The sequence below is a fragment of the Halorubrum distributum JCM 10118 genome, from assembly GCF_000337335.1.
GTDB classification, from domain to species: Archaea; Halobacteriota; Halobacteria; order Halobacteriales; family Haloferacaceae; genus Halorubrum; species Halorubrum distributum.
Window position 1 is genome coordinate 330,730 of record NZ_AOJN01000049.1, and the last position, 114,109, is coordinate 444,838.

104 protein-coding genes, 2 tRNA genes and 2 pseudogenes (2 of these 108 running past the window's edge) are annotated in these 114,109 nt (G+C 67.5%); 42 read left to right on the plus strand and 66 right to left on the minus strand.

Annotated elements, in window-relative coordinates; genetic code table 11:
* Positions 1–387 carry the start of an oligosaccharyl transferase, archaeosortase A system-associated gene (locus C466_RS10575; protein ID WP_004596125.1) on the minus strand. Its footprint begins 2,763 nt before the window's first position, so the window shows 387 of its 3,150 coding nt (coding positions 1–387); its start codon is at positions 385–387; its stop codon lies off the left edge, out of view.
* A 145-nt stretch (positions 388–532) separates the two neighbouring features.
* Here C466_RS10575 and aglG point away from each other — a divergent pair, with 145 nt between their 5' ends.
* From aglG to C466_RS10595, 4 genes are read left to right on the plus strand one after another with little or no spacing between them, the layout of a single operon-like run.
* The gene (gene aglG, locus C466_RS10580) at positions 533–1,471 is read left to right on the plus strand and encodes a glucosyl-dolichyl phosphate glucuronosyltransferase (RefSeq protein ID WP_004596124.1); all 939 of its coding nucleotides are present in this window, start codon (positions 533–535) and stop codon (positions 1,469–1,471) included.
* Between the two features lie 18 nt (positions 1,472–1,489).
* Complete coding sequence (locus tag C466_RS10585) at positions 1,490–2,638, plus strand: glycosyltransferase (RefSeq protein ID WP_004596123.1); 1,149 nt, start codon at positions 1,490–1,492, stop codon at positions 2,636–2,638.
* A gap of 37 nt (positions 2,639–2,675) precedes the next feature.
* Positions 2,676–4,178 carry an alkaline phosphatase family protein gene (locus tag C466_RS10590; protein WP_004596122.1) on the plus strand — a complete coding sequence of 501 codons (1,503 nt, stop codon included), beginning with the start codon at positions 2,676–2,678 and terminating at the stop codon, positions 4,176–4,178.
* A complete protein-coding gene (locus C466_RS10595) occupies positions 4,175–4,963 on the plus strand; it encodes a polysaccharide deacetylase family protein (protein ID WP_004596121.1) in 789 nt (262 codons plus the stop codon). Before C466_RS10590 ends, C466_RS10595 begins: the two co-directional genes overlap by 4 nt.
* Positions 4,964–5,098: 135 nt before the next feature.
* Here the strand turns inward: C466_RS10595 and C466_RS10600 are convergent, their stop codons facing one another.
* The 9 genes and pseudogenes from C466_RS10600 to C466_RS10625 form a co-directional block, all read right to left on the minus strand.
* Positions 5,099–5,716, minus strand: a complete 618-nt coding sequence (locus tag C466_RS10600; protein WP_004599788.1) for a hypothetical protein — start codon at positions 5,714–5,716, stop codon at positions 5,099–5,101.
* The gene (locus C466_RS16120) at positions 5,697–6,425 is read right to left on the minus strand and encodes an AAA family ATPase (protein WP_080505966.1); all 729 of its coding nucleotides are present in this window, start codon (positions 6,423–6,425) and stop codon (positions 5,697–5,699) included. Before C466_RS16120 ends, C466_RS10600 begins: the two co-directional genes overlap by 20 nt.
* The gene (locus tag C466_RS10605; protein WP_004596119.1) at positions 6,337–6,693 is read right to left on the minus strand and encodes a cupin domain-containing protein; all 357 of its coding nucleotides are present in this window, start codon (positions 6,691–6,693) and stop codon (positions 6,337–6,339) included. Before C466_RS10605 ends, C466_RS16120 begins: the two co-directional genes overlap by 89 nt.
* Positions 6,694–6,848: 155 nt before the next feature.
* Positions 6,849–6,987 (minus strand): annotated as a pseudogene (locus tag C466_RS16610) (IS701 family transposase); the annotation flags it as partial.
* A gap of 96 nt (positions 6,988–7,083) precedes the next feature.
* Complete coding sequence (locus C466_RS10610) at positions 7,084–8,565, minus strand: sugar nucleotide-binding protein (RefSeq protein WP_004596118.1); 1,482 nt, start codon at positions 8,563–8,565, stop codon at positions 7,084–7,086.
* Positions 8,562–9,278, minus strand: coding sequence for an NTP transferase domain-containing protein (locus tag C466_RS10615; protein WP_080505964.1), 717 nt, complete (start codon positions 9,276–9,278; stop codon positions 8,562–8,564). The genes C466_RS10610 and C466_RS10615 overlap by 4 nt, the downstream gene beginning before the upstream one ends.
* A gap of 53 nt (positions 9,279–9,331) precedes the next feature.
* Positions 9,332–10,159, minus strand: coding sequence for a hypothetical protein (locus tag C466_RS16615; protein ID WP_152418560.1), 828 nt, complete (start codon positions 10,157–10,159; stop codon positions 9,332–9,334).
* A gap of 97 nt (positions 10,160–10,256) precedes the next feature.
* Positions 10,257–11,849, minus strand: coding sequence for a hypothetical protein (locus tag C466_RS10620; RefSeq protein WP_239641214.1), 1,593 nt, complete (start codon positions 11,847–11,849; stop codon positions 10,257–10,259).
* 174 nt (positions 11,850–12,023) lie between these two features.
* The gene (locus tag C466_RS10625) at positions 12,024–13,262 is read right to left on the minus strand and encodes a CDP-glycerol glycerophosphotransferase family protein (protein ID WP_275039464.1); all 1,239 of its coding nucleotides are present in this window, start codon (positions 13,260–13,262) and stop codon (positions 12,024–12,026) included.
* Positions 13,263–13,771: 509 nt separating this feature from the next.
* Here C466_RS10625 and C466_RS16130 point away from each other — a divergent pair.
* Entirely contained in the window at positions 13,772–15,199 is a 1,428-nt protein-coding gene (locus C466_RS16130; RefSeq protein WP_004596113.1) for a flippase, read from the plus strand.
* An 8-nt stretch (positions 15,200–15,207) separates the two neighbouring features.
* Here the strand turns inward: C466_RS16130 and C466_RS16135 are convergent, their stop codons facing one another.
* From C466_RS16135 to C466_RS10660, 8 genes are all read right to left on the minus strand, one after another.
* Positions 15,208–16,389, minus strand: a complete 1,182-nt coding sequence (locus tag C466_RS16135) for a glycosyltransferase (protein WP_080505963.1) — start codon at positions 16,387–16,389, stop codon at positions 15,208–15,210.
* 113 nt (positions 16,390–16,502) lie between these two features.
* On the minus strand, positions 16,503–17,627 hold the full coding sequence (locus C466_RS10630) for a glycosyltransferase family 4 protein (protein WP_152418559.1): 1,125 nt from the start codon (positions 17,625–17,627) through the stop codon (positions 16,503–16,505).
* A gap of 92 nt (positions 17,628–17,719) precedes the next feature.
* Positions 17,720–18,733 carry an NAD-dependent epimerase/dehydratase family protein gene (locus C466_RS10635; RefSeq protein WP_004596111.1) on the minus strand — a complete coding sequence of 338 codons (1,014 nt, stop codon included), beginning with the start codon at positions 18,731–18,733 and terminating at the stop codon, positions 17,720–17,722.
* Complete coding sequence (locus C466_RS10640; protein WP_004596110.1) at positions 18,730–19,713, minus strand: NAD-dependent epimerase/dehydratase family protein; 984 nt, start codon at positions 19,711–19,713, stop codon at positions 18,730–18,732. The genes C466_RS10635 and C466_RS10640 overlap by 4 nt, the downstream gene beginning before the upstream one ends.
* Entirely contained in the window at positions 19,706–20,854 is a 1,149-nt protein-coding gene (locus C466_RS10645) for an NAD-dependent epimerase/dehydratase family protein (protein ID WP_004596109.1), read from the minus strand. Before C466_RS10645 ends, C466_RS10640 begins: the two co-directional genes overlap by 8 nt.
* 90 nt (positions 20,855–20,944) lie before the next feature.
* Positions 20,945–21,820 (minus strand): TrmB family transcriptional regulator, encoded by an 876-nt coding sequence (locus C466_RS10650; protein ID WP_004596108.1) that lies wholly within the window; start codon positions 21,818–21,820, stop codon positions 20,945–20,947.
* 1,235 nt (positions 21,821–23,055) lie between these two features.
* Complete coding sequence (glmS, locus tag C466_RS10655; RefSeq protein ID WP_004599791.1) at positions 23,056–24,927, minus strand: glutamine--fructose-6-phosphate transaminase (isomerizing); 1,872 nt, start codon at positions 24,925–24,927, stop codon at positions 23,056–23,058.
* A gap of 2 nt (positions 24,928–24,929) precedes the next feature.
* Complete coding sequence (locus tag C466_RS10660; protein ID WP_080505962.1) at positions 24,930–26,105, minus strand: sugar phosphate nucleotidyltransferase; 1,176 nt, start codon at positions 26,103–26,105, stop codon at positions 24,930–24,932.
* 91 nt (positions 26,106–26,196) lie between these two features.
* On the opposite strand from C466_RS10660, the gene C466_RS10665 reads away from it, so the two are divergent.
* The 3 genes from C466_RS10665 to C466_RS10675 all read left to right on the plus strand — a co-directional run bounded on the left by C466_RS10665 (position 26,197) and on the right by C466_RS10675 (position 29,845).
* On the plus strand, positions 26,197–26,577 hold the full coding sequence (locus C466_RS10665) for a response regulator transcription factor (protein WP_004596105.1): 381 nt from the start codon (positions 26,197–26,199) through the stop codon (positions 26,575–26,577).
* Between the two features lie 176 nt (positions 26,578–26,753).
* Complete coding sequence (locus C466_RS10670) at positions 26,754–27,848, plus strand: hypothetical protein (RefSeq protein ID WP_049908350.1); 1,095 nt, start codon at positions 26,754–26,756, stop codon at positions 27,846–27,848.
* Positions 27,845–29,845, plus strand: a complete 2,001-nt coding sequence (locus tag C466_RS10675; RefSeq protein ID WP_004596103.1) for a glycosyltransferase family 2 protein — start codon at positions 27,845–27,847, stop codon at positions 29,843–29,845. The genes C466_RS10670 and C466_RS10675 overlap by 4 nt, the downstream gene beginning before the upstream one ends.
* Before the next feature lie 11 nt (positions 29,846–29,856).
* Here the strand turns inward: C466_RS10675 and C466_RS10680 are convergent, their stop codons facing one another.
* Entirely contained in the window at positions 29,857–30,972 is a 1,116-nt protein-coding gene (locus tag C466_RS10680) for a sensor histidine kinase (RefSeq protein ID WP_004596102.1), read from the minus strand.
* A 200-nt stretch (positions 30,973–31,172) separates the two neighbouring features.
* On the opposite strand from C466_RS10680, the gene C466_RS10685 reads away from it, so the two are divergent.
* A complete protein-coding gene (locus C466_RS10685) occupies positions 31,173–33,371 on the plus strand; it encodes a hypothetical protein (RefSeq protein WP_004596101.1) in 2,199 nt (732 codons plus the stop codon).
* A gap of 24 nt (positions 33,372–33,395) precedes the next feature.
* On the opposite strand, the gene glmU is transcribed toward C466_RS10685, so the two are convergent.
* Both glmU and glmM read right to left on the minus strand, forming a co-directional pair.
* Positions 33,396–34,604, minus strand: a complete 1,209-nt coding sequence (gene glmU / locus C466_RS10690; protein WP_004596100.1) for a bifunctional sugar-1-phosphate nucleotidylyltransferase/acetyltransferase — start codon at positions 34,602–34,604, stop codon at positions 33,396–33,398.
* 84 nt (positions 34,605–34,688) lie between these two features.
* The gene (glmM, locus tag C466_RS10695; protein ID WP_004596099.1) at positions 34,689–36,029 is read right to left on the minus strand and encodes a phosphoglucosamine mutase; all 1,341 of its coding nucleotides are present in this window, start codon (positions 36,027–36,029) and stop codon (positions 34,689–34,691) included.
* Positions 36,030–36,127: 98 nt separating this feature from the next.
* On the opposite strand from glmM, the gene C466_RS10700 reads away from it, so the two are divergent.
* Together C466_RS10700 and C466_RS10705 are read left to right on the plus strand one after the other, a co-directional pair.
* Positions 36,128–37,492 carry a hypothetical protein gene (locus C466_RS10700; protein WP_004596098.1) on the plus strand — a complete coding sequence of 455 codons (1,365 nt, stop codon included), beginning with the start codon at positions 36,128–36,130 and terminating at the stop codon, positions 37,490–37,492.
* Positions 37,493–37,570: 78 nt separating this feature from the next.
* Positions 37,571–38,482 carry an NAD-dependent epimerase/dehydratase family protein gene (locus C466_RS10705; protein ID WP_004596094.1) on the plus strand — a complete coding sequence of 304 codons (912 nt, stop codon included), beginning with the start codon at positions 37,571–37,573 and terminating at the stop codon, positions 38,480–38,482.
* 29 nt (positions 38,483–38,511) lie between these two features.
* Here C466_RS10705 and C466_RS10710 read toward each other — a convergent pair whose 3' ends face one another.
* Both C466_RS10710 and C466_RS10715 read right to left on the minus strand, forming a co-directional pair.
* On the minus strand, positions 38,512–38,721 hold the full coding sequence (locus tag C466_RS10710) for a hypothetical protein (protein ID WP_049908349.1): 210 nt from the start codon (positions 38,719–38,721) through the stop codon (positions 38,512–38,514).
* Positions 38,714–38,977 carry a hypothetical protein gene (locus tag C466_RS10715; protein ID WP_049902166.1) on the minus strand — a complete coding sequence of 88 codons (264 nt, stop codon included), beginning with the start codon at positions 38,975–38,977 and terminating at the stop codon, positions 38,714–38,716. The genes C466_RS10710 and C466_RS10715 overlap by 8 nt, the downstream gene beginning before the upstream one ends.
* 146 nt (positions 38,978–39,123) lie before the next feature.
* Here C466_RS10715 and C466_RS10720 point away from each other — a divergent pair, with 146 nt between their 5' ends.
* Complete coding sequence (locus C466_RS10720) at positions 39,124–40,389, plus strand: saccharopine dehydrogenase family protein (protein ID WP_049908348.1); 1,266 nt, start codon at positions 39,124–39,126, stop codon at positions 40,387–40,389.
* Between the two features lie 99 nt (positions 40,390–40,488).
* Here the strand turns inward: C466_RS10720 and C466_RS10725 are convergent, their stop codons facing one another.
* The 5 genes from C466_RS10725 to C466_RS10745 all read right to left on the minus strand — a co-directional run bounded on the left by C466_RS10725 (position 40,489) and on the right by C466_RS10745 (position 45,984).
* On the minus strand, positions 40,489–41,409 hold the full coding sequence (locus C466_RS10725) for an NAD(P)/FAD-dependent oxidoreductase (protein ID WP_004596090.1): 921 nt from the start codon (positions 41,407–41,409) through the stop codon (positions 40,489–40,491).
* Positions 41,410–41,657: 248 nt separating this feature from the next.
* On the minus strand, positions 41,658–42,563 hold the full coding sequence (locus C466_RS10730; protein ID WP_004596088.1) for a 4Fe-4S binding protein: 906 nt from the start codon (positions 42,561–42,563) through the stop codon (positions 41,658–41,660).
* Between the two features lie 126 nt (positions 42,564–42,689).
* Positions 42,690–43,418 (minus strand): type 1 glutamine amidotransferase, encoded by a 729-nt coding sequence (locus C466_RS10735; RefSeq protein ID WP_049908347.1) that lies wholly within the window; start codon positions 43,416–43,418, stop codon positions 42,690–42,692.
* Positions 43,419–43,550: 132 nt separating this feature from the next.
* Entirely contained in the window at positions 43,551–44,555 is a 1,005-nt protein-coding gene (locus C466_RS10740) for an arsenic resistance protein (protein WP_004596084.1), read from the minus strand.
* A gap of 457 nt (positions 44,556–45,012) precedes the next feature.
* Positions 45,013–45,984, minus strand: coding sequence for a phosphoadenosine phosphosulfate reductase family protein (locus C466_RS10745; RefSeq protein ID WP_004596082.1), 972 nt, complete (start codon positions 45,982–45,984; stop codon positions 45,013–45,015).
* A 137-nt stretch (positions 45,985–46,121) separates the two neighbouring features.
* On the opposite strand from C466_RS10745, the gene C466_RS10750 reads away from it, so the two are divergent.
* Positions 46,122–47,465, plus strand: a complete 1,344-nt coding sequence (locus tag C466_RS10750; protein WP_004596079.1) for an alkaline phosphatase family protein — start codon at positions 46,122–46,124, stop codon at positions 47,463–47,465.
* 36 nt (positions 47,466–47,501) lie between these two features.
* Here C466_RS10750 and C466_RS10755 read toward each other — a convergent pair whose 3' ends face one another.
* The 4 genes from C466_RS10755 to C466_RS10770 are packed head-to-tail and all read right to left on the minus strand — an operon-like array spanning position 47,502 to position 51,623.
* The gene (locus tag C466_RS10755) at positions 47,502–48,869 is read right to left on the minus strand and encodes a hypothetical protein (protein WP_004596077.1); all 1,368 of its coding nucleotides are present in this window, start codon (positions 48,867–48,869) and stop codon (positions 47,502–47,504) included.
* The gene (locus C466_RS10760) at positions 48,866–49,948 is read right to left on the minus strand and encodes a M48 family metalloprotease (RefSeq protein ID WP_004596075.1); all 1,083 of its coding nucleotides are present in this window, start codon (positions 49,946–49,948) and stop codon (positions 48,866–48,868) included. The genes C466_RS10755 and C466_RS10760 overlap by 4 nt, the downstream gene beginning before the upstream one ends.
* Before the next feature lie 25 nt (positions 49,949–49,973).
* Entirely contained in the window at positions 49,974–50,741 is a 768-nt protein-coding gene (locus C466_RS10765) for a hypothetical protein (protein ID WP_004596073.1), read from the minus strand.
* 24 nt (positions 50,742–50,765) lie between these two features.
* Positions 50,766–51,623 carry a DUF7847 domain-containing protein gene (locus C466_RS10770; RefSeq protein ID WP_004596071.1) on the minus strand — a complete coding sequence of 286 codons (858 nt, stop codon included), beginning with the start codon at positions 51,621–51,623 and terminating at the stop codon, positions 50,766–50,768.
* 88 nt (positions 51,624–51,711) lie between these two features.
* On the opposite strand from C466_RS10770, the gene C466_RS10775 reads away from it, so the two are divergent.
* From C466_RS10775 to C466_RS10785, 3 genes are all read left to right on the plus strand, one after another.
* Positions 51,712–52,269: a TIGR04206 family protein gene (locus C466_RS10775; RefSeq protein WP_004596069.1), complete on the plus strand. Its 558-nt coding sequence runs from the start codon at positions 51,712–51,714 to the stop codon at positions 52,267–52,269.
* A 90-nt stretch (positions 52,270–52,359) separates the two neighbouring features.
* Positions 52,360–53,292 (plus strand): ZIP family metal transporter, encoded by a 933-nt coding sequence (locus C466_RS10780; protein ID WP_004596067.1) that lies wholly within the window; start codon positions 52,360–52,362, stop codon positions 53,290–53,292.
* Between the two features lie 39 nt (positions 53,293–53,331).
* Entirely contained in the window at positions 53,332–53,553 is a 222-nt protein-coding gene (locus C466_RS10785; protein WP_004596065.1) for a hypothetical protein, read from the plus strand.
* Between the two features lie 27 nt (positions 53,554–53,580).
* Here C466_RS10785 and aroC read toward each other — a convergent pair whose 3' ends face one another.
* Positions 53,581–54,768, minus strand: coding sequence for a chorismate synthase (gene aroC, locus C466_RS10790; RefSeq protein ID WP_004596063.1), 1,188 nt, complete (start codon positions 54,766–54,768; stop codon positions 53,581–53,583).
* A 229-nt stretch (positions 54,769–54,997) separates the two neighbouring features.
* On the opposite strand from aroC, the gene C466_RS10795 reads away from it, so the two are divergent.
* The 6 genes from C466_RS10795 (at position 54,998) to C466_RS10820 (ending at position 61,762) form a co-directional block, all read left to right on the plus strand.
* Positions 54,998–55,219 (plus strand): hypothetical protein, encoded by a 222-nt coding sequence (locus C466_RS10795; RefSeq protein WP_004596061.1) that lies wholly within the window; start codon positions 54,998–55,000, stop codon positions 55,217–55,219.
* Between the two features lie 326 nt (positions 55,220–55,545).
* A complete protein-coding gene (locus C466_RS10800) occupies positions 55,546–58,251 on the plus strand; it encodes a hypothetical protein (RefSeq protein ID WP_004596059.1) in 2,706 nt (901 codons plus the stop codon).
* A gap of 227 nt (positions 58,252–58,478) precedes the next feature.
* The gene (locus C466_RS10805; protein WP_004596057.1) at positions 58,479–59,255 is read left to right on the plus strand and encodes an enoyl-CoA hydratase/isomerase family protein; all 777 of its coding nucleotides are present in this window, start codon (positions 58,479–58,481) and stop codon (positions 59,253–59,255) included.
* Positions 59,256–59,869: 614 nt separating this feature from the next.
* Entirely contained in the window at positions 59,870–60,439 is a 570-nt protein-coding gene (gene hpt / locus C466_RS10810; RefSeq protein ID WP_004596042.1) for a hypoxanthine/guanine phosphoribosyltransferase, read from the plus strand.
* Positions 60,440–60,755: 316 nt separating this feature from the next.
* The gene (locus C466_RS10815) at positions 60,756–60,980 is read left to right on the plus strand and encodes a hypothetical protein (RefSeq protein ID WP_004599793.1); all 225 of its coding nucleotides are present in this window, start codon (positions 60,756–60,758) and stop codon (positions 60,978–60,980) included.
* A 104-nt stretch (positions 60,981–61,084) separates the two neighbouring features.
* On the plus strand, positions 61,085–61,762 hold the full coding sequence (locus C466_RS10820) for a DJ-1/PfpI family protein (RefSeq protein ID WP_004596038.1): 678 nt from the start codon (positions 61,085–61,087) through the stop codon (positions 61,760–61,762).
* A 25-nt stretch (positions 61,763–61,787) separates the two neighbouring features.
* Here the strand turns inward: C466_RS10820 and C466_RS10825 are convergent, their stop codons facing one another.
* Positions 61,788–62,096 carry a transcriptional regulator gene (locus tag C466_RS10825; RefSeq protein ID WP_004596036.1) on the minus strand — a complete coding sequence of 103 codons (309 nt, stop codon included), beginning with the start codon at positions 62,094–62,096 and terminating at the stop codon, positions 61,788–61,790.
* A gap of 130 nt (positions 62,097–62,226) precedes the next feature.
* Here C466_RS10825 and C466_RS10830 point away from each other — a divergent pair, with 130 nt between their 5' ends.
* The gene (locus tag C466_RS10830; RefSeq protein WP_004596034.1) at positions 62,227–63,201 is read left to right on the plus strand and encodes a sugar phosphate nucleotidyltransferase; all 975 of its coding nucleotides are present in this window, start codon (positions 62,227–62,229) and stop codon (positions 63,199–63,201) included.
* 30 nt (positions 63,202–63,231) lie between these two features.
* Here C466_RS10830 and C466_RS10835 read toward each other — a convergent pair whose 3' ends face one another.
* Positions 63,232–63,453 carry a hypothetical protein gene (locus C466_RS10835; protein ID WP_004596032.1) on the minus strand — a complete coding sequence of 74 codons (222 nt, stop codon included), beginning with the start codon at positions 63,451–63,453 and terminating at the stop codon, positions 63,232–63,234.
* Between the two features lie 63 nt (positions 63,454–63,516).
* The gene (locus C466_RS10840) at positions 63,517–64,983 is read right to left on the minus strand and encodes a DHH family phosphoesterase (protein WP_004596030.1); all 1,467 of its coding nucleotides are present in this window, start codon (positions 64,981–64,983) and stop codon (positions 63,517–63,519) included.
* 210 nt (positions 64,984–65,193) lie between these two features.
* Here C466_RS10840 and C466_RS10845 point away from each other — a divergent pair.
* Together C466_RS10845 and C466_RS10850 are read left to right on the plus strand one after the other, a co-directional pair.
* Positions 65,194–65,267 (plus strand) — tRNA-Lys (locus C466_RS10845).
* An 81-nt stretch (positions 65,268–65,348) separates the two neighbouring features.
* Positions 65,349–66,086 (plus strand): SDR family oxidoreductase, encoded by a 738-nt coding sequence (locus tag C466_RS10850; RefSeq protein WP_004596028.1) that lies wholly within the window; start codon positions 65,349–65,351, stop codon positions 66,084–66,086.
* Between the two features lie 66 nt (positions 66,087–66,152).
* Here the strand turns inward: C466_RS10850 and C466_RS17470 are convergent, their stop codons facing one another.
* Positions 66,153–66,281, minus strand: a complete 129-nt coding sequence (locus tag C466_RS17470; protein WP_004596026.1) for a hypothetical protein — start codon at positions 66,279–66,281, stop codon at positions 66,153–66,155.
* Between the two features lie 98 nt (positions 66,282–66,379).
* Between C466_RS17470 and C466_RS10855 the strand changes: the two genes are divergently transcribed.
* A complete protein-coding gene (locus C466_RS10855; protein WP_004596024.1) occupies positions 66,380–67,672 on the plus strand; it encodes an MFS transporter in 1,293 nt (430 codons plus the stop codon).
* Between the two features lie 35 nt (positions 67,673–67,707).
* Here the strand turns inward: C466_RS10855 and C466_RS10860 are convergent, their stop codons facing one another.
* The 3 genes from C466_RS10860 to C466_RS10870 all read right to left on the minus strand — a co-directional run bounded on the left by C466_RS10860 (position 67,708) and on the right by C466_RS10870 (position 70,933).
* Positions 67,708–68,427: a methyltransferase domain-containing protein gene (locus tag C466_RS10860; protein WP_004596022.1), complete on the minus strand. Its 720-nt coding sequence runs from the start codon at positions 68,425–68,427 to the stop codon at positions 67,708–67,710.
* Between the two features lie 151 nt (positions 68,428–68,578).
* Complete coding sequence (locus tag C466_RS10865; RefSeq protein WP_004596019.1) at positions 68,579–69,688, minus strand: guanosine monophosphate reductase; 1,110 nt, start codon at positions 69,686–69,688, stop codon at positions 68,579–68,581.
* A gap of 78 nt (positions 69,689–69,766) precedes the next feature.
* Positions 69,767–70,933 carry a pyridoxal-phosphate-dependent aminotransferase family protein gene (locus C466_RS10870; RefSeq protein WP_004596017.1) on the minus strand — a complete coding sequence of 389 codons (1,167 nt, stop codon included), beginning with the start codon at positions 70,931–70,933 and terminating at the stop codon, positions 69,767–69,769.
* Positions 70,934–71,107: 174 nt separating this feature from the next.
* Here C466_RS10870 and C466_RS10875 point away from each other — a divergent pair, with 174 nt between their 5' ends.
* Positions 71,108–72,643, plus strand: coding sequence for a sensor histidine kinase (locus C466_RS10875; protein ID WP_004596016.1), 1,536 nt, complete (start codon positions 71,108–71,110; stop codon positions 72,641–72,643).
* Positions 72,644–72,706: 63 nt separating this feature from the next.
* On the opposite strand, the gene thrS is transcribed toward C466_RS10875, so the two are convergent.
* Positions 72,707–74,683: a threonine--tRNA ligase gene (thrS, locus tag C466_RS10880; protein ID WP_004599794.1), complete on the minus strand. Its 1,977-nt coding sequence runs from the start codon at positions 74,681–74,683 to the stop codon at positions 72,707–72,709.
* A gap of 225 nt (positions 74,684–74,908) precedes the next feature.
* On the opposite strand from thrS, the gene C466_RS10885 reads away from it, so the two are divergent.
* Positions 74,909–75,889 (plus strand): PLP-dependent cysteine synthase family protein, encoded by a 981-nt coding sequence (locus C466_RS10885; protein ID WP_004596012.1) that lies wholly within the window; start codon positions 74,909–74,911, stop codon positions 75,887–75,889.
* A 435-nt stretch (positions 75,890–76,324) separates the two neighbouring features.
* Here C466_RS10885 and C466_RS10890 read toward each other — a convergent pair whose 3' ends face one another.
* Positions 76,325–76,747, minus strand: coding sequence for a CoA-binding protein (locus tag C466_RS10890; RefSeq protein ID WP_004596010.1), 423 nt, complete (start codon positions 76,745–76,747; stop codon positions 76,325–76,327).
* Between the two features lie 82 nt (positions 76,748–76,829).
* A complete protein-coding gene (locus C466_RS10895; protein ID WP_004596008.1) occupies positions 76,830–77,429 on the minus strand; it encodes an RAD55 family ATPase in 600 nt (199 codons plus the stop codon).
* Between the two features lie 332 nt (positions 77,430–77,761).
* Here C466_RS10895 and C466_RS10900 point away from each other — a divergent pair.
* Positions 77,762–77,836 (plus strand) — tRNA-Arg (locus tag C466_RS10900).
* A 140-nt stretch (positions 77,837–77,976) separates the two neighbouring features.
* Complete coding sequence (locus C466_RS10905) at positions 77,977–78,156, plus strand: hypothetical protein (RefSeq protein WP_004596006.1); 180 nt, start codon at positions 77,977–77,979, stop codon at positions 78,154–78,156.
* Between the two features lie 270 nt (positions 78,157–78,426).
* On the opposite strand, the gene C466_RS16140 is transcribed toward C466_RS10905, so the two are convergent.
* Both C466_RS16140 and C466_RS10910 read right to left on the minus strand, forming a co-directional pair.
* Positions 78,427–79,209, minus strand: coding sequence for a S1 family peptidase (locus C466_RS16140; protein ID WP_080505961.1), 783 nt, complete (start codon positions 79,207–79,209; stop codon positions 78,427–78,429).
* A gap of 58 nt (positions 79,210–79,267) precedes the next feature.
* A complete protein-coding gene (locus C466_RS10910; protein ID WP_004596004.1) occupies positions 79,268–79,666 on the minus strand; it encodes a hypothetical protein in 399 nt (132 codons plus the stop codon).
* 190 nt (positions 79,667–79,856) lie between these two features.
* Between C466_RS10910 and C466_RS17665 the strand changes: the two are divergent.
* Positions 79,857–79,970 (plus strand): annotated as a pseudogene (locus C466_RS17665) (DUF7386 family protein); the annotation flags it as partial.
* 11 nt (positions 79,971–79,981) lie between these two features.
* Here C466_RS17665 and C466_RS10915 read toward each other — a convergent pair.
* Complete coding sequence (locus C466_RS10915) at positions 79,982–80,410, minus strand: type IV pilin (protein WP_193366047.1); 429 nt, start codon at positions 80,408–80,410, stop codon at positions 79,982–79,984.
* A gap of 203 nt (positions 80,411–80,613) precedes the next feature.
* On the opposite strand from C466_RS10915, the gene C466_RS10920 reads away from it, so the two are divergent.
* From C466_RS10920 to C466_RS10940, 5 genes are all read left to right on the plus strand, one after another.
* The gene (locus tag C466_RS10920; RefSeq protein WP_004596002.1) at positions 80,614–81,390 is read left to right on the plus strand and encodes a hypothetical protein; all 777 of its coding nucleotides are present in this window, start codon (positions 80,614–80,616) and stop codon (positions 81,388–81,390) included.
* 177 nt (positions 81,391–81,567) lie between these two features.
* Positions 81,568–82,809: a hypothetical protein gene (locus C466_RS10925; RefSeq protein ID WP_004596001.1), complete on the plus strand. Its 1,242-nt coding sequence runs from the start codon at positions 81,568–81,570 to the stop codon at positions 82,807–82,809.
* A gap of 46 nt (positions 82,810–82,855) precedes the next feature.
* Positions 82,856–85,492, plus strand: coding sequence for a PD-(D/E)XK nuclease family protein (locus C466_RS10930; RefSeq protein WP_004596000.1), 2,637 nt, complete (start codon positions 82,856–82,858; stop codon positions 85,490–85,492).
* Complete coding sequence (locus C466_RS10935) at positions 85,489–88,392, plus strand: UvrD-helicase domain-containing protein (protein WP_004595998.1); 2,904 nt, start codon at positions 85,489–85,491, stop codon at positions 88,390–88,392. The genes C466_RS10930 and C466_RS10935 overlap by 4 nt, the downstream gene beginning before the upstream one ends.
* 248 nt (positions 88,393–88,640) lie before the next feature.
* On the plus strand, positions 88,641–90,005 hold the full coding sequence (locus tag C466_RS10940; protein ID WP_004595996.1) for an MFS transporter: 1,365 nt from the start codon (positions 88,641–88,643) through the stop codon (positions 90,003–90,005).
* A gap of 41 nt (positions 90,006–90,046) precedes the next feature.
* On the opposite strand, the gene C466_RS10945 is transcribed toward C466_RS10940, so the two are convergent.
* The 3 genes from C466_RS10945 to C466_RS10955 form a co-directional block, all read right to left on the minus strand.
* A complete protein-coding gene (locus tag C466_RS10945; RefSeq protein WP_004595994.1) occupies positions 90,047–91,153 on the minus strand; it encodes a radical SAM protein in 1,107 nt (368 codons plus the stop codon).
* 512 nt (positions 91,154–91,665) lie between these two features.
* A complete protein-coding gene (locus C466_RS10950) occupies positions 91,666–91,902 on the minus strand; it encodes a hypothetical protein (protein WP_004595992.1) in 237 nt (78 codons plus the stop codon).
* A 240-nt stretch (positions 91,903–92,142) separates the two neighbouring features.
* Positions 92,143–92,541 (minus strand): DUF2249 domain-containing protein, encoded by a 399-nt coding sequence (locus C466_RS10955; protein WP_004595990.1) that lies wholly within the window; start codon positions 92,539–92,541, stop codon positions 92,143–92,145.
* Here C466_RS10955 and C466_RS10960 point away from each other — a divergent pair.
* A complete protein-coding gene (locus tag C466_RS10960; RefSeq protein WP_004595988.1) occupies positions 92,540–93,280 on the plus strand; it encodes a helix-turn-helix domain-containing protein in 741 nt (246 codons plus the stop codon). The two genes, C466_RS10955 and C466_RS10960, sit on opposite strands and share 2 nt — an antisense overlap.
* A gap of 42 nt (positions 93,281–93,322) precedes the next feature.
* On the opposite strand, the gene C466_RS10965 is transcribed toward C466_RS10960, so the two are convergent.
* The 11 genes from C466_RS10965 to C466_RS11015 all read right to left on the minus strand — a co-directional run bounded on the left by C466_RS10965 (position 93,323) and on the right by C466_RS11015 (position 103,634).
* A complete protein-coding gene (locus C466_RS10965) occupies positions 93,323–93,928 on the minus strand; it encodes a nitrous oxide reductase accessory protein NosL (protein WP_049908345.1) in 606 nt (201 codons plus the stop codon).
* 38 nt (positions 93,929–93,966) lie between these two features.
* Entirely contained in the window at positions 93,967–94,965 is a 999-nt protein-coding gene (locus C466_RS10970) for an ABC transporter permease (RefSeq protein ID WP_004595985.1), read from the minus strand.
* Positions 94,962–95,801 (minus strand): ABC transporter ATP-binding protein, encoded by an 840-nt coding sequence (locus tag C466_RS10975; protein WP_004595983.1) that lies wholly within the window; start codon positions 95,799–95,801, stop codon positions 94,962–94,964. Before C466_RS10975 ends, C466_RS10970 begins: the two co-directional genes overlap by 4 nt.
* Positions 95,798–97,276 (minus strand): nitrous oxide reductase family maturation protein NosD, encoded by a 1,479-nt coding sequence (gene nosD / locus C466_RS10980; RefSeq protein ID WP_193366048.1) that lies wholly within the window; start codon positions 97,274–97,276, stop codon positions 95,798–95,800. The genes C466_RS10975 and nosD overlap by 4 nt, the downstream gene beginning before the upstream one ends.
* A complete protein-coding gene (locus tag C466_RS10985) occupies positions 97,266–98,018 on the minus strand; it encodes a hypothetical protein (RefSeq protein ID WP_004595980.1) in 753 nt (250 codons plus the stop codon). The genes nosD and C466_RS10985 overlap by 11 nt, the downstream gene beginning before the upstream one ends.
* 4 nt (positions 98,019–98,022) lie before the next feature.
* Positions 98,023–99,942 carry a TAT-dependent nitrous-oxide reductase gene (gene nosZ, locus C466_RS10990; protein ID WP_004595978.1) on the minus strand — a complete coding sequence of 640 codons (1,920 nt, stop codon included), beginning with the start codon at positions 99,940–99,942 and terminating at the stop codon, positions 98,023–98,025.
* Between the two features lie 242 nt (positions 99,943–100,184).
* Positions 100,185–100,742: a halocyanin domain-containing protein gene (locus tag C466_RS10995; protein WP_004595976.1), complete on the minus strand. Its 558-nt coding sequence runs from the start codon at positions 100,740–100,742 to the stop codon at positions 100,185–100,187.
* Between the two features lie 129 nt (positions 100,743–100,871).
* A complete protein-coding gene (locus C466_RS11000; protein WP_004595974.1) occupies positions 100,872–101,414 on the minus strand; it encodes a DUF2249 domain-containing protein in 543 nt (180 codons plus the stop codon).
* 93 nt (positions 101,415–101,507) lie between these two features.
* Positions 101,508–102,203 carry an alpha/beta hydrolase gene (locus C466_RS11005; RefSeq protein WP_004595973.1) on the minus strand — a complete coding sequence of 232 codons (696 nt, stop codon included), beginning with the start codon at positions 102,201–102,203 and terminating at the stop codon, positions 101,508–101,510.
* A complete protein-coding gene (locus tag C466_RS11010; protein WP_004595971.1) occupies positions 102,200–103,198 on the minus strand; it encodes a VOC family protein in 999 nt (332 codons plus the stop codon). The genes C466_RS11005 and C466_RS11010 overlap by 4 nt, the downstream gene beginning before the upstream one ends.
* A gap of 70 nt (positions 103,199–103,268) precedes the next feature.
* Positions 103,269–103,634, minus strand: a complete 366-nt coding sequence (locus tag C466_RS11015) for a hypothetical protein (protein WP_004595968.1) — start codon at positions 103,632–103,634, stop codon at positions 103,269–103,271.
* Positions 103,635–103,757: 123 nt separating this feature from the next.
* On the opposite strand from C466_RS11015, the gene C466_RS11020 reads away from it, so the two are divergent.
* Positions 103,758–104,156 carry a DUF5830 family protein gene (locus C466_RS11020; protein WP_004595966.1) on the plus strand — a complete coding sequence of 133 codons (399 nt, stop codon included), beginning with the start codon at positions 103,758–103,760 and terminating at the stop codon, positions 104,154–104,156.
* An 82-nt stretch (positions 104,157–104,238) separates the two neighbouring features.
* The gene (gene menD, locus C466_RS11025; protein WP_004595964.1) at positions 104,239–106,191 is read left to right on the plus strand and encodes a 2-succinyl-5-enolpyruvyl-6-hydroxy-3-cyclohexene-1-carboxylic-acid synthase; all 1,953 of its coding nucleotides are present in this window, start codon (positions 104,239–104,241) and stop codon (positions 106,189–106,191) included.
* A gap of 26 nt (positions 106,192–106,217) precedes the next feature.
* On the opposite strand, the gene C466_RS11030 is transcribed toward menD, so the two are convergent.
* Both C466_RS11030 and C466_RS11035 read right to left on the minus strand, forming a co-directional pair.
* Positions 106,218–106,667 (minus strand): hypothetical protein, encoded by a 450-nt coding sequence (locus C466_RS11030; RefSeq protein WP_004595962.1) that lies wholly within the window; start codon positions 106,665–106,667, stop codon positions 106,218–106,220.
* A gap of 72 nt (positions 106,668–106,739) precedes the next feature.
* Positions 106,740–107,105 carry a BsuPI-related putative proteinase inhibitor gene (locus C466_RS11035; protein WP_004595960.1) on the minus strand — a complete coding sequence of 122 codons (366 nt, stop codon included), beginning with the start codon at positions 107,103–107,105 and terminating at the stop codon, positions 106,740–106,742.
* Positions 107,106–107,226: 121 nt separating this feature from the next.
* On the opposite strand from C466_RS11035, the gene C466_RS11040 reads away from it, so the two are divergent.
* Both C466_RS11040 and C466_RS11045 read left to right on the plus strand, forming a co-directional pair.
* Positions 107,227–108,054 carry a DUF2797 domain-containing protein gene (locus C466_RS11040; RefSeq protein ID WP_004595957.1) on the plus strand — a complete coding sequence of 276 codons (828 nt, stop codon included), beginning with the start codon at positions 107,227–107,229 and terminating at the stop codon, positions 108,052–108,054.
* Positions 108,051–108,710 carry a trimeric intracellular cation channel family protein gene (locus tag C466_RS11045; RefSeq protein ID WP_004595955.1) on the plus strand — a complete coding sequence of 220 codons (660 nt, stop codon included), beginning with the start codon at positions 108,051–108,053 and terminating at the stop codon, positions 108,708–108,710. Before C466_RS11040 ends, C466_RS11045 begins: the two co-directional genes overlap by 4 nt.
* A gap of 52 nt (positions 108,711–108,762) precedes the next feature.
* Here the strand turns inward: C466_RS11045 and C466_RS11050 are convergent, their stop codons facing one another.
* From C466_RS11050 to C466_RS11065, 4 genes are all read right to left on the minus strand, one after another.
* Positions 108,763–109,809 carry an ABC transporter permease gene (locus C466_RS11050; protein WP_004595952.1) on the minus strand — a complete coding sequence of 349 codons (1,047 nt, stop codon included), beginning with the start codon at positions 109,807–109,809 and terminating at the stop codon, positions 108,763–108,765.
* A complete protein-coding gene (locus C466_RS11055; RefSeq protein WP_004595950.1) occupies positions 109,802–111,805 on the minus strand; it encodes an ABC transporter permease family protein in 2,004 nt (667 codons plus the stop codon). Before C466_RS11055 ends, C466_RS11050 begins: the two co-directional genes overlap by 8 nt.
* Complete coding sequence (locus tag C466_RS11060) at positions 111,802–112,827, minus strand: ABC transporter ATP-binding protein (RefSeq protein WP_004595948.1); 1,026 nt, start codon at positions 112,825–112,827, stop codon at positions 111,802–111,804. Before C466_RS11060 ends, C466_RS11055 begins: the two co-directional genes overlap by 4 nt.
* 73 nt (positions 112,828–112,900) lie before the next feature.
* Entirely contained in the window at positions 112,901–113,416 is a 516-nt protein-coding gene (locus tag C466_RS11065) for a CNNM domain-containing protein (RefSeq protein WP_004595947.1), read from the minus strand.
* A gap of 572 nt (positions 113,417–113,988) precedes the next feature.
* Here C466_RS11065 and C466_RS11070 point away from each other — a divergent pair.
* Positions 113,989–114,109, plus strand: the start of a protein-coding gene (locus tag C466_RS11070; protein ID WP_004595946.1) for an SRPBCC family protein. The gene runs 326 nt beyond the window's last position; the window shows 121 of its 447 coding nt (coding positions 1–121); its start codon is at positions 113,989–113,991; its stop codon lies off the right edge, out of view.

The following is a 114,109-nucleotide window of genomic DNA, read 5'->3' on the forward strand; positions in this document are numbered from 1 at the left end:
CGCGCCAACGATGGGTGCCATAATGAGCATGACCTCCTCGGTGCTGCCCGTGATCGGCCGGGCGATCCAGACCCCGACGGCCATGATGTGGTCCCAGAGGGTGCCGAACTGGCCGGCGTTCGTCCCGACCGGGAAGCCGGTCCAGACGTCGTACGGAAGCGTGCTTGGCCAGTTTTCGAGGAGGTAGTTCGTCGTGCGGAGGTGATACCACGCGTCGTTGCCGCGGAAGTACACCTCACCGTTTTGGATGAAGTTCCCGTACGAGCGCAGCCGCGTCCACAGCATGAACGCGAATATCCCGAGGAGGACGGGAACGTGGTACCACCGCGCGAGGAGATCGGACGGGGACGAGTCCGATTCGTCCGGCGGATCGTTCGAATCGCTCATTACCGCAAGGCACTGTCAAAACGCGCATAAGGCTTGTCATATACCTGCGCTCAATTCGCGTGCCCGCGGGTGTTCGACCGCGAACACGTTCCAGGATTCGGCCCGAGGCGGAAACCCTAAGCGCGAGCGTCGAAAGCGTCTCGGTGTGAAGGTCTCGGTCGTCGTCTGTACGTACACGCTGGACATGTACGAACACTTCCGCGAGGCCGCCGACAGCGTCCTCGCACAGACGCACGACGACGTCGAACTCGTCGTGGTCGTCGACGGGACGCCCGAGGTGTACGACCGCGTCGCTGAGGATTACGGCGATCGCGAGGACACAGTAATCGCGTGTAACGACCAAAACGTAGGGTTGCTGGCGAGTCGGAACCGCGGCGCCGAGCTGGCCTCCGGCGACGTGGTCGCGTTCATCGACGACGACGCGGTGGCGGACGAGGCGTGGGCCGAGCGGTTAACACGTGCCTACGAGGAGGAGGACGCGATCGCGGCAGGCGGAAAGATGACACCAGAATGGGTCGCGCGGAAGCCGTCGTTTCTGCCCGAAGAGTTTTACTGGTTGATTGGGGTGACGCATCGCGGATTCGCGGACGGCCCGGGCGAGGTGCGCAACACCTTCGGCTCGAACATCTCGTTCCGGGCGGACGTGTTCGCGGAGTTGGGCGGGTTCGACGTTGATATCGGCGGGCGGAAGGGCGACAAGAACCTCCAGGGTGGGGAGACGGAGCTGTGTGCCCGGATGCGAGAGGAGTACGGTCAGGGCGTGTGGTACGATCCGGAGGCAGAGGTGGCACACAAGGTGTTCGAGTATCGGACTGGGTTCCGGTGGTTAATCGACCGTGCGTTCTGGCAGGGGTACTCAAAGCGGGCGATGGAGTCGTTCGTCAACGACGAGGGCGGGGAAGAGGGAGCGTTTCTCACAGCCTTGGCGACCGATTCGGTACCGGCACGGACCGCGACTCTGATTCGAGACCCCTCGCTGGCCGGCCTGCTTCAGTTCCTTTTCCTCTTTCAATTCACTGCCGCTGTCGGGTTGGGATACGCGTACGCCCTCTGGGACTGGGATGACGACACACTTTTTCGATGACCCGTCTTTGGGCTCAATATGGATGCGTCGGCCGCTGACGAACCCGTCGACTTCGACGATCTCGACGTTGCGGTCGCCCACTGGCACGTCAACGCGTGGGGCGGAGCCGAGTACCTCGTCACGAAGCTCGCGGAGGCCGTCGACGTGGATCGCGTCTACACGCTTGGCGAGCCCGATCCCGACGATCCCAATCCGTACGGGTCGGTGACGTTCGAAGACGTAACTCCCAATCTCGACTACTCGGCTGTCCGGGGACTCCAGCGGCGTGCCGGGCGCCTCTTCGAGTACTCTCAGTGGGAGGACGTCGATTGGCGTGAGTTCGGTGATCCGGACGTGTTGGTCACATCGGGCGCGACGACGCGGGCGGTCATCACGCCCGACGACACGCTTCACGTGAACTACTGTCACTCGCCGCCCCGGTGGTTCTACGACCTCTACCACGACCGCAAGGACTCGCTGTTCGGATCCCTTTCGCGACCGATGATACGCTATCTCCGGACGCGGGATATGGCGGTCGATCCGCGCGTCGATCACTACTTCGTCAACAGCCCGATCATCGAACGCCGCCTCTGGAAGTACTACAAGCGGGACTCGGAGGTGTTGTATCCTCCCGTCGAACTGGATCGGTACCACAACGACGGTGACTACGGATACTTCCTTCACCTCGGTCGGCTTGACGAGGAGAAGGGCGTTCCCGAGGTCGTCTCGGCGTTCGAACAACTGGACGAGCGGCTGGTGATGGCCGGTGGAGCGGGCGACATCGACGATGAGGTCTTGGATCGGATCGAGCGCGCGGAAAATATCGAGTGGCGCGGTTTCGTTGATGAGACCGAGAAGTTCGAGCTACTAGCGCGCTGTACCGCGGTTGTGTTCAACGGGCACAACGAAGACTTCGGAATCGTTCCCATTGAGGCGAACGCGAGCGGAAAGCCGGTGTTAGCCCGAAACGAAGGGTTTCCAGGGCACTTTGTGGGCGAGGCGAATGGACGACTTCACGACGGGACAGCAGGTAGCATCCAACGGAGTATCGGTGAATTCGCCGAACAAGACTTTACTGTCGATTCCAAGCAACACGTTTCTCGGTTCTCCATCGATACGTTCACCGAGAGTGCTCGTGATGCCATCGCGGACTGGCACGCCAACCTCCAGCGACGCGTCCGCCAGTAACATATACTCCTCCCGAGTAGCGAAGAACGATTGAACGATGACGGAGACGATCGTCCTCGGTCTCGACGGAGCGAACTGGGACCTGTTAGAGCCGTGGCTCGAAAGCGGCGACCTTCCGAACATCCAAGCGCTCCGAGAAGCGGGAACGTGGAGCGACATGGAGAGCTGTCCGCCACCGGTCACGTGTCCGAACTGGCGCTGTTACTCGACGGGTAAGAACCCCGGAAAGCTCGGCGTTTTCTGGTGGGAGAAGATCGACACCGAAAATCGAACGCTCACGACGCCGACATCTCGGTCGTTTATATCGAGTAACTATTGGGATTACCTGAACGACGCCGGGAAAACGGTCGGGATCATGAACCTCCCGATGTCGTATCCGCCGTTCGAGGTGGACGGCTGGATGGTAGCTGGGGGTCCCGGAAGCGAACAGGACGACTACACCTACCCGAGCACGCTCGAAGCCGAACTCGAAGAGCGCGACTACCGGCTACATCCGAAAATCCCCGTCACGTCGAATGAGGACCGCGAGGCGGCGTCTGCCATCGTCGATCTGATAGACGATCGGTTCGAAACGTTCCGCGGTCTTCTCGAGGATCGCCCCGTTGACGTGGCTCATCTGACGGTGTTTTACATCAACGTTCTCCAACACTTCTTCTGGCGAGACGACGTAACGAAGCGAGGGTGGCAGGTCATCGACGAACACATCGGCGAGATTCGCGATGCGTACCCCGACGCAACGCTTTACCTGATGTCCGACCACGGGTGTACCGACGTGGACACGGTGTTCCACGCCAACAGCTGGCTGGAACGCGAGGGGTACCTCGTCACCAAGACGGGAGCGTCCGAGACGTTCTCGAAGTTCGGGATCAACAAGAAACGCGTCTCCCAGCTCGCACATCGTCTCGGGGTTCACGGGCTGATCACGTCGCTCACGCCGGAGTCGGTCAAGGACGCCGTCCCCGAGGACGAAGAGGGGTTCAAACGCGAGCAGAAGCTCGACAAGGTGGACTGGGAGCGCAGCGACGCCATCGCGAGCGGCCAGGGACTGATATACCTGATAGACGACTCTCGAACCGAGGAGCTCGTGCGCGACCTCGAGAAACTCGAACGCAGTGGGAAGCCGATCGCGAGCGCGGTGTACACGCGCGAGGAGGCGTACGAAGGTGAGTTCGTCGACGAAGCACCGAACGTCATTTTCGATCAGCGCGATGGCGTTCACACGAGCGGTGCCATCGGCGACAATCCGGTGTTCTCGGACGCGGGCAAGTGGAAGGCCGAGAACGTCCGGACCGGACTGTTCCTCGCTGCCGGAACTGATGCTGGCGACGAGTCACTCGACGATGACCTGTCGATCACGGACGTCGCGCCGACGCTGCTTCAGCAGCTCGGCGTCGCCGTCCCGACCGACATGGACGGGGAACCGCAACTGACGGGTGGGCAGTCGGTCGCGTCTCGCGAGCCGATTCCGTTCGCGTCGATCGATCAAAGCGCCGACGACGAGGTGGCGGCTCGCTTAGAGGACCTCGGGTACCTCGAATGACGGTCTGTCTCACCGGCGACGTTCACCACATGTCTCTGGAGACGCGGGACCAGGAGTACATGGACCGCACCGAGGTCGAGGCCGCTATCGAGTACGCCGAGATTGCCGCCGAGTACGACGTTCCCGTGACGCTGTTCGTGACCGGGAAGGCCGCCGAAGAAGAACCGGAACGAGTGAAGCGACTCGCGGCCATGGAGAACGTCGAGATCGGCGGGCACAACTACTGGGCGTTCAACACGCTCGTTCACAAGGGGTGGCGGGGACTCACCGGTTCGTGGAACGGACCGCGTCCGTTTCAGCGCTGGGAGATCCGGAAGACGATCGAGAGGTTCGCCGAGTTGGGCATCGAGATCACGTCCTGGCGTGACCATGCGTATCGGCATGACAAGCATACGGCGCCGTTGCTGTCGGAGGCGGGTATCACGCATTTTTCCGACACGGTGAAACCGGATGGAGAGGTTCGGGAGGGGGACGGACTGACTGTAGTTCCGATAAACACGCCGCCCGATCATGAACACTTGTATCACGCATTTCGGACGCCGGAATTCGTGGCAGAGAATGACTTTGAGGGACCGTTCGGGAACAAATCCCGCGAACCAGATGAGTGGCTTGAGTGGGTGATAAATTCCATTGAACGGTCAGTTACTGATGGCCATACCGCGACCGTTCTCACACACCCCTCCTGTATGGTGCTTGCTGATGAATTTATGTCGTTTAACCAACTCTGTCAACATGTTTCCACCGAATTTAATTCGACGTGGATATGTAAATCCACTGTCAACTAATCACGTGGTTGCTCATGGGAAACAGGTTATTGTTCGGACAGTACGTCGTTATAAGCGTGTAGCGGCCATATCTCGACCGATCGTTCGTTCCCAGATATGGCACGCACAAACCGTCTCGACTCTCCTCAATCTACGTTAGGACTCTTGGAGGATACACGTAACAAGCGCGTCCCATCCGTCCACAACATGGACCCTTTCCGGGACAGACTCGACGTACGAATTCGCTTTGTTCTGGAAGAAAATCAACGTCCATTCGCCGTCTTCTTCCTCAAGGAAGCGTTCGAGTTTCGAGAGAGAGTCATCGACGATTATACGCGCACCGAGCGTTTTAGCGGCGTCGATTTTGGGATCTCTTCCAGTATTCAGGTACTCCGAGACCGGAAGCCGATGCTTCCGAACGTACCTCAACATCGGCGGAATCTCCTCGTCGTGACGCGAGGTAACCAGAACCGGGTACAACCCCTCATCGACCAGCTGTTGTAATCCTGCTGCCGCCTTGTTACGGATCGGGACCTGGTCGAGACGTGCTACGTTCACCGCATGTGAGACTGCTTCATAGTCTGCCTTCTCTATGTTTCGGACGTTCAAACAGTAGTTCCGGTCCGTTTGTTGCTCCGAGATATCGTATCCGCGTATCTGGAATTCTTGGCTTTTCAGTGCGTGTGGGCTCGTCACGACACCGTCGAAATCGACAGCTATCACCGGACGATCGAGCTGTCGGCCGTCGAACTCCTTAATTGAATCTTCGACCATCGAGTAACGCTTGTAGTTCTTGGTGGATTTCGGTGACTACTCTGGCGTCACTGCCTTCCTGCTCGATTTCGACTAACCCTCGTTCAGAATCATATCTGACGATCCCGACCTCCCTGCGTTCGACCGGCGGATCCCCGGTGATCGGTTCTGCTTCCTCTTTCGTGCTTTCGTAGGTGCTAAATTCGGTAGCCTCAGCGAAAGCATCTTCACGGTCCCGTCGCTCGGCGAGGCGTTGCTTGATCGCGTCGGTGTCGTTACACTCACAGGCCACGAGGACCACTGGTACATCCCGGTTGAGTCCGACGTTGTACGACAATAGACGCTGTTGGCGTAGCCTGTGTGACCCATCGATGACTGCACACCCTCCATCATCAATCGTCTCTCCGGCTCGTGACCGCATCTCTTCGTACACTTCCCCGGAGACGGATTCGACAAATGTATTATTACTCAAATCGAACTCGTATCCTATGTCCTCGGGCATCAGATGTAGTTCTCGCCGTATCTCCGCGGAGTGATACGCGACAGTGTCGTCCCATCGCTGTTCAAGCCACTTCGCTATAGTACTCTTTCCAGATGCAGTGGGTCCTGTCAGAACGATCAAACACCTGTCGTCATACATCTTAAGAAGACGCCATCGTCTTATCTTCTTTGTGGTTGGGCAATTTGACCGCAATAAGGCGGACCTCACCGTTTTCCGCGCGGATCTCATGGTTGTCCCCCTTTTTGAGGACCATCGAATCTCCTGTGTTGAACTCGATTATTTCTTCGTCAGTCTCTACGATCCCGTCCGTGAGAAAGTATAGCACCTCGTCAAGGTTTTCGTGGTGGTGTTTCGCTACCTTGTTGCCCTCTGGGATAAGCGTTCGATAAAAGCCGACGTTTTCGACATCGTGTTCCAATTGTTCCGTGAACAGCCGCTTGATAGAGTACTCTCCCCGGTTTTCTTCTGAGATCTCATCTATCCTGATGACGTCCATATATTGTGCCAACTAACAGCCTCAAATGCTTATTTACTTTTCGATATCAACTATGTACGTCTATATCCCACCCGTAGAATGTAGTAAGAGATGATCGATTTCTTCTACCATCCATCGATATTCCGGTTCGGTTGTTCGCTTACCCACGAGAATATGTATCCCGTTCATGGTCTTGCTTCGGTCAGCAGCAATACCTGTCACGTACGTTTTGGCGTGATGGTTCCAGTGATACGACAACAAGCTAAACTCGTCCAGCGGATCAGTACATGAGTGAAAATTCGTTATCGACAGAATTAATTATAGAATTCATACAGATAGTGCCTCAATTAAAGGTGTAGACTCAAGTTTTCTATGATAGTGATGGTAGGCGACAGCACCGCGTCCGAACCGTTAGGAGTGAAAACAGAACGAGCAGATGTCGTCACCTTCAACCCCCATCTCCAAGAGGTACGAATCCCGGTCAACGTATTTTACCGAGGAGACATTCAGTTCGGCCGCGATGGCACTCTCGATATCGTTGCTTTCGCTGTCAATGTCGAGGTCGTCGACAAAGATATTACTGTTTTCAGGATGCATGTAAGCGGGACACGTTTGTGTCACGGGGGGAGAAGAGATTCTGACGTGTATCTTGGAGGCAGCACCCAGTATGGGAATCACCGTCCGCAATGTTTTACCTGACAGGACGGCTTCGTCGACAACTGCGACAGTTTTGTTTTCGATGAGAGATTTGATAGCACGCATCTTTTCCTCGAGAACGTTTATTCGATCGATACTCTCGTCGTACAGCGTCCGCTTTCGAAGCTGCTGTTTCGAAAGAGCGAACTCGAGCGGTGAGCCGATCTCCTCTGCATACCCGATCGCCGGATAGATCCCCGACTTCGGGATAGGAACCACGACATCGGGCTCGATATCGTCCTCTCTGGCGAGGACTGCGCCAAGTCGTTTTCGAATCTCCCCGGAACTCTGTCCCTGGAACTCCTCAGCGATGTCCATCCGATAAATCGGTCGGAAAGAGCAGTACTCCTGTTTGTACATCACTTCGATCCCGGTTTCGACGCCATGCGGATCGATACCGAAGTCTGTAGACACATATCGGACATCTTGGGGCCGGTCCGCGTATGGGTCAGCGGTCTTCGCTTCGACCCTCGAGGAATCGAACCCGTAATTCGCTGCTATGGATCTCGCCCATTCATACTTGGTCGTGCTGTCCGGTCCCGAAAAGTTGAACAACCCTGTCCAATCGGATTCGATCGCGGCCTCTACGAACCGGGAAACATCATCGATGAGTGTTGGATACTTAACTATCGAGTCATCGACACGTACCGTGCTGTCTTCACTCAGGCTGTTTCTGACCCAACTCGTGAACGGGTCACATCCAAAATCCGGTGTGTAGCCGTACAGCTTCCCTGGACGAATGATAACGAAATCATGTAACTCCTCCCGGATGATTCGCTCGCCCTCGAGTTTCGTCATGCCATAATAGTTGACCGGGTCTGGATTCGCGTCCGCTTCGTATGGCGGGTTTGCTCCGCTAAAAATGTAATCTGACGACAGATAGCAGAACTTGATGCCTCGCTTTTTACACTCCAGGACCAGATTCTTCGTTCCTTCGACGTTTGTCTCCCAAGCCTCAGTCTGGTTGTGCTCGCAGAAATCAACATCTGTGTTCGCGGCGACATGGATGACTACGTCGAACGAATACGTGTCAAAAAACGTCTCGACAGCGTCTTGCTCCGTGATATCGAGCTCCCGATTGTTCATTCCGGCGCCGCTCTTGCTCACCCCACCGACTCGGTACTTGTTCACCAATCGTTCGTGGAGCTTCGTTCCGAGCAAGCCCGACTTCCCGACAATAAGAATCCGCTTCGTCATATGAGTTCGCCCGCCCTCTTGATGTCTTCCGGCCGATTCATGTTGACCCAACCATCGTCGAAAACTATGTTTGACACCATTTTGCTCCGCGACACCTCTCGCAGGACATCGGCAACATCCATACCCACTATGTTTTCCGACCCGAGCGTCTCTTTGAGCGCGTCAAGTTCGTCGCCCCCGATCTTTGCGATCCCCGCGTAGATATGCCAGGGGAAACGATCGGGCTGGATTTCTTTTCCGATATCAGTCACTACATTCTCATTGTTCGTGACGACCTTGCTCCCGGGTTCCCCTCTGTTTTTCGCGGTCTTCGAGACGATCGCAGAACGGTGGTTACTCTCGATCAGCGACCCGAGAATCTCCTGCTGTACGAATACGTCTCCGTCAAGGATTATGATCTGGTCTTGGGTGGTTGCCTCGACACCCAGCCGCAGACTGAACGCAGGGCCCTTCGACATATTTTCGAAGTTAATGATGATGTCGTCATGGATCCTGCGTATTCGCTCGTATGACTCCTGTGTCCAGCAGTCACCGGTCGTTCCGATAACGACATGTATCTGTTCGACAGGAATGTCAAGGGCTTCGAGAGTGTCGATCTGGTGTTCGAGAACGGTCTTGTCTTCAACCTCGACGAGACACTTCGGCTTGTCTTCGGTCCGATCGTTCATCCGCGTCCCAAGCCCTGCTGCAGGTATAACGACTGAGGGCTTCATACGAGTTTCTTCAACAGGGGTGCTATAAATCAGTGCTGTTTGAATAGCAGATTCTACACTAAAGGACGGATATCTGGGTGATCGAGATATCGTCGGGATCGGTCGCTCAATTCGGCCGTCGAGTCTGTACGTGCCACCTCACGGCGGATCGCCTGCCAGTTCTCGTGTCGGACTAGCACTTTGACGGGAATCGATTCGAGACCGAGAATCCGTGCGACGGCAAACCGGTGTCGCCCCTCGTCGAAGATTATATTTCCGGAGCGACCGATGTTCACTAGAACCTCGTCGGACGCAGGAGCCACATTTTTCGCCGAATACGGTGCATCTTCCCGCTCCCTGAGTTCGCGTTGAGTGAGATACCCATATTCTTTCATGTGTTCGTACAAGTCGTCGATCCGGCTGAATTCCTCATCGAGAACGTCTTTTGTCGCGTATTTCCCGCCTCTGTGTGGACGGTCATCTCTGGTGAGCGGATAGGTTCGATCCGGCGGACGTGGGTTGTCGCTGAAGTGCTTGTAGATCTCGGTTTCTTCCCACGGCAAGCCTTTCTCAAAATGATTCCTCAGTGACGTATAAAACCCGTAGTCCTCGACCGGAACGAGCCCAAGTTCGTCGAATCCTTCGTCGGATCCGACGAACATCAAGCCGTCGTCAAGATAGTTTCTGTCCCAGTCTCCGCCTTTTATGTAAGCATGGGTTTTTTTCGCCCGATGGTTGAATTTACAGTCGATCATAACGTACTCTATTTCCCGAGGGTCAACGTTGATGAGTTCGCCCGGGCGTGCGATACCAGGTCCGTACTGCCACCAGTTGTACGCGTACCTACCCCACGGGAGGATGGTCTGTTTGATGATGTTGTGAGCAAAATTGTACATCTCCACGAAGAGCGACAATAACCCCTCACGTCTGTAATGCGATCGCGCTCTCGTGAAGAGATCCTGTAGACACATATAAGATAGTACTCAGAGGCTACACGCGCTAGTCGGTCTGTTTCGTGTCGTTAGGCTCCGTTTGTGTCGTCTCCACTCTATACGTGTCTAGTTTTGAGAGCAGTTCACTGATGTGGGAGTTGTGTGCGAAGTTATCGGTCACATGGACACAGGTCGCGTACGTGTACTCGGGGTGGATCTGTTGAATCTCCTTCCGGAGATCCAACTTCAGATCGTAGGTTCGCCGAGAGAGTCTTTCGGCACTTTTTTTCTGGAAATCTGGGTCCGGAAGTCGAAAACTCAGTACTCGGATGCGCGGCTCGTACTTCTGTAGTTCGTGGATTTTCTTGTCGCGGACCCACTTCTCGTTTCGCTTGTCGACGCTGTAAATATCTCTGATGATCTTCGCCAGTTTTCCGTCTAACCGGTAATCTGTTGAATCAATGACAGATCCCCGATCTCTGGCGAGCCGTTCGATCTCGTCAAAGTACTCCTGAGCGGCAGGCCAGAGAAACAGATAAAACGCAGTGCCACATTCCTTTAGGAGTTGTTCGCGTCGTTGTGTGATCACAGCCGATCCGGTGTCATCAAATGTTTCGGAAACCCACTCGTCGGTTCGTGGCTGTAACGGCTCCCCTCGGCTTCGCTCTATCGGCACGTCGAGCGATGTAGCTTCGCCCGGTAATCGGTCCCCGTACTCAACTATCAGATCGGCCAGTTGCTGGACGCCTGCTAGGATTTTTCCGGACTCCGAAAGGTGTACCGTCTCGGTTTCGGCTTCGGTCAACAGTCGCTTCGGGTCTGCCAATTCAGTGCCCTCCTGGGCGAGCACACTGACGACAAGATCGTTTCGCTCGAACATTCCCGCTTGAGTGAACTGATCGTTGAGTATCGCCGGCAAGGCGCGGAAGCTCTCTTGAGAGAAAGTCGCTCCAATAGTGTGCTTCGTATCGTCGCGGACGTTGCGATTCAGCTCACCTAGGCGAGAGAAAGCCGCTCCAATCATATATTTTGTATGGGATAGAGGTTCCATCGGCAGCCGTCGTATGAGGAATTTTATTGTCTTCACAAACGTCATTGATCCCCCTTCCTCTCGCAACAGATTGATGCCCTGTTTGAACAGAGAAACCAAAGCGGCTCCGTTACTGTTCGATGGTCGTTCCCAGATCGGCACGAGTCGGACGTATTCCCAGCTCCAGTCCTCACTCCCCACGTATCCAGAGTCGGTTATCAACTCGATGTCATCGATATCTTTTGGGCGGCGGATAGCGGCCTTGAACCCGAGAGCAACTTCGAGACGGATGACTTTGTACCCGTCGACGGTGACATGTAAGTCACCGTGGATCAGCTCCGAATCGTCAAAGCCGACCACATCGTAGCGGTCAGGTCTGCTCAGATCGATATTCCCGCTCAGCACCATGTGCCCGTCGTCGTCGACCCTACAATCTGACCGACGCTTCGCTAGTGCTTCGATCTTCTTTCGTGCCGCTGGCGTCGCCACGAAGTCCAGATCTCCATTCTCCCGAATCCCGTAGACCGCCAGCGGCGCGCTGCCCGTCAGACAGACTTCACTTCTGTCAACCCCGGCCGCAGAAAGGATCTCCGAAAATTCGTCGATAAAATTTAGATCATCAATATTCATATTGGAAAATTAGGTGTGGCTGATAAGTAAATCCACCGATTCACACTGATCACTGTAAGGTCTTAACTTGATAACACGCAGTCGTGCGATCATGTCCGTAATGTCCTACAGGAATCCGAATCAGACGGTTAGCTGCTCGTCCGGTTTGTATCGACGGCAAATATAGATGCTCTCCTACAAGACGACTTCTGCGAGTCGTTCGGCGGATCTCCCGTCCCGATGAGTAAAGAATTCTGTGAGGACACTCGACTCTGGTTCAGAATCTCGTTGGATCGACCGCAGTCGTTCGAGCAACTCCGCCTGGTTTGTGACACGGTTACCTACAGTGATTCGGTCGTAGTCTTCGTGTACACCCCGTTCTTCCTCGTATTGTTCTCTGTCGAACGTGTAAAACAGGACCGGTTTGCCGGTGACAGAGAAGTCGAATCCGATCGAGGAGTAGTCGGTGACGAGGACATCAAGTCGGTCCAGAAAAGGATACACGTCTCCGTAGGCTGGTAACTCGTAGATGTGCTTCGACTCCGGATAATCGACGGTGACTTGCCGATGGGGACGGATCAGGATTGCGATATTCTCCGACTGTAAGTATTCTTCGAATTCGCCAGATTCGAACGGACTGATCGAACCCTGTAACCGAAAAGTTGGAAAAAAGCCAACCACGAAGTCGTATTCTGTAACCGCATCGAACGTTTGTTCCATTTCCTCCGGAACACCGATCCTCTCGCCCTTAATTTCACGCAGTATCACATCATTCCGGGGGAATCCAGTTTCGACTGGCTCACCGCTGTCGATACCAGCCTTGTTACACTCGACCCCGTAATTAACGCTTTCAGTGTACTTCCGGCAATGCTCTAGGTCGCGCTCGGAGTTCGTCACAACGTAATCATACTGCTGTGTCCGCCGCCACAGTGCCGATTCGAACAACCCAACGTCTCTTTTTGGCGGTGACTTGAGCGGGATTCCATGACGGAGTTGATATCTGGTTGCCCCGGCTGTGTACGCCCATTTGTACTCTCTCATCGTCCCATCGAAGAAGACATGGCCGGCCCGAAGTAGTTGTAATCGCCCGCTAAGACTAGTAGCGTTATAAGCTTCGTAGCCACGATTTTGGAGATCCGTCTGTAGCTCAGGGTTTTCGGTTAGCCAGATCGGCCGAACGGCTTCGCCGTGCTCCTTATTCATGTATAGGAACATATATTTAGTGTTGTCGGAGAAATCGGTGCGTGCGACGTTGGCGAACACCAGGCGGGAGTCGTCCCGACCGACGATATGCGTCAGACCCAAAGTAATGTAAAATAGGGTCGCATTATAAAACAGGAGCAGGTAGGGAAAGAAATGGTTCAACCCGATTAGAGTCAATTCGAGCAAACCTTCCGTACGGACAATTTCGCGTGCTTCCGAAAGATATCTCATAGTTTTGTTACAGCTATTTGAAATTCAAAACAATTTATCTCATCCCATCTATCCATACCTAAAATTATAATCTCTGTTCACTTAAAGTCTCATATTCATACGTTTCAGCAGTTGTTGGGTGAACGAAGGTCTACATTTAATCGAGGGATAGCGGCAGATCGCTTTGTGACATCAAACGAGGTGACGCGGGATAGCAGGGATTATGACATGGTGGGCGTATAGAGTAGTTAGTACGACTCTTCTGGCTGATTAGTGGTTCTACAGGTTCGATAGGAGTTCCCAGAGATGAGGCAATGACAGTATAGTGCGTCTACCACTATCATGACAGATTTAGGCACTTCCACAGGTCTTTGTTGAATAGCGTCTTCTAAGCTGGGCAGGAGTGTTATCTGCTTGACTACAACACGACTCAAACTTCGCCCGACTATACAATCACTGTTATTCAACAGTACACTCAACGGCTAACAAAAACCAAATCACTAGTACTGGGAGCAGCATTTTAGTATCTGATGGACTTTCGGAAAATTCTGAGTGATGCCGGATTCTCTGCGGTGGGTCGATTTGTAGCAACAGTCCGAGGTTTTGCGTTTGTGCCTGTCATCACGAAGATCATCGGAACGGACAGCTATGGCCTCTGGGTCACTGCTATCGCGGTTGCCGGGATTGCTTCACACGTTGGTGGAATGTACATCTACAGCAGCTTGATACGATATCTTCCCTCAGACGGTGAACAGGTATTCAGCGACACACTGGTGCTCACGCTGCTTGCGTCGTGTACGACAACTGGAGTGTTACTAATCGGCGGCGCAGTCGGTGACAATTTCTTCGCCGAAGCAGCGTTGTTAGAGGTTGCGTTTGTTCCTATTGCTATCTACGCAGGTGCTGATGTTTTACTTGTATTTCTCAACAACTATCTCCGAGCCCGTCAGAAGGTCAAACACTTCGAGGTAGTTACGACCTTAGAACTGGCAGTGGAGACGGTTGTTGTGCTCAGTTTGCTTCTGTATACGGGAGATCTCGCAGCCGGTTTTTGGGGTCTTGCCGCGACGACAATAGCATACGATATGTTGTTACTGGGAGTTTTCTTGTGGAATCGACCTCCGCTACCGAACCCGCAGAATTTCGATCAGTATCTCAGTTACAGTATTCCTATGATTCCGAAGGGGTTTGGAGGGAAGATGGTGAGTCATGCCGATAAGTTCCTTATTATTTACTTTCTTGGAGCGACTTCTGCAGGAACCTATGCCGTCGCTTACGGCGTTAGCGGAATACTCACAAGTCTTTCAGGGGTATTCAATTCGACGCTCTTTCCCAACGTCTCTTCAGCTTGGGCGAAAAATGATTTGGATCAAATTTCCGTACTCTACGAGAGGCTCCTACGGTGGTTCACTGTGCTTTTAATCCCCGCAGCGACTGGAATCACGTTCCTCGCAAGTGAGGTCCTTAGAGTTATATCGACCGCAGAAGTCGTCAACAGCGGCACGATTCTGGTGCCGCTACTCCTGATTGGATTCTCCTTCCAAGCTGCTGAGATTCCGCTGGGACATGTTCTCAGTGCTGCCGAGGAAACCAAACTTCTCAGTTACATTACGCTGATCACTGCGGCTATCAATGTTATCGCAAACCTCGTACTTATTCCGACCGTCGGCCTCCCCGGTGCTGCTATTGCGACAACCATAGCATTTCTCATCCGGACGGTGTGGACCTATCGATGTGTAACCGACTACGTCGATATTACCGTCGAAATTGTTCCGGTCCTGAAATCTGTTATCGCGACTGGTTGTATGGTAGCGATATTGTTTGTTGCCCCTCTCACACAGCCTGAGTGGCGACTGATTGTCTATCCACTTATTGGTGTCATAGCGTTTGGATGCGTATTCGTCGTAATCGGTGGATTGGAACAAAGAGACTGGGACGCGATCAATCAGTTCGTCTGATCATATAGCTAATATTTCGTGAAGAGTGTCCCAAGGCTATCCCGACAGCGGGACGCAGTGAGGGATTTCGTCGCAATCTGAGCTCGTATTCTCGACCAGTCTATCTGATGAGCCCTATCGACAACATGTCTGTACTCTGTTTCAAACTCGGATTGGCTAAGAGAAGCCATTTCATCCAATACCGTTGCGGCCGCCGACGCGTTAGGTTCGAGGAACCGCCCACACTCGCCTGCCATGAAGCGCATTCCCGGAAGATCTGACATCATCGGAATTGTCCCCGTAGCTAGGTAGTCACCTACCTTTATCGGAGTAGCGAATCGCCAATCCGGACGGGAAGGGAGCAACGCGAAACCGACGTGTGCGTTCCGCGCAATCTCCAAGGCATCAGAATGGTTCAATCGACCGTGGAACGTTAAGAGCGAATCGACGCCGAGTTCTGTTGCCCGAGAAGCAGTTCTCTCGTAATCGTCCCCTACAACATTGACATGTACGTCTGCGTCAGTCTGTACAAGCGCCTCGAGGAGGACGGTGCCTCCACGGTCAAGTTGAGGGCTTCCAATCCAAACAAGCTTGAGAGGATCTAACGGAGGGAAAAAAGGGTTTGTTTGTTCAACCGAAGATCCGTTAGAAATAAACTCCTTGCGGAAACCGTACCTGAACGGCGTATCTGGAGAACTTGAGTGAATCCCGAGGTCTGCTCGCTGAAGCACCGATTCAAGGACTCGAGAAGATATGTTGTGGTGACTCCTCGGGGCATTGAATCGATACTGTGCTGGAGCGTCATAGATGTCTACGACCCACGTTATTTTTGAAAGTGTAGAAGCGCAGAAACCAGCGAGCGCAGATTCGTAGTGAAATGTGGTCACGAACGGGTCACCATTCCCGAGTCTCTCCCGAGCGATCTGGCAGGCCGACTGTACTTTCTCTCTGAATGAACCACCTACGTGTTCCGTACGTGTAGCTAAAGTCTGTAATCGGGTTGGAGGAGTATTGTGAGTTATAAGTGTAAAGTCCTCCACTGCTTGGGCCAGTGCCATCACATGTTGGTATCTGGCCGTCGCCCATACGTTAGGAATCGTCGGAAAGTACGCAACGGCCGCCTCGCTAGGATTCCCCATCGTGTTGTGACTCTCCTCGCTATGGTCGGGGAGATACAGATCTGACGTGGGTGGATCGCCGTTTTTACTCATATATCACCACCCACATGACCAAGGATATAGCGTTTCGCACTTGGGATTTCATAAAGAAGCCGACGTAAGCCACACTGCCCTACTTGATGACGTCCCGAATCGCTTGGTCCGTGTCACTCACCGCACTCGCTACTGACAATCGTTTCGAGGAATTGTTCGTACCGCTCGTACATCGTTTCCCAACTACACGACTCGACGACAGCGCGACGACCGTTGTCGCCGAGTCGAGTACGGAGAGCAGCGTCAGAACTCAGTTCGTTGATAGCCGTCGCGAGTTGCTCTGGCGAACGCGGGTCAACGAGTAGCCCAGTTTCTCCGTCCTCGACTACTTCAGGAAGGCCACCGACTCGCGTCGCGATAAGAGGAGTCGCTGTCGCCTGCGCTTCGAGGACGACCCGAGGAAGTCCCTCAGTGTGCGATGGCAACACCAGCGCGTCTATCCGACGGTAAAATGCTGGAATCTGCTCGTACGGAACGGCACCCAAAAACGTAGCCTGGTCTCTGAACGCCCGTTCCAACTGGGTTCGCTCGGGCCCATCACCGGCGATGACGACATGACACTCAGTTGTGACATCGTCGAGAGCGGCAGCGAGATCATCTAAGCCTTTGTACGGCTGAAGACCGCCGACGAACCCGAGAAGGAGCCGATCGCTCGATGTATCGAACTGTTCCTGATATCGCTCGTCGAGTTCGACCGGAATGCTGTCCGGATTGAACCGGTCCGTGTCGACGGCGTTTCGCACGTCGAATATTTGATCGCGATGAATACCTAGCTGTACCAGCTCATCGGCAATATCAGTACAAACAACGAAGTAACCGTGGTGTGGCGCCTTCAGCCGAGCAACCATCGACTTACGCCCGATTTGATCAGAAAGTCCACTCCCTGCTCCTCTTGGACTTGATCCGACGTGAACGACGTGTGGAACGTTCAGTCTACGGGCGGCAAGCACACCAGGAAGATACGTTTTTCGTGTCTTAGACACGATGACATCCGCGCCGATCGCGTCACCGACGGAAGTAGCACGTCGGAGCGCTCGTACCGGATCGATGAGAAACCGAGATCGCGGCGCGATCGAGTGTTGGTACTTCCTTTCTGAGTTGTTGTTCCAATCGATGAGATGTACGTCATGTCCGCGGTCTCGGAGGCCTTCGACGACGTTACGGACGTGAATCTGTCCTCCTCTCACCATTGTGCCGGAGAAGGTAATCGGCTCCTCAGTGAGATAGAGGACACGCATACTTCACAGACGTTGGGTCAATGGTAAATAAATCGCGCTTCTGGTCGAGAGCTTACGACCGAGAGACTACGACGGACACGAGCGATTTGGGTTTATAAGGAAAACAGCCTGCGTACCGACTCTGTCACTCTCTCTCGGGGCGACCATTCCAACTGATCGTTTGCTTCCGAAATGTCCACACCGAATTCTTTGACCATCGTCTCCCCGGCTCGCGGATTCGCTACCAACTCGATGTCCACCTCTGACTCTCCCTTCTCGCGCGCTGTCCGTTGAACGATCTCCGCGACTTCCATCACGCTCATATCGTCGTCACTCGCAATTTCATACGTCTCCGTCCCCGTCTCACCGTTCGAAACCTGCTCCATCAACCGCTCCGCGCTCCGCACGTACGCCCGCGCCACGTCCTCCACGTGAATGAAGTTCCGCGCCTGCGTCCCGGGCTCGTACACCGTCAGCGTCTCGCCGGCGAGCGCTCGGTTCACGAAGAAGTTGATCACGGTCGGCTTGCCAACCTCCGTCCCGTCGACGACGTGTTCGCCATAGAGGTTTGACTTCAGGAAGAGATGCGCCGGGAACGCGCCGTCCGCGAACGTCTCAATCGCACGCTCACCCAGTAACTTCGTCCGCCCGTACCAGTTGAGGGGATCCCGCGGCTGGTCGGCGGTGATAGGGAATTCCTCGGGGTCGCCCAACACGGCCATACTGAACGGGAACCCAAGCGCGGCGCCCGTCTTCCGACAGAACCACGCCACGTTGTTCGTCCCGGTGACGTTCACCTCGTAGGCCAGATCCGGATTCTCGCCGCAGTCGTCGACGCCGCTTATCGCTGCGAGGTGACACACCACGTCCGCGCCTTCGAGCGCGTCCTCCAGCCGGGTACGGTTTCGGATGTCGACGTGCTTGATGTCGACGTCGCCAATCGAGTCCACCTGCCCGCGGTACTGGTTGTCGATCGCGATGAGCTCCCAGTCGGGGTACGCCTCCTGGAACTCCACGACTACGCGGCTCCCGATATAACCGGCCGCTCCTGTGACCGCGATCGTCGGCGTCTCAATTGTCCTGCCGCTGCTCGCTCCGTCCGTCTCGGTCTCTGTCGTCTCGGTCATGCCTGGGTCGCCTCCGTACCGGTCAGCTCATTCGCGATATCCCGAATGCCCTCGCGCAGCGTCCAGTCCGTCTCGAAGCCGGTTTCGGCCAGCCGGTCGAAGTTCACGTGATACGAGGGGCCGGGCTGTTCGTCCTCTAGATACGTCACATCCAAGTCACGGTCCAGTTCTTCGCGGACGATCTCCGCGATTTCGCTGATCCGGTAGTTCCCGTCGTTCGAGCCGACGTTGTACACGCGCTGGGGCCACGCGTCGGGATCCAACGCGGCGTCGAGGTACGCCCGCGCGGCATCGCGCACGTGGATGAACGGCCGCCAGTTCGACCCGTCGCCGTACACCGTCAGTGGGCGGTCCGTCAGCCCGCGGAAGACAAAGTGGTTCACCACGAGATTGAACCGGATCCCCAGCGACCAGCCGTAGTTCGTGCTCATCCGGAGCGCGGTCGCGTCGAAGTCGTAGGTGTCGACCGCCTCGTCGAGCAGGCGCTCGCAGGCCACCTTCGACTCGGCGTACGGATTGAGAGGATTCTGCTCGGTCGTTTCGTCGATATCGCGGCTCGCCGCGCGGCCGTAGTTGTTACACGAGGAGGCGACGACGACGCTGTCGACGTCGAACTTCCCCGCGGCCGTGAGCACGTTCTCGGTGCCGTCGCGGTTGACCGCGAACGTCTCCTCGCGTCGGTCATGCGTCGACGCGGCGCCGGTGATCGCTGCGAGGTGGATCACGGCGTCGACGCCGCGAGTCGCGCTCTCGACGGCGCCGTAGTCGCGGACGTCGCCCCGGCGGAAGTCGAGCCGGTCGCCGACGCAGCCGGCGAGGTGCGCGGGCGAGCCCGCCGCAAGCGAGTCGAGGACAACCACTTTGCTCACACGGGCGTCGTCGAGCAGCCGCGGGACGAGCGCGCTGCCGATGTACCCGCAGCCGCCCGTAACGAGGACCCGTTGGCCGTCGGTGGCAGCGTGGTCTCCCGACTCACTCATCGGTCAACACGCCGGGCAGGAACCGGTCCTCGTGGGCGGCGATCCGGTCCCGCTCTTCGACGAGCGTGCCGAGCACGTCGCGGATGCCCGCCTCCAGCTCCTGCCGCTGCCCGCCGACGAGATCGAGGAACCGCTCGTTTTCCATTTCCATCTTGTGCTCTTCGTCCTCGTTGCGCGGATTCTCGTAGTGTTTCACCTCGGCGTCGAGGTCGAACTCGTCACCCACCTCGGCGATCGTCTCCGCGAGCTCGACGATGGCGACCGGGCGGGTGACCTGGTTGTAGATGTCGATCCCGTCATCACCGGAGTGGCCTTCCTCGACGAGCCGGACGAGACTCTCGACGGTGTCTTCGAGGCTCACCATCGGCTTGCGCTGTTCGCCTTTGCCATACACCGTGATCGGATACCCCGCAACGACCTGCGCGCAGAACCGGTTGACGACCGTGCCGAAGTAGTAGTCGAAGTCGAACCGCGTCGGACTCTCATGGGCGCGGGTCTCGTCGGTTTCGGTACCGTAGACAATCGCTGTCCGCACCTCGCTCATCGGGAAGTCGAACTGGGACTCGGCGAGCCGCATGTTCGCTGCGTCGAACGACTTGGTCTGGTGGTACCAGCTACCGCCCATCGCCGGGAACGGCACCTCATCAGAGCCACCCTTGCGTTCGACCTCGAGCCCGCCTTCCGGGATCGGGAAGTGCGGTGCGCCGTAGATGCCTGTGGTCGTCGTCTCGATGAAGTGAGTGTCCGACAGGCCCGTCTCATGGAGCCCGTGGAGCAGGTTCAGCGTCATCGAGACGTTGTTGCGCTGGGTGTACAGCGCGCGCTCGCCGTTGATCGACGAGTAGGGCGCGCTGGGCTGGGCGGCCGCGTGGAGCACCGTGTCGGGCTCGTGGGTCTCCAGCAGTTGGAGCACGAAGTCGCGGTCGGCGAGGTCGCCCTCGACGAGGCTGAGGTTCTCCACGCGCTCGAAGCGCTCATCGGGGTCCTCGATCCGCGTCGCGGAGACGCTGCCGGACTCGGCGACCCAGTCGCGCCGCGAGAAGTCGTCGACGCAGACGATTCGCTCATCGAGGCGGTCCGCCAGACGCAGCGCGGTCGGCCAGCCGAGGTAGCCGTCAGCACCGGTGAGTAAGACGGTCATCGTTACTCGGTAGTCGAGTAACTACGAGTAAATGCTTTCCGGTTGATCCTGTCCGGTGATAACGCCGCGTTCGAAATCCAGGTGTTCGCCTTACTCCGCGGTGGAATCGCCACCTGATGGGTCCGGGTCGGCGAGGACACTTTCGTGACGCCACAGCAGGTCGAAGTACTGCCACATCCCCGCGACGAACGACGGGTTCTCGGTGACCGCGGCCTGCCGGTGATGGTTCGGCACCTCCTCCTGCTCGACCATGAGTAACCCTTGGCCCGACTCGTAGGAGAGGCTCGGGTCGACGAACGTCCCGCGCCACGGCAGCACGCGGTCGCTGACGCGGACGGAAACCGACGGGAACTCCTCGGCGAGCAGTTCGCGAATCTCGGCCTGCCGTTGCCGGTTTTCCGGCGACAGCGAGTCGGGGTGAAGGAGGAGCACGTCGACGACGACGCCGCGGCCGACCGCGTCTCGGATTGCGGGCCGGACGGCGTCGATGTACCCGAAGCTCTTCGAGAGCACGTACACCGCCTCCTCCGCCTCGCGAAACAGCCGGCGCGTCTCACGCTCACTCGGCTCGCCTACGTCGACCACGTGGAACAGGTCCTCCGTCGGGCTGAGTTCGTTGACGCCGCGGTCGCGGACCGGCGCGTACTCGTCGACAAACGCCTCCTCGACGGCTTCGACGTCCTCACGGAACCGCTCGTAGGCGTGCCGGCGGTTCTCGACCGCCCGCTCGGCGATCGCGGCCGGCTCGTGCGGCTCGTACCGCTTCGGGCGGCCCGGTATCACCTTCACGTACCCCGCCTCCGAGAGCGCATCGAGGACGCCGTAGATCCGCGCCTTCGGGATCCCAGTGGCCTCGGCGAGGTCGGGGGCCGTCGTCCGCCCCAACAGCAGCAGTTCCTCTAGGGCGTCGGCTTCGTACTCGGTCAGATCGAGCAACGAGAAGAGATCCTCGGCGGACTCGGACATAGGGGTTGGTCCTCGTTCGCTCCGTAAGTACGTACTGGTGGTGTCGGAACAGTTATTAGGTGGGCGCCATTACAGTTACTCAGAACATGAGTAACTCCGATGCTGCTGACGACGCCCACCTCGCCGATGTCCCGGACGGCGCGGGCTGTACGGAGATCTGGGAGCGACTCTCTGAAGGCCGCGACGAGGAGCCAGACGACGAGTAGCCTCGTATAGCGGGTGACGACCGTCTGGGGCGCTTAGCCACTAGATGGGGAGTCAACATCTGTTGCTGGTCGGTCGTTGTGCGGCGCCCCCGTGTTGATACCGATAGGATAGGTTCGAATCTACAACACATCTCGGATTCTGTGTGGTGTTTCCTCCGGACGACACGCACGTACCCGCGTGAACGCTGGTTGCGACCCAGTGTCCAAGGAGAGATACCTGTCGACTGGGCTAATTGAGTACCCATAGAGCGAGCCCCGTCTTGCTTCAGCGAGTAATTAGTGATTTTTCCCGCGAGATTCTCGTTCCTACGGGAATTCGGTCGATCTTCACCCACTCTCCCGGCCGCAGTAACTCCTGTTCAAACGAGTGTAACACCCGGCTTTCGCTGGTCGCCGTCCGACAGGCCTACCGGTAGCGAGACTCGATCATCAGGTCTCGACGCTTGGCACCACAAATCGGCAGCCGGCAGTAGTCCGCTGGCGGCGTAGCCGCGTATCCCCGCTGGTTGGTGCTTCGCAGGTGTTCCTGATATCTCAGATGGTTGAGTTCACAGATCGACCGGAACACCCCCAGTGTTTCCGGGGTGTTCCGTCAGAACGCGATCTTCGTTCTCGATCGCTGAGAGGTCGCACGCGGCACACGGTGGGCCACGGCCAACTCCAGTGTGGCCGCGTTGTGCGGTACCGCGCCGGGGCACAGCCGGAGTCACTGTCGGAAGCGTTCGGTCTCACGCTGCTTCTGGGGAACCCGAGTTGGTCGTTAGTCGGTGTTTCACTGGTTTTACACCGAACTACTGCGGCGGGATAACCAGTGAAACCTTGGGGCCTCCCAGGTTGCCCGCCACTCATTCCGATCGATGGTCCGGAACCGATACCTGTCGGCAGGAGCGGGTGCTATTAATCCAAACTGATTGACGGCAGGAACCGCCAATCAAGGGAGAATAATCCGGATTTACCCCTGCTTCCATTCGATGTCGGGTAAACAAGCGCCAAGCTTGCCTGGCAACTCACAATCGGTGGCTCTCGCCGCTACTCCACCGTCACGCTCTTCGCGAGGTTCCGCGGCTTGTCGATCGACCGGTCCTTGTCGTTGGCCACGTGGTACGCGAACAGCTGGAGGTAGACGTTCGCGACCAGCGGCTCGACGAGCCCCACGTCCGGAACCGGCAGCGACACGTCGAGCGTGCCGTATTCCTCGCCCGCAGACACGCAGCCGATCGCGGGCGCGCCGCGGGTCTGCGCCTCGGTCACGTTGTTCATCGTCTCGTCGGCGCGCGCGCCGTCGGTCAGCACGGCCAACACAGGCGTGTCGGGCGTCACCAACGCGAGCGGGCCGTGTTTCAGCTCGCCGGCGGCGAACCCCTCGGCGTGGTCGTAGGAGATCTCCTTGAGCTTCAACGCACCCTCCAGCGCCACCGGCACGCCGAGCTGCCGGCCGACGAAGAAGAACGCCTCGCTGTCGCCGTACTCGGTCGCAGCCTCGCGCACCTTCGGTTCCGCGTCGAGCACCTGTTGGACCGCGCCGGGGAGATCGCGGAGCCCTTCCAGGACGGGTCGCGCGTCGGCGGCCCCCAGCGCGCCGCGCTCGCGGCCGATCGCCACCGCGAGCATCGTCAGCGTCGCCACCTGCGAGGCGAACGTCTTCGTCGCCGCGACGCCGATCTCGGGGCCAGCGCGGATAAACGCGGTGTCGTCCACCTCGCGCGTGACGGTGCTACCGAGGGTGTTCGTCACGGCGAACGTGCGCGCGCCGGCGGCGTTCGCGCGCCGGACCGCGCCAAGCGTGTCCGCGGTCTCGCCGCTCTGGGTGACGGCGACGACCAGCGTTCGGTCCGGGCTGCGGCCGGCGCCGAACTCGTACTCGCTGGCGATCTCGACGGTCGCGCGGACGCCAGAGAGTTCCTCGAACAGCTGCGCGGCGTACCGCCCCGCGTAGTTGGAGGTGCCGCAGGCGACGATCTGGATCTCTTCGAGATCGGCGAGAAAGCCCGGCGGGAACGAGACGTCGAGGTCGACGTCGCCCCCATCCACGTCAAGTCGCCCCGCGATGGTCTGACGCAAGGCCTCGGGCTGCTCGTGAATCTCCTTGCGCATGTAGTGCTCGTAGCCGCCCTTTTCGGCGGCGTCGGCTTCCCACGTCACCGTCTCGACGCCACGATCGACGAGGTCGCCGTCGGCGTATATCTCGACGCCGTCGGCCGACAGCGCCGCCACGTCGCCGTCTTCGAGGTAGGTCACGTCGCGGGTGTGCTCGAGGAAGGCCGTCACGTCGCTGGCGACGAACGTCGCGTCGTCGTCGCGGCCCAACACGAGTGGGCTCCCGCGGCGCGCGACGACGATTTCGTCTTCCCCTTCGCGGACCGCGCAGATCGCGTAGCTCCCCTCCAAGCGGACCTCGACGGCGCGGACTGCGTTGAGGAGGTCGCCCTCGCCGCGCTGCGCAGCGAGTTCCTCCTCAATCAGATGCGGGATGACCTCCGTGTCGGTGTCGCTGGTGAACTCGTGGTCAGCCAGCTCGCGTTTGAGCGCCTCGTGGTTCTCCACGATCCCGTTGTGAACGACTGCGACGTCGCCGGCGCAGTCCGTGTGCGGGTGGGCGTTCGCGTCGGTCGGCGGCCCGTGCGTGCTCCAGCGCGTATGGCCGACCCCGAGCGTCGCGTCGGGCACGTCGGGCACGGTGAGGTTGTCGACCTCGCCGGACCGCTTCGCAACGGTGAGCCCGCTCGTTTCGCCGACGAGCGCGACGCCCGCTGAGTCGTAGCCGCGGTACTCCAGGTTGCGGAGCCCCTCGTGGACGATATCGCCCACGCTGGCGACGCCGCCGTTGCCGGCAGCGGCACCCGCATCGTCATCCTCATCCAGGGTGATTCCATCGCCGATGTAGCCGGTGATCCCACACATGGTTACCCCCTCCGCACGACCGCACCCGACTCGACGCGGCCGTCGAGCACGACCCCCGCGTCGGCGTCGACATCGTCGCCGACGACCGCGCCGTCGGTGAGCGTCGATCCCGCGCCGACGGCAGCGTTGTCGCCGACCACGCCGGCGAGTTCGACGCCGTGGTGGACCGCGTCGCCAACGACGACCGTCGCCGGCCCGCCCGCGATCGTCGCGTTCGGGCCGATCCGCGCGTTGCCGGCGACGATCGCGTCCCGGACGACCGCGCCCGCGCCGATCACGGCGTCGGGGAAGACGACAGCGTTCTCGACCACCGCGCCCGCCTCGACCGTCGCGTTGCTGCCGAGCGAGGTGCTGCCCCCGAGTGTGACGTTCGGCCCGACGCGCACGTTGCCCGCGAGCGCCACGTCGTCGGCGACCGTCACCGAGTCGCCGAGGGTAGGACCGTCCGGATCTAACGCCTCGGACTCTCCGATCAGCCCTGCGTTGACGGTCAGTAGGTCCCAGAGGTTCGACACGTCGAGCCAGCGCCCGTCGTAGCGGACCGCCGACAGCGTCTCGTCCGCGGCGAGCTCGTTGAGCGTCGCCGTGATCGCCAGCTCGCCGGTCGCGTGCGTCTCGCGGATCGCGTCGAACACGTCCGTGGAGAGGCCGTACACGCCGGCGTTGATCTGGTTGGTCTCGACCGGTCCCTCCGGCTTCTCGTCGATGGCCGTCACGCGGTCGCCGTCGAGCGTGACGACGCCGTACTCGCGCGGAGTCGCCGCGGACGTGACCGCCATCGCGGGGAGGTCGCCGTCGAGCGCCCGGTCGCGCATCTGGGTGACGACCGACGGCTCGACGATCCGGTCGCCGTTGAGCACGACGAACGGGCCGTCGACGACCGGCTCGGCCTGGAGGACGGCGTGGCCGGTCCCGAGCTGCGTGGTCTGTTCGACGTACTCGATCGTGACGCCCCAGTCGTCGCCGTCGCCGAAGTGGTTCCGGATGCGCTCCTGCTCGTAGCCGACGACGAGGACGATCCGGTCAATCGCCGTCGCCGTGACGGCCTCAACGACGTGTTCGAGCAGGGGGCGGTTCGCCACGGGGACCATCGGTTTCGGGCGTCGATTTGTCAGCGGCGCCAACCGCCGTCCCTCACCCGCGGCGAGGATCACCGCGGTTACGGAGTCCGTAGTCATATCGTACCCGTGTCCCGCCCGGGTGTTAAATCGCTCGCGCAGTGGCGAGCCGTTGGAGAAGAGTAAAGTATCGAACGTGTCTACGGTGACCATGTCGAAATCGGCCGTCATCGCGGACGACGACGAGACGATCCGGTCGATCCTCCAGTACAAGCTGTCGAACGCGGGCTACGACCTGACGGTGTGTCACGACGGCGAGGAGTGTCGACAGGCGCTGAACGAGGACGCGGCGGCCCCCGACGTCGTGGTCCTCGACGTGATGATGCCCCGGATGAAGGGCACGCAGGTGCTGCGGGCGATCCGGCGCGGCGAGCTCGCCGTCGCCCCCGACGTTCCGGTCGTGATGCTCACCTCGCGCGGACAGGAGGCCGACGTGTTGGAGGGGCTCGACTCCGGCGCCGACGAGTACCTCACGAAGCCGTTCAGTCCGAACGAACTGCTGGTCCGCATCGACCGACTGGTCGGGGAGTGAGCGTGCCGCTCGCGTTCCAGACCGCGGCGGCGTCGGTTTATGTCCCGGCCACCGATGCCCAGTCGCGGGCGCTCGCGCTTGCCGTCGTCGTGCTCGGTTCGCTGCTGGTCGCGGCGGCGGTCATCACCCTCGGTTACTCGGCGTTCGCGGCCCGCCGGCGCCGGCGCCGAGAGCCGATGCGCGCCGAGCTGCGGTCCGAGCTGCTCGACCGGCTCTACGGGCGCGGGGATCCGGCGTGGGACGAGTGGGTCGCCGGCCGCTCCGCGGCCGAACGCGACGAGCTGGAGTCGGTCCTCGACGTGTACCTCCGCGAGCTCGACGGCCGCGACGCCGCGACGCTGGCCGGGCTCGGGCGGGCGCTCGGCCTCGCCGAGCGGTCGCGCCGCCACGTCGCCGAGGGCGACTACTGGGCCCGGAGCCACGCGCTGGTCTGGCTCGCGCTGCTCCGCGACGCCCCCGACCGCGACCTGCTCCGAGCGCACTGTACCGAGACGCCGCGCGAGCGCGCCGCGGCCGCCCGCGTGCTGTACGCGGCCGGGACGGACGACTGCGCGACGACCGGCGTCGACCTGCTGCTCCGCGACGACCCCGTGCCGTTCTCGGTGTTCGGCGTCGACACGCTGTACCGCGTCGCCGAGCGCGACCCGGGCCCGTTCTTCGACCGGGCGGCCGCCGACTTCGCGACGTGGCCGCCAGCGCTCCAGCGACAGGTGTTGCTTGTCGTCCGTCACCTCACCACCGTGGTCGGGGGCGCCGACCTCTCGTGGGTCGTCGCGGCGCTGTCGAGCCCGGACTCGAGCGTGCGGGCGGCCGCGTGGCGGGCGCTCGGCGCGTACGGCTGGAACCGGCGGCTCCGCGACGCGGTCGATCTTGAGGCGATCCCCGACGAGCCGGCGCCGGCGGTCCGCGCCGACGCCTATCGGGCGCTCGGCGTGTGGGGCGACGCGCCAGCGCTCGCGGCGGTGGAAGCGGCCGGGACGGTCGACCCGGACACGCGGGCGCAGGTCACCGCCGCCGAGACGCTGGTCGCCCAGCGCGGGCCGGGGGCCGTGCCCGCGACGAGCGACTCCCCGGGTTCCGCCGACCGAGCGGCGGACGCGACGGCTGGTCCCGCCGACGAGACGACCGCCGCCGCGCCGGCGGCCCCCGCTCGGGAGGCGGCCCCCTTCGATGTCGCGTGGGCGTGGGCGGCCGAACACGCCCGCTTCGACCGGCTGGCGCGCGACATCTCGCAGGACCGCGAGCGGCTGTACGACGAGGTGCGCGGATGACGACGCTCGAGAGTGTCGGGACCACGCTGGTCGTCGGGTCGGGCGTCTTCATCGTCACGTACTACCTGCTGATCAACGCCGGCTACCTGCTGATTCACGTCCTCGCGCTGTTCCAGCTCCGCGACAGCGTCCGCGAGTCGTCGTGGGACCCCTCGTTCCGCGCCTTCGACAGCCCGTTCTACCCCGGCGTGGCGATGGTCGTGCCCGCGTACAACGAGGCAGCCAACATCGTCGAGAGCGTGCGCTCGATGCTCGCGCTCAACTACCCCGACCAGGAGATCGTCGTCGTCAACGACGGGTCGTCGGACGCCACCCTCGACCGGCTCGAAGAGGCGTTCGGGCTGCGCCCCGTCGACGCCGAGGTCCCGTACGACGTGCCCTCGGAGCCGATACGCGGCGTGTACCGCTCGGCGACCCACGAGAACCTGCTGGTCGTCGACAAGGAGAACGGGGGCAAAAGCGACGCGCTCAACGCAGGGATCTGGCTCACCGACAAGGAGCTGTTCTGCGCGGTCGACGCCGACACCGTGATCGACCGCGACGCGCTGCTGGACGTCGTCGTGCCGTTCCTTGAAGACCCCTCGCGGACGGTCGCCAGTGGCGGGACCATCCGGGTGGCCAACGAGTGCGTCATCCAAGACGGACAGGTGAAAGAGATCAACCTCCCGAAGACCGGCCTCGCGGGGGTCCAGGTGATGGAGTACCTGCGTGCGTTCTACTCGGGCCGGCTGGGGCTCGCCCGGCTCAAGGGGCTGATCCTCATCTCGGGCGCGTTCGGCGTATTCCGGACGGACCGCGTCCGCGAGATCGGCGGCTACCGTCACGACACGATCACGGAGGACTTCGACGTGGTCGTCCGCCTCCACGAGCACCTCTCGGACAACGACGTCGACTACCGGATCGAGTTCGTCCCCGAGCCCGTCGCGTGGACGGAGGTGCCGGAGTCGCTCCGGTCGCTGGGCCGCCAGCGGCGCCGCTGGTACCGCGGGATGCTGGAGACGGTGATCGCCAGTCGCGGCCTCTTCTTCCGCCGGCGCTACGGCCGCGTCGGCACGGTCGTGCTCCCGTTCTTCACCGCCGCGGAGGCGCTCGGCCCGCTCATCGAGGGGTTCGGCTACGTCCTGCTCCCGCTCGGGTGGTACCTCGGCATCCTCAACGTCGAGTTCTTCCTCACCTTCCTGCTGCTCACCGTAGGCGTCGGCGTCTTCCTCTCGTGGTTCGGCGTGTTCAGCGAGGTGTGGAGCTACAACCGCTACGAGTCGCCGTGGGACGTCGTTAGGCTGCTTTGGTACGGCATCTTGGAGAACTTCGGCTACCGTCAGTGGAAGACGATCGTGGCCTGGCACGGGCTGATCGAGTTCCTCCGCGGCGAGCAGTCGTGGGGCGTGATGGAGCGACGCGGCTTCGGGGACGGGGAGTCCGAGAGCCCGGCGGTGGGCGCGGCCGCTGCGGCCGGCGGCGTGGCGGCGGGCAGCGGAGACGCGCCCGTGACGACGACAGGTGGCGAGACGGACGCCGCCGACGCGGGCGCGGCCGCCCACGACGACGGGGACGACGGCGGCTTCGTCTGGGTGGACTGGCTCGCCGACGAGCCCGGGACCGACGGGCTCCGGTGGCTCGACCGAATCGCGAGCGACGGGCAGCCCGGCGCGTTCGCGTCCGTCGCGGACCTGACCGTCGGCGTCGGCGAGGGCGGGTTCGTCTGGACGGCCGACTTCTCGGCCGGCGGCGGCGACGGGGGGTTCGTCTGGGTGACCGATCCCGCGCTCGGCGCGGGCGAGGGGGGTTACGTCCTCGCGGCCGCGGACGACGGGAGCGTGCGGCTCGCCGCGACGACGGACTTCTCGGAGGGCCTCGGCGACGGCGGCTTCGTCTGGACGACCGACCCGACGCTCGGTACGGGCGACGGCGGGTTAGTGTGGGTCCGCGACGCCGCGGCCGGCGCCGGCGACGGGGGGTTCGTCTGGGTGATCGACGCGGCCGACCCCGCCGAGTAGTCCACCGGCAATCAGTCCGCGGCCAGCGCCTCGTGGACCGGCTCCGCGGCGTTGACGTCGCTCACCGCGAAGCGGGTCCCCTCGTCGCTGCTGTCGACGGCGAGGTCCCAGCCGTGGCCCGAGATCACGCGCTCGACCACGAGGAGGCCGAGCCCGAACGACTTGATGTTCTCCGCGTCGGCCGCGGTGAGGGCGTGTTCCACGTCCGTCGGGAGCCCCGGCCCGTCGTCCGCGACCGCGAAGCCGCCCTCGTCGCCGGTGACCGTCACCGCGACGTCCGGGCCGCCGTGTTCGACGCAGTTACGGAAGAGGTTCTCGAAGAGCCGCTGAAGCCGCATCTCGTCGGCGAGGACGGTCGTCCCCGTCGCGATGTCGACGGACAGCGTCGCGTCGCGCGTCCGCACCGTGTCCCAGGCGTTCCGGACGACTCCATCGAGGTCCACCCGCGTCCGCTCGCCGACGTCCGTCCCCTCCTTCGCCAGCATGAGGCACTCGGCGATCATCGACTCCATCCGGTCGAGCGCGCCCCGGACGCGATCGAGGAACTCGGCCGCCTGCCCGCTGACGTGGTCCTGTGCGAGCTCCGTGAACCCGATCGCCCCCGACAGTGGGTTTCGGAGGTCGTGGGCGACGATGCCGGCGAACTCGTCGAGCCGCTCGTTCTGCTCGCGGAGTTCGGCGTAGTGCTTCTGCCGTTCGAGCTCGCTGCCCACCCACTCCGCGAGCACCGCGACGAAGTCGCGCTCAGACTCCGTGATCGGGTCGTTGCGCGGCTCCGCGTCGGAGAAGCAGAGCGTCCCGTACGTCTCGCCGTCGATGTCGACTGCGGCGCCGACGTAGCAGTGGAGCCCGGTCGTCTCCAGCGCGTCGTCGTCGCGGTACTCGCTGTCGCGCGCGTCAGCGAAGCCGAGCGGCTCGCCGCTCTCGACGACGTGGCGACACCACGTCCCGTTGAGGTCGACGACGCCCCTCCGGGCGTAGGGGCCGCTCTGGATGTTCGTCTCGACCACCTCGTACCGGCCGTCGCCGGTGTACGAGAGCACGCCGTTGTCGACGCCGAGGTACTCCCGGCCGACGTCGATCGCCTTCCGAATGCGCTCTTCGGCCGAGAGGTCGGTCGCGGTCAACTCCAGCAGGCTCTTGAATGGATCAGCGGGGACCGTATGCGATGACATGGTGAGCAAGCAGGTCGTTACCGACGGTAGGTGCGCCCGTCTGATAAAAGCGCGAGTTCGGTTCGACGGCCGCCCCGTCGGAGAAGTAGGCTTAACCATCTCCCACCGTAGGTGAGACTGTGCGCAGACGCCGTTTCCTGGGCCGCGTCGGGGTGGCGGGGGCGGTCGGCACCGCCGGCTGCGGCCTCCGCGACGACGCCAACGGGTCGGGAGGCGACGGTCCCTCCCGGCAGTTCCGCATCGGCGACGACGGCTTCGAGGTCGCGGTCGACGGCGGCGGCTTCGAGCCCCTGTCGGTCCGCGGCGTGAACCTCGGAATGGCCAAGCCCGGGCGGTTCCCGGGCGAGGCGGCGATCACCCGCGCGGAGTACGACCGCTGGCTGGAACTGATGGGCGAACTGAACGTCAACGTCGTCCGCGTGTACACCGTCCACCCCCCGGCGTTTTACCGGGCGCTCGCGGCGTACAACCGCTCGCACGCGGAGCCGATATACGTCCTCCACGGCAACTGGATCGGCGAGGAGACCCTCCGCGAGGCGGGCGACGCGACCTCGCTGTCGGCGGCCTTCGACCGCTCGATCCGACAGGTCGTCGACGCGGTCCACGGCGCGACGACCGTCAAGCCGGAGCCCGGCTACGCGAGCGGGACGTACGACGCGGACGTGAGCGACGCCGTCCTCGGGTACATCGCCGGCATCGAGTGGCCGCCGGCGGTCGTCGCGGAGACGGACCGGGTGAACGCGCCGGGCGGCTACGACGGCGAGTTCCTCGCCGCGCCCGCCGGCTCCCCGTTCGAGGCGTGGCTCGCCGCCCGCCTCGACGCGGTCGTCGCGTACGAGGCCGACGAGTACGACGCACAACGGCCCGCGGCGTTCACGAACTGGGTGACGACCGACCCGCTCGAACACCCGTACGAGCCGTTCCCGAACGAGGACGCGGTCTCCGTCGACCCCGACGCCGTCGCCGCGACGGACGCGTACGACGCCGGGACCTTCGCCGCCTACCACGTCTATCCGTACTACCCGCCGCTGTTGAACGAGACGCCCGAGTACGTGGACTACGAGGACCACCGCGGCGAGCCGAACAGCTACGCGGGCTACCTGAACGACCTCGTCGGGGCGACCGACCACCCGCTGCTCGTCGCGGAGTTCGGCGTCCCCGCGTCCCGCGGGATCGCGCAACGAGACGTCCACGGCCGCGACCAGGGACACCTCACCGAAACCGAGCAGGGCGAGATCCTCGCCGCGATGTACGCGGACATCCGCGAGGCCGGGACTGCGGGCGGCGTCGTCTTCAGCTGGCACGACGAGTGGTTCAAGCGGACGTGGAACCTCGCGCCCTTCTCGGACCCGAACCGGCGGCCGTTCTGGTCGAACGTCCAGACGCCGGAACAGCGGTTCGGGCTGCTCGCGTTCGACCCGGCCGATGCGGTGCCGCTGGACGGATCGCCCGAGGCGTGGGCGGACGCGACCGCCGCGACGCCCGAGCGCGACCCGCTCCGGCTCGGCGACGGCGCCGACCCGGCGCGCGAACTGACCGCGGTCCGCGCGACGAGCGACGCGGCGTACCTCAACGTCCGGCTCGAGTTCGTGGAGCTGGACGGCGAGCCGGACTGGGACGCGACCAACTACCTCATCTCGCTCGGGACCACCGGCTCAGACGCGCGGGCGCTCCCGTACGGGGTCGGCGGGGCGGCGCCCGCCGACTTCGTCGTCCGACTCGGCGGCCCCGACGACTCGCGGATGACGGTGTACCCCCGCTACGACGCCTTCGCGTTCGAGTACGGCGCCGAGGCCGGCCTTGACCTCGACCGGTACCGAGATCCCGACCCCGGCGACTTCACCCCGCTCCGGCTGGTGATCAACCGCGGGTACACCGTGCCGGTGACGGACGAGTACGTCCCCTTCGAGTCGGTGGAAACCGGGCGGCTGCGCTACGGGAACGGGAACCCCGAGTCGCCAGAATACGACTCGCTCGCCGACGTCCACGTCGCCCCGTCGAGCGACGCGATCGAGCTCCGAATCCCATGGGGGCTGCTCAACGTGGCCGACCCGAGCCGTCGGCGGCGACTCGCCGACCTCTGGACCGACGGGCTCGACACCTACGAGACGATCGAGTCGATCGACGTCGCCGCGGCCTCGTACGTCCCCGCGGATGCCGAGGGGACGGCACGGCCGCTCGACGCCCCCACGAACCTCACGCACGCGGTCCCGGGCGTCGCGGACGGCGCGCTGTCTTCTCGCGCGTTCGAGCCGCCGACGTGGGACCGCCCGGCGTACAGCGAGCGGCTCAAGGAGTCGGCAGACGCGGTCGCCGACGTCTTCGATCGGTACGCGCGGCGAGAGGAGTGAGCCCGCCCCCGCGTCGACCGGGCGCTACTCCGAGAGCCGGTCGCGCGTCAGCGCCTCGCCGGGCCCGGTCGTCTCCCCCGCGCCGAGCACCACGCCCGCGTTCAGCGCGGTGTTGATCCCCGTCTTCGCCTCATCGCCGACGATCGCGCCCAGCTTCCGCCGGCCGGTGTCGACGCGGTCGCCCTTCACCGTCTGCCGGACGTTCTCGCCGTCGTGCCGCAGGTTGGCGACGTTCGTCCCCGCGCCGAAGTTGACCCCGCGACCGAGCACGGAGTCGCCGACGTACGAGAGGTGGCCGACGGAGGCGTCCGCCATCAGCACCGAGTTCTTCACCTCGACCGAGTGGCCGACGTGCGCGTCGGGCCCCACGACGGTCGCCCCGCGGACGTATGCGTTCGGTCCCACGTCGGCGCCCTCGCGGATCAGTGCCGGTCCCTCGATATAGGCACCCGAGCGGACCCGCGCGCCCTCCTCGACGACGACCGGTCCGTGGAGGTGGACGTCCTCCTCGACGGTGCCCGAAACCTGAACCTCGTCGGCGAGCTCTGCGAGCGTCAGCTCGTTCGCCTCCAACAGCTCCCAGGGGCGCCCGACGTCGAGCCAGGTGCCGTCGTACCGCGCTACGTCGATCCGGCGGCCGTCGCCGAGCAGGAGGTCGATCGTCGTCGTGATCTCGTACTCCCCGCGCTCGCTTTCGGGCGTGCGGTCGATGTAGTCGAACACCTCCGGCTCGAACGCGTAGCAGCCGACGTTCGCGAGGTTCGTCGGCGGGTCGGCGGGCTTCTCGACGATGTCCGCGAGCGAGCCGTCCTCGGCGGTCGAGAGCACGCCGTACGCTCGCGGGTCGGGGACCTCGGTGGCCGCGACGGCCGGCGCGCCCGCGTCGGCGAGCGCCTGAGGCAGCGACGCGTCCACGACCACGTCGCCGTTGAGCACGAGGAAGTCGTCGTCGACGACGGGTTCGGCCTGCGCCACGGCGTGGGCGGTACCCAGCGCTTCCGCCTGCTCGACGTAGTGGACCGGGCGGTCGCGGTACGACTCGCCGATCGCCTCCCGGATCGCCTCGCCGCGGTAGCCCGTCACGACGACGAACTCGTCGACGACGTCGCGGGCCGTGTCGAACACCCGTTCCAGCAGCGAGCGGTCCCCGACGGGGAGAAGCGGTTTCGGTCGGCGGTCCGTCAGCGGTCGCATCCGGGTCCCGCGGCCGGCCGCGAGCACGACTCCGTACATGTCCGAGGTCGACGAAGGGGCGGGGCTTATCGCCTGCGGTCGGCCGCGGCGGTCGCGGGTCGAGCCGCGCATCGATGTGGGTCGTCAGTCGAGATTCGCGGCAGCCCGCTCGACCAGTTCCCGCGCCGTCTCGAACAGCCCCTCCGCGTCGCCCTCGTCGCGCGCCTCCGCGGTGATCCGCACCAGCGGCTCGGTGCCGCTCGCGCGCACGAGGAACCAGCCCGCGTCCGTCCCGACGCGGATCCCGTCGAGCGTCGAGACGTCGTCGAACTCCTCGCCGGCCAGTTCCGCGACGCGCTCGACGGTCGCCCGCTTCGCGTCCGTCCGTATCGAGTCCCGGCGGATCGGGTAGTCGGGGAGGTCGTCGACGAGCGCGGCGAGCGACCCCTCGGCGCCGACGAGGGCGGTCAGGACGCACGCCGCGAGCGGCCCGTCGGGACAGAGCGTCCGCTCGGGCCAGATCCACGCGCCGCTGGGCTCGCCGCCGAAGGCGACCCCCGGCTTGGCGGCCTCGGCGGCGACGTACGCGTCGCCGACCGGCGTGTACGTCACCTCGGCCCCCACGTCGGCGAGTGCGTCGGCGACGAGGAGGCTCGTGTCCACCGGGACCGCGACGCGGTCCCCGTCGCCGGCCTCGCGGCGGGCGAACAGCGCGAGCAGCGCGTCGCCGGCGACGAACCGCCCGCGCTCGTCGATCGCCATCATGCGGTCGGCGTCGCCATCGTGGACGACCCCGAGGTCGGCGTCGGTCGTCGCGACGACCTCGCAGGCGGTCTCGCAGTTTGCCGCGGTCGGCTCGCTGGGCCGCCCGGGGAACCGCCCGTCGCGCTGGCCGTTGAGCGTCTCCACGTCACAGCCGGCCGCGTGGAGCGCGTCGGCGGTGACGCGCCCGACGCCGTTGCCGAGGTCGACGACCACCGAGAGGTCGTCCGGGAGCGAGACCGACTCACGGAGCGCGCGCTCGTGGCGTCGTCGGGCGTCGCCGCCCGCGATCACGTCGTGCTCTTCGACCGTTCCTATCGCGTCGGCCGCCGCGAGGTCGAAGCTTTCCGCCTCGACGATGTCGGTAATCCGATCGTTGCGCTCCTCGCCGAACGCCCGCCCGTCGCTTCGCCACAGCTTGATCCCGTTGTCGGGCGCCGGGTTGTGCGATGCGGTGACGACGACGCCGGCGTCCGCGCCCTCGCGATCGACCGCCCGCGCCACCGTGGGCGTCGCCTCGACGCCGACGTCGATCACGTCCGCGCCGCACTCGGTGAGCCCCGCTGTGAGCGCCCGCGTGAGCATCCGGCCGCTGTCGCGGGCGTCGCGCCCCACCACGACCGTCTCCGCGCCGTCCGTCGCGAGCGCGCGCCCCACGTCGAGCGCGAGGGCGGCCGTCACATCCTCGCCGACGGGACCGCGAACGCCGCTGGTTCCGAACATACCACGGTCGTCGCCGCCCACCGCAAAGACGGTTCGGGACGGCGGCCCGAACCGAATCGCTCCAAGGCTTTTACCGATCGAAACCCGCAGCCTCGCGCATGGTCCCCGACCCCTCATCGGTCAGCAGACGGACGGTCTTGGCGACGCTCGGCGGCGGCGTCGCAGCGCTCGCCGGCGGCACCGCGGTCGTCGGCGCGACGGAGCCGACGGCGCTGCCGGACCCGATCACGGACGCGGCGACGAAGTACTACCCGACCCCGCCGGAGGTCGACACGCTCTGGCGGCCGCCGGTGACCGAGGCGCACGCCCGTGCGGCCGTCGAGACGCTCGCGGAGACGGTCGCCGAGAGCCGGCGTCGGTGGGACGCGATCGGCGACGTCGACGACGAGGGCGCGCCGATCACGACGGATGCCGGCGGCTGGCTCGAGGACGCCCGCGAGGCGCTCGACGAGGGCGACCACGACACAGCCCTGTTCCGCGCGCGGTACGGCCTCCAGTTCGCGGGCGAAGCGCTGGGGTACGCCCGCGCCGAGCAGGACGCGATCGACCCGACCGACGTCCGGGACCGGGCGACCGCGCTGACGGAACGCGCGGAGTCGGTGGCGACCGACCTGCGCCCGTATCCGACGACGGACCCCGCCCGCGACCTCGGGTGGTACGTCCGCATCGAGGGCGAGGTGCAGTCGGCGAGCGCGCTGGCGGCCCGCGCGCTCCCGGACGACACCGACTCGGGGCAGAACGCCGACTCCGGGGGCCAAAGCGACGCCTCCGCCGACGCGATCGACCCGGAAGCCGCGGGTGAGGTGACGGCCGCGCTGCTCCGGGGCGAGGTCGACGCGATGACCGCGGAGCGGTATCGCGACATCCTTTTCGACCGCCTCGGGAGCGACACGGACCCGCACGCGGAGGCGTTGCGGACGGCCGCCGAGCGCTTCCGCGCCGCCCTCCCCGAGTACCCGTCCCGCGAGGACGCGCGAGCCCGGTACATCGGGGAGGTCGACCGGTACGGGCCGTGGGAGTTCGCGCACTCGCGGCTGGCCCAGTGGTGTCTCGGGTCGACCGCGCCCGTGCCGTGGCGGACGCCGATCGACGCGGACCTGCTCGCGCTGCGGACCGTCGCGGTCTCGATCGGATTGGCGCGTCGGCGGGCCCACGAGACCGCGGTCGACCGGCTCGTCGTCGAACCGGACGACGACGGGTTCGACTCGGGCCACGCGCTCGCCGCGAAGCGCCGGGCGCACGCGATGTATCAGTCGGTCGTCGGGAGCGACCCGTCCCCGCTGCTCGTCACGCAGATCGGCCGCGCGGTCGAGGACCTCCAGGTCGTGGCGGTCGGATTCGGCGGCGGCCGCGACCGGCCGATGTGGCGCGAGCGGCTTGAGGCGTACCTCTACGCGCTGGTCGGCCGAGCGAAACTGGAGGCGTTCCCGCCGCTGCGCGACGCGATTCTCGATCCGGCGTGATCGCGCCGGAACAGATTTCAGCGAAAAACTCCCGCCGAAACCGACACGATAATCCCGATGCCCCGACGAGAACGAAATATGCAGGACAAACGCGTCCTCGTCACGGGCGGAGCCGGGTTCATCGGCTCGAACCTCGCGAACCGCCTCGCAAGCGACAACGACGTGATCGCGGTCGACGACGGATACCTCGGCACGCCCGAGAACCTCGACGACGACGTGGAGTTCGTCGAGGCCTCCGTCGTCGACGGCGAGTTCCCCGTCGACGTCGACGTCGTGTTCCACCTCGCCGCGCTCTCCTCGCGGAACATGCACGAGAGCGACCCCCAGCGCGGCTGCCGCGTCAACGTCGAGGGGTTCGTCAACACCGTCGAGCGCGCCCGCAAGGAAGGATGTGAAACCGTCGTGTACGCCTCCACCTCCTCCATCTACGGGAGCCGCACCGAGCCCTCGCCGGTCGACATGGAGGTGGAGGCGCGCACCGCCTACGAGGCCTCGAAGCTCGCCCGCGAGCGCTACGCCGAGTACTACGCGAACCACCACGACATGGCGATGGCCGGCCTCCGCTTTTTCTCGGTGTACCAGGGGTTCGGCGGCAACGAAGAGCACAAGGGCGAGTACGCGAACACGATCGCACAGTTCGCGGACAAGATCGCGAACGGCGAGTCGCCCGAACTGTTCGGCGACGGCACCCAGACCCGCGACTTCACCCACGTCTCTGACGTGGCCCGCGCCTGCGAGCTCGCGGCCGATCACGAGCTGACGGGCGTGTACAACGTCGGCACGCAGGAGGCGTACTCGTTCAACGAGATGGTCGCGATGATCAACGACGCGCTCGGGACGGACATCGACCCCGAGTACATCGAGTGCCCGTTCGACGGCTACGTCCACGACACGATGGCCGACTACTCGCAGTTCCACGAGGCCACCGGCTGGGAGCCGGAAATCAGCTTCGAGGAGGGCGTCGAGCTGGTGTGCGAGCCGTACGAGTAGGGTAGAACGCGGTCCGGCGACGGCGTGGGTCAGGACGCGTCGACCGCGCTGCCGGCGGCGACGAGGAAGCCGATGATCGCGGTGACCAGCCCCACCATCCCGATGGCGACGGCGCCGATCTGGAAGGCGTCACCGGACAGCCGCTGCGCGGTGAGGAACAGGAAGACGGTCGTGACGAAGCCGACGAGCGCTAAGATTCGCCCGAAGCGGCCGGTGTCGAATCCGGGTTCGTTAGACACGATTGAGGATCTCCTTGAGGACGCCCTGGTACTCGTCGTCGGTGGCGGCGTTCCCGAGCGAGTGGATCGACTGACAGATCCACAGCCCGGCCGTGAAGTTGATGAACGCCGCCATCGAGACGGTGCCGACCTGTCCCTCGACGAACAGCCCCGAGACGACCGCTCCCACGAACCCCACCGCCATGAGCGCGTGCGTGACGAGCGATCGGGTCCCGAAGTCCGCGAGCTGTAGTGACAACCGAGTGCCGACTGGCATATCCGTTATTGCGGCTGTGTATGTAAAGAGGTAGCGCGTCACGCGGGATCGGCGTCGCCGTCGTCTTCCCCGTTCGCGCTCGTTTGCCCGCTTGACCGACCCTGCCCCCAACCAGTTTACCGTCGGCGCCTCGTAGCCACGCTCGAATGATGGACGCCGATCCGACGCACGACGTCGTGGTGTGGGGCGCGACCGGGGTCGCCGGGCGGTTCACGGCCGAGTACCTCACCGAGCGGTACGCGCCCGAAGAGCTCTCGCTGGCTGTCGGCGGGCGGAATCGAGAGAAACTCGACGCGCTCGCCGACGACCTCGCAAGCCGCAGCGACGCGTGGAACGACGTGCCCGTCGCCGTCGGCGACGCGACCGACCCCGAGAGCCTGCGGGCGATCGCTCGGGAGACGCGCGTCGTCTGTACGACGGTCGGTCCGTACACCCGACTCGGGACGCCGCTGGTCGAGGCCTGCGTCGAGGCCGGCACCGACTACTGCGATCTCACCGGCGAGGTAAACTGGGTGCGCGAGACGATAGACCGGTTCCACGAGGCCGCGGTCGAGTCCGGCGCCCGGATCGTCCACGGCTGCGGGTTCGACTCCGTCCCCGCCGACCTCGGCACGCTGCTCGTCCAGTCGTTCGCGAGGAAGAGCTACGGCGCGCCCTGTGAGACGGTCCGGATCTACCTCGACGGCGGCAGCGGAAGCGTCAGCGGCGGCACGCTGGCGAGCTTCGGCGAGCTGTTCGAGGCGGCCGCGACCGACCCGCTCGCCCGGGAGACGCTCCGGAACCCCTACTCGCTGGCGCCGCGCGGCGAGCGGAGCGGCGTCGACCCCGGCGAACAGCGCTGGCCGCAGCGAGACGCGCTTCGAGGCGGGTGGAGCGCTCCCTCGCCGATGGCGCCGGTGAACGAGCGCGTGGTGCGCCGGAGCAACGCGCTCCTCGGCTACCCGTGGGGGCGCGAGTTCCGGTGTACCGAGGTCGTCCCGACCGGGACCGGGCTGCGGGGCGCTGCGACGGCGGGCCTCGTCGCCGGCGGTCTCGGGGCGTTCACGGCCGCCATGTCCGTCGGTCCGCTGCGCTCGGCGCTCCGACGGCACGTCTTCCCCGACCCCGGCGAGGGGCCGACGCGGGAGGAAGCGGAAGCCGGGAGCTTCCTGATCCGACTTCTCGGGCGCGGCACGGGCGCTGACGGTCCCTTCACCGTCGAGGCCGAGTTCGGCACCGACCGCGACCCGGGATACGGCGCGACCGCGCGGATGCTTGGCGAGTCGGCCGTTTCTCTGGCCCACGACGAGGTCAACTCTCCCTTCGACGGCGGCGTGTTGACACCGGCGTCGGGGATCGGCCTCCCGCTCGCGGAGCGACTGCGCGAGGTCGGGTTCACCGCGTCTGTCGGGGAGGCGTCTGACGACCGCTGATCCGCTGATCCGAGCGTCGGCTCGGAACCCCCGTCTGCCCCCACACCGCTGGGGACACAGAGTCGATGGGCCCGGGCCACCTCTCGGCGAGTAAGCCGGTCAGGCCGGCTGCGAGTCCAGCTTCTTGTAGTCGATGTAATCGGCGCCGCGGAGCTCCTCGAGCAGGTTGATTGCCGCGCGGGCGCCCTCGCCGACGGAGGTCGCGATCTGCTGGTGGCCGCCGGTGACGTCGCCCGCCGCGTACACCCGGTCGACCGGCGTCGACTGGTCGGGGTCGGTGACGATGTCGTCGCCGTCGACGGGGACGCCGAGCATCTCCGCGAGGTCGGTGCCACCGGCGGTACCCAACGCGACGAAGAGTCCGTCGACCGGAATCTCGTCTCCCGCCTTCGTCACGACGGCCTCGAGGACCTCTTCGCCCGTGAGCCGGTCGAGGTCGTCGGTGATGACAGGGATCCCGGCGTCGTCGACCCGCTCTTTGAGCTCCTCGCCGGCCTCGAACGACGACCCGTTGGTGAGGATTCGGACGTCGTCGGTGTAATCGAGCAGCATCAGCGCCTCCGTCGCGGCGTAGTTGTCGTTGCCGACGACCGCGACGGGACTGTCGCGGTAGAAGTACGCGTCGCACTCGACGCAGTAGGAGACGCCGTGGCCCTCGTACGCCTCGACGTCCGCGATGGCCGGCCGCTCGTAGTCCGCGCCCGTCGCGATGACGACGCCGTCGACGACGTACTCGTCGACCGTCGTCTCGACGCGGTACCGCTCGCCCTCCGGCTCGATCCGAACGACTTCCTCCTCGACGATCTCGGCCCCGTACTTCCGGGCGTGTTCCCGCCCCAGATCGACGAGCTCCGGACCGGTGACGCCCTCCGGGAACCCGTAGACGTTCTCCATGGTGTCCACGTCTCGGGTCGTCCCGCCCCCGTCGTCAAACACGAGCGTTCGCTTGTCCGCGCGGGCCGTGTAGATGGCCGCGTTCAGTCCCGTCGGTCCGCCGCCGATGATCGCGACACCAGACATCTGTATTGTAACAAACGCACTATACTACCTTATGCGTTGCGCCCGCTGGGCGTGCGAGAGTCGACCCGCATCGGTCCGCCGACGATGATTTCCGGCCCCGAAGCGCTCTCGACGACCGGTTCTGTACTCCTCGACGCCCCCTTCCAACTCGCCGACGATCGACGCGACCGGCACCAGCGCGGCCTCGTTGTGTAGGTTCCACACATTCCCGGCTGGGCGATGAAGGCGGGCCGTCGGGTCGCGGTCGGCTACTCTTCGTCGAGCGACAGCGCGTCCGTCGGACACTCCTCGACGCAGGCGGCGCACTGGAGGCAGTCGGCGTGATCGACGACGCCGTCGACCTCGCGGGTCGACCCCTCGAGACCGCCCGGCGAGAACACGTCGCCGTGGTCCGTGACCTCGCCCTCGGCGTACTGCCCCGGACGGATCTCCTGTCGGCAGACCGTCCCGCAGCGACCGCAGCTCACGCAGGCGTCCGCGTCGACCTCGACGCGCGGCGCCGAGTCGCGGCCGAGCGCCTCCGCGACGCGGTGGACGGCGTGCGAGAGCGTCCCGGCCGGGCAGATCTGACACCAGGCCCGCTGGTGATAGGCAACCCCGAGGCCGACCGCGACGAGCGTGCTGACGCCGAGCATCGTCAGGAAGGGCACGCCGAGCGACCCGCCCTGCCGCCACGCGGCGTGGAGTCCCGTCCCCAAGAGTCCGAACGCCGTCAGGGCCACGGCCGCGCGGGTCAGCGGATGCTTGAACCAGTCCGGTGTCCGTCTGCCACGGCTGAACAGGCGGACGTAGCCGTCGAGCATCCCGCTACGCGGACAGAGGTGATTACAGTAGAACCGGCCGCGGACGGCGCCGACGCCGACCGCCGCGGCGGCGCAGCCGACGACGCCGACCCCCGCGACGAGCGGGTACCAAAACGCGGCCGCGAGCAACCCGACGAAGGCGACGCCGAGGAAGCGCTGCCAGCGTCGCCGTCGTTCGATCGAGTCATCGTCAACCGGCCGCCGACGGATCGTGTCGAGCCCCCGCTTGTCGAACCACGACTCCCCGTCGCGTACCCGTCGGACCCTCTCGACGAGTCGCTTCGTTCGCTCACCGGCCGTCACCGACCGCACCCCGTCCACGAGTTCGCTCGCTCGGTCTCGCAGGCTCATCTTCGACGCGGACGATCTTATCCGGCGCGTCAGAGTTAGTAGTTTGGAAAGAACACAATTCTACACAAGACTACCGTGCCGTGCCGCTCATCCGTCGCGACTCCGGCCCGTCGCGAGGTTCGGCGGTCACCTCGTCCGAGGAGGGATCGGGCCCGCCCGGCGGACCGGCTGGTGGCGCTCGGCGAGGCGCCGGAAGTTCTCGAATATCTGCTTGCTCGCCCGCGCCGCCTCGACGGATTCGTCGGTGATCCCGTCCAGCACGGAGCGCTTCCGATCGTCCGGAAGGTCCTTCCCCTCTGTCACCCAGACCGCCGTCTCGCGGTCGTACTCCGGGTGGAACTGTATCCCGTAGCTACTGCCGATGCGGAAGGCTTGGACGCCGTGGCCGTTGCGTGCGAGGGTCGCCGCGCCCGGGGGAAGTTCGGCGACGCGGTCGGAGTGCGTCTCGAAGCTGACGAACCGCTCCGGGAGCCCCTCGAACAGCGGGTCGTCGCCGAGGCGCACGACCCGCTCGTACCCGAGTTCGTACTCCGCCATGTCGACGACGCGCCCGCCCAGCGCCTGCGCGAGGAACTGGTGTCCCCAGCAGATGCCCAGCGTCGGGACGTCCGCCCGATGGACCCGACGGATCCACTCCGTCAGCTCGTGGATCCAGTCGCGGTCGTCGTACGCCGAGGTCTGCGACCCGCTGATGACGACGCCGTCGAACCGCCATTCGGACGCCGACACCGACGGCGGGAACTCGCCCTCGCTCGCCTTGTACACGACGACCTCCCCGTCGAGCTCCCGACGGAGGTTCGACTCCGCGGGCGTCTCCCCCACCGACGCATCGATCACTGCGAACGTTACGCTCATGTGTCTACCGAGGCGCACTACGGCCAAATTACTTTGTGTGTAATGTACTATACACACACTATCGATGTCGATCAGACGAGAGCCGGTTGCGCCCGTTCGGTGTGGAACCGCGGCGGCGAGGCGCCCGCCCGTTCAGACGATCTCCGCGATCGCTTCGCGGAGGGACAGTCCCTCACCGACGACGTCGCGCCGGTAATGCATGTAGACCGCGCCGAGTGGGGGCTGGATGACGTACGCCAGCGCGATCGGTAACACCGCCCCGGAGGGCACCGCGTCCCCGGCGACGACGATCGCCAGCGCGATCGACAGGTTTCGCATGCTGGTCGCGTACACGAGCGCGACGCCCCGTCGCGGGTCGAGCAGCGTCCGTCCGGCGGCCGCGGCGACGCCGAGGACCGCCGCGTAAAACACCACCAGCGGGACGACCGTCACCGCCGACGCGACGGGGTCCGCGAGGATCTGCCCGGACCGCATCGTCATCGCGACGAACACGATCAGCATCACGCCGAGCGACGACAGTCCGCCGAACAGCGGCTTCAGGCGCTTGAAACCAGCTGTGGAATACCGGCGGAGCAACAGCCATCGAGTGGCCGTCCCGGCGGCCATCGGGACGATCACCACCTGCGCGAGCTGTCGGTACAGCGCCGGGGGGTCGAACCCGATGTCGGCCGGCACGAGCACGGAGAGGTACGCCGGGAGGATCACGATCGCCGCCAAGAGGTTGACCGCCATCGCGACCAGCGCCGCCTCGAGGTCGCCGTCGGCGAGGCCCGTCCACGCGGCGGTCATCCCGGAAGTCGGGATGAGCGCGATGAAGTACAGACCGACGGCGTACTCGACGGATCCGCCGAAGAAGCCCCGCGAGAGGGCGACCGCGAACAGCGGCGCTGCGCCGAAGTTGATCAGCAGGCTCAACCCCACTGGACCGGCGTGGTCGCGGACGTTGATCACTTCCCGAAGGTCGATGTTGATCATCATCGGGTAGATCATCAGGAACAGGATCGGGACGACCGCGGCTCGCAGGAGCGCTTTCGTCCCCGAGCCCGCGACCTGGCCGAAGGCCAGCCCGGCGACCAGCGAGGCGACGACGACGTAGATGAGGTTCTCCTTGATTCCGGTGAGGAACGGCCGTATCATCTGAGGGACGTGTGCGGTTCGCGATGCGGGCGGTTGCCGTGGCGATACGCGCTCTTCCGTCGGGCGGGCGTTCGGTCAGTCATCTCTCGGGCATCCGGTCAGCCGGCCCTCGACGCCTCCGACCGGCTTCGGGACTCGATACACAGTAACGTGCGACACGACCAAAAATGTGTGGTTAGAACAATTCTACTGTCGCTCGTTCGGGCCGCCGTCCGTCGTGATTGTATCCGCACAAACGCGTACTGTGGGCTGAATCAGCTGGCAGTCGCAAATGTGGAGAGTCGAATTTCGAGAACGCACCCCGACGCGAAGATGTTCGATATGTCCAATAACATGCCGCCGATCTGCCAGTTAAAACCGAACGAAGAGGTAGTTCTGCCCTGTGGGAGTCTCGACAGCGCGGGGCTCAGATCGAAGAGAAGATCGTGGGTCGGCGGACCGCGCGCCGCTCGCGCGGTTACATGTAGCCGAGGTCGCGCAGGCGCTCCATCAGGTCCTCCTTGTCCTGGGCGCGGCCGGCGCGCTCGGTCGTGTCCTCGAGGTTCTGGAGCCACGCGGGCTCCTCGGTCGTCTTCTCCGTACTGACTTCGCTGCCGAGCGAGCGGAACCCGGCGAAGTACTTCGGCGAGATCGGCACGTCCTCTCGGGTGACCCCCTCGGGCAGGTCGTCGTCGGCCTGCGGGATGTACCCCTCGTCGGGGAACGCCTCGACGGTGTCCGGCACGACGAAGTTCCAGAAGGCGTCCCACACGTCGGCCTCCGCGAACTGGAGGATGGGCTGGATGCGGTCGTGCGGCGGGAACAGATCGGGGTCGTGGCGCGGCGAGAAGAACGTCTCGTCGGCGCGCGCCTCCTGCTCGTCCCAGCGGACGCCGGAGATGACGCCGTCGATGTCGTACTCCTCGAGGGCGTCGTTGAGCGCGACCGTCTTCAGCAGGTGGTTCCCGACGTAGGTGTCCAAGAGGAACGGGAACGAGTCCTCCTCGAACTCCAGGATCTCCCGGATGTGGTGCTGGTTGTGCTCCGAGAGCGCGTCGACGGGGATGTCGTCGCCCGGTTCGAGGCCGTGTTCCTCGACGTAGTCGCCGACGTCCTCGTTGCGGGCGTACACGAGGTCGATGTCCCACTCGTCGGCCCAGTGCTCGACGAAGTCGGTGATGTCGTCGAAGTGCTGGAAGTGGTCGATGAAGACGGCGGTCGGCTTCTCGTAGCCGTACTCCTCGGCGACCTGATTGATGAAGTACAGCGTCAGCGTGGAGTCTTTCCCGCCCGTCCACATCACCGCGGGGTTGTCGTACTGTTCGAGCCCGCGGCGAGTGACCTCGACCGCCTTCTCGATTTTGTGCTGGATCGACGGGTAGTCGTCGGGGGTCTCCCCCTCGCCGTCGGCGTAATCGACGTCGACGCTCGCCGGGAAGTCGTCGCTCATACGCCGTAGCTGTCGCCGCCGAGACGAATAGGCTTTCTGAATCGCGGTCGCCCGGAGGGGGTGCCGACCGGAGACCGCTCTCCACCGCCGTTTCGCGGAACACAAGGGATATGCCGGCCGCCCCGGAATCACCGGACATGGGTCTGTTCGACCGGCTCCGCGGCGACGACGACGAGCGCGTCGTCTTCCTCGGGATCGACGGCGTACCGCTCGACCTCGTCGAGGACCACCCCGAGGTCTTCGAGAACCTGACCGAGATCGCCGAGACCGGCTCCGGGGGCCGCCTCGAGAGCATTGTGCCGCCAGAGTCGAGCGCGTGCTGGCCGAGCCTCACGACCGGCGTGAACCCCGGCGCCACGGGCGTGTACGGCTTTCAGGACCGCGAGCGCGACTCCTACGAGACGTACGTCCCGCTCGGGCGCCACGTGGAGGCGACGCGCCTGTGGGACCGCGTCACCGACGCCGGCCGCGACGCGACCGTGCTTAACGTCCCCGTCACGTTCCCGCCGTCGACGCGGATCCAGCGGATGGTCTCCGGCTTCCTCTCGCCCGACCTGGAGTCGGCGTCGAGCGACGAGTCGGTCCGGGAGACGCTCGACGGCTTCGACTACAAGATCGACGTCAACGCCAAGCTCGGCCACGACGACGACAAGACCGAGTTCATCGAGAACGCGAACGCGACGCTCGACGCCCGCTACGAGGCGTTCGACCACTACCTCGCACAGGACGACTGGGACCTCTTCTTCGGCGTCTTCATGAGCACCGACCGAGTGAACCACTTCCTCTTCGGCGACTACGCGACCGACGGCGAGTACGCCGACGAGTTCCTCGAGTTCTACCGACGGCTCGACGGGTACATCGGCGAGATCCGCGACTCGCTCGACGACGACACCACGCTGATCGTCGCCTCCGACCACGGGTTCACCGAGCTGAACTGGGAGGTGAACTTCAACCAGTTCCTCGCCGACGAGGGGTGGCTCTCCTACGCGGACGACGACCACGACTCGCTGACCGACATCGACGGCGACACGCGCGCGTACTCGCTCATCCCCGGCCGCTTCTACCTCAACCTCGAGGGCCGCGAACCGGAGGGCGTCGTCCCCGAATCCGAGTACGAGGCGACGCGCGAGGAGCTCATCGACGACCTCGAATCGCTCACCGGCCCCGACGGCCGGCGGGTGTGCAAGCGGATCGTGAAAGGCGAGACCGTCTTCGACGGCGACCACGACGACATCGCCCCCGACCTCGTCGTCATCCCCGCGGACGGGTTCGACCTCAAGTCCGGGTTCGGCGGGAAAGAGGCCGTCTTCACCGAGGGCCCCCGCAACGGGATGCACAAGTTCGAGAACTCGCTTTTGTACTCGACCGATCCCGACCTCGACCTCGCCGACGCGAATCTCTTCGACGTGACGCCGACGGTCCTCGACCTGCTGGACGTCGACGTCGACGCCGAGTTCGACGGCGAGAGCCTGCTGGGCTGAGGGCGCCGAGGTCGGCCCGCTCGACCGATCTCGTCGCTACCCGAGCGGCGACCACCGCTCGCCCGGCGTCGCGCGGAACCCGTACGCCGTGTCGCCGTCGAGGGCGACCAGCCGCCCGCCGAACGCGAACACCTCCTCCGGCTCGACCCCGTCCGGAAACGGCGCCTCCCACTCCACCGATCCGTCGGCGCCGACTGCGACCATCCGCGCGTCCGTCTCACCGTTGAAGCCGCCTCCGTTCTCCGTGAGGTACGCGCCGGTCGCGTCGGCGGCGAGGTGGTCCGGGGGGAGGTTCGACCGCTCGAACGCGACCTCGCCCGCGGTGAAGTCGACCGCGGTCAGCGTCTGCCCCCGCGAGTAGTAGAGCCGGCCCGCTCCGGACGGGACCGCGGTCGGGCGGGCGCTCGGAGCGCGCGCGTCGAGCGCGAACCGACTGTCGAGGGTCCGGTCGTACCCGGTGAACGACGCGTCCGGAGCCCCGACCGCGACGGTCCCGTCGACGGCGACCAGCCACTCGTGGGTGCCGGCGACCGCGCGCTCGGCGATCCGACCACCGCCTCGATCGTATCCGACGATCGCCGCCCGGTCGCCACCGACAGCCGCGTCTTCGGGAGCGAGCGCCCACACGGTCTCGCCGTCGACCGCGACGCGCGACATCGGGTCGGCGACCGCCCCGACGCTCTCGCCGGTCCACAGGTCCGGGACCGCGAACGACGGATCGCCCGTCTCTGCGTCGACGACCGCGATCCCGCTCGGTCCGACCGCGAGCGCGAGCGCGTCGCCCGCACGGACGCCTCGCAGGGTCGGGCCGGGCCCGTGCCCCCCGTCGGCCGTTTCGCCGTCTTCGGACCCGTCCGTCCCGTCGCCGCCGGGTTCGGCCGCGAGGAGCGACCCGGCGTCGACCCGCCAACGGACCGGGTCGTCGGTCGATCTCCCCGTCGTCTCGCCGCCTCCGGACGGGTCGGTCGCCGCCAGGGTTCCCCCGTCTGAGAGGTCGACCGCCGTCACTCGACCCCGTTCAACCGGGAGGAACGCGGCGTCGTCCGCGACCGCAGGTTCGCCGACGACCTGTCGCTCCGTCTCGCCGACGCTCCGGACGGTCCCGTCCGGGGTGAGGACGGAGACCGCCGCGTTCGAGACGTCGCGCCAGACCTCCGCCTCGAAGTCGTAGCTGCGCCCGGACCGGTTCTCGACGGTGACCAGTCGGTCAGCCGTCGCGCGGTGCCAGACGTCGCCGCCGAACGCCAGCCCGCCGGCCCGGAGCGTGGCCTCCCACGCGAGGTCGCCCCCGCCGGGGACGTAGCCGCAGCCGGCGGTCACCGCCGCGAGCGCGGTCGCCGCGCCCGCGAGGAACCGGCGTCGAGCGGCGGCCGGCCGTCCGCGCCGTCCGTCGTCACCCGTCACGCCTCCTCACCCGCAAGCCGGCGGAGCCGGGCGATCCGCTCTCCGGTCGGGGGATGCGTCTCCGGGAACACGTCCGTGCTGACGAGCTCCTCGTCGCCGAACGCGCGGGCTTCGAGGGGAGCGAGGTACAGCGCCTCGGCGCCGCCGTCGAGTTCGCGGAGGTCCCGGTCGGGCACCTCGGGCATCGCCTCGTCGACGGTCCGGAGCGCGCTCGCCAGCGCGGCGGGCGAGCCGGTGATCTCCGCCGCGCCGCGGTCGGCGGCGTACTCGCGGTACCGCGAGAGGACGCGGTGGATCAGCACGCTCCCGAACCAGAACATCGCGGAGACGGTGAGCGTGAGGAGCGCGCTGACGGTGATCACCACGAGGCCGACGGCGAGCGCCCGGCCGTCGCGGTCGCCCCCGCCTCCCCCGCCGAACCGGAGGAGGTTGTACAGGCCGTAGAGGACGTAGAACGCGGCGATCGCGACGTAGTAGGTGACCGTCGGGAGCACCCACGCCACCGTCATCAGGCTCGCGTCGCGGTTCGCGAGGTGCGACAGCTCGTGGGCGAGGACGGCGTCCAGTTCGGCGTCGTCGAGCCGGTCGAGGAGCCCGGACGTGACGACGACGGTCCCGTCGTTCGGCGTCCCGACCGCGAACGCGTTCGGCAAGTCGGTGTGCTTGACCGCCACGTCCGGCGCGGGCAGGTCGGCCTGCGCGGCCAGCCGCGTCACCGCGGCGTGGAGCTCTGGGTACTCGTCGGGTGAGACGCGCCGCGCGCCGACCGACCGCAGCACGGTCCGGGGGCCGTACCGGTACTGAGCGGCCAGCCCGCCGAGGACGACGACCGCGAGGAGGACGGGGTCGACGTACACCTCGCCGGTGTACGGGCGCTCGTTCGCCCACTCCAACAGGGGCAGGCCGACCGCGTTGATCAGGAAGACGAACGCGTACACGAACGCGAACGGGAGCGCGATCACCAGCGCGGTCGCGACGACCATCCGGACGCGGAGCCCCCGGTCGGAGCCGTGCGCGCCGGGGCCGTCCGCCGAGGCCGGTCGCTCCGCGCCGCCGACGAAGGGGATGGAGGGCGACATCGATCGACCGGTTCGACGCCGAGAATTAAATGCTCTCGGTCGGCCGCGAGCACCGCAGACAGAGGATCCCGGTCCCGGCCCAGTTCACGTGGTTCGACCCGCAGTGCGGACACTGGTGGCCGTCGTTGTTGTACTCCGTCGTCCCCCGCGGCGCGGCGAAGTGGGCGTCGTCGACCGCGCGCTCGACCAGCCCGGGAAACCGTCGCTTCTTGAATCGGGCGCGGTGGGCGAGGAACTCGCCGGCCCGGCTCGGGTCGCTCCCGTGGAGGTCCTCCCACTTGATCGCGATCTCGCCGTCCGCCTGCCCCCGCGCGACCTGCTTGATCGTCGCGGCCGCGGCCCCGAAGAGGGGGGTCGTCGCGAGCGCCTGCGGGGAGTCGATCTCCTCGCCCGCGGCGGCGTACCGCTCCGCGGCGTCGTCGTACGCTCCGTCGGCGCCGCCGAGCCCGCCCGCGACTCGGAAGTCGGCCACGAACTCGCCGAGGCAGGCGGCCTGTCCCGGTGTCGAGAGGACTGACTCGAAGTCGCGGGCGGCGGCGATCCCCTCCGCCGCGCGTCGGCCCGCGCGCTCGTCGACGCCGGCGACCCGGTAAGCGACCGTCGCGGCGAGCAGCTGCTGAAGCCCCTGTCCGACCCACCCCTTCTCGTCCGGTTCGAACGGGTCGAGTTCGGGGCGCGGGTCGGCGAGCACGCGTCGCCCGCCGCGGGTGTAGCGGTCCCCGGCGCGCTCGTACTCCCGGGTCGCCAGCGCGTCGACCGCCGCGTCGTGGTGGCCGCCGTCGTCGGTGTTCACACGGTCCGTACGGCGGGCGGCGAGTTACGCTTGACGCCCCGCCGCGGGCGTCCGGTCCGAGCAGGCGCGGTAGAACGCCACGGAGTAGGTCACCCACAGCGCGCCGAGGACGCCGGTGCCCGCGATCACCCCGATCCCGACGCCGAGGGCCCCGAGCGTGCCGACCTCGACGGTCGGTACCCACGCCGGGACGGTTTCGATCCCCGGCGGCGGTGCGAGCGACAGCGACGCGGCGGCGACGAGGAGGCCGAACACCGCGCCGCCGGCGGCCAGGAGGACCGTGTAGAGGAACGCGGCTCCGAGGTTCGACCGCACGACGCGGACGCTGCGGCGGAACCCGGCGACGAGTTCGGCGCCGTCGACGACGATCGCGTGGGCGTAAAACTGGAGGAAGAAGGTGACGAGCAGGTACGCGGCGCACAGGCCGACGACGATGATCGCCAGCACCGCGAGGAGCGTGACGTCCTCGGCGGGGACGACGAGGAACCCGGCGGGCTCGCTCGCGACGCTGCCGGCGATCCCGAGGAGGGCGCCGAAGAACGCGAGGAAGCCGAACGCAAGGCTCACCCCGAGCAGCGCGAGGTACGCGACCAGCAGCGGGAGATAGTGTTCCTTCCCCCCCGCGACGAGCGTCGCGAGGCGCGTCGTCCCGTCGAGCGCTTCGTCCGCCATCGCGAGCAGGCCGCCTTGGAAGAGGGGAGCGACGAGGATCAGGGCTCCGAACGTCAGCGCGGACACCGCCGCGGACAGCTCCGGGTTCGCCGTCGGCCCCACGATCAGGTCTGGGAGCTGTGCGAGCGCGAACAGCGCCGACACGGCGATGAGGACGGGGTTTCTCGCGACGCTACCGACGGCCGGACGGATCGAGCGGAGGGCTGGCATGAGCGGTGGTTCTCGCGGTGGGATGTAAAAGCCTCCCGGCGTCCGCGAGGTCCCGACCATACTTACTCGCGGGCGTCGAAGCGCTCCCATGGAGGAACCGGACGGCGCTTCCCGCCCGGCGGCGGAACCGACGCCGCCGCCCGCCTCGCGGTCGGAATCCCCGTCGATCAGCGGCCGCGTCGAGTGGCTCCTCGTCGTCGCGCTGCTCGCGGTCCCGATGGCGGTCGTTCCGGGCGGCGACGACGCCCCGACGCTGGTGAGCCTGTGGGGGTTCGTGACGCTCGGCGGCGACGGGAGCGGGCTCGGCGGCTACCCCGTGTGGGCGTACTTCCTCGACCAGCCGCGGCCGTTCGCGACGCTCCCCCCGTCGATCCGGGCGTGGCCGCTCGCGCTCGGCTTCCACCTGCTCGCGGCCGGCAGCGCCACGAGCGGCGTCGCGCTCGGCCGCGAGGACCGCCGGGTCACGGGCGGCCTCCTCGTCCTCGCGGCGGCCGCGACGCTGTGGGTGGCCGCGGGGCTGGGCGTTCGGTTCGGCGTCGGCGCGACCGCCGGCTGGTTTGCCGTTCTCCCCGCAAGCGCGCTCGTGACGCTCGTCCTCGCGGTCGCGGCGTACGGACGGGACCTCCGCGGGATCGCGGTCCGGTAGCCCCTCGTGCGGCCGGTAGCCGCACACGCGGCCGGCCGGGCCGCGACCCGGCCGGCCGCATTTATGTCCCCGGCCCCGGAATCCGCGTCCATGACAACGCTGTCGGGGCTCTTGACTATCACCACCGTCGCGGGGCTCGCGACGGGACTGGGGGCGCTGCCGGTGTTCTTCCGCTCCCGCGTCACCCACCGCGTCTACGACGCGGCGCTCGGGCTCGCCGCGGGGCTGATGGTCGCCGCCAGCGTCTTCGGCCTGATCATCCCCGGACTGGAGGCGGGGACGCTCACGGCGGTGATGACCGGCGTGTTCCTCGGCGGCGTCGCGCTGCTCGGCGGGAACTACGCGATCCCGCACCTCCACGCGCAGTACCGCGAGTGGCTCCCCGAGGGCGGCGCCACCGGCGACGACGTCGAGTCGATGCCGACGAGCGACGAGGGGCTCGGGATGACCGCGGACGACCCGTCGCTCGGGAGCGGCGCCGACTCGGCCGGGGACGCCGGTCACGCGGCGTCGGAGTTCACCTCGGACGCAGACGCCGCGGCGACCGCCGAAGCCGACGCCGCCCGCGAGGTGACCCTCCGGAAGGCGCTGCTCATCGGCGGCGCGATCACCCTCCACAACGCCCCGGAGGGGCTGGCCATCGGGGTCGCGTTCGCCTCCGGGCTGGAGGAGGTCGCGCTGCTGCTCGCGGTCGTCATCGGGCTCCAGAACGTGCCCGACGGGTTCGCCTTCGCCGTCCCGATGGCCGACACCGGGATGCCGAACGCTCGCGTCCTCTGGTACACGACCCTCTCGGGGGTGGTCCCGCAGGTCGTCGCGTCTCTCTTCGGCTTCCTGCTCGTCTCGGTCGCCGCGGGGCTGTTCCCGATCTCGTCCGGGTTCGCGGCGGGGGCCATGCTCGCGGTGGTCTTCCGGGAGCTGATCCCCTCATCGCACGGGCACGGCCACGCCGACGCCGCGACCGGCGCGTTCCTCGTCGGGTTCGTGCTGCTCGTCGTCGTCGACGCGGTCGTCGTGGTGTGAGCCGCGCGCCCCCGCGACACCTCTTCAACGAGGCGCGCGGTGCCTCCGGACGTACCCGCGACCGTTTCGACGGCCGACGCCGACGAGACCTGCGCGTACTGCGGCTCGCGGATCTCCGATCACGACCCGATCCCCGTGCGCGGCCGCGACGACGGCTGCGGCTCGCCGACGTGCTTCTGTAACTACGCGTGCCTCTCGGCGCACGCCGACGAGCAGGACCTCAGCGCGGGGAACGCCTGCGAGTGGTCGCCGGGGGAGTAGAACGGCGGGGCTGCGAGTGGTCGCCCGTTACTCGTTCTCCGGGCTGCTCGGGTGGTACTCGGTGTCGTACTGTCCCGGGTTCCCGTCGACGCGGTCGGGGTTGATCCGGCCGGCGAGCAGCATGAAGTCGAGGACGGTGCAGTACAGCATCGCCTCGACGACGGGGACCGCCCGCGGCGGGAGGACGGGGTCGTGGCGGCCGACGACCTGGATCTCCTTCTCCTCGCCCGTCTCCCAGTCGGCGGAGCGCTGCTTCTTCGGGATCGAGGTGGGCGCGTGCCACGTCGCCTCGCCGTAGATCGGTTCGCCCGTGGTGATTCCGCCCTGAAGGCCGCCGTGGTCGTTCCCCTCGGGGACGGGGTCGCCCTCCTCGCTCTCGACGTGGTCGAACGACTCGCCGTCGTCGAACGTCCAGTCCTCGTTGCGCTCGCTGCCAGTCACGTCGACGGCGTCTTTTCCCAGCCCGAACTCGACGCCCGTCGTCGCCGGGATGGAGAACATCGCCTGTCCGAGCCGGCTCGGGAAGCCGTCGAAGCGCGGCGCGCCGAGCCCGCGCGGGACGCCGCGACACTCGAAGTAGATGGAGCCGCCGATGGAGTCGCCCTTCTCCTGGTACTCCTCGATCAGCTCCTGCATCTCGGCGGCCGCGTCCGGGTCGGCGCAGCGCACGTCGTTCTCCTCGCTGTTCGCGAGGAGCTGCTCGAAGCTCACCGGGTCGGCCTCGACGTCGCCGATCCGGTTGACGTGCGCTTTGATCTCCACGTCGTGGTCGGAGGCGTCGAGGACCTGTTCGGCGACCGCGCCGGCCGCGACCCAGTTCACCGTCTCGCGCGCGGAGGAGCGCCCGCCGCCGCCCCAGTTGCGCGTGCCGAACTTCGCCGAGTAGGTGTAGTCGCCGTGCGAGGGGCGCGGCGCCGTGACGTACGGCTCGTACTTCCCCGAGCGCGCGTCCTTGTTCTGGATCACCATGCCGATCGGCGTGCCGGTGGTGTAGCCGTCCTGGACGCCGGAGTTGACGACGACCTCGTCGGGCTCGCCCCGCGAGGTGGTGATCATCGACTGGCCCGGCTTACGCCGGTCGAGCTGCGCCTGAATGGCCTCCTCGTCGAGCTCGACGCCCGCGGGCACGCCGGAGACGGTGACGCCCATCGCGTCGCCGTGGCTCTCGCCGTAGGTCGTCAGCTGGAAGAGTCGGCCGAACCGGTTCCCGTTCATACCTTCACGTGTGGCCGGGGGCATATAGGGGTTGCAATCCGCGCAACGGAGCGGTCGGGGTTCGTCGGGAGCGGTCGGGGGTCGTCGGGAGCGGTCGCGGTCGGTTGAGGGCGGATGGCGGCGGTCGGTTGGGGGCGGACGGCGGCGGTCGGGTGGCGTCGGACGACGTAACGCGGCGCCCCGCCGCGCGACCGATGGGGGTATGTAACGGGAACGCGTTGGTGAGGGCGTGCGCGAACGTCTCACTTCGGACCTCGGCGTGTACGCCATCTCGGGGCTGTTCTCGCTCGTCGTCTTCGCGTTCGCCCTCTGGCTCCTCTCGCGGACGCTCCCCGGCGGGCTCGCGAGCCGACAGCTCGGGGGACTGATCGTCGGCTACCTGCTGTTCGTCGGCGTGTACACGACCGCGTGGTTCATTTACACCGGGATCGACAGCCGCGAAGAGGTGTGAACGATCCGTCCTCCCGCAGAGAGCGACGCTGACGGCCGGCGATGGCACAACGGGAGCGGCCGACACGCGGAGACTACAACGAGGCTTTGATTCATCGACCGTTTTTATACGCAGTGCCGGTATGCTCGGGTATGGTACGGCCCTCCCGTCGCCGCTTCCTCGGAGGAAGCGCCCTGACGCTCGCAGCGCTAACAGGTGTTCTCGCCCCCGAAACGGACCCGCGTATCGCTGATCGGCCGCGAGATCTTGCCGTCGATATCTCGGGCTCGTTCGCCGACGCATTCCTCCCCGTTCCGGTGGGAGAGGCCCTTTCAACGACGTACGCGATGGTCCTCGCGGAGCGCGTCGACGCCGACACGGAAGAGGACCTGAGCTATCGCGCTCGGTCTGTGGCCGAGCGGCTCGACATCGAGGTCGACGAGTTGGCTGCGACCGTCGCAATCACCCCGTCCGAGCGTGGGACCCAACTGGTGACGGCAGCTGGCGGGTTCGATCGCCTCGACCGCGGCGAGACGATCGCGGTCGGCGAGGGGGACGCCGCGTCGAACGACGACCTCCCCGACGACGTCGAGACGACGGACGATCTCCCTGCGGGCTGGCGACTCTCCGAGACAGATGAGGCCGCGTTGACCACCGGTGAGGGCGTGGCGGCCGCCGCGACCGGCGGTGGGTATTCGCCGCGTCCTCGCGGTCGCTCCGGTTCGTCGGGAGCCGACAGCAGTGAGCGCCGAATCGAGGCCGCTCGCGCTGCCGGCCGCGCAGCCGTCGACGAGGTCGACCGCTTCGCGGAATCCTCCCTGGGGACGGCTGCCCTCCCCCGGCTCGGTGGATTCGAAACAGTGCTTCTGGCTCCCGACGCGGCCGGCGGTCCGTTTCCGCTGTCGGTTCCCGACGACGTGGACGCGTTCGCCGCCGGCTTCGAGACCGACCCAAACGATCTCAGGGACATCGACGGAACGGCGGAGAACGCATACGTAATCCGTCCGGCTGCGGATAACGACGAGCTCGCCGACGAGACCGTCAGGCGACTCGTCCGGACTATCGATCCCGCCGACCCCGTCGAGATGGACATCACGCGTACCGAGGGCGTCGTGCTCGTCGACGCCGTCGTCGAGGCTCCGCCAGAGATCGATCGTGAGGCGTCGCTGGACGCCCACGTCCGCTCGCAGTTTGACCGCGCCGCCGGCACCGTGACGTTCGAGCACGTCGAAGGCGAGGCGGTGCCGGCCGACGAGCTGGAGGTGTGGCACGACGGCGAGGAGGTCAGCGACGCGGTCCTCGACGGCGAGGAATTCGCGGCGGGTGACGAGATCACCGTCGAGACCGGACTGATCGCGACCGTCATGCTGCGGTGGTTCGACCCGGACGAGAACGTCTACGACACGTACGCTCGCGAACAGGTCGACCGCGAGGCGTTTTCCGTCGAGTACGACATGAGCGCCGAGACGTTGGAACTCACCTACGAGGCCGAGCGCGCTGCCGACGCGAGCAGCCTTCGGCTGGTCCACCGCGGCGAGGATGGCGTCCGAACAGTCGGCGAGGAGTTCACCGACGGAACGCTCGAACCCGACGACACGGTCAGGGTCACGGACGTGTCGATCGGCGACAGCGTACAGCTGGAGTTCGACGTTGCGCAACCGATGGGCGGCGCCTCGCTCGTCTATTACCGTGCCCGCCCCCCGCGCGTTTGGATCCACTCGCACGCCGAGGAGGGGACCACGGTCAGGTACGACGGCGAGGAGTCCCGTCCCGCTGACGCGTTCGTGACCCTCGTCGACGGCGAGCCAACCGACAAACAGTTCGCCGACGAGTACGACACGCTCTCAGGCGACGAGGACCTGGTTCTCGGTGAACTTCCGCTGGGGAGTACGGTCGCGGTCGAGTGGCGCGAGCCGGACGAGCCGGTCGTCATCGCCGAACACGAGGTCGTTCCGAACACGCGTGCGTCGATCGAGTACGATCCAGACGCCGGCGAGATTACGGTCCAGCACCGAGGCGGCCGGACCCTTCCCGCGTCTGAGTTGGAGCTCCAGGTCGGTCGCACCCCGGCCGACGTCCAGCCGGCGGACAAGCTCGACGAGTTCGGTCCGGACGACTCGTTCACTGTCCAAGTACCGCCGCTCTCTCGGGTCCGACTCGTGTGGACCGGCGGCGACCGCGAACACCACATCGGCGGTACGACCACGGCACGCGACGCGGTCGCGGCGACCTACGATGCCGACGCCGAGGCGATGACGATCGAGTACGTCGGCGAACAGCCCGCCGATCCCGAGCGACTGCGCGTGTCGGTGAACGGCGTCGGTGAGTTCCGAGGCCGAGAAGCGGATCAGGAGTCGGCGTTCGCTGCCGAGCACGACGAACTAAGCACGGGGGACACGGTCACGGTCGACGACGTGGGGCTCGACGACACCGTGGTCGTCAGCGTTCACACCGAGTTCGAGAACGGGTCGGCGACCAGCTCCGTCGGTCACTTCTCGGCGGCACCCCGCCGCGGATTCGCCGTTGATGACGGTGGCCCGGGTAGCGACGGATCGGGGACGACGCTCCGTTACGTCGGCGAGGTCCGCCGCGACGCCGACGCTTTCCGGGTGCTGATCGACGGTGAGCCCGCCGACGACCAGCCCACTGACGAGACGGACCGACTGACCGGTGGGGAGACGCTGTCGCTCGGTGAGCTGTCCAGCGGCACAACGATCACCGTCGAGTGGACCGCCGGCGACGAGACCCGAACCGTGACCGAACACGTGATTCCCCCGGAGGCGACGTTCGAGGTCGCGTACGAATCGGCTGACGACGGCGAGGGAGGCGTCGTGACGTTTACCCACGCCGGCGGTGACGCACTCGACGCTGACCGCCTCGACGTGGTCGTCGAGCCCGCGACCGACGGACTGCGCTCCTGGGACGCCGACGCTGACGAGGTGACCGCCGGTGACGAGACGAGCGTCACGGTCGACTCGGAGCCAGGGATGGCCGTCGTCGTCTTCAACGAGAGCGAAGTTCTCCACCGCGAACCGCTTCACCAGAACAGGTAGGGCGGTGTTGTAACTCGGCGCGACTCCGAGGGAGGAGGAAGAACCGGTCCGCAGACTCTCGGGGTACTCGCCCCAGGCCTCGTACGTTTCGACCCGCTCGCCTTTCGACACCCTCTCGTCGGTCCCCGGGTCGAAGAACTGGAGTTCGCCTTCCTCCGGCATCGACGTCATCGACCTGCGGGATCCGCCTGCCGAACCGTTTTCACGCCGCCCCGCGACGGGCCCGTATGACACGGGACACGATCGAGTTCGACGTCGACGACCGCGGCGTCGCGACGATCACCGTCGACCGACCGGAACAGCTCAACGCGCTCACCGCCGAGACGCTCGAAGCGATCGAGGACGCGCTCGACGAGGCCGCCGACCGCGACGCGCGCGTCCTCGTGATCGCCGGCGCGGGCGACGAGGCGTTCGTCGCGGGCGCGGACATCTCGCACATGGTCGACCTCTCGACGCCCGAGGCGCAGGCGTACGCGGAACTCGGCCACCGCGTCGCGGACGCGATCGAGACGTTCCCCGCGCCGACGGTCGCCGCGGTCGACGGCTACGCCTTCGGCGGGGGCTGCGAGCTCGCCTTGGCCTGTGACATGCGGGTCGCCGCCGAGAGCGCGGTCCTCGGACAGACGGAGATCGACCTCGGGATCATCCCGGGCTGGGGCGGTACCCAGCGGCTCCCGGCGCTCGTCGGCGACGAGGTCGCGCGCCGGCTGATCTTCCTCGGCGAGCGGATCGACGCCGAGGAGGCGGCCGAGGTCGGGTTCGTCGGCGAGGTCGTCGCCGACGCCGAGTTCGACGACCGGATCGACGAGCTGGCCGGCGAGCTGGCCGCGAAGCCCGCGACCGCGCTGCGCGCCGCGAAGGAGGCGCTCAACGCGGCCGGCGAGGGGTCGGCGGCGACCGGGCTCGCCTTGGAGCGCCGGGCGTGGGCCGGCCTGTTCGGCACGCACGACCAGCGCGAGGGGATGGAGGCGTTCTTAGCGAAGCGCGAACCGGAGTTCGAGTAGCCGACATCCGACCGAATCGGAGCTGTTGTGCGGTGGCGCGTGCCTGCGAGCGGCCGCCATCGGCGGCCGCGAAGCCAGCACGCGCGAGGGGGTCGGCCGGTCGGAGCGAAGCGGAGACCGGCCGACGAGGCTGGGGAGGTGAGAGGTGCGGTCGCTGTGCGGGGGCGGGACTCAAAGGGGCAGCCGCGAGGACGCCGCAGACGACGTAAGCACCGCAGGGAGCGAACGAAGTGAGCGACCGAGGAGCGCAACGAGTGTGCGGCGTCCTCGCGGCTGGGGCTTTGGCGGTGTTCTTTGCCGATCTACCAGCAACCATTTATAACCGAGCGGCTGGGGCTTTGGCGGTGTTCTTTGCCGATCTACCAGCAACCATTTATAACCGAGCGGCTGGGGCTTTGGCGGTGTTCTTTGTGGATCCACCAGCACCATTCATAACCGAGCGGCTGGGGCTTTGGCGGTGGTTGCGGTCGACTCGCAGTCAACTGTTTATAACTAAGCAGTTGGGGCTTTGGAAGCTGCCACCGTCAATTCGCAGCCATTCACCTACCGTGCGATCGCGGTCCACGGAGCCCGGGGATCGCCACGCTTTATTAATCCGCCCGAGTACCGGCGACATGGACCAGTTGCGGCAGTCGCTCCTCGACGCGCCGATCATCGAGAAAGGCGAGTACCAGTACTTCGTCCACCCGATCAGCGACGGCGTCCCCATGCTCGAACCGGAGCTGCTCCGGGAGATCGTCATCCGGATCATCCGGAAGGCGGAGCTGGAGAACGTCGACAAGATCGTCACCCCCGCCGCGATGGGGATCCACATCTCCACCGCGCTTTCGCTGATGACCGACATCCCCCTCGTCGTCATCCGAAAGCGCCAGTACGGCCTCGACGGCGAGGTCCCGCTGTTCCAGGAGACCGGTTACTCGGAGTCGGAGATGTACATCAACGACGTCGAGGAGGGCGACCGCGTGCTCGTGCTCGACGACGTGCTCTCGACGGGCGGCACGATGAAGGCCATCCTCGACGCGCTCACCGACGAGGTCGGCGCGGAGGTCGTCGACGTCGTCGCCGTGATCAAGAAGGCGGGCGAGAACGAGCTCGACGAGACCGACTACAACGTGAAGACGCTGATCAACGTCACCGTCGATGACGGCGAGGTCGTCGTCGTCGACGCCCAGGGCGACGAATAAGTCGGTATCCGTAGATCGGTGGGGACCACCGCTAAATCTCAACTAGCCCGTTTATAAACAGTCGATAACCGATCGACAGCGAACAGCGCCAAAGCCCCAGCCCCTTTGAGTCCCGCCCCGCACAGCAACCGCAGCCTCACGCCACCCCAGCCTCGCCGTTCGCTCCGGGCTCCCTTCGGTCGCCCGTCGCTCACGGCGTCCCTCGCACGCGCTCCTCGCGGCCGCCGAGGGCGGCCGCTCGCAGGCGCGCGCCAACCGCACCGCCTCGGAACACTCTGTGGACCCCGTCTCCAGAAAACCTATTTTCGAACTCCAGATGATCGGACACATGGACCCCGTACTCGCGGTCTTCCTCCTCGCAATGGGAGTTCCGAACGCGCTGTGGCCGTACAAGTTCGCGAGATTCGAAGAACAGATGGACTCGATCGGGAGCAAGCGGTCGTGGTCCGAGGTCGAACCCGCGGACTGGAAGGTGACGCTCACCCGCGTCGTGGGGGTCGGAATGGCCCTTTTCGGGCTCGCAGGTCTGGTCGCCGGCTAAAAACGAGCGGCCGCCACGCGATCGGTTTATAAACCCCGCGCCGCCCCTCGTCGCTGCCGGGCGCGGGCGCCTTTTATGTCGAGGTCGCGAATGGTGGGGTACACATGACTAGCGCACTGTTCGTCGTGAGCGAAGAGGGCTACTGGGCCGAGGAGTGTATCGAGCCGCTGACGACGCTCGAATCCGAGGGCGTCGACGTGACCGTCGCGACCCCGTCCGGGTCGCCGCCGGTCGTCGACGAGCGCTCGCTCGACCCCGAGGCCGCCGGAGGCGAGGAGCGGGTCGCGGAGCTCCGCGAGGTCGACGAGGAGCATCCCGAGCTCAACGACCCCGAGCCGATCTCGACGGTCGCCGCCGCCGACTACGACGCGGTCGTCTTCCCCGGCGGGCACGGCACCGTCTGGGACGTGAACCAGGACCGCCACGCCCGCCAGCTGCTGCTCGACGCGGTCGCGGGCGAGGCTGGCGTCGCGCTCGTCGTCTGTCACGCGGTCGGCATCCTCGCGTTCACGAACGAGGCCGACGGGACGCCGCTCGTCGAGGACCGCGCTATCACCGGGTTCCCCAACGAGTGGGAGGCGGACATCGTCGACGAGTACGACGTGATGCCCGACGGCCGCAAGCTCCCGTACTGGGTCGAAGACGAGGTCGTCCTCGCGGGCGCCGAGTTCGACGCAGAGCTCGACGCCGACACCAGCGTCACGGTCGACGGCGACCTGATCACCGCCCGCGGCCCGGGCTCGTCGGCGGCCGCGGCCGCGACGCTGCTCGACGAGCTGTAGGCGCCCGACCGGCTTTCGGGCCTTCTCAACGGATCACGAACGCCGGCTCCTCGATCCGCTCGCTCTTACACTCGGGACACCGCGAGGGCTCGTTGACCGGGTCGTCGAAGGCGTCGAACCCGCACTCCCGACAGGTCGGCGGCGCGACGAGGAACTCCTCGTCGGCCCCGCCGTCGCCTTCTTCGGATCCGCTCTCGTCGGCGACCGACCGCGAGACGTGTTCGAGGTGTTCGTACACGGTCGGCGTCGGCAGCGACAGCGTCGCCGCGAGGTCGCTCGCCGTCCGCGGCTCCTCCCGGAGCGCGTCGGCGATCCGCTGGCGGGTCGTCTCCATGGACGGCCTTCGACGGCGACGAGCAAAACCGTCGGGGATCGTGACGCCGGCAGTTCGCACCGACGCCGCGAGCCACTCGACCGATGACGCGGGCGCAAGAAGTATGTCACCGGGGTGAGACGGGGAGCGTATGAAAGCCGTCGTACTCGCGGGTGGCTACGCGACCAGGCTCTGGCCGATCACCGAACACCGGCCGAAGATGTTCCTCCCGGTGGGGGACAACACCGTCATCGACGAGATATTCGAGGACTTGGAGGCCGACGACCGCGTCGACGAGGTGTTCGTCTCGACCAACGAGCGCTTCGCCGACACGTTCGCGGCGTACCTCGACGACAGCCCCTTCGAGAAGCCGACCCTGTCGGTCGAGGAGACCGTCGAGGAGGACGAGAAGTTCGGCGTCGTGGGGGCGCTCGAACAGCTCGTCGAGCGCGAGGGGGTCGACGACGACCTCATCGTCGTCGCCGGCGACAACATGATCAGCTTCGATCTGGGCGACTTCGCCGACTTCTTCGAGGACAAGGGGACGCCGACGCTGGCGGCCTACGACGTCGGCGACCGCGAGCGCGCGAAGTCGTACGGGCTCGTCCAGCTCGACGGCGACGAGGTGATCGACTTCCAGGAGAAGCCCGACGACCCGGAGTCGACGCTCGTCTCCATCGCCTGCTACGCGTTCCCCGCCGAGACGCTCCCGAAGCTCACGACCTACCTCGAAGACGGCGAGAACCCCGACGAGCCCGGCTGGTTCCTCCAGTGGCTCCAAGAGCGCGGGCCGGTCAACGCGTACACCTTCGACGGCGCGTGGTTCGACATCGGCACCGCCGACAGCTACCTCGACGCGGTCGAGTACGCCCTCGACGGCGGGACGCTCGTCGCCGACGACGCGACCGTCGAGAACTCCGATTTGGGCGACGTGGTCCACGTCATGTCGGGCGCGACGGTGACGGACTCGACGCTCGACCGCGCCGTCGTCTTCGAGGACGCGACGATCACCGACTCGAAGATCAGCAAATCGGTAATCGACGAGGGCGTTACGCTGGAGAACGTGGATCTCACCGGCGCGCTGATCGGCTCGTACACCTCGATCACCGAGGGCGACGACTTTTAAGCCGCGCCGGTCCGCGGCGCCCTCCGGCTGTCAGCCGCCGTCGACTGCGCCGTCGGTCCCGGCCTGCGCGTGCGTGTGGTGGTAGCAGTCAAACGCGGGGTCGCCGCCGTCCGTCGACGGGTGAAAACACACCCGTCGGTAGCGCTCGTTGTCGAGTAAGTTCGCCACGAACCCGTCGGTGTGCCGCGAGACCGACTCGTACGGGTCGCCGCAGGCGGGGCAGGTCGCCGGCGGATCGTCGGGGACGTACATGCTGTGTCGCGTCCGGAGCTACGGCTCCGAGTCGGAAAACGACCACGGCGATGCGCACCGAGTTCAGGAGCCGTTCGAGCCGTCGCCGCTCCCGCCCTCGACGCCGAGCGCGTCGAACAGCTTCCGCCGGACCGCCTCCTCGGTGAGGTGGAGGAGCGTGTCGCGGTTCTCGCCGCTCGCCTCGATGCCGGTGAAGATACCGAGCGGGATCTCCAGCGACCCCTGCGTCGAGTGGCCGGCGGCGTCGCCCATCTCGGAGAACGCCTCGTCGAGGACGTTGCCGATGTTCAGCCGGATGTCCTTCGAGCGCGCCGCGAGGTAGATCTTCTCGTCGGCGATGCCCAGCACTGCCGTCGTCGTGATCCCCTCGAGGTTGAGGAGGTGCTGGGCGGCCTGCGCGAGCGCCTCGCGGTCGCGGATGAACCCGGCCGTCGAGAAGAGGTGACTGCCCTGGACCTCGCGGTTCTGGATCGCCTCCGCCAACACGTCCAGCGTCTCCGGGCTCATCGACGGCGACTCCACCTGCTCGAGCGTGTCGTGGTTCGCGAACGGGTGGAGGTACGCGGCGGCGGTCAGGTCCGCGGGCGTCGTGTCCCGCTTGAAGTCCAGCGTCTCGGCGCGGATCCCGTAGAGGAGCGCGGTCGCGACCGCCTCGGAGGGCGACTGGTCGAACTCCTGGAGGTACTTCGTGAGGATCGTCGACGTCGAGGAGACGTTGGTCCGCACGTCGACGAAGCGCGCGTCGAACGGCACCTCTGCCTCCAGGTGGTCGAGGTAGATGTCGATCGCCACGTCGAGGTCGAGGTCCTCGGCGGCGGCCTTCGCGAGGTCGACCGCGGCGACCGTCTCGTACTCCGAGAGCGGCGGCGCTTCGCCGCGTTCGAGCAGGTCGATCCCGAGGAGGTTGACGAACGCCCGGTTCTCCTGATGGCCGACGTCGCCGGAGTAGACGATGTCGGCGTCGACGCCGAACGCCTCCGCGATCGCCTGAAGCGCGGTCGCGGACGCGATCGAGTCCGGCTCGGGGTTGTCGTGGGTGAGTATCGCCATCCGATCGCCGCCCTCCTCGATTATCTCCGCGAGCTGGCGGGCCATGTACTCCAGCTCGCCCGTCTCCAGCGACTGGAGCGCGCTGTCGGCGATCACCGTCGAGGGGTTGATCACCACGTCGGCGCCGCGCTCGCGCAGCTCGTCCTCGCTGACGGGGTCCGACGCCCGGACGACGACGTAGTGGTCGCCGCCGGTCTCCCTGACCGCGGAGACGGCCGCCTTGTTCGCCTCCACGTCGCTCGCGAGGATCAACACGATGTCGCGGTCGTCGAGCTCGTCGACGACGTCGGGCTCGGCGATGTCCTGGACGCGCGCGTTGAGGTCCTGGTCCCGGAGCGCCTCGACCCGGCTCTCGTCGCGGTCGAGGATGAGGACGTCCTTCCCGCGCTCGGTCAGTTCCTCAGCGACGGCGTGCCCGACGCTCCCACAGCCGAGGATCGCGTACCGGGTCCGCGCGGATCCGGATGCCCCACTACTCATTGAAGGGATTTCCGCGGCACGACACTTAACGAGTGCGCTCTCGCGGTCCCGCGACCTCGCGGGAGCCGCGGAGTCCGTCGGTTCCGGTCGTCGGACCGTCTCCGGACCGAGACGGTCCCGTCGCGCTCGTGCGATTCGGATGCCGCTACGGAACCGCCAGCGTGGTCGAATGAAAAGGCCTTTTACCGTGACAGGGATACGGTCTCGTGAGGGCCGGTAGCTCAGTTAGGGAGAGCGACGGACTCTTAATCCGTCGGTCGCGTGTTCAAATCGCGCCCGGCCCGCTTTTAAGCCGCCTCGTGCTCGCCACGGGCACGACTCGTCCGACGCGACCTTTTATCTCCGCGCTCGCCGATCGGACGCCCATGACTGACCTCGACGGCGCGGCGGCGGTGATCACCGGCGCGAGCTCGGGAATCGGCGAAGCGACGGCGCACGCGCTCGCCGAGCGCGGCGCGAACCTCGTCCTCGTGGCGCGGCGGCGCGACGCGCTCGAATCGGTCGCGGAAGACGTGCGGTCCGAGCACGGCGTCGAGGCGGTCGTCGCCGACGGCGACGTCCGCGAGTCGACGACGTCGGCGGCGGCGGTCGAGGCCGCGGTCGAGGCGTTCGGCGGCCTGGACGTCGCCGTCGTCAACGCGGGGCTCGCCCGCGGGAGCGACGTGGCGACGATGACCGACGAGGAGTACTTCGCGATGCAGGAGACGAACGTCGACGGGGCGTTCTTCCTCACGCGCGAGGCGCTCCCGCATCTCAGGGAGAGCGAGGGGACCCTCGTCGCCGTCGGCAGCTTCGCCGGGGAGTTCCCGCGATCGTTCAACCCCGTGTACGCCGCGACGAAGTGGTGGATCCGCGGGTTCGCGCACAGCGTCGCGGCGCAGGCCGGCGACGACGGCGTGGCGGTCTCGGTCGTCAACCCCTCGGAGGTCCGGACCGAGTTCGGCAGCGAGGAGGGGGAGCCGTTCGCGGAGCGGTTCGAGCCGGGCAGCGTCACCGAGCCGGCGGAGGTCGCCGAGGCCATCGCCTTCGCCGCGTCGCGGCCGGGATCGTCGGCCCACGAGATCGACCTCTACCGCCGGGACAAGTACGCCGACACCATGTGAGCGGGGAGAGCGGGACTGCGCGAGAGCGCGCCGATGTGGAACGTGACGACGGCGGAACGCGCCGGCTCAGCGGTCGGGCGACGTCTCGTCAAGGCGGTCGATCGGGGCGCCGCATTCCGGATAGGAATCGTCGGTGCGCGCCACCGCGAGGTCGCACTCCGGACAGAACTCCCGGTCGCAGGCTCGGTCGCCCATGTCCGGGGCAGACGGCGGCGACGGACAAATAGCTTCGGCGGGCACCGCCGCGGCCTTCGAACCGAAATTCCTTTTAAATCGCTGCGCGCCGATCCGGTGTGAGCAACGCGACGGCCGGGGCGAGCCGAACGCAGTTCTGGGCGCTCTACCTCACGCGGTTCGCCGAGGGGTTCGGGTTCATCACGCTCATCACCCTGTTGGGGACGTACATCAACGCGCTCGACCCGCAGGCGACGACGGTGCTCGGCGTCACCGTCTCGGCCGGGTTCGTCATCGGGATGTACACGACGGGGTTCACGCTCGCGCAGACCGTCGCCGTGGTGCCGCTGGCGTGGGCGGGCGACCGCTTCGACAAGCGGACCGTCCTGCTCGGCGTGCTCGCGGCCGGCGCCGGCGTGTACGCGTTGTTCCCGCTCGTCGACTCCTCCGGCTCGTTCATCCTCGTCCGCGCGCTCCAGGGGCTCGTGGTCACCGGCGCGGGGCTGATGACGTTATCGCTGGTCGGGCAGATCGCCGACGTGGGAGCGCGCGCCGACAAGATCGGGAAGGCGAACGCCGCCTCCTTCGCGGCCTCGATCGTCGGGTCGCTGTCGGCCGGCGCGATGTACGACGCGGTCGGCTTCGGCCCCATCTTCGCGGTCATCGCGGCGTTGATGGTCGCCGCGTGGGCCGTGACGTGGCTCGTCCTCGACGACGACGACACGCGCGTCGAGGGGTTCCCGTTCTCGGATCTGGCCGTCAACCGGCGGATCCTCACGATGACGACGTTCCGCGCCCAGTACGCCTTCGCCGTGACGATGGTGCGGACGTGGGTCCCGATCTACGTCAGCACGGAGATGGCCGCCGGCGGCCTCGGCGTCACCGGGATCGCAATCGGCGTCACCGTCACCGCCGAGAAGGCGACCAACATGGTCGGCCAGCTGTTCACCGGGCGGCTCTCGGACGCCTACGGCCGGTCGCTGTTCGTCTTCGCGGGCGGCGGCGCCTACGGCGTGGTCGCGATGGCGATCCCCTTCTCGGGCGCTATCGGGACCGCGTTCGGCGCGGGCGTGACGCTCCCGATCCTCGGTGACCTCCCGCCGGCGTACCTCCCGCTCGTCGCCTTCTCCGGGCTGCTCGGCGTCGCCGACTCCTTCCGCGAGCCGGCAAGCATGGCGCTGTTCGCCGACGAGGGGACCGACGACGGCGGTGTCGCCTCCAGCTTCGGTATCCGCGAACTCGTCTGGCGACCGGGCTCCGTGGCCGGGCCGCTCATCGCCGGCTGGCTGATGGTCGAGGTGAGCATGGGCTCCGTCTTCTACGTCGGCGGCGCGTTCGCGATCACCGGCGTGCTCGCCTTCCTTGCGATCCTCGTGCGGGACCACGGCCGCGCGGCGCTGACTGCGTGGTAGGGCGCGGGGTCGCGGATTCGAGCGCGCGGGGCTCCCTACCGCTTCCGGAGCGCGGCCCGGTAGTGCGGGCCGTCGCCCGACCCCTCGCGGTCGACCGCGTCGACCGCCCAGCCGGTCCCGATCGCCGCCTCGCGGAGTCGGTCCGGCGAGAAGAGCGTAAAGCGAAGCGTCGGGTCCTGCTCTCCCTCGTACGCGAACCACATGACGCGGCCCGCGAGCCCCGGCGTCGGGTCCTCGCGGTAGCCGAGGAGGTCGGCGGTCGCCGGGTGGTCCGGGTCGTAGCAGTCGATCACGGCGGTCGCGTCGGGCGTCGTCACGTACGCGAGGTCGCCGAGGAACGCGGAGAGCCCGCGCATCGAGCCGGCCAAGCCGATCTGCGTCCCGATCGCGAGCGCGGAGGCGAACCGGTCGCGCCCGAACGACTCCCGGAGGGCGAACATGTCGCCCTCGCGAGGATCCGCGACGCCGCGCTCGCGCATCGTCTCGACGAGCGCCGGACTGGGCTCGACGGCGACCGTCTCGAACCGCTCTTGGAACCACAGCGCGTGGCGACCCGCGCCCGCGCCGAGGTCGACGAGGGGGCCCTCCAGCCGCGACGCAAGCCACGAACCGGCGTCGCTCTCGGGGTCGAATTCGCCGAAGTAGAAGTCCTGTATCGGATGCTCGCGCGTCTCCTCGCCATCGCCCTGTACGAGCGGCTCCGTCCGCTCGCCGCGGTGGTGGTCGCGGATCGCACGTCCGAACGCGTCGGCCATGTGGCGGGCCTGGCCGCCGCGCGGCAAAAGCGGTCCGTGAGATCGTCTCGCAGTGACACACACGGGCGGACGCCGCCTTCGAGCGGAGGAGGTTCCGGAGACTGGCCACCTGACCGGCCGTTCCGCCGTCGGACCCGCCGCGGAGCGCGGTTCAGTCGTCGCTCTCGGCGGTCGATTCCGCAGTTGGGTCGGTGACTCGCTTCGTCTCGCTGTCCACGCTGATCCCCTCCCAGTCGTCGTCGGTGTGGAACCCCTCGCGCTCCTTCGCCCCGGGGGCGACGCGGATGAACTCGGCCCGCTCCCGGGCGCGTCCGATCGTGTGACCGCCGCAGTAGGAGAGCCCAGAGCGGATCCCCTGACAGAACTCCTCGGCGACCGTCGCGACCGGCCCCTTGTACGGCGTCAGCGCCTCGACGCCCTCGTCGGCGCCCACGTCCGCCCCCTTGTCGTCGCGGGCCTCGGCGGCGGCGGTCGTCGCCATCCCGCGCGACCGCTTGTACCGCGTGCCGTCGACCTCGACGACCGCGCCCGGCGCCTCCTCCGTGCCGGCGAAGAGGCTGCCGAGCATCACCGTGTCGGCGCCCGCCATCAGCGCCTTCACCGCGTCGCCGGACGTGCGGATCCCGCCGTCGGCACAGATCGTCACGTCCAGGTCCTCGGCCGCGGTCGCGCAGTCGTCGACCGCGGTCAGCTGCGGGACGCCGGCGCCGGCGACCTTCCGCGTGGTACAGTGCGACCCCGGACCGATGCCGACCTTCACGCAGTCGGCGCCCGCGGCCGCGAGGTCCTCGACGCCGGCGGGCGTGGCGACGTTGCCGGCGATCAGGTCCGTCTCCGGGAACGCGTCCGCGATCTCCTCGACCGCCGCGACCGCCCTGTCGAGGTGCCCGTGCGCGACGTCGACCACGAGCGCGTCCACGTCGGCCGCGACCAGCGCGGCGCTCCGGGCCTCGTAGTCCTCGTTGATGCCGACCGCGGCGGCGACCCGCTCCCCGGCGCCGACCACCGCCTCGACCTGCGCCGCCTGCTCGTCGACGGTGAGGAACCGGTGGAGGACGCCGATCCCGCCGGCCCGGGAGAGGCCGATCGCCAACTCCGCCTCCGTGACGGTGTCCATCGCGGCCGAGACGAGCGGCGTCTCCAGTTCGACGGTCGGCGTGAGCGGCGTCGAGAGGTCGACGTCGCTCCGGCTGTCGACCGGCGACCGCTGGGGGACCAACAGCACGTCCCCGTAACTCAGTCCGGTTCGTAGATCGTTCATACCCTTACCGAGGGGAGGGACGGACACGCAAAAACCCCTCGATGGTCGGGGGCCCCGAAAACGCGCCGCGGCGACCGCTCAGAACCCCTGTTCCGCCAGCGCGTCCTCCAGCGCCGCGAGGACGTACTCGACGTTCTTCGGACGCGCGGAGTAGCCCATACAGCCGATCCGCCAGATGTCGCCCTCGAGATCGCCGAGGCCGGAGGCGATCTCGAGGTCGTACTCCTCCAAGAGGTGGTCGATGACTGCGCCGTCGTCGACGCCGTCGGGCACGCGCACCGCGTTCAGGCTCGGGAGCCAGTACTCGTCCGGGGCGTTCATCTCGAGGCCCAGCTCCTGTAGGCCCGCCTTCAGGTCGCCGGCGACCTCGCGGTGGCGGTCCCAGCGCGACTCGATCCCCTCCTCCGCGACGAGGCGGAGCGCCTCGCGGAGCGCGTACACGTTCGTGATCGGCGCGGTGTGGTGGTACGAGCGGTCGTCGCCCCAGTACCCCTCGAGCAGCGAGAGGTCGAGGTACCACGACCGGGGTTGCTCCTCGCGGTCGAGCACCTTGTCCATCGCGCGGTCGTTGAGCGTGAGCGGGCTCGCGCCGGGCGGACACGAGAGGCACTTCTGGGGCCCCGAATACGCGACGTCCACGCCCCACTCGTCGACGCGCATCTCGACGCCGCCGAGCGAGGTGACGCAGTCGGCGATCACCAGGGCGTCGTGGTCGTGCGCGATGTCGGTGAGCTCGGGGACGCTCGGCTGGAGGACGCCCGTCGACGTCTCCGCGTGGACGAACCCGAACACGTCGGGCTGGTGCTCGTCGAACGCGCGCTCGACGTCGACGGGGTCGAGGGGTTCGCCCCACGGGGCGTCCACCTCGACGACGTGGCCGCCCGCCCGCTCGGCCATCGACTTCATCCGGCCGCCGAAGTAGCCGTTTGTCGGTACCAGCATCGTGTCGCCCGGCTCGACGAGGTTGCCGATCGCGGCCTCCATCGAGGCGGAGCCCGTCCCCGACACCGGGATCGTCCACTGGTTGTCGGTGCGGAACGTGTAGCGCAACAGCTCCTGGACCTCGTCCATGATCTCGACGAACGAGGGGTCGAGGTGGCCCACCAGCGGCGTGCTCATTCCCTTCAGTACGCGCGGGTGGACGTCGCTCGGGCCGGGCCCCATCAGCGTGCGGTCCGGCGGCGTCAGCTCTCCGACTTCGGGCGCTCGGTCGTCGACGCCGGGCTCGGCTTGCTGGTTCGACATACGTGATCCCCGGACGAGCGAACGCAAAAAGCCGACGGAAGGGGCGGCCCCCTGCCTCGTTACACGTTCTGTGCGCCGCCGCGCGCTGCCGAGTCGACGGGCCGGAGCGGCGCCCAGCCGCGTCTTATCCCGAATCCACCCTAACTTAACCGTCCGCGACACGTGCGCCCTGACATGAGCGACGGCGCGGGCGAGTCGGCGTCGAACAAGGACCTCCGGACGGTGCTCGACCGGATGTCGGACGGGTTCTTCACCCTCGACGGCGACTGGCGGATCGTGTTCGCGAACGACCGAGGCAGAGAGATCCTCCGGTCCGCGATGACCGACGACGCCGTCGGCCCGGACGGCTCGGTCGAGGGCGCGAACATCTGGGACTCGATCCCCGAGTCGACGGAGACCGTGTTCTACGACGAGTACCACCGCGCCATGGAGACGCAGGAACCGGTCTCGTTCGACTCCTACTACGAGCCGCTCGACACGTGGTTCGACGCGCGCGCGTTCCCGTCTGACGAAGGGCTCTCGGTCTACCTCCGCGACGTCACCGAGCGACGCGAGCTGGAGCGGCGCCAGGAGGAGAGCCTCCGCGCGATCCAGCGGCTGTACGCGGTGTCGTCCGACCAGGACCGCACGTTCGAGGAGAAGGTTGCCGAGATACTGACGATCGGCTGTGAGTACCTCGACGTGCCGAACGGCTTTCTCACGCGTATCGAGGACGACACCCAGCACGTCGAAGTCTCGCACGCCACACACCCCCTGTTACAGCCCGGCGAGACGTGTCCCCTCGACGAGGCGTACTGTAAGCGGACGCTCGAACGCGAGCAGCTCCTGACGATCGTCGACGCCTCGGCGGAGGGGTGGGCCGGCGACCCCGCGTACGAGACGTTCGGGCTGGAGACGTACGTCGGCGGCCGCGTCGAGGTCGAGGGCGAGCGGTTCGGCACGCTCTGCTTCGCCGACACGAGCGCGCGCGACGAGCCGTTCACCGACTCCCAGCAGACGTTCGTGGAGCTGCTGACGCGGTGGGTGAGCTACGAGCTGGAGCGGCGGCGCGCGGCCGAGCGGCTCGCGAGCGAGCGCGACCGGCTCGACGAGTTCGCGAGCGTCGTGAGCCACGACCTCCGGAACCCGCTCACGACCGCCCGCGGACGGATGGACCTCCTCACCGACGACTGCGAGAGCGAACACGTCGAGCCCGTTCGGCGCGCCCTCTCGCGGATGGACACGCTCATCGAGAACATCCTCACCCTGTCGCGCGAGGGCGGCGGCGTCGACGAGCTGACCCGCGTGGACCTCGCCGCCCTCGCCGCGGACGCCTGGGAGACGGCCGACACTCGGGGCGGGACGCTCCGCGTCGCGGGCGACGGCTACGCCCTCCGCGCCGACGAGCAGCGGCTCAGGCAGCTCCTCGAGAACCTGTTCCGGAACGCCGCGGAGCACGGGGCCGTGGGGAGGGAATCCGACGATGTCGCGGTCGAGGTCGGCCCCCTCTCCGACGGAGACGGGTTCTACGTGGCCGACGACGGCCCGGGGATCCCGGAGGAGGACAGGGACCGCGTGTTCGAGTCCGGGTACACGACGACGAGCGACGGCACCGGGTTCGGGCTCGATATCGTCTCGCAGATCGCGGACGGACACGACTGGGCGGTCAGCGTGACCGAGTCGGCCGACGGCGGGGCGCGGTTCGAGTTCGCCGGCGTCGACCGGATGTGACGGCCGGCGCGCCGCGAGGGGCGCGCGGCGCCGCCGGTCACCGACCGACGCTCAGTTCCGCCGTCACTCGTCGTCGACGAAGTCGGGTTCCGTCCGCTTCTCCGCGCGCTCCTCGACGAGGTGGTCGACGAACTCGTCGAGGTCGACGTCGCCGCGCTGGTTCTCGAAGCGGTCGCGGACCGAGACCGTGCCGGCCTCCTGCTCGTCGTCGCCGACGATGACCATGTACGGGAGCCGGTCGTCGTGGCCGGCGCGGATCTTGCGGCCGACGGTCCAGTCGCGGTCCTCGACCTCGACGCGGAAGCCGGCGTCCTCCAGTTCGTTTTTCACGCGGTGGGCGTAGCCGAGCGTCTCGTCGGAGACGGGGAGGATCCGGACCTGCTCCGGCGCGAGCCACAACGGGAAGTTGCCGTCGAAGTGCTCGATGAGGACCATGAAGAAGCGCTCGTAGCTGCCGTACAGCGCCCGGTGGATCATCACCGGCTGGTGGTCCTCGTTGTCCTCGCCGGTGTAGGTGAGGTCGAAGCGATCGGGCATGTTGAAGTCGAGCTGGACGGTGGGCCCGTCCCAGACGCGGCCGAGGGCGTCCTCGAAGCCGAAGTCGATCTTCGGGCCGTAGAAGGCGCCGTCGCCGGGCTCGATGTCGTAGTCGTAGCCGCCCGATTCGAGCACGTCGCGGAGCTGCTCCTCGGCGGACTCCCAGATCTCGTCGCCGCCGACGGACTTGTCCGGGCGGGTCGCGAGGGCGACCTCGACCTCCAGGTCGAGCGTCTCGACGACCTCGAAGATCATCTCGATCACCGACTCGATCTCCTGGCGGATCTGGTCCGGCCGGACGAACAGGTGGCCGTCGTCGATGGTGAACGACCAGACGCGCGAGAGCCCGGAGAGCTCGCCGCGCTGCTCCTTCCGGTACACCTTCCCGTTCTCGAAGTAGCGCTGCGGGAGGTCCCGGTACGACCACGACTGCTGGTCGAAGATGGTCGCGTGGCCCGGGCAGTTCATCGGCTTCAGGCCGTACTCCTCGTCGTTGACGTCGAGGAGGAACATGTCGTCCTTGTAGTTCTCGTAGTGACCGGACTGCTTCCACAGCTCCGTCCGGAACACGTGGGGGGTCTCGACCTCCTCGTAGCCGTGGTCGCGGTTGAGCTCGTTCGCGAAGTCGGACAGCTCGCGGAGGACCGTCTTCCCCGGCGGGTGGTACAGCGGCAGGCCCGGGCCGGTCACCGTCGGGATCGAGAAGAGGTTCATCTCCTGGCCGATCTTCCGGTGGTCGCGCTCCTGGGCCTGCTCGCGGAGTTCGAGGTACTCCTCCAGGTCCGACTCGCTCGCGAAGGCGGTGCCGTACACGCGCGTCAGCGTGTCGTTCTCCTCGTCGCCGCGCCAGTAGGCGGCCGACACCTCCAGCAGGGTCGCGGCGCCGATCTCGCCGGTCGACTCGACGTGGGGGCCCTGACAGAGGTCCTCCCAGTCGTCCTGAACGTAGAAGGTGACCTCCTCGTCGTCGGCCTCCTCGTCGAGGATCTGTCGCTTGTACTCGTTGTCGGCGTAGATCTCCGTCGCCTCCTCGCGCGACCGGACCTCGCGCTCGATGTCGTAGTCCGCCGCGATGATCTCGTCCATCTCGTCTTCAATGGCGGCCAGGTCGCCCTCGTCGACGTCGACGTCGGTCACGTCGTAGTAGAAGCCGTCGTCGGTCGGCGGGCCGATCGTCAGGGTCGCCTCCGGGTGGAGCCGCTGGAGCGCCTGCGCGAACACGTGGGCCGCGGAGTGGCGCAGCACCGTGAGGTACTCGTCCGACTGGTCGGTGACGATCTCGATCCGCGCGCCGTCGTGGACCTCGGCGTACTTCTCGACGAGTTCGCCGTCGATCTTCCCCGCGACGGTGTCGCGACCGAGCCCGGGGCCGATCTCGAAGGCGACGTCCTCGACTGTCGACCCCGCCGGAACGGTCAGCTCTGATCCGTCCGGCAGGACGACCGTCACCTCGGCCTCCGCATCGGTCTCGCTCATACAGCATCGGAGCCGGACGACCGGCATAAGCCTGTTCGATCCGCGGCGCGGAGTCACACGGTCGGACGGTCGGGGCAGTTCGCAACGGTCGCGGCGGTTCGCAACGGTCGCGGCGGTTCGCCACGGTCGGGGCGGCCCACTGCGACCGTCACCGCGGTCCCCGCTCCCGGCAATTCACGCCGCCGCTCCGGAGCGCCGGATCCGGCGGGTACGATGGCAACACACAAATCCGGCGGCAACGTTTGCCGGGCTATGACCGATCACCGAGAGCCCCTGTCGTCCGTGTTGGAGACGATCGGGGAGACGCCGCTCGTCGAGGTCCGCGACGCGCCGGACCCGGTGCCGGTGTACGCCAAGCTGGAGTCGTTCAACCCCGGCGCGAGCATCAAGGACCGCATCGGGAAGTACATGCTCGAACGCATGCTGGAGCGCGGCGACGTCGGTGAGGGCGGCACCGTCGTCGAGCCGACCGCCGGCAACACCGGGATCGGGCTCGCCGTCGCGGCCAAGCAGCTGGGGCTGGACGCGATCTTCGTCGTCCCCGAGCGCTTCTCGGTGGAGAAACAGCAGCTCATGCGCGCGCTCGGCGCGGAGGTCGTGAACACGCCGAGCGACGAGGGGATGGGGCTCGCGATCGACCGCGCGCACCAGATCGCCGAGGAGCTGGACGACGCGGTCGTCCCCCAGCAGTTCTCGAACCCGCTCAACGCGGAGGCGCACTACGAGGCGACCGCGCCCGAGATCGACGAGGCGCTCGGCGGCGAGGTGGGCGCGGTCGTCGCCGGCTGCGGCACCGGCGGGACCCTGATGGGAATGGCCCGCTACTTCCGCGAGCGCGACCCGGACACCCACGTCGTCGCGGTCGAGCCCGCCGGCTCCGCGTACCGCGAGTTCCTCGGCGAGGACGTCGACCACGAGGAGTACAAGACCGAGGGGATCGGCACTCACGACACCGAGCGGAACGAGCTGTTCGACCCCGACCTCGTCGACGAGATCCAAGCGATCGACGACCGCGACGTCCACGAGGAGATGGGCCGGCTCGCGAGCGAGGAGGGCCACCTCGTCGCCTCCTCGTCGGCCGCGAACGCGATCGCGGCGAAGCGGGTCGCCCGCGATATCCGCGACGGCAAGATAGACGCCCCGCACGACGCGGTCGTCACCGTCTTTGCCGACTCCTCCGAGCGATACCTCTCGAAGGGCGTCTACCGCAGTTTCGAGGAGTGGGAAGGGTGATTCGTGGAAGGGCGGCGCCGTGATCGCGAGCGGTGTGACGTTTAAATCGGCTCTGAGCGGAGAATAGCACTTATAAATGGACGGCGGCGCGTGCCGATGAGCGCCCGGAGGGCGCGAATCGCACGCGCGAGGTCGTCGGNGTGCGGTTGCCGTGCGGTAGGGGGCGGGACTCAAAGGGGCAGCCGCGAGGTCGGCGCAGGCGATGTAAGCACCGCAGCGAGCGTGCGCCGACCTCGCGGCTGGGGCTTTGGCTGTGTTCACCGCAGACGCACGGTCTATTTATAAATAGCCGACAGCAACACCTCGGTTTTGTTTATAAATAACCACTCTACAGATCCGATTCGTCCATTGCCTCCGATCGAGGCGCACGCTTCGGCGACCAGCTGGTTCGGCCAAATACGGTCCGATAGGGAAGACCTCAGCAGAGTGTGTCGCTCACCCGCGCAGTCGACCGTGTTCGACCTTGAGACAGTGGTCCTGAACCACGTCGATCCCGTCGGCCTCGGCGGCCGCGGCCGCCTCGTCGTGACTGATCCCCAGCTGGAGCCACAGCGCGCCGGCGTCGCCCCGTTCGGCGTGTCGCTCGCGGACGGCGTCGACGATCTCCGGAACCTCCTCGCTCGGCCGGAACACGTCGACGAGGTCGATCTCCTCCTCGACCTCGCCGAGCGCGTCGTACGCCGGCTCGCCGAGGACCTCGTCGGCGAACGGGTTCACCGGGATCACGCGGTACCCCTGATTCTGGAGGTACGCGGGCACGTCGTGCGCGGCTTTTCCGGCCGTCGTCGAACAGCCGACGACCGCTATCGTCTCCGCGTCGAGCAGGCGGTCGAGGTTCGCGTCGTCGGTGATGGGCATGGCTCTCCGTACGGTCGCTACACGATTAAGCGATCCCACGGTCACCGCGGCCCGGGAACCGGCGCGGGCCGCCGTCTCCCGCTCAGGGGAGCCGGATATCGGGTTCGCCGTCCTCGGGGACGGTGACGATCCCGTCGAACAGCTGTTTCAGCGTGTTCATCGCCTGGTCGTCGTGGGCCGTCGAGTCGATGCTGTACAGCCCGAGGCCGTCGACGCTCTGGACGCGGCCGGTGAACACGTGGAGGAACCGGAACACCGTCTGGAGGTCGGAGTACATCAGCAGCGTCGACAGCGAGTGGGCCATCACGCGGTTCCGCTCGATGCCGCGGTCGCCGAACGCCTGGAGGAACTCGGAGAGCTTGATCCCGATCCCGGTCATGTCCACCGGCGAGGAGGCGTACTTGATCCGGTCGGACTCGCGGGTCTCGCCGCCCTGCTGGCGGGTGACGCAGTCGACGACCGCGACGGGCTTCCCCTCGTAGGGCGTCCGCTTCTCGTAGTCGCGGAGCACCCGGTCGGCGCCGTCCTTGGTGGTGACGACGATGGCGCCCTCGTCGCGGTCGGTTCCCGCGGCGAGGATGTCCATCATGATGGACCGCTTCCCGCTGAGCGGCGGGCCGGTCAACAGGATGTTGGTCCCGGGTTCGACCTCGGCGTCGAAGTGCGGCGTCAGCTCATACATGGACGCACCTCGGGGGCGACGTCGTCGGCGCGAGCCTCTCGTTCGGCCGCGAGGCCGTACGACCAGGACACATCTACTACCGAAACATGCCCGCTCCGAATAATATTCTTTTTGATCGCCCCTTGCGAGGCGACGATGCGTCTCGACGCGGTCGTGGACCGGATCAGCCGCCGAATTCCGGTCCGAGAGCGGGACCGCCCGCCGACGGATCGCGGGGACGTGTCACGTCTTCGAATTGATCGACCGCCCGGACCGGCGCGGAACCGTCGGACTGCGCGGCGGCGATTTCGGATCGCGGGACTTAACACGCTCTCGGAAGTACACGACGATGAGGGCGCTTAGCTCAGTTTGGACAGAGTGCTTGGCTTCGGACCAAGTTGCCACGGGTTCAAATCCTGTAGCGCCCACTTACTCACCGAGCGTTTTCACGACTACTGCCGATTCTACCGTAGCGACTCGCTACGCCACGGAATCGCTCGAACAGATCGCGTTCTGCTAGGCGAATGAGATCCACATCGACGAGCGCGAGGCGCACCTCCGGGTCCGGATGGGAAACCTGGCGGATGAGTCCTGGTCGGAGCTGGTGACGCGGCTCAAGCGGTACTGGGTCGGTGCGGGTCGCGATCCGGAGCGGCTGAAAGAGGCGGTCTCACACTACCGGGACGCGTCGGGTCCGAAGATCCGGCCGGTGCGGAGTGCGTGGGGGAAGGGCCAGACGCTCCGGTAGCGCGGCCCCTCGTGAGTGGCAACACTATCCAGATCCTCTTTTCGCGGCCGTTTTCGCCTCGATCGACCCTCTCGACCGGCGGGTTCGAGACGATCTCGACCGCAACACAAGCGCGGATCCGTACTCGACGAGGTGCTCGTCGACGGCGAACCGACACCGGGGGGTCGGTTGGCGGTTAGGGGTGTGGCTAAGGCCACACAACTAAGGTACCACCACCTCCTCAGCAGTGGAAACTCTATGCGGATAGGACGCTCGGGGTTAGCTCTCGGCTCAATTTGCCTGTCTGATTATATCCTCAAGTAATTCAGCATACCATGTTACGTTGATATTGAGCGGACCCTCCTCGGGTTCGTGGTCGGATTGCATGGTTGCCGAGTGTACCCCAAGAAAGAACATTTTCTGTGTGCCCAATTGGAATCCTTCTGTTGTCTGTTGAAGCGCAGACGGTCTTGTTAACACGGGGCTTCCACTGGTTCCTGAGTGCATATCAGCATCCGTTGCAAAACAGGGAAGTCCCTGAAATGGAACTCCGTAAGAGCTAGCAATCATAGCGTTTCTAGCAATTGGTAAATATGGGGACTGCCCCCGAATAGGGTAACCCAGTACGGCTGCTTCCTGTCCGAATTGTATTTTGATATTATCTGGTAGTCTCAGTTGATTTGAGATAACTCTCGTTCCTGTCCCATCGAGGTCTATATTTAGAGGGACAGCTACAACGTCTATCTCCGAACCTTGAGGATGTTCCAGCCACTGCTGCTCTCCATCATCACTTTCCAGTGTGATATCATGATATTGTAAATTGGTCAGATCCTGACTGTCCGGCCGGGTCATTATTCGAATTGAATCAGAGATTGGATTCCCATTCTCGTCGGCTACAGCATGATGATTTGTCACAAGATAAATACCCGCACTATCTAAATCGACTTCCTGGGACTCTGTATCATCTAATTCGGTGTAGAAAAAGCCAGTCGCATGAGCAGAGCTATCTGGGTATAAAATCGGGGTGACAGTGGTATAAAGCGGATCAACACCTCTGTCGGGCAGTAATGGCATGCTGTGAAGTTAGGTAATAGACACTTATTATTTGTTTTATATCACCCACCAATCTTCTTCATGAACGGAGAGTGTCTGACACAACCAGAGCCTCCCGGGAGTGACTCCGATAGTGTGTCTCACCGGGATTCGTCCAGTTCGTGATCTCTAAGTTCCGAGCGCGAACCGTCCGAGACGAGACGACTGTTATCTCTCTGCCTTCTGCTCGGTACCACACGAGCGCATACCCGCCGTCAGCGTCCGCGAGCGTCTCGTGCTGGTCCTCCCAGAACTTGAACGTCAGTCGCACGCCGTTGACCATCGAGCCCTTCACGTCCCACGGGCGGCCGTCCTCGTCGGTCGCGTCGAACTTCAATCCGTCCACGACCGGATAGTCGAGCGTGAGCGGGTAGCGGTCCGTCGCCCACAGCTCGACGAGCTTCCCGTACCGACCGACGATCGCCAGGTCGTAGCTCACGGCGATCCTCGTTTGGGTTGCGGTTGGTCGCCGCACCGATCGCCGTCGACGAACGAATTTCGACCGAACCCCGGCCGCGCTGTCCTCGCAGATTCGGATCCTTCGCCCAGATCGCACGCTTATAAACAGTAGTCCGCGGCCGTGTCGGCTCGGTCCTTTTGATGTCACGCCCACGTAACTAGTTCGGTCGGAAGAGAACGTCCGTGAGGCCCGTTACGAATTGGATTCTACGACTGTACAGCAGTTTGACCCCGAGGTACACGGGTTGCGGTACAGGAAGAAAATAGAAAATCGGTATAGATAGCTGTATTTAGCCTATGCGGTGAGGTCAGCCGTCCCCTCAAAGATCACATTCCCACTCGGATCGTGGATGAGCTGAACCGTTGCATCGTCACTATCCGGGAAATTGGGGGTACCCTCATTGTAGGTCTGTGTCACACCAGTTTGCCAGTCGCCTCCTGGTGAAACTGTGACATTATCGTACCTTGTCCCGTCAATAGCTATCACGAGATCATCGGATGGGATCGCCTGACCGCCTGTTTTGGTGATATTAACCGCTGTACTGTTTGAACTCTCGATGTCGAAACTCGCCTGCGGCGCGGTGTCTCCTAACTGATCGCCGAGTCCGAGGACGAACGTCCCGATAACGGCCGCCAGGATGACGGTAATCGCGACCATGAGGATGACGCCGATGACGGGACTCACTGCCCTGTCGTCCGCGTTGGATTGATTGTTTGGTTTCATTGTTTGAACCCAGCGGCCACCGCCGAACGAAATTCCCGGATACTCGGGCGCCGTCGTCGACGCCCAAGAAACCCCGATTTCGTCCGGATCGGTTGCTGGTTGCTACAAATTATGCGTGGCCTACTTATGTACTTACTGGCGCGAGTATCACCGGAGAAAATTAGACGGACAGCGTCAAATCAGTTGGCCGAATTACATCAGCTATGAAACCCACGGCGAAAGCCCTCTCCCGGACGTACAGCGATCGCGTGTATCCGGACCCGTGGGAGAAGGTCCTCGACTACCGCCGCGTCCGCGAGTACGCCGCCGACCACCCGAACGCGGGCCGGGCTCGTGTCGGTCGTTCGCTCGACCTCCCCGCCGAGCGCGTCCGCGGCTGGCTCGAAGACGCCGTTCCCGATCCGGTCCGGGGCGTCAATACGGCGACCGACCGCGGCTGGCTCGACCCGGATCCCGACGGCGAGACGGCCGCCGCGCTCGTCGACCTGCTCGCGCACGTCCTCGCCGGCGGGAGCATCCCCGTCGACAACTACGTTCCCGCGGTGACACCGGGAGAACGCGTGAACGTCGCGGAGATTCGAGCGGCCTTCGAGCGCGTCGGCGTCGAGACGCGCACCCGCAACGCCGACACGCCCGGCCGCGCGACCGAGGTCGTCCCCACGTGTGACGGCACGGTCCTCGGTCGGTGCCTCGTCGCGATGGGCGCGCCGACCGGCGTGAAAACGTCGCTCGACGGCCTCCCCGCGGTCGTATGGGACGTCCCTCGACCGGTTCGGCGGTCGTTCGCGCGGATCTACGTTCGACACCGCGGGCTGAACTACGCCGACAAGTCCACGACGCGCGTCCAGGTCGAACGGCCGAGTTCGTTCATCGCGGAACTCCGCGAGGTGCTCGACGACGTGATCGACGAGCGCGTGACCACGGCCGACGCCGGGCTCACCATCTCGGCGGCCGCAGCCCGTGAACTCGGCGTCGAGTAGCGCCGCCGGGTCAGTCCATTACTCTTTGAGTTCGTCCGCGTCAAGGGCGTCGAGCTCCGCCGGCCGGTCGTAGCGGGTCATACTCTGGATAATGATTATCGTGATAATGACCCGCATCTTCCTCCCGCGCTCACCGTTACCCCCATCTTCATGAGCCGGTGAGAGCATTGTCCCGTCATGGCAAGCGCGGCGTCGCCGCTCTCGGAACCGCGCGTGTTGGCGCACGCGAAGCGCCGTCTGTTCCCCGACAACGCCGACGACGGGTACGCGGTCGTCGACACCCAGTTCTCGTCCGACCGATGGCTCGCCGACGAGTCCATCGATCCGGCGATCGCGGACGAACTCGCGCCGTTCAACCACGTCCGCGTCGGCTCCGGCTACCCCGACCTCGTCGGCGTGCGGCTGTTGAGCGACGAGCTCCTGGCCGTGGACCGACTGGGCGACGACCCGCCGCTGGTGGTCGTCGAGGCGAAGGGTCACACGAACCGGAGCGACGCCGACGTCGAGCGCGGCATCGTTCAGGCGTACGACCGGCTCCACGAGGCGAACGCCGCGTACGTCGCTGTCCCGGCGGACACCGTCTCGCAGTCCGCCAGGACCCTCGCTCGCGAGCTGAACGTCGGCGTCCTCGGCGTGACCCCCGACGGCGCCGTCGATCCGGTCGAGACGCCGCGCGTCGTCGGGAACCGAACGACGACCGAGACGACGGCCATCCGGTTCCAGGCCAGCGCGCAGGGCGTCGCCGGCAAGTCATTCGGCCTCAACCACCCGAAGAACTACCTCGCGTACCCCCTCGCGGTCTCCCACGAGCGCGACACGGAACGGGTCCTCGCGGAGCACGTCGTGCGCGCCACCGACGACGCCCGGACGGGGGCGGCCTTCCTGAACCTCATCGACGACCACCCCGAACCCGCCCGGCTGACGCCGCTCGGCCGGGAGGTCGTCAGGTTCGCGCTGCGGGAGTACGGCTCTGTCGAGGCCGCGATAGCGACGTTCGACGACTGGAAGCGCTCGCGGGAGCGCTTCTGTGACCTGGCGCCGAAGTGGGGCATGCTCACGAGGCGCGTCGTCTACGAGTACCCGGCGACGCAGCTGCTCGTCGAGGAGCTCCAGCACATGCACGAGGACGGGATCACCGAACCGAACCTCCCGGAGGTCGTCGAGTACCTCCACGCGCTGCACCCGTCGTTCACGGTCGAACTGTTCGTCCGCGGGGACGACGACGTCCGGAGCCGCGTCCTGAACGCCGACGGGGAGTTACGGCGCGATCCCCTCGCCGACGGGGAGGTCTACCACTCGCCCACCGTGTTCCAGCTGAAAGCGGTGCTGTATCACGCCGGGATCCTGACGTCGCGGGGCGCGGAACCGTCGAATCTGGACCCCGCGGGCGACGTGTGGGCGTTACGCGAGTCGGTCTGATGTCGTCCCCGCTATCTTTTTGTGACTCGTCCGGGTCGCGGTAGTCGTGCCTATCCGGAGAGCGAAACCCGCGGAGACACTCTACGCGGAGGTCGCCGACTACGACCTCGTCGTGACTCCCGACGCCGCGCTGGCGAGCGCGATCAACCGCCGCCTCGACCGCCCCCACTTCGGGACGTTCGCGACCACGCCGCGCCGCCTCGCCGCCGGCCGGCGCGAGCAGGCGGAGGACCGCCGCGCGTTCCTCGAGCTGGTCACCGAGACGGACCACGACTGGAAGGCGGTCGCGTACGCCGTCGGGAACGTCCTCCAGTGTTGGGAACACACGGGCCGCCTCGACGCGATCTTAGAATACGACGCGTACGTCGACGACGCGACCCGCGAGGTCGTCGAGGTGATGCGGACCCTCCGCACGACGTCGAAGCGGCTCAGCGAGTACACGGTCGACGGGGGCCGGTCGATTGACGGGGACCGGTCGGTCACGGGGGATCGGTCCGACGAGGGGGACCAGTCCGTCGCCGTCGTCGGTCACGACCAGCTGACCGCACTGGAGCGGAGCGTCCTCCCGGAGGAGTTCGACCGCGTCGAGCTGTTCGCCGACGAGGCGTTCGACCACCCGCCCTTCCACGTCTTCGAGTCGGCGACGGACGTCGTCGCCGCGCTCCTCGACACGGTCTCTGCGCGCAACGCCGAGCACGTCGCGGTCGTCCTCGACGGCGGCGGGAAGTACTCCTCGCTCGTCGAGTCCGCGTTCGAGGCCGCGGACGTCCCCTTTTACGGCGGTCCGGGGTTCGCCGACGACCCGCACCACCGGGCGTTCGTCCGGCTCCTCCGGCTCTGCTTCCGGGGATCCGAGACGACCGTCGGCGACGCCGCCCCGGTCCTCTCGCAGCTGGGAATCGACGCGCCGATCGCCGACCGCGAGCGGCGACTGGCGGCCGTCGACCGACCGGGCGTGGCGTGGCTGCGAACGTTCCGCGACCGTGTCGAGAACCGGACGTTCGCGGAGGCGCTCGACGCGTACGCGTCCGAGGCCGGCGTCGAACTGAGCCGGCTCGACGAGGAGCTGGGGAGCCTCGGCCTCGCCGACGAACCGGTGACGGACGGCGCCGTCGACCGGCTCGCCTACTACCTCCAGACGTACGAGGTCCCGGTCGACAGGGACAACGAGGGCGTCCTCCTCGCCGACGCGAAGTCCTCCGCGTACGTCGACCGCCCGGTCGTCTTCCACCTCGGCATGGGCGAGGAGTGGACGCACTCGGCGCCCCAGCGGCCGTGGGTGGACACCGAGACGCAGTTCGACCGCTACGTCGGGAGCTTCCAGCGCCTGCTCCAGAGCGGCGACCGGCAGTACTACCTCGTTCAGGACGCGGCCGGCGGGGAGCCGATCACCCCCTGCCTGTACCTCGGTGACCTGCTCGACGAGGAGTTCGAGCGGTTCAGCGACCTCGACTCGGTCGAACACCGGCGGCGGCCGCGGTCGACGGGCGCGGGCTTCGACCGACGACCGACCGGGGTCGACCCCCAGTCGGTCGAGACGGTCAGCCAGTCGACGCTCAACAGCTACGTCAACAGCCCGCGGGACTACCTCTTCGGGCGGCTCCTCGACTCCCCCGACCAGGAGCGGTTCGTCGAGGGGAACCTCTTCCACGACTTCGCGGAGTTCTACGTGAACCACCCGGACGTCGTCGCTGCGGCCGACGCCGACGACCTCGTCGACGCCATGATCGCGGAGGCGGAGGCGTTCTTCTCGGCGGCCGAGGAGCCGCTCCGCCGCCGGACGTACCGCATCGGGCTGGAGCTGATAACGGAGTACCTCGACGACGAGGGGCCGGCGTCCGACGACTTCCTCACGCCGGCGTCGGGGTGGGGGACCAACTTCTTCGCGGAGCACTTCGACGAGCCGGTCGACTCCCCGCTCACCGAGCGCTGGTTCGAGGACGAATCCCTCGGCGTGAAGGGGAAGATCGACCTCGTGCGGTCGCCGACCCGCCTGCTCGATTACAAGAGCGGCCGCAAGAAACGACTCACGCAGGTCGTCAAGGGCGCGGCGCTCGACCCGCCGGCCGACGCGCCGAACTTCCAGGCGGCGCTGTACCTCACCTACTACCGGACGGTCCGCCCGGACGAGCGCATAGAGTTCACGTTCTTCCACTTCCTCGAACCGATGGCCGACGTCATCGCCGGCGACGCCGACCTCGACGACGCGCTCACGACCGTCACCTACCACCCGACCTCGTTCGACGAGTACGTCGGGTCCCGAGAGGCGTACGAGCGGCTGCTGGACGGCTACACGGACTGCCGGGAGACGTTCGAGGACCTCGGCTACGCCGCCTACGAGGAGATCGTGGCGCCCCTGACGTTCCCCGAGACGACGGACAGGGGCGAGCTGCGCGACTCCGAGTTCGCCGAGCGATTCAACGCCGCGGTCGACGCGGCGACCTCCGGAGACGTCGACGCCGAGAAGGGCTCGGACCAGGCGATTCGGGAGTTCAACGGCGTCCGCAAGCGGGCGTTCTTCCGCGAGGACCTGGACGCCTTCGAGGCGTTCGTCGACGAGCGACTCGACGAGCTCAACGCCCGGCGGGCCGGCGAGGAGCGGTTCCCCGTCGACGGGCTCGGGGGCGAGCCGAACTACCGGCGCGTGGACAACCGCGACCTGCTTTTGGGGGGCGACCGATGAGCGAGCCGACGCCGAACGACGCCCAGCGGGAGCTGATCGAGTCCACGGAGGGACCGTACCTCGTCGACGCCGGTCCCGGGACGGGGAAGACGTTCGCCGTCACCCGTCGCTACGGGCGGATCGTCGACCGACTCGACGTGGAGCCGGAGGACGTGCTGCTGGCGACGTTCACGCGGAGCGCCGCGACGGAGATGAAAGAGCGGATCGTCGACCACAGCGGGTACGGGCTGCGGGAGCTGGCCGACGCCCCGATCCGGACGTTCCACTCGCACTGCCACGAGCTCCTCCAAGAACACGGGTACGCGGCGCCGACGCACCTCGGCCTCGACGAGCGGATCACGGGCTCGACGCGGATCCTGGAAGACGAGCTGATCGAGGCCGAGCGGTTCCGCGAGTTCTTCGGCGGCTTCCGCGACGACCACCCGGAACACGCCGACTTCTACCGCGTCCTCTCCGCGCCCGGCGAGCTGCTCGACCTGATCGAGGAGCTCGCGTCGAAGGGGATCTTCCCGACGACGGACGGGTGGTACCGGGACGGGGAGTCACACCTCGACGGCGACTTCGCGGCGTTCGAGGAGCGGTTCGACGCGGCGAATGGCCCCCGGAACGACGGCCGGAAACAGTCGAAGCTGCGCGAGGATCTGAGCGGCTTCGGCCGGGACAAGGCGTACCGCGCCGACGCCCCGTCGAAGTCGACGCTCCGGGGCGGCCGCGGGACGAAGCGGCTCGACGACGACGTGGCGCGGCAGGTCTTCTACGAGGAGCGCGACGGGCTCAAGGCGTTCGTTCACGACGTCTACGTCGAGTACCTTCGGTTCGCGCTGCGCCGCAACTACCTATCCTTCAGCTTCCTCCAGCTGTTCGCGTTCGTCCTCCTCTGCGAGGACGAGCGCGCCCGGGAGGCGGCGACGTTCGAGTACGTCATGGTCGACGAGTTCCAGGACACGAGCGAGGTCCAGTTCAAGCTCGCGCTACTCCTGTCCGGAACTGACAACGTCTGCGTCGTCGGCGACTGGAAGCAGAGCATCTACTCGTTCCAGTACGCGGACGTGCGCAACATCTCAGAGTTCGAAGACCGGCTGGAGCGGTTCGCCGCCGACCTCAACGACGACGCGGATCGGGTCCCGTTCGACTCCCCCGACCCGACCCGGATCGAACTGCGGGAGAACTACCGGTCCACCGAGTCCGTCATCGACCTCTCCGAGCGAGCGATCGTGACGCCGGCGTCGAGCGGCGACACGGTCGAGACGAGCCCCGACGACGTCGTCGGCCTCTCCTCGAACGCCGCCTTCGACAACACCGTCGTCGAGGGGATCCGCCACGAGGACGAACACGAGGCCGTCCTCTCGAAGGTCCAGGAGATCGTCGGCAGCGACGAGTACGCCGTGGAGGGCGAGGACGGCGAGCCGCGCCCGCCGGAGTACGGGGACGTCGCGGTGTTCACGCGGACCAGAGACTACGGTCGGGAGCTCCTCGACGTCGCCGCCGAGCACGACTTCCCGGTGGCGTACGACGGCGGGATCGAGCTGTTCCGGACCGACCCGGCGAAGCTGCTGCTCGCGTGGCTCCGAATCGTAGAGTCGGACGCCGACCGCGGCTGGGCGGTGGTGCTCGAACGGGCCGGGTACGCGTTCGACGAGATCGATCACGCCCTGGAGACGGGGGCGTACCCGACCGAGCCGGCGGGGTTCCGCGACGATCTCCGCGCGCTGGAGTCGCTCGGCGCGGTGGCGCGCCGCGTCTTCGACCGCTACGGGTACACGGGCGACGTCGCGGACGTCCTCCTCCACACGCTCCAGTCCGTCCACGACGCGACGACGGCCACCCGCGGCGACGTGATCCGGCACATCGAGCGCGGCGTCGAGACCGGAAGCACTGTCGACGTCCGCGCGACCGCGGGTGACGACGCGGTGACCGTTCAGACGATTCACACCGCGAAGGGGCTGGAGTACCCGATCGTCGTCATGGCGAACATGAACGAGGGGCGCTTCCCGCCGCGGGCCGGCGGGTCGAGCGTGATCGGGTATCGGGACCCGGTCGGTCTCCGGCAGCGGAAGATCTACTCGGAGGAGGGCGCTCATCCGCACGTGTACGACAGCTGGCGGCACGACGTCATCAGGCGCTGTCTGCCGCGCGAGTACGGCGAGGAGCGGCGGCTGCTGTACGTCGCGGTCACGCGCGCGGAGAGCCACGTCGTGTTCGCGGCCGGCGAGGACCCGAACACGTTCCTCGAGGAGCTTCCGGTCGCCGTCGAGGCGATCGAGCCGGAGGTCGAGCCGCTCGACCGCGGCGAGCCCGCAGACGCGGAGCTGCCGTTCGCGGTGACCGCGCCGGCCGGGCCGATCGGTCACTCACCACACTCGCTGATGGACGAGTCGGTGTTCGAGGAGGCGGGCGAGCGGACGGAGGCCGGCCCCGAGCCCGAGGCGGACCCGGAGACCCGGGGGATGGACTTCGGCTCGCGGGTCCACGACTTCGCGGAGGCGTACGCGCTCGGCGACGAGGAGCTGCCGTCGAACGACCACGTGCGTGCCCACGCGCGACGGATCGTCGAACTGCTCGACGGGCTGTCGGGCGAGAAACACGTCGAGGAGCCGGTGACGCTCCCGATCGACATCGACGGCCGCCGCGTCACCGTCTCGGGGATCGTCGACCTCGTCCACGTGACGGCCGATCGGGTCGAGGTGATCGACTACAAGACGGACTCCACGCGGCGCGCCCAGTCGGAGTACCGCAAGCAGCTCAGCGTCTACTACCACGTCCTCGACGAGTGGTTCCCCGAGAAGGCGGTCGAGACGAGCCTGTTCTACACGAGTGACGGGACGCGCGAACGGATCGACCCGCACTCGATCGAGGACCTGCGCGCGTTCGTCCGGGCGGCCGAGTCGGAGGCCGAGTGACGGGACGCGCGAACGGATCGACCCGCACTCGATCGAGGACCTGCGCGCGTTCGTCCGGGCGGCCGAGTCGGAGGCCGACTGACGGAGGCGGATACCGAGAGACGGAGCCGGACGCCGAGTGACGGCGAGCGGCGGAGTCGGATTTTTGTCGGCTCGAACCGGAGAGGGAGTGTGACCGTTTCCCTCGCGCTGCCGGCCCGGATCGGAGCCGACGACCGCGACCGTCTCGCGACGCGGGGGGAGGACGCGTGAGCGAAGACGCGGCGGGTACCGAGACGGAAGGGTCCGGCGCGCTCGACGCGTTCAGGCGGTTCTTCGCGCTGGAGCGAGACGTCCTCGTCCTGTCGGTCGCGATGTTCGCCTTCAGCCTCGGCTTCCAGATGACGAACCGGTTCCTCCCGGAGTACCTGGTCGCGCTCGGCGCGTCCGGGTTCGTCGTCGGCCTGTTCGGCACCTTCGGCAACGTCATCTCGGCGCTGTACCCCTACCCGGGCGGCGCCGTCTCGGACCGGATCGGATCGCGGTACGCGCTGACGCTGTTCGGGCTGCTGTCGACCGCGGGCTTCGCCGTCTGGCTGGTCGCTCCCGGGATCGGCCCGGTCGCTGTGGGCGGGCTGGTCGTCGAACCGTGGGTCTGGATCTTCGTCGGTCTCGCGCTCGCGCAGGCGTGGAAGTCGTTCGGCCTCGGCGCGACGTTCGCGGTGGTCAAGCAGGCGACCGACCCCTCGCGGCTGGCCGCGGGGTTCGCCAGCACGGAGACGTTCCGGCGGACGGCGTTCCTGATCGGCCCCGTGCTGGCCGCCGTCCTGATCGGGCTTCGCGCGGAGTTCGGGGTGAGCTTCCGGTTCGTCCTCGCGGTCGCGGTCGCGGTCGGGGCCCTCGGCACGCTCGTCCAGCACGTCCTCTACGACGCGAGCGACGACACCTTCGGCGGCTCGTTCGCGGGGATCGACCAGATCCGCCGGGACCTCCGCGAGATGCCGGCGCCGCTCCGACCGCTGCTCGTCGGCGACACGCTCGTCCGGTTCGCGAACGGGATGGTGTACGTGTTCTTCGTCCTCGTGGTCACCCAGTTCTTCGAGGTCGGCCTCGACGCGACCGTCGCGCTCGGCGGGTTCTCCTACGGCGTGGACCTCTCCCCGCAGGCGTTCTTCGGCTACCTCCTCGGGGTCGAGATGCTCGTCGCGCTGCTGATCATGGTCCCCGCCTCGAAGCTCGCGGAGCGCGTCGGACTGAAGCCGGTGGTCGCGGTCGGCTTCGCCGTCTACGCCGTCTTCCCCGTCGTGCTGATCTACGCGCCGACGCTGGCGGGGTCGGCGCTGCCGCTCTGGGCGGTGATGGTCGCCGTCTTCGCGTTCTCCGGGCTTCGGTTCGCGGGGCTGCCGTCGCACAAGGCGCTGATCGTCGGGCCGGCGGAGCGGGGAACCGGCGGCCGCGTCACCGGGACGTACTACCTGATACGGAACGCGATCGTGATCCCGAGCGCGGCGGTCGGGGGGTACCTGTGGGACTTCGTCAGCCCCGAAGTCGCGTTCACCGTCGCGGCCGTCGTCGGCGCCGTCGGCACCGGCTACTTCCTCGCGTTCGGTCGGGAGTTCGAGGCGTACGCCTGAGTGCGAACGCGGGCGAACGACCGCGAGCGTGGCGCTCGTGGTCAGTCCGCCGGTTCCGGCGAGTCACCGCCGTCGCCCCCGCGCTGCCGCTCGGGGAGCGGCCCGTCGTACCCCTCGGGGACGTAGGGACACAGCGGGTCGCTGCCGGTCGGGTCGCCGGTGGCGGCGTAGGCGCGGGACCGGCTCCCGCCGCAGACGTGGCGGAACTCGCAGGCGCCGCACTTCCCCGAGAAGCCGTCCGGGTCGCGGAGGGACTCGAAGAGGTCGGAATTGCGGTAGACGTCGACGACGGACCGCTCGCGGACGTCGCCGGCCGACTCGGGGAGGAACCCGGACGGGTACACCTCGCCCGTGTGGCTGACGAAGGCGAACCCGCGCCCGGCCGTGACCCCGCCCCGCCGTCCCGCGGCGCCGTCCGCCTCGCCCGCCTCCGCCCGCTGGATCCCCACCCGGCGGTAAAAGGGCGCTTCCGTCGTCTTGACGCCGAACCGCTCTTCTTCCGAGACCTCGTGGAGCCACGCCATGGCGTCCTCGGCGCGCTGGGGGGAGACCGGGTCGAGGACGCGGCCGCGACCCACCGGAACGAGGAAGAAGACGCTCCAGAGGACGGCGCCGAGCTCGCGGACGCGGTCGCGGATCGCGGGGAGGTCGTCGACCGTGTCCGCGCAGACCGTGGTGTTGACCTGGAGCGGAATCCCGGCGTCGCGGGCGGCGCGCGCGGCCGCGACCGTGTCCGCGTAGCTCTCCTCGCCGCGGAACGCGTCGTGGCGCTCGCGGGTCGGGCCGTCGAGGCTGAGCGCCATCCGCGCGATCCCGGCGTCCCCGAGGTCACGGACGCGCTCGGGCGTGAGCGACCGGGTCCCGCTCGGCGTGATCGTCATCCTGAGCCCGAGGTCGTCGCCGTACGCGACCAGCTCCGTGAGGTCGTCGCGGGCGAGGGGGTCGCCCCCGGAGAGGACGACCAGCTGCCCGTCGCCGAACGCGGCGGCGTCCTCCAGCAGTCGCTTCCCCTCCGCGGTCGTCAGCTCGTCGGGATGCCGCTGCGGTTTCGCGTCGGCCCGGCAGTGCCGACACGCGAGCCCGCAGGCCTGCGTGACCTCCCAGACGAGGACCAGCGGCCGCCGGTCGGTGTCGAGGTCGTCGAACATCGCTCGCCTCCCGCTACGATCCCGATCCGTTTGGGGTCGTTCCCGAACGTGTTCCCCCGGGTGACAGCGAGCCGGCGGGAGGAGGTGGATCAGGCCGGCGGCCGCGATGCGACACTTGACTACCCGCGATCAACCGCGACGATCGTTTATCAAAGGCGATGCGGTCGGCGCGTGGCTCCGAGTGGCCGGCAGGCCACGAGGAACACCCGCGAGGTCGTCGGGGTTCGCCCGACTGACAGGGCGAGAGCGAAGCTCTCGCTTACAGTCGGACGTAGTCCGGCGACGAGGCCGGAGAGGCGCGAGGTGCTGCGCCGTGCTGTGCGGGCGGGACTCGACGGCGCAGTCACCGGCGGCGGAGCCGCCGGCCGTCACCGAGCGACCGGGGCTTCAGCGGTGTTCGCCGCGGCAACGTCGGCCGGTTATAACCACACGGCCCTGTTGAATTCCTCAGTGACTGAGCTACTCGTCCCCGTTGCGGTCAATACGGGGAACTCACGACTCAGTCGGCAAGCTCAGTCCGCTGCGTCCGGATTCTCGCTTGGTCGAAGCACCGTGTAGAGGAGGAGTACAAGTTCCGTAAGCACGACTACGCCCCCGATTGAGCGAGCAGCAGTCGATATCCCCGTCGTGTAACCACGTACCGCGACAGCGATATCGCCAAGCGCCGCGACTCCGAGCGCGAGCAAAAATACGATTACGAGGAGCAGATAGCGAATCGACTTAAGCGGTTCGTCTGTTTTGGAGGGCATCGGGGTCAGTTCGATCGGTGTTTTTGATAACTTTTCTGAAACCGTAACCGACTGACCAGTTCGCGGACCTCACCGCGCAGTCGTTTCAGTCGAGGATGTGTCGGAGAGACGGGACCTCGACGGAGCCCACGGTCCGAGACGTCTGACGATTACTGTTCGCGCGCTCGTGCCGGGCGGGCCGCGCTCGCGCGCCCCGACCCCACCGAAACCGCCGGTCGCGGTTCGTCGGGTCGCGGTGCCTCAGGTCGCGGTCACGTCGTTTGCGGCCGCGTCGCGCTCGCCCGAAACCGTCGTTTCGCCGTCCGCCGGCCAGATCGCCGTGACGACCGCGTCGGTCGCGTCGGTGTCGACCGCGGCGTACGCGAACCCGCGGTCCTCCAGCCGCGGGAAGAGGAACTGCGGCGTCCGGTCGTTGTACTGGACCAACACGTCGCCGTCGCCGAGCGTCTCGACGCGTTCGAGCGTCTCGCGCAGCGGCTTCGGCGGCCCGAGGTTCCGGACGTCGAGGGAGACGGCTTCTCCGTCCGTCGGCGCGTCCGTCCGCTCGGCCACCGCGCGCTCGACCGCCGCCGGATCGTCGGGTTCGGAGCTCATGTCTCGACGGACGGACCCGATCCCCGGGCCGTTTGTGACGAACATGTTCCGGCGGGCGCGGAGCCGAAGGTACTTCCACGCCGGCGCCGAAGCGGCGGGTATGGCACAGGCACGCCTCCGCGTGACGATTCCGGACGGGCCGTGGGTCGGCGACGTCTCGCGGGAGCACCCGGACGCGCGGTTCCAGGTGTTGACCGCGACGCCCGAGGACGGCGCGGGGTTCGCGCTGGTTCGGGTCACCGCGGACGACACGGACCCGATCCTCGACGCGATCGACGACCACGAGACGATCACCCACTCGTCGGTGATGGCCGAGGACGACGGAATGGTCACCGTTCAGGTCGAGGCGCTCGTCCCCCTGCTACAGACGGTCGCCCGCCGGGCGGGCGTCCCCATCGAGATGCCGGTCGAGATCTGCGACGGCGTCGCCCGCGTCGACGTGACCGGCGACCACGAGCGCGTCGCGAAGTTCGGCGACGCGCTCCGCGACGTGGGCGCGGAGTTCGAGGTCGAGTACGTCCAACAGCGCGTCAACCCCGGCGGGTCGCTCACCGAGCGCCAGCGCGAGGTCCTCTTCGAGGCCGTCGACCGCGGCTACTACGACGTCCCCCGCGAGTGCACGCTCACCGAGGTGGCCGAGCACGTCGGCATCGCGAAGTCGACCTGTAGCGAGGTGCTCCAGCGCGTGGAGCGCACCATCGTCCGGGAGTTCGTCGACGACCTCCCGCGCCGCCCGGTCGACTTCGAGTCGCCCGAGGACGACGGGATCGAGCGGATTCAGTAGCGGTCGAGCGACATCGAGGACCTGAGCGGCGTCGGAGCTATCCTACAGCGAGGAGACGAGGTCGGCGGTGACCGCATCGGCCTCGACGAGCCGCCCGCCCTCCGCCTCGACGAACGACTCCGCCGCCCCGCGGTCGGAGAATGGGAGCAGGTCCGGGCCCATCGCACCGACGACGCCCGTTTCCACGGCGTAGGCGGCCTCGGCCCAGCGGACGAACGCGTCCGGAGCGACGTGCGAGGAGATGATTCTGTCTCCGGCCGTCTCGCGTATCTCGTAGTCGACGGCGGCGTAGTCGGTGACGTAGGTTCCGATCGGCTCGCGGCCCCGGTCGACGGCGGCGTCGCGCTCGATCACGAGTTCCGTGAGGCTGTCGTACCACGCGGGACCGTCGCGGTCCGGCGGGTGATCGCCGGCGTAGAACACCTGCCCGCTCGGTCCGCCGTGGTCGGCGATGACCATCCCGCAGGCGTCGCAGGCCTTCCCGCCCCCGAGCGACACCGGGTCGGGGGGTTCCGTCTGCGCCGGCTCCGGGTCGTCGCCGAGGCAGCCGGCCGTCGCGCCCACGGTCGCCGCGGCCGCGAGGCCGCGCAGGAACGCTCGGCGAGCGTAATCGGTCCGTCGTTCGGCTGATCGCATGTGGTGGCACATTGGTTGTGTCGATTTTTCGGAGAAACGGGGGGAGCGGTTCAGAGCCGCCGCCGGCGGACCAGTCGCGCCGCGACGGCGACGGGGACGATGGTCCACGCGACGAGCGACGCCGCGAGCGCGACCGTCGATAGCCCGCTGCCGGCGAGGACGGCGGTGAACCCCCCGCCCGCGGTGGTGCCGAGCCCGCTCAAGACGAACACGCGGAACGCGCTCACCGGATTCGACAGCACCAGCGCCGACAGCGCGGCGTCCGGCAGCTCGGTGGCCGCGACGATCCCGAGCGCGAGCAGGTCGTGGACGAGCACGAACCACACCCACACGAGCAGCGCCGCGCCGAGCGCGTGCGTCTTCTCGCGGGCGACGGTCGACAGCAGCAGCGCGACCGCGAGGAACGCGGCGCCGACCCCGACCGTTCCCCCGAGGAACCCCAGGAACGCGGACAGCGAGCCGGCCCCGAACTCGCGGACGATCAGCGCGCCGCTGAAACCGAAGCCGAGGACCGTCGCGCCCGCCAGCACCGCCAGCCGGCCGAGGTACGTCCCGGCGACGACCTCGCTCCGGCGGACCGGCAGCGAGAACACGACCGCGAGCCACCCCTCCTCCTCGCGGCCGACGATCGCGTCGTAGCCCAGCGCGAGCGCCGCGAGGGGGACGAGGTAGGCGGCGAGGCTCGTCAGCGACGCGACGACGCGCTCGGCGCCCGCCGGGCCGACCGCGGACCCGCTGAACGTTAACATCACCCCACCGAACACGACGAACAGCGCGGTCAGCGCGAGCGCCCACCGGCTCCGGACCGCCAGGCGGTACTCCGTGACCGCGACGACGAAGACGTGCCGGAGCGCCCCGCGAACGCCGTCGTTCGTCGAGGTCTCGGCCGCGGCGGCGGTCGCAGCCGACTCCGAATCCGCCGCGTCGACCTCCGGGCCGCCGTCGACCGCGTCGAGCGCGTCGACCGCGGCCGTCGCGTCCGGATGGCCGCCGTCGGGACGCGTCGCTTCCCCCGTCCCGTCGTCGGACCCACCGCGCGAGTCGCTCATGGCGCCACCTCCTCGCGGTCGGCGGTCGCGTCGTCTGCCCGACCCTTACCGACCCGCGCGTCGTGCGCCGCGTCGTCCCCGACCGCCTCGCGGAACGCCGCCCGGAGACCGTCGCGGTCGCGACCGGAGCGAGTCGCCGAGTCGCCGTCGCGGTCGGCGGCGGCCTCCGCCTCCGCGGCGAGCTCGTCGACGGACCCCGCCGCGCGCACCCGACCGTCGTGGAGGACGGCCGCGCGGTCGCAGAGCCGTTCGACCTCCCCGAGCACGTGCGAGCAGAACACCACCGTCGCGTCGGTCTCCGACGTTATCTCCTCGACGATGGCGTGGAACTCGTCGACGCCGCGCGGGTCGAGCCCGGCCGTCGGCTCGTCGAGGATGAGCACGTCCGGGTCCGGGAGCAACACCGTCGCCAGCCCGAGCCGCCGCTGCATCCCGTTCGAGTAGCCCGAGACGCGGCGGTCGGCCTCGTCCGCGGTCAACCCGACGCGCTCGATCGCCTCGGCGGTCCGACCGTCCTTCGAGAGACCGCGCATTGCCCGATGGACGCCGAGCACCTCCCGGCCGGTGAGCCCGTCCGGGAACCCGACGTGCTCGGGGAGGTAGCCGACCCGCTCGCGGATCCGCCGTCCGTCCTCGGTCACGTCGGTGCCGCCGACGCTGACGGTTCCCGCGTCCGGCCGGTCGTGGCCGACGAGCAGCCGGAACAGCGTCGACTTGCCGGCCCCGTTGGTGCCGATGATCCCGAACGTCGAGCCGCTCGGGACCGTCAGCGAGAGCCCGTCGAGGGCGGTCACGTCCCCGTACGTCTTCCGCACGTCGCTCGCGTCGATTCTCATTGTGAGTCCTCCGTGTCCGCGGGTCGGTTCGCGGCGCGGCTCGCTCCGTCGTCGCGCTCGTAGGCCCGCCAGTCGTGGTTCGGCTCGACGAGCGGGCGACGGTCGACGACGCCGGGCGTCTCGATCACCGGGAAGGAGCTCTCGGCCAGCCGCACCGCCTCGAACGCCGGGCTGTTCGCGAAGGCGGCCGCCTGCGGGTTCTCGGCCACGAGGTTCTCGACGATCCCGATCGGGCGGTGCCGGATCTCGCTCACGCCGTCCCCGTCGCGGTCGGCGACCCGAGCGCCGGACCAGTAGTTGCCGCGATCGGTGCCGTTCCACGCTACGAGCGAGTTTCGGGCGGTCCGGACAGCGCGCTCGTTGCGGACGAAGCTGTTGCCCGCGACGACCTCGCTCCCGCTCTCCGCGGCGCTGTGGATCCCGATCCCGTTGCGGTAGATCAGGTTGTCGACGAGCCGGTTCCCCTGCGCGTTGTAGAGGTAGAGCCCGTTGCGGTTCGCGACGAGGTGGTTGCCGGCGATCACCGACTCCTCGATGTCCTTCGCCAGTATCCCGTGGCCGCTGCTGCCGTCGTTGCGCAGGGCGGTGTTGTTCCGGACGGTCAGCCCCTCGCTCACCATCAGCGCGTAGCCGACGCCGTTGTCGGCCGCGACGTTGTCGACGAGGCGGTTGTCGTCCGAGTACATGTAGTGGACGCCGTAGCGCGTGTGGCGGATCGTGTTGTTCTCGGCGAGCACGTCAGTCGCCCACGAGAAGTAGATCCCGTCGCGGGTGTGCGTGATCTCGCTGTCGCGGATGACGGTCCCCCTCGTCTCGAACAGGTGGATCCCGTTGCCGCGGTCGGTGACCGGGAACACCTCCTCCCGGCCGTCGATCCGCACGTCTTCGATGACGGCCTCGTCGGCGCCGTCGATCCAGATCCCGTACGCCGTGTCGGTGATCCGGACCGACTCGATCCGGGCGCGGTCGCCCGCGACGAAGACGCCGGCGTCCTCGGTGCCGAGGTCGCTGCCGGAGCCGCGGACCCAGACGCCCGAGACGGTGACGTTCTCGCCGCTCAGGGTGAGCACGCGACCCTCGCCGCCGCCGTCGATGACCGCGCCGCCCTCGCTCGCGACGATCCGCAGGTCGTCGACGGTCGCGTTGACGCGCTCGTCGAACCGGCCGTCGAGGACGACAGTCTCGCCGGCGGCGGCGGCGTCGACCGCCGCCTGCGCAGACGCGAACGACTCGCCGTCGACGGTAGCGGTCCCGTCGCGGTCGGGCGCGGTCACGCCCGTCGCGGCGAAGTCGGTCGCGACGTCGAGCCCGGAGGCGACGGAGGCGTTCGGGCCGGCGGCTCCGCTCGCGTCGGCCGCGCCGCCCGCACCGCTGCCCGCCCCGGCGACCGGGAGCGCCACGCCGAGCACGACCGCGACGACGGCGACGGCGCAGGCGGCCGCCAGGAAGCCGACCTCGAGGCGGTCACCCGACATGGTCGCCCCCGCCGACATCGCGGTCCCGGTCGGCGGCCTCTCCTCCGGTGGCGCGCTCGCGGACCTTTCCGGGAAGCCCGCGGGCCAGCGCCGGGAGCTCGCTCACGGTCGCCTCGATGTCCCGCGCGAGGTACGCGGTCGCGAGCAGCAGGACCGCGACGACGGTCATGTACCCGCCGGGACCGAACCACGCGAAGCCGCTGATGTTGGCGACCTCGTAGGGGCCCAAGAGCGGCGGCGTGAACTCCTCTATCCCCCGCAGCGGCGCGTCCGGGTCGAGCGAGTGGCCGGCCTGGTAGAGCCGGTACTGGATGAACGCGAACATGCCGACGAACACCGTGACGGTGCCGACGAGCTGCGCGGTGAGCCCGGCTTTCAGCTTGCGGACCGTCGGTGCGAACGCGACGAACGCGCCCGTCAGTGCGAGCCCGACGAACACGACCGGGCCGAGCAGCCACTCGGGGACGTCGATCGCCGCCTCGCTGACGGGGTAGTTCGGGTCGATGAACACCGGGTCGGGGTAATAAAAGCCCGCGTACTTGTTGAGCCCCTGTACCTCGGCGAAGTCGCCGCCCAGACGCGGGTAGGCGTACAGCTCGATGAGCAGCTCCTGACCGGGGTACTGCGGCGCCGTGAGCGTGATCTGCCACATCGGGACCAGCAGCGCCCCGACGAGCAGCGCCGCCGCTGCCAGCGGGAGCGCGCGTCGGATCTCGGTCAGCCGCGTGAGCGACGAACTCATGGCGTTATTCCTCCGGTTTGACGATGAGCCGCGAGCGCATTTCCAGGTGCAGCGCGCTACAGAAGTGCGCGCAGTAGATCCAGTAGACGCCCGGCTCGTCCGCCGTGAACGTCGCCTTCCGCGTCTCCTGCGGAGCGAGCCGCATGTGGACGTCGTGTTCGGGGATCGCCACCGAGTGGAGCATGTCGCTCGTGGTCTCGATGTTCGTCACCTGCATCTCGATCTCGTCGCCCTCCTGGACGACCATCTCCTGGAACCCGTAGTGGTTCCGGGTGGAGTACATCTCGATCTCCACGCGGTCGTCGCCGACCCGCTCCATCGTCTCCTCGCCCTCGGCGGTGTAGTCGAGTTCGAGGTCCTCGGGGTCGTACGTCGCCTTCGGGTCGATCTTCGACTTGTGACAGATCGAGGCGTCGTGCGGCTCGGCCTGCGCCGGCGAGTCCTTCACCAGCTCCATGCCGTTCTCGTCGTCGCCGATGTAGATCAGCTGGTCGTTCTCGGGGTGTTGCGGGCCGACCGGAAGGAACCGGTCCTTCGAGAGCTTGTTCAGCGAGACGAGCCAGTCGCCCGCCGGGTCCTCGGTGTACGACTCCGCGGCGATGAGGTGACCGGGGTTGTAGTGGACGTCGATCTTCTCGATCACCGGGCTCTCCGAGCGCGCCTCGGCCTCGACGGCCTTCTCGATGTCCCACTTGACGACCTGCGAGTCGATGAACAGCGTCGTGTACGCGTGGCCGCGCCCGTCGTAAGCCGTGTGGAGCGGGCCGAGCCCCAGCTTCGGCTGGCCGACGATGGCGTCGGTGGGGTCGTCGACCTCGTCGATCTTGTCGATGTCGATGACCGACGCGGTCGGGTCGAGCTTCCCGCTGACGATGACGTACTCGTTGTCGGGGGTGACGCTGACCCCGTGCGGGCTCTTCGGCGTCGGGATGTAGTGGACGATGGGCTCGTCGCCCTGGTTGAGCGGGCTGTCCTTCCGCCCGTCGACGACCGGGACCTCGTTTATCGTCTCGTAGTTCCCGGCCTCGACGGCCGCCTCGATCCGCGGGATGTCGAACGCCTTCACGTCGTCGCGGTCGGCGCGGGTCATCCCCGACTCCGTGGCCGCCTCCTCGGTGTTGTAGGCGCTGGTGAAGAAGTACCGGCCCTCCTTGCTCCCGTCGCCGTTGTCCATGTTGCCGTCGATGAGGACCTCCCACTCGACGTTCATGTTCTCGGGGTTGATCGCGGCGAGGACGGAGCCGTACGAGTCCGGGTCCTCGAGGTCGCCGGTCCCGTCGTTGGGGATCGGCGTCCGGAACTCGCCGACGCCGAAGATGAGGTCGGTGTCGGGCAGCTGCGCGCAGGCGCCGTGGGTCCCCTGCTGGTTCGGGATGTCGACGATGGCGTCCGTCTCGAAGTACGTCAGGTCGATCCGGGCCATCCGGCCGTTCGCCTTGTCGTTGACGTACGCGAACCGGCCGTCGTAGTCGCCGTCGGTCTGGCTGATCCGCGGGTGGTGGGTGTCGCCCCACGTGTAGCCGCCGGCGTCTTCGAGCATCTGCTTGCTCTCGTCGTCGAAGCCGTAACCGCGCGAGGCGTCCGGATTGAACACCGGGATCCGGATGAGCTCGCGCATCGACGGGAGGCCGTACACGCGGACGTCGCCGGCCTGCCCGCCCGAGAGGATCGCGTAGTACTCGTCGTGTTCGCCCGGCGGCACGGAGTTGTCGACGCCGCTCGCCGAGGCCGTCCCTTGGACGTCGTCCTCGCTCAGCAGGCTGGTACAGCCCGCCAGCCCGCTGAGTCCGCCGGCGGCCGCGCCGGCCTTCATGAAGTCGCGGCGACGGACGCCGGGGAGCATCGAATCGAACCCGTCCGTCGAGCCCGTCGTCTGGTCGCCCGATTCTCCCGCGTCCGTGGACCGTTGTGTGTCGTTCGACATAAGTTGGTACGCGAGCGGCGATTCCCTCGCGACAGGCGGACGTTGCGCGGTGCCGTATATAGCCCCCCGAGCGGCTTGCTGCGCGGTTGGAAGCGCGCGAACAGGTTCGGCGATCGCCGGTCGCGTTCCGAGGTCGTGAGAATCCGGTCCGGGCGTCCGCCGTTCGAGGTGCGAACGATCGGTCGAAGAAAAGCGGCTTCGTCGGGCGGGTTCGCGGAGCGCGGTTCAGCGGCGCCGGGTGGTCACTGGACGACGACGGCGCCCTTCATGCCGACCGACGCGTGGGGCGTACAGACGTACTTCTGTATGCCGGTCTCCTCGAAGGTGTACTCGAAGGTGTGGCCCTCCTCTTGGATCGTCTCGCTCTCGAAGTCGCCCGACTCGGCGGAGACGTTGTGCCCGCCGCCGTTCCCGGTCCACTCCCAGACGACGGTGGTGCCGGCGCTCACCGCGACGGCGGCCGGGCCGAACGAGAGCCCGTCGCCCGCTCCGACCTCGACGGTGACCTCGTCCTGGCCGGTGGCGTCGACGGTCTGCTCGTAGTTGTTCGCGCCGTCGAACCAGCCGCCGTAGTCCGGCTCCTCGCCGAGGTACTCGACGTCGCTACCGGAGCCCCCGTCACTGCCGTCGGACCCGTCACTGCCGTCGGAGCCGTCGCTCCCGTCGGAACCGTCACTGCCGTCCGAGCCGTCGCCGCCGTCGCCGCCCCCGCCGGAACACCCGGCGAGCAGGAGGCTCGCGCCCGCAGCGGTCGTCGCCTGTACGAACCGTCTCCGTTCGAGCGTCGTGTCGTCTGTCATGTGGTCTATCGTTGGTGGGGTGTAGTTGTAACGCCCTGCGCGTCGCCTCGCCCGTCTGGAATCGCGTCGAACACGTTCGGGGGTTTCGCCCGCCGGGCCCCGGTCGGTCGACCGCTCGGTTCCGGTCGCCTACGGCTCTCCCCGCGGCGCCAACACGACCAGCGCGGTCCCGTCCTCGCGCGCGGTCGGTTCCACGCTCCGCTCGCCGTCGAACCGGAGCAGCTCGCCGGCCTCGACGCGGTGGGTCTCGCCGTCGAGGGCGACGTCGAAGGCGCCCTCCAGCGCGTGGAACAGCACCGTTCTGTCCGGGTGATCGTGTTCCGCGACGCCCTCGCCCGCCGCCAGCGAGAGGCGGACGGTCTTCGGCTCCTCGCCCGGGAAGGCCGACGCGTGCGGCTCGCCGTCGAGGTCGTCGAGCCGGACCGTCTCCGGTGCCGCCCCCGGCGCCGCCTTCGGCAGCTCGGCGACGAACCGCTCCGGCCCCTCGCGCTCGACCGCGTACGCCTCGTCGTCGAACGCGGGGACCTCCGCCGACAGCTCGTAGTAGAGCGGCTTCGGGTCGTGGTCGTTGACTATCGTGAGCGACTCGCCCGGCTCCAGGTCGGCGAACGCGTCGTGGATCCGGTCGTGTCGCTCGTTCGGCGGGATCTCTCTGACGTCGAGTTCTGCCATCGCCTCGTCCTCGACGCCGCAGCCGCATGTCGGGCGGCGCGAACACGTTCGGGACCGACGGAGCCGCGCGGGGCCGCTCGGGGAGAGAGCCCGTCAGCCGTCGCCGAGCAGTCCATCGATCCGCTCGCCGATCTGGCCCATCGTCGCGTCCGAGAGGCCGTGTCCGTCGCCCGGGTCGATACGGCACTCGACCGCCGCACCCGCGCGCTCGAAGACGCGCGCGGTCGCCCGGACGCGATCCGGGGGCACGTACGGGTCGTCCTCGCTGCTGACGAGCGCGATCCGGGTGCCGGCGAGCGGACCGTCGCCGTCGCGCTCCACCCCCTCGACCGCCTCGGCCTCGCGAGAGTCGAGGTCCTCGCCCGGCAGCGCCGCAGAGGCGACGAACGCGCCCCCGAACCGCCGAGGTCGGCGCCGCAGGAACTCGGCGACGACCGCGCCGCCCTGCGAGACCCCGACGAGGACGACGCGCTCGGGCGGGACCCCGGCGTCGCGCGCGACGTCGACCGCGCTCGCGACGCAGTCGGCCGCCGAGGTCAGCGCGGGCTCGTTCGCCGACACCGGCGCCCCGTGCGGCGCCGGGAACCACGTCGACCGGACCGCGCCGGGCGCGAGCAGCGTCGCGCCAGACCGGTAGAACTCGTCCGCGAGGCGGACGAGCCCCTCCGCAGTGCCGCCGCGCCCGTGGACCAGCACGACCGCGACCTCGGCGGCCGCGACCGGCGCGCCGCCGGTGACGAGCGTCGCCTCGGCGTGCGGTCCGGAGACGCCGGGGATCCGCCGGCTCACTCTTCCGTCTCTCTCGCCCCGCCGTGTCCGCCGGTCTCCCCTGGCCCGTCGAACGCCGGCAGCTGCGACTCGATCAGCTCGCGGTCCGTCTCGAACCGCGGCGGGAGGTAGAGCGCCGTTGCGTGCCCGGTCGCCTCCGGGTCGGTGAGCCCCGGGCCGGGCGGCCCGTCGGGGGTCGGCGCCTCGGTCGCGAGCTCGACGAGGAGCCCCCCGGGGCCGCGGACGTACAGCGAGTGGAAGAAGTGGCGGTCCTTCACGCGAGACACGTCGTACCCGCGGTCGCGGAACAGCCCGTGCCACTCCAGGAGCGTCTCGCGGTCCGCGACGCGCACCGCGGCGTGGTGGAGGGTCCCCGGGCCCTCCCGGAGGTACGACGCGTCCCGGTCGAGCAGGTCGACGGCCGTCGCGCGGTCGCCGGGCGCGCGGTACCGCACCCGGTCGCCCGCCTCCGCCTCGTACTCGAACCCGAGCGTCTCCAGGACGCTCGCGGTCCCGTACGGGTCCGCGGGGAGCGCGGTCACCCCGCGGAGCCCGCGGATCGCGTGCGCGGCCGGAACGGGGCCCTCGGTCCAGGGGTCAGACCCGCCGGTCTCGGTTTCGACCAGTTCGACCCGCGTCCCGGAGGGGTCCGCGAGCGTCAGCCCGCGGTCGCCGAAGCGCGCGCCCGGACCGATCGGCGCGAACTCGACGCCGCGGTCCGCGAGGCGGTCGCGCCAGTAGCCGAGCGAGTCCGGCGGCACGGCGAAGGCGACGGCCTCGTAGCCGGGTTTCCCGGTCCGTCCGGGCTCCGCGTTCTGGTCGGGAAAGACGGTGAACACCGAGCCCGGCGAGCCGGTCGCGTCGCCGAAGTAGAGGTGGTACTGGAGGCGGTCCTCGTAGTTCACCGTCCGGCGGAGCAGGCGGAGCCCGAGCGTCCCGCCGTAGAAGGCGGCGTGGGCCTCGGGGTCGCCGACGATCCCCGTGACGTGGTGGAGCCCGGGGGTGTCAGAGAGCATGGGGACGGTCGGCGCCGCGCGGGAAAGTCGGTGTCGGTGGGGGCGATCGCCGAGGCTCGCGATCGAGGCCTCAAGAGAGCCACAGCAGCCGCACGTTGCTCGCGGTGAGGTACGTCCCGGTCGCCGTGAGCAGCACCGGCGGGAAGTAGTACAGCAGGCCGTCGCCCTCGCGCGCGCCCTCGACGCTGATCCAGAGCATGACGAGGTAGACGGCGATCTTCAGGGCGACGAGCCCGGAGAGGCCGAACGACTCCAGGGCGACCCGCACGACCGGGTTCGCCTCCTCGATCGTCGGGACGTATCGGAGGAAGGCGATCGTGGAGACCACGTCCCCGACGCCGTACGTCGCGGTCGCCGCGATCCACAGCCAGTAGAACTCGTTCGGTCGCCGGCGGTAGGCGGGGCGCCGACGGGACCGGTCGCGGGATCTGACCACGCTCAGAGCTGTCGGCCGCCAGACGTGAATCTGCCGGTCCGCGGAGCCGCCGAAGCCCGCACCGCGTCCGGGGCCCCGCAGCCTTCCAGCCGACTTAAGAGGGATCGCGCCGTCTCGCCGGGCGTGACGGAGCCGTCGACCCGCGAGGAGAAGCTGGAGCTCGGCGTCGAGCTGCTGGCCCATCTCGAACGCGAGGAGCTCGACCTCGCCGCCGCGGTCGACCGGATCGAGACGATCACGACGAGCCCGGCGCTCACCCGCGACATCCTCGACGCGGCCGAGAAGCGCGGGATCATCGACCGCGAGGGCGCCCGACTGCGGGTCCGGCGTAACGGGACCTACGTCGAGTACGACAGCCAGGTCGTCGCGCGCGAGGGCGACTTCGAGTGCCGGCGGTGCGGCACGTCGATCTCGACGGGCCACTTCATCCGGCTGGACGCCGGGGAGCTCGGCCCCTTCGGCTCCTCGTGTATCCGGAAGGTGACCGGGCGGGAGTCGGAGTCGCCTTCGGAGTCGGAGTGAGCGCGGCCTCGGCCGCTCGCCCGCCGTCCGACCGTCGACCGAACTCGCCGGAGTATTTACGTCGGCGCCCGAAGCGACGGTAATGACCGCGCCGAACCGGAACGTGCTGTGGGCGAACGCGCTCGTCGACGAGCTCGTCGCCGCGGGCGTCGACGCCGTCGTCGCCTCGCCGGGCAGCCGCTCGACGCCGCTGACCGTCGCCGCCGCGGGCCACGAGGAACTCACGGTGTTCTCCCAGTTGGACGAGCGTTCAGCCGCGTACTTCGCGCTCGGCCGTGCCCGCCGGACCGGCCGCGTGACGCCGCTGATCTGTACCTCGGGCACCGCCGCCGCCAACTACCACCCCGCCGTGATGGAGGCGAGCGAGGCCCGCGTCCCGCTGCTCGCGCTCACCGCCGACCGCCCGCCCGAACTGCGCGACTCCGGCGCCAACCAGACCGCCGATCAGGAGAAGCTGTACGGCGACGCCGTCCGCTTTTATAAAGACCTCCCGGAGCCGGCCGCGAACGACCGGGCGCTCCGCTCGCTTCGCACCACCGTCGCCCGCGCCGTCGCGGCTGCGGAGGGCGCCGACCAGGGACCGGTCCACCTCAACGTTCCGTTTAAAAAGCCGCTGGAGCCGACGCCGGTCCCGGGCGACGTGCCCGACGACCTCCCCGAGGCGGCCGAGCGCGGCCGCGACGGCCCCTACGTCGACGTGACGGCCGGCGCCCCCGAACCGGGCGACGACGAGCTGCGCGCGCTCGCGGCCGAACTGGGCGACGCGGACCGCGGCCTGATCGTCGCCGGCCCCGCCGACCCGCCGGGCATCGACCCCGAGTCGGTCACTGCGCTCGCGCACGCGACCGGGTTCCCCGTGCTGGCCGACCCGCTCTCCGGGCTCCGGTACGGCGGGCACACGCGCGTCGCGCCCGTTGTCGGGAACTACGACGCGTACCTCTCGGCAGACCTCGCGGGCGGCGGCGAGGAGGGCGACGGCGACGCCGCGGGGGCGGCTCGTGAGTGGGCCGACCCCGACCTCGTCCTCCGGCTGGGCGCCTCGCCCACCTCGAAGCGCCTCCGGAAGTACCTCGCCGAGACCGGCGCGGACCAGTACCAGGTCGACCCCGCGGGGCGCTGGCGCGAGGCCGAGTTCGCCGCGACCGACCTCGTCGTCGCCGAGCCGAGCCGGCTCTGCGCCCGCCTCTCTCGGCTCGTCGGGGGCGGGAGCGGTGAGCCGGACTGGCGCGCGCAGTGGGAGGAGGCGGACCGCGTCGCCGAGGCGGTTCACGTTCGGGATGCGGACGCGGACGGAGGAGACGACACGGACGCGGCGGCCGACGTGACCGCGAGCGACGAGGCGGACGCCGGCTTCCACGAGGGCGACGCCCTCCGCGCCGTCGCGAGCGCGCTCCCCGACCCGGCGACGCTGTTCGTCTCGAACTCGATGCCCGTCCGCGACCTCGACCGGTTCGTCGGGCCGACGACCGCGAACGTCACCGCGCTCGGCAACCGCGGCGTCTCCGGGATCGACGGGATCGTCTCCAGCGCGCTCGGCGCGGGGAGCGGGAGCACGGACGACCTCACCCTCGTCGTCGGCGACATCGCCCTGTACCACGACTCGAACGGCCTGCTCGCGGTCGACCGCTGCGACGTCGACGTGACGGTGGTCGCGGTCAACAACGACGGCGGCGGCATCTTCCACAAGCTCCCGATCGAGTCGTTCGAGCCGCCGTTCACCGAGTCGTTCAAAACGCCGCACGGGCTCGACTTCGAGCCGCTCGCGGAGCTTCACGGCCTCGGCTACGAGCGGATCGACGCGCGCCCCGACGCGCTCGCGGACCGCGGCGAGACGCCGGCCGAGCGCGCGCGGGCCGCCGCTGACGACGTCGGAGCCGCCGTCTCGCGGGCGCACGGGGACGACGGGTCGCACCTGATCGAGGTCGACACGGACGCCGAGGCCAGCCACCGGACGCGGGAGCGGCTCGCGGCCGCGGTCGAGCGCGCGGTCCACGGCGAGAGCGCGGCGCGTGGCGAGGGGACGGACTCGTCGTAGTCGCGCGGGGGTCCGAGCCGTCGTGATCAGGGGACGATCGGACTCGGTCCCTCGCCGCGGCGCTCGCCGAGCGAGACCCCGGCGTACGCGACGACCGCGAACTGGATCCCGACGCCGAGGCTCGCGCCGAGCGCGAAGACGGCGGTGGCGACGGGGCCGCGGTCCGGACCGAGGTACCAGAGGACGACGGCCGAACCGAGCAGGAATGAGGCGGTCGCGCTCGCGCCCGTCGCCAGCGCGGTCAACGTGGCTGAGACGTCGGCGTCCCCCAGGCCGGCGAGGAGCGCGGCGCCGAACAGCAGGCCGTAGACCAGCAGGAACGCCGTGAACTGGGCGCTCACGAGGTACGTCGAGAGCGCCTCGGCCGACGGGAGCGAGACGGGGGATTCGAGGAGGATCGGCGAGAGCCGTCTGATTCCGCTGACCGCGAGCGCGACGATCGCGGCGACGATCGGAGGGAGGGCTGCCGTGCGCATACCCGTGAGCCCACGTCGACATCACTTATAAATCTCGATCGTGAGAGGGCGCCGGACGGCCCTGTTCCCGACTCACTCCACGTCGACGACCGCCTCCGCGCGCACGTCGCGGTCCGTCGCCGTCGCCTCGCCCACGACTCGGTAGGTCCCCGAGGGCGGGTCCCGCCACGTCGCCTCGTAGCCGACCGCCTCGCCCGGGCCTATCGCCTCGCTGCCGAGCGCCTGCGTGAACATCCGGCCCGCGCCGTAGCGCCAGACCGGATCGTCCCCGTCAGCGGCCGAGCCCTCCGCACCCTCGTCCGCCGGGTAGGCGGTGAACTCCGCGCGCTGGCCGGTGCGGAAGTCCAGCGTGACCGGCTCCGAACCCGCGTTTTCGATCCGCAGCGAGAGCGCCACCCCGTCGTCGGCCTCGGTCGCCGCGAGCGCCGCGTCGAGCATGGTCGCGTCTGCGAGGTCCGCGAGTAAAATACCTCGGCGGGCCCGTTCCGCAGATCCGCTCGGGAGGGGGACCGAGGCGGTCGACGACGCCTATAAGCCCCGCCTTCCCCTACCTCGCGGCGTGCAGGTCGTCGGCTACGAGACGGACGGTGCGAGCGGCTCGCCCGACACGGACGGCGACTCGGAACGGGCTCCGACCGCCGAGGCAGACGGACCGATCGGCGGCGGGCTCTACGTCGCGAGCGGCGGCAGCGTCGACTACGTGGACGCGGGCCCGGGCACCGAGCTCGCCTTCGGGCTCGGCGAGCGGCGCTGCGCGGGGACGGTCCACGAAGGCGATCATATCGCCTGTGACGCGTCGGACGCGCCGTACTGCGACGACCACTCGCACGTCTGGGTGTGCGCGCGGTGCACCGGGACGTGCCTGAAAGACGAGATGGACTGCCACGAGACGCACGCGATGTACCTCGCCGCGTTCGCGCCGGACGTGCTGAAAGTCGGCGTCACCAGGGAGTGGCGACTGGGCACTCGCCTCCGCGAGCAGGGCGCCGACCGCGCGGCCCACATTCGGACCTTCCCGAACGGGCGGATCGCCCGCGAGGTGGAGGCGGAGCTGGCCGCCGGCGACGACCTCGTCGACCGCGTCCGCGTCCCGACGAAGCTCGACGGGTTCGGACGCGCCGTCGACGAGGCCGCGTGGGAGGCGCTCCTCGACCGGTTCGACCCGATCGAGCGGTTCGACTTCGACTACGGGCTCGACCTCGACGAGCGCCCCGTCGCGGAGACGATGGCGGCGGGGACCGTCCGCGGCTGGAAGGGGCGCGTACTGGTGCTCGACCGCGGCGGCTCGACGTACGCCGTCGACGCGCGCGACCTCGTCGGCTACGAGCTGACGGACGCGGTGCCGGAACGTGAGCTCCAGTCGAGCCTCGGCGCGTTCGGCCGATGACGGGGGGAATTCTCTCGCTTTTGTTCGGCGACCCGTTCGCCGCGATGAACACGGTCGGGCTGGTCGCGTTCGCGCTGGTCGGCGCGAGCAAGGCGGTCCGCGAGGAGTTCGACCTCTTCGGCGTCGCGGTCGTCGGGCTGGCGATGGCGTTCGCCGGCGGGGTCACCCGCGACCTCCTCGTCGCGCGCGTCCCGCTCGCGCTGCGCTCGCCGGTCGAGATACTCCTCGGGCTCGTCGGCGTCGCGCTCGCGGTCGGACTGAGCGGGTGGCTCGCAAGCCCCGACGAACACCCGGTGACGCTCGTCGCGGACGCCGTCGGCCTCGCCGCGTTCGCCACGACCGGGGCAATCGTCGCGACGGACGCCGGGGTGTCCGTCTTCGGCGTCGTCGCCGTCGCGACGATCAACGCGGTCGGCGGCGGCGCGCTCGCCGACATCCTCCTCGACCGCGCGCCGTTCATCCTCTTCGAGGACTTCTACGCGAGCTGCGCCGTGCTGGGCGGCGTCACGTACTGGCTGGTCGGCGCGCTCGGCGGGCCCTCGGGGGTCGCGGCCGCGACGTGCGCGGCGGTGACGGTCGGCCTCCGGCTCGTCGCCGTCGCGCGCGGGTGGCGGCTCCCGACCGCGAAGCGGTTCGGCGACCGCTTCGGCGGCTGATCTCCTCAGCGACCCGACCGCTCGGCCCCCGACCGCTCGGCCCCCGACCGACTCAGCGACCGAACCCCTCGACCGCGACGACGCGCCGCACGCCGAGGTACGCGGCCGCGGCGATGGCGGCGTACGCGACCACGAGGACGCCCGTCGTCGCGTCCGCGCTGTCGATGGCGAGCCGCGCCACGGCGTTCGCGGGGCCGCCGGCCATCGCCGTCGCGCCGCCGAACAGCACGAGGACCGCGACCGAGTAGAGCAGCTGCGCCGCCTGACGGTCGGGCGCGACGGCCGCGATGCCGACCGCGACGGAGACGACGAGCGTCGTCAGCGCGGTCATCAGCGCCAGGATCGGGCCGACGTTCGCGACCGAGGTGCCGTTCGCCTCGAGGAGGAGGAGCCACAGCAGGGCTTGGCCCGGAGCGATCCCGATCGCCGCGGCCGCCTTCCCGTCGACGATCTCGGCGAGCGTGACGGGCGCGACGCGGAGCAGCTCCATGGTCCCCTGATCGAGCTCCTCCGTGATCGAGTCGACGATCAGCGACCCCGAGATGAACACCGGGAGGAAGACGAGCAGGGGGATCAACACGGTGTACGTGAACGTGAAGTACGGGCTGGTGTCGCTCCGGTCGGGCAGGGGGAGCGGCGACTCCTCGAGGGAGGAGGCTCGGGCGTCGCGCTCGTTCAGCTCGTAGGTCCGCAACAGCTCGCGCAGCTGCACCACGATCACCGTCGTCTCCACGGTGGCGTCGGGGGCGGTGACGGCGGCCGACACCCGCCCGCTCTCCGCGCGGCTCGTGACCACCACCGCGTCGGCCGCGTTCCGCTCGAACGCGCTCCGCGCGGCGCCCGCGTCCTCGTACGGCGTGACCGAGGCGCCCGGGACCTCCGCGGCGGCGCGCTCCAGGTCGTCGACCGCGTCGCCGGCGGCCGCGACCTCGATCTCCGCGCCGTCGAGCGCGCCGGGGTCGTACATCGAGACGAGCCCGACGACGAGGAACGACGAGAACATCGCGATGAACAGCTGGATCCCGATCGCCAGCAGGATCGTCTTCTCGGCGCGCAGCCCGGCGAGCTCCCGCCCGGCGATCGTCAGGCGGCTATCCAAGGCTCACCACCCCCACGTTGTACGCGGCGTGCCCCAGCGTCGCGAGCGTCAGCGCCAGTGCGTAGGCGGTCCGGCCGCGGCGCGCCCCGAGGGCGGCGACGCTCGTCGCCGTCGCGTGGAGGACGAGCGGGGCAAAGAACAGCGCCGCCAGCGCGAGCGGCGGCAGCCCGGAGAGCCCGGCAACGTCGGCGAAGGCGGCGCGGCCGAGGAACAGGTCGGTGAGGCCGACGGCCTGAACGACCGCGGTCGCCTTCTCCGCGAGGAAGAACCCGGTCCCGGAAGCGAGGCCGACCGCGAGCGCGACCCGATCGGTCCGCTCGAAGACGCCGCGCTCGAAGCCGGCGTAGAGGCCGACGCTCTTCGCGACCTCCTCGATGAACGCGATGGTCACGAGCAGCACCGGGATCGACACGGTGACCGGCAGCGCGAACAGCACCGCGACGGCCAAGAGCTCCGCGACGAACACGAAGGGGATCGTACAGGCGGTGAGGAACGCGACCGAGCCGAGCGCGCGGAGCCGGTCGCGGTCGAGGAGCCCGCCGCCGACCGCCCCGCCGACCGGGACAGCGGAGAGCCGTACCGCGAGCGCGTCGAGGAACTTCCGCGTCACGGGCTTCTGCGAGAACATGTCCTCCTCGCGGTAGACGCCGAGGCCGAGGCCGAAGAGGAGGGCGGCGCCGACCGCCATCGGCGCGGTCGAGAAGAGGACCTCGCCGGCCGAGACGGCCTCGCCCTGGAGGTCGAAGACGACGAGCGTCAGCGGCGAGACGAGCGCGACGGGCGTCACGTTCGTGAAGATGGCGGGGACGAACGCGTAGGTGGTCAGGAGCACGCTCACGCCGACCGTGACGAAGGTGAGCTCCTTGAACGAGCGCGCGAACATCGCGCCGACGAAGGTGGCCCCGAGGAACGTCGCCGCGACCGGCGCCACGGCGACCACTGAGAGCGCCCCGCCGCCGACGAGGAGCGCGATGAGGCTCGTGACGACCGCGGCGGCCGCCGCGTACGGCAGCGTCTTGCCGGCGACGATCTCGGCCGGCGACAGCGGCGTGACGAGCAGCGGCTCCCCGCGGCGGTTCGTCCGCTCGTCGAGAATAGAGGAGCCGTACGCCTGGATCAGGAAGTTCATCGGCACGAGGAAGGCGAACGCCAAGAGCAGCGAGGTGAACGGGAACGGCGGCGTGATCGACCCCGGCGAGCCGACCGTGTTCGCGCCGAAGGCGGCGCCGCCGATGGACGGCACCGCGAAGCCGCCGTCGTCGTCGGAGTCCGCGCCAGAGCCGACGGACCCCGCGTCGCCGGTGCTGTCGCCTCCCTCGCCGCCGCTCGTGCCGTCGCCGCCGTCGCTCCCGTCGTCGCCTCCGCCGGTCCCGGCGTCCGACCCGTCCGTCGACCCGCCGTCGCTCCCCCCGTTGCTCCCGCCGAGCGTCGCGCCGTCGTCGACGCCGGTCGTTCGGCCGACGTACCGGAGCGTGACGACGACCGGGAAGGCGGCCGTCTGGTTCGGCTCGGCGCGCATCAGTCGCTCGTTGTGCGACGCGACGGCCTCGCGGACCGACGCGGCCGCCGCCTCGCCCTTCTGCGTGTCGCTGGCGCGCACCACGACCTCATCGACGTCGGCGGCGTCGATCGATCCGTCGTCGCCGGAGCCGGGCCGTACCACCGTCACCACGACCGCGTCGGCGGAGTCGCCGAGCGACGCCGACCCGGCCGGGACCGGGCGCAGCGACGGCGCGTCCTCGATCGCCTCTGCGTACGGCGACTCGGCGTCGACGCCGACGCGGTACACGTCCTGGTCGACGTCGAGCCCGGCGACACCGGTCGCCACGCCGACGCCGACGACGCCGCCGGCGACGAGGAGGAGGGCGACCCCCGCCGCCAGCGTCCGGCGGTCGACGCCCCCCGACGCGCGGGCGGACTCCCACTTAGCGACTCGGAGGACGCGGCGGACGCCGACCGCGAGGCGTCGGCCGACGCGGCGGAACCCGTCGATCACTCGGTCGCCTCCGTCGCCGCCGGCCTCGCCGTCTCGGTTTCCGATTCGTCGCCGTCGCCATCGCCGTCGGCGTCGCTCTCGGCGTCGGTTCCATCACCGCCGGGGTCGCCGGTGTACCGCCCGGGCATCGGTCGCCCGACGATGTCGAGGAACACGTCCTCGAGGCTCGGCTCGCGGCTCCGGATGTCGACGACCTCGCCGCCGGCGTCGCCGGCGGCCTCCCGGACCGCGGCGACCGCGTCCATGCTCGGCACGGTCGTTCGGAAGCGGTCGCCGACCTCCTCTGTCGTCGCGTCGAGCTCGTCGAGCCCGGGCGTCGCGGTCGGCTCGACGTCCGTGAACACGCGGTACGTCGTCTCGCCGTGTCGCTCGCGGATCCCGTCGACGCTCCCGCGGGCGACGATCCGGCCCTCGTTCATCACGACGACGCGGTCGCAGACCGACTCGACGTGGTAGAGGTTGTGCGCGGAGAAGACGACGGTCTTGCCCGTCTCGCGGAGCTCGCGGGTGAACGCCAGCACCGAGTTCGTCGTCACGGGGTCGAGCCCGGACGCGGGCTCGTCGTACACCAGCACGTCCGGGTCGTTGACGAGCGAGCGCGCGATGGCGACCTTGCGTTTCATCCCCTTCGAGACGTCGCCGAGGCGGCGCTCGCGGTGGTCCAGTTCGAGGCGGTCGAGCGCGGCCTCGATCCGCTCGTCGGCGACCTCCCGGGGCACGTCGTAGAGGTCGGCGAAGAAGCGGAGGTACGACAGCGCAGTCATCTCCTCGTATAACGGCGACTCCTCCGGCAGGAATCCGAGGTGTCGGCGCATCTCGGGGTCCGAGGCGTCGAACCCCGCGACGGTCACCTCGCCGTCGGTCGGCTCGACGAGGCCGGCGAGTATCTTGAGCGTCGTCGTCTTCCCGGCCCCGTTCGGGCCGACGATCCCGAACACCTCCCCGTCGTCGACGGCGAAGTCGCTGTCGACCACGGCCGCGAAGTCGCCGTACGTCTTCCGCAGCCCCGAGGCCTCGATCATGCGCTCGGGTCCGGCGGCGGCCGGGTTAAACCCACGCCCGCGGTTATCGGCGGCGAGAACGGCCCCGTCCGCGTCAGTCGGTGTACGGCTTCTCGATGTTCGCGTCGCCGCTGATGTACGCGTTCATCCGGCGGGTGATCCCGTCGAACAGCGTGATGAGCGGCGAGAGGACGCGCTCGACCAGCCGGACCGGCGACGCGACCCGCAGCGACCACGCCTCGGCGTTTCCGAGCCCGAACGCCTTGGGGACGATCTCGCCGAACACGAGGACGAGGAAGCTCGTACACAGCGTCGTCGCCACGATCGCCGCCCCCGGCGGGAGATAGCTCGCGATCAGCACGGTCACGATGCTCGAGATGGCGATGTTGACGACGTTGTTTCCGACGAGCAGCGTGACGAGGAGGCGGTGCGGGTCGTCGTGGAGCTCCTTCAGAACGTGCCCCCGCGGGTCGTCCGCGGCGGCCTGTCGCTCGAACCACTCGGCCGGCAGCGAGAAGATGGCGGTCTCAGTGCTCGAAAAGAACGCGCTGAGCGCCAGCAGCACTGTCACCGTTGCGACCCCGGCCACCCCGAGTGTGACGCCGACCATGGCGCGTGTTTAAAAACGAGGTCAAAGAGGGTGTCGGCCGGACGCCGGTATTCAGCTGGCAGGCGAACCGCTCCCGGTCCGGGACGCGTCTCGATCCGGGATGCGTGGCGGTATCGATCCGGTCGCGCGACAGTGTCGATCCGGGATGCGTGGCGGTATCGATCCGGGACCCGTGGCGTTGCCAGTCTGCGGCTTCGCCGGGGCGCAGCAATCGCAGAAATCGGAACGCCGTACTACTCCTCTTCTTCCTCTTCCTCGACCGGCTCTCGGCCGCGTTCCCAGACGGCGTCCGCCGAGGTGTCGTTCGGTGCGGTGTGCGAGACGTCTTTCATGGTATCACGGTCGCTTGCCATATTGCCCTCCGATAGCTCGGAACCCCGTATTAACCCTTCGTGGAAAGAGATAATGAGACCTGATACCATATAAGGTATTAATATTGAACGCGCCGGTGGCGGTCCGATCGGTGAGCGAATTACGAATTAGTGGCGGTTAGATCGTCAAAAAACGGACGAACGTACGAATATGGGCGGCGGACCGCAGCGATGAGGCGTCCGGCCGCCGGATGAGGTCTCGTGTTCGAAAACCGCACCGCGGCCGGAAACGTCGACCGCGACGGCCGGGCCTCCGTGGTCCGAGAGGGGGCGACGCTCGCGGTCGGTCGCGACGTCGACGCGTCACCGGAGCGGACAGCGA

What these genes read in the sequence shown, in the direction of transcription:
- glmU (WP_004596100.1), bottom strand. Translation starts at nt 34,604, where the DNA reads ATGTACGGAGTCGTGCTCGCGGCCGGCCGCGGGACCCGGATGCGACCG.
- C466_RS10825 (WP_004596036.1), bottom strand. Translation starts at nt 62,096, where the DNA reads ATGGAGACGACCCGCCAGCGGATCGCCGACGCGCTCCGGGAGGAGCCG.
- C466_RS10830 (WP_004596034.1), top strand. Translation starts at nt 62,227, where the DNA reads ATGAAAGCCGTCGTACTCGCGGGTGGCTACGCGACCAGGCTCTGGCCG.
- C466_RS10770 (WP_004596071.1), bottom strand. Translation starts at nt 51,623, where the DNA reads ATGCCAGCCCTCCGCTCGATCCGTCCGGCCGTCGGTAGCGTCGCGAGA.
- C466_RS10750 (WP_004596079.1), top strand. Translation starts at nt 46,122, where the DNA reads ATGGGTCTGTTCGACCGGCTCCGCGGCGACGACGACGAGCGCGTCGTC.
- C466_RS16120 (WP_080505966.1), bottom strand. Translation starts at nt 6,425, where the DNA reads ATGAGATCCGCGCGGAAAACGGTGAGGTCCGCCTTATTGCGGTCAAAT.
- C466_RS10775 (WP_004596069.1), top strand. Translation starts at nt 51,712, where the DNA reads ATGGAGGAACCGGACGGCGCTTCCCGCCCGGCGGCGGAACCGACGCCG.
- C466_RS10615 (WP_080505964.1), bottom strand. Translation starts at nt 9,278, where the DNA reads ATGAAGCCCTCAGTCGTTATACCTGCAGCAGGGCTTGGGACGCGGATG.
- C466_RS10820 (WP_004596038.1), top strand. Translation starts at nt 61,085, where the DNA reads ATGACTAGCGCACTGTTCGTCGTGAGCGAAGAGGGCTACTGGGCCGAG.
- aroC (WP_004596063.1), bottom strand. Translation starts at nt 54,768, where the DNA reads ATGAACGGGAACCGGTTCGGCCGACTCTTCCAGCTGACGACCTACGGC.
- C466_RS10840 (WP_004596030.1), bottom strand. Translation starts at nt 64,983, where the DNA reads ATGAGTAGTGGGGCATCCGGATCCGCGCGGACCCGGTACGCGATCCTC.
- C466_RS10630 (WP_152418559.1), bottom strand. Translation starts at nt 17,627, where the DNA reads ATGCGTGTCCTCTATCTCACTGAGGAGCCGATTACCTTCTCCGGCACA.
- C466_RS10585 (WP_004596123.1), top strand. Translation starts at nt 1,490, where the DNA reads ATGGATGCGTCGGCCGCTGACGAACCCGTCGACTTCGACGATCTCGAC.
- C466_RS10885 (WP_004596012.1), top strand. Translation starts at nt 74,909, where the DNA reads ATGACCGATCACCGAGAGCCCCTGTCGTCCGTGTTGGAGACGATCGGG.
- C466_RS10815 (WP_004599793.1), top strand. Translation starts at nt 60,756, where the DNA reads ATGATCGGACACATGGACCCCGTACTCGCGGTCTTCCTCCTCGCAATG.
- C466_RS11065 (WP_004595947.1), bottom strand. Translation starts at nt 113,416, where the DNA reads ATGGTCGGCGTCACACTCGGGGTGGCCGGGGTCGCAACGGTGACAGTG.
- C466_RS10675 (WP_004596103.1), top strand. Translation starts at nt 27,845, where the DNA reads ATGACGACGCTCGAGAGTGTCGGGACCACGCTGGTCGTCGGGTCGGGC.
- C466_RS10955 (WP_004595990.1), bottom strand. Translation starts at nt 92,541, where the DNA reads ATGTTCGTCACAAACGGCCCGGGGATCGGGTCCGTCCGTCGAGACATG.
- C466_RS10960 (WP_004595988.1), top strand. Translation starts at nt 92,540, where the DNA reads ATGTTCCGGCGGGCGCGGAGCCGAAGGTACTTCCACGCCGGCGCCGAA.
- C466_RS10595 (WP_004596121.1), top strand. Translation starts at nt 4,175, where the DNA reads ATGACGGTCTGTCTCACCGGCGACGTTCACCACATGTCTCTGGAGACG.
- C466_RS10890 (WP_004596010.1), bottom strand. Translation starts at nt 76,747, where the DNA reads ATGCCCATCACCGACGACGCGAACCTCGACCGCCTGCTCGACGCGGAG.
- glmS (WP_004599791.1), bottom strand. Translation starts at nt 24,927, where the DNA reads ATGTGTGGGATCACCGGCTACATCGGCGATGGAATCACCCTGGATGAG.
- C466_RS10705 (WP_004596094.1), top strand. Translation starts at nt 37,571, where the DNA reads ATGCAGGACAAACGCGTCCTCGTCACGGGCGGAGCCGGGTTCATCGGC.
- C466_RS16135 (WP_080505963.1), bottom strand. Translation starts at nt 16,389, where the DNA reads ATGAGTAAAAACGGCGATCCACCCACGTCAGATCTGTATCTCCCCGAC.
- C466_RS11060 (WP_004595948.1), bottom strand. Translation starts at nt 112,827, where the DNA reads ATGATCGAGGCCTCGGGGCTGCGGAAGACGTACGGCGACTTCGCGGCC.
- C466_RS10670 (WP_049908350.1), top strand. Translation starts at nt 26,754, where the DNA reads ATGCGCGCCGAGCTGCGGTCCGAGCTGCTCGACCGGCTCTACGGGCGC.
- C466_RS10920 (WP_004596002.1), top strand. Translation starts at nt 80,614, where the DNA reads ATGAAACCCACGGCGAAAGCCCTCTCCCGGACGTACAGCGATCGCGTG.
- C466_RS16140 (WP_080505961.1), bottom strand. Translation starts at nt 79,209, where the DNA reads ATGCCATTACTGCCCGACAGAGGTGTTGATCCGCTTTATACCACTGTC.
- C466_RS10950 (WP_004595992.1), bottom strand. Translation starts at nt 91,902, where the DNA reads ATGCCCTCCAAAACAGACGAACCGCTTAAGTCGATTCGCTATCTGCTC.
- C466_RS10985 (WP_004595980.1), bottom strand. Translation starts at nt 98,018, where the DNA reads ATGAGTTCGTCGCTCACGCGGCTGACCGAGATCCGACGCGCGCTCCCG.
- C466_RS10660 (WP_080505962.1), bottom strand. Translation starts at nt 26,105, where the DNA reads ATGACTACGGACTCCGTAACCGCGGTGATCCTCGCCGCGGGTGAGGGA.
- C466_RS11010 (WP_004595971.1), bottom strand. Translation starts at nt 103,198, where the DNA reads ATGCTCTCTGACACCCCCGGGCTCCACCACGTCACGGGGATCGTCGGC.
- C466_RS10860 (WP_004596022.1), bottom strand. Translation starts at nt 68,427, where the DNA reads ATGGCCGACGCGTTCGGACGTGCGATCCGCGACCACCACCGCGGCGAG.
- C466_RS10895 (WP_004596008.1), bottom strand. Translation starts at nt 77,429, where the DNA reads ATGTATGAGCTGACGCCGCACTTCGACGCCGAGGTCGAACCCGGGACC.
- C466_RS10730 (WP_004596088.1), bottom strand. Translation starts at nt 42,563, where the DNA reads ATGAGCCTGCGAGACCGAGCGAGCGAACTCGTGGACGGGGTGCGGTCG.
- C466_RS10725 (WP_004596090.1), bottom strand. Translation starts at nt 41,409, where the DNA reads ATGTCTGGTGTCGCGATCATCGGCGGCGGACCGACGGGACTGAACGCG.
- C466_RS10605 (WP_004596119.1), bottom strand. Translation starts at nt 6,693, where the DNA reads ATGGACGTCATCAGGATAGATGAGATCTCAGAAGAAAACCGGGGAGAG.
- C466_RS10800 (WP_004596059.1), top strand. Translation starts at nt 55,546, where the DNA reads ATGGTCCTCGCGGAGCGCGTCGACGCCGACACGGAAGAGGACCTGAGC.
- C466_RS11030 (WP_004595962.1), bottom strand. Translation starts at nt 106,667, where the DNA reads ATGCGCACGGCAGCCCTCCCTCCGATCGTCGCCGCGATCGTCGCGCTC.
- C466_RS10835 (WP_004596032.1), bottom strand. Translation starts at nt 63,453, where the DNA reads ATGTACGTCCCCGACGATCCGCCGGCGACCTGCCCCGCCTGCGGCGAC.
- C466_RS10645 (WP_004596109.1), bottom strand. Translation starts at nt 20,854, where the DNA reads ATGACCGTCTTACTCACCGGTGCTGACGGCTACCTCGGCTGGCCGACC.
- C466_RS10590 (WP_004596122.1), top strand. Translation starts at nt 2,676, where the DNA reads ATGACGGAGACGATCGTCCTCGGTCTCGACGGAGCGAACTGGGACCTG.
- C466_RS10715 (WP_049902166.1), bottom strand. Translation starts at nt 38,977, where the DNA reads ATGCCAGTCGGCACTCGGTTGTCACTACAGCTCGCGGACTTCGGGACC.
- thrS (WP_004599794.1), bottom strand. Translation starts at nt 74,683, where the DNA reads ATGCCGGTCGTCCGGCTCCGATGCTGTATGAGCGAGACCGATGCGGAG.
- C466_RS10870 (WP_004596017.1), bottom strand. Translation starts at nt 70,933, where the DNA reads ATGTCGAACCAGCAAGCCGAGCCCGGCGTCGACGACCGAGCGCCCGAA.
- C466_RS10975 (WP_004595983.1), bottom strand. Translation starts at nt 95,801, where the DNA reads ATGAGAATCGACGCGAGCGACGTGCGGAAGACGTACGGGGACGTGACC.
- C466_RS10935 (WP_004595998.1), top strand. Translation starts at nt 85,489, where the DNA reads ATGAGCGAGCCGACGCCGAACGACGCCCAGCGGGAGCTGATCGAGTCC.
- C466_RS10700 (WP_004596098.1), top strand. Translation starts at nt 36,128, where the DNA reads ATGGTCCCCGACCCCTCATCGGTCAGCAGACGGACGGTCTTGGCGACG.
- C466_RS10640 (WP_004596110.1), bottom strand. Translation starts at nt 19,713, where the DNA reads ATGAGTGAGTCGGGAGACCACGCTGCCACCGACGGCCAACGGGTCCTC.
- hpt (WP_004596042.1), top strand. Translation starts at nt 59,870, where the DNA reads ATGGACCAGTTGCGGCAGTCGCTCCTCGACGCGCCGATCATCGAGAAA.
- nosD (WP_193366048.1), bottom strand. Translation starts at nt 97,276, where the DNA reads ATGTCGGGTGACCGCCTCGAGGTCGGCTTCCTGGCGGCCGCCTGCGCC.
- C466_RS10735 (WP_049908347.1), bottom strand. Translation starts at nt 43,418, where the DNA reads ATGAGCGTAACGTTCGCAGTGATCGATGCGTCGGTGGGGGAGACGCCC.
- C466_RS11035 (WP_004595960.1), bottom strand. Translation starts at nt 107,105, where the DNA reads ATGCTCGACGCGGCGCTCGCGGCGACCGAGGCCGACGACGGGGTGGCG.
- C466_RS10780 (WP_004596067.1), top strand. Translation starts at nt 52,360, where the DNA reads ATGACAACGCTGTCGGGGCTCTTGACTATCACCACCGTCGCGGGGCTC.
- C466_RS10805 (WP_004596057.1), top strand. Translation starts at nt 58,479, where the DNA reads ATGACACGGGACACGATCGAGTTCGACGTCGACGACCGCGGCGTCGCG.
- C466_RS10760 (WP_004596075.1), bottom strand. Translation starts at nt 49,948, where the DNA reads ATGTCGCCCTCCATCCCCTTCGTCGGCGGCGCGGAGCGACCGGCCTCG.
- C466_RS10850 (WP_004596028.1), top strand. Translation starts at nt 65,349, where the DNA reads ATGACTGACCTCGACGGCGCGGCGGCGGTGATCACCGGCGCGAGCTCG.
- C466_RS16130 (WP_004596113.1), top strand. Translation starts at nt 13,772, where the DNA reads ATGGACTTTCGGAAAATTCTGAGTGATGCCGGATTCTCTGCGGTGGGT.
- glmM (WP_004596099.1), bottom strand. Translation starts at nt 36,029, where the DNA reads ATGTTCGGAACCAGCGGCGTTCGCGGTCCCGTCGGCGAGGATGTGACG.
- C466_RS10625 (WP_275039464.1), bottom strand. Translation starts at nt 13,262, where the DNA reads ATGAGATATCTTTCGGAAGCACGCGAAATTGTCCGTACGGAAGGTTTG.
- C466_RS10925 (WP_004596001.1), top strand. Translation starts at nt 81,568, where the DNA reads ATGGCAAGCGCGGCGTCGCCGCTCTCGGAACCGCGCGTGTTGGCGCAC.
- C466_RS10665 (WP_004596105.1), top strand. Translation starts at nt 26,197, where the DNA reads ATGTCGAAATCGGCCGTCATCGCGGACGACGACGAGACGATCCGGTCG.
- C466_RS11000 (WP_004595974.1), bottom strand. Translation starts at nt 101,414, where the DNA reads ATGGCAGAACTCGACGTCAGAGAGATCCCGCCGAACGAGCGACACGAC.
- C466_RS10745 (WP_004596082.1), bottom strand. Translation starts at nt 45,984, where the DNA reads ATGAGCGACGACTTCCCGGCGAGCGTCGACGTCGATTACGCCGACGGC.
- C466_RS10620 (WP_239641214.1), bottom strand. Translation starts at nt 11,849, where the DNA reads ATGAATATTGATGATCTAAATTTTATCGACGAATTTTCGGAGATCCTT.
- C466_RS10610 (WP_004596118.1), bottom strand. Translation starts at nt 8,565, where the DNA reads ATGACGAAGCGGATTCTTATTGTCGGGAAGTCGGGCTTGCTCGGAACG.
- C466_RS11045 (WP_004595955.1), top strand. Translation starts at nt 108,051, where the DNA reads ATGACGGGGGGAATTCTCTCGCTTTTGTTCGGCGACCCGTTCGCCGCG.
- menD (WP_004595964.1), top strand. Translation starts at nt 104,239, where the DNA reads ATGACCGCGCCGAACCGGAACGTGCTGTGGGCGAACGCGCTCGTCGAC.
- C466_RS10995 (WP_004595976.1), bottom strand. Translation starts at nt 100,742, where the DNA reads ATGACAGACGACACGACGCTCGAACGGAGACGGTTCGTACAGGCGACG.
- C466_RS10720 (WP_049908348.1), top strand. Translation starts at nt 39,124, where the DNA reads ATGATGGACGCCGATCCGACGCACGACGTCGTGGTGTGGGGCGCGACC.
- C466_RS10865 (WP_004596019.1), bottom strand. Translation starts at nt 69,688, where the DNA reads ATGAACGATCTACGAACCGGACTGAGTTACGGGGACGTGCTGTTGGTC.
- C466_RS10945 (WP_004595994.1), bottom strand. Translation starts at nt 91,153, where the DNA reads ATGTTCGACGACCTCGACACCGACCGGCGGCCGCTGGTCCTCGTCTGG.
- nosZ (WP_004595978.1), bottom strand. Translation starts at nt 99,942, where the DNA reads ATGTCGAACGACACACAACGGTCCACGGACGCGGGAGAATCGGGCGAC.
- C466_RS17470 (WP_004596026.1), bottom strand. Translation starts at nt 66,281, where the DNA reads ATGGGCGACCGAGCCTGCGACCGGGAGTTCTGTCCGGAGTGCGACCTC.
- C466_RS10600 (WP_004599788.1), bottom strand. Translation starts at nt 5,716, where the DNA reads ATGGTCGAAGATTCAATTAAGGAGTTCGACGGCCGACAGCTCGATCGT.
- C466_RS10905 (WP_004596006.1), top strand. Translation starts at nt 77,977, where the DNA reads ATGGGAAACCTGGCGGATGAGTCCTGGTCGGAGCTGGTGACGCGGCTC.
- C466_RS10965 (WP_049908345.1), bottom strand. Translation starts at nt 93,928, where the DNA reads ATGTGCCACCACATGCGATCAGCCGAACGACGGACCGATTACGCTCGC.
- C466_RS10740 (WP_004596084.1), bottom strand. Translation starts at nt 44,555, where the DNA reads ATGATACGGCCGTTCCTCACCGGAATCAAGGAGAACCTCATCTACGTC.
- C466_RS10635 (WP_004596111.1), bottom strand. Translation starts at nt 18,733, where the DNA reads ATGACCGAGACGACAGAGACCGAGACGGACGGAGCGAGCAGCGGCAGG.
- C466_RS10875 (WP_004596016.1), top strand. Translation starts at nt 71,108, where the DNA reads ATGAGCGACGGCGCGGGCGAGTCGGCGTCGAACAAGGACCTCCGGACG.
- C466_RS10650 (WP_004596108.1), bottom strand. Translation starts at nt 21,820, where the DNA reads ATGTCCGAGTCCGCCGAGGATCTCTTCTCGTTGCTCGATCTGACCGAG.
- C466_RS10970 (WP_004595985.1), bottom strand. Translation starts at nt 94,965, where the DNA reads ATGAGCGACTCGCGCGGTGGGTCCGACGACGGGACGGGGGAAGCGACG.
- C466_RS10915 (WP_193366047.1), bottom strand. Translation starts at nt 80,410, where the DNA reads ATGAAACCAAACAATCAATCCAACGCGGACGACAGGGCAGTGAGTCCC.